Here is a 115,343-nt window from a genome sequence, read left to right as displayed (position 1 = left end):
CGTATATCACTAAAGTCGATTGGCTTTATCGTACTGTGGCTGTTAATTTACCACCTAAATTCATTAACTTCCCTAACTCATGACTTGGATATTTTTCACTTTTTTAGCCGCCTTCATGCAAGCATGGCGTAACGCGTTACAAAGCAAATTAAGTAACGATATGAGCGTCGCCGGCGTTACACTCGCACGGTTTATTCTTGCCAGCCCAATCGCGGCTGTCTATCTGTATTCACTGTACCACTATCAACCTAGCACAATGCCAACCTTTAACAGCGCTTTTTGGGGCTTTATTGTCGGTGCCAGTGTGATGCAAATCCTTGCCACTGGGTTAATGGTCAAGTTGTTCAAAATGAACAATTACGCTGTAGGCGCAGGGCTTGCTAAAAGTGAGGCCCTAGTTGCAGCTATTCTAGGCGTGCTATTTTTTGGTTCAGCATTAAGCTTATTTGGTTGGCTGGGTGTATTTTTGGGTTCAATCGCCGTCTTGCTATTAAGCGGTATCACTAAAGTAAAACAGTTTAACGCCAGCACAGCCTTGCTTGGGCTGGCCTGCGGTACCTGCTTCGCTTTAACATCGCTCTGGGTACGTGAGGCAAGTTTAAACTCAGGCCTTTTATTTCCTCACTCGGCAGCGTGGGTGCTATTGTTTGTTATCAGTCTGCAAAGTGTTATTTTGCTGATATATATAGCTATTAAAGAGCCCCATACGCTCAAGCAAATGTGGCGCTACAAAAAAATGGTTTCGTTAGTGAGCTTTTTCAGCTGTATAGGTTCAATTGGGTGGTTCAGTGCGATGAGCTTACAACACGTAGCTTATGTAAAAACGCTTGGTCAAGTGGAGGTGTTTTTTACTATGCTAATATCTGTTTTATGGCTAAAACAACCTTTAAAACGCCAAGATACAGCAGGGCTTGTGTTAATTGCCATTGCAGCCATACTCGTCATGCTGCCTACTGCATGAATATGCAGTTACTAATGGCTAATTTTTAGAGTAATAACGCCGCTTATAATTAGCAGAACACCGGCAATACGGCCAAATGTGGCGGCATCGTTATAAAACAAAATACCGACGATAAATGTGCCTGCGGCACCTATACCTGTCCAGACAGCGTACGAGGTGCCCATTGAAATATCACGTTGTGCCAGCCATAACATAAAACCACTGGCGACCATAAACGCCACTGCAATAGCAATCCCTAACCAGCGGTTTTCACCCTCTTGTGACATTTTCAATCCAACTGGCCAGCCTATTTCAAGTAAGCCTGCAATAATCAGATATACCCAAGCCATTAATTTTCTCTCTTTTTCAAAATCACGTCATATAAGTCTTCTCGGCGATCTTTTAAATTACGCACTGTCCCCTCACTGTGAAGGATTTTAAGTTTATCCATATCTAAGTCGCTAAATAATAACATTTCGGTATTCGGTGTTGCCTCGTTCAATGTCGCATCGTGTGGGAATGAAAAATCAGACGGTGTCAGTACTGCTGATTGCGAATATTGCACATCCAAACTCTCAACTTCTGGTAAATTTCCTACAGAGCCTGCAATAACAACATAACATTCGTTCTCGATTGCACGTGCTTGTGCGCAGTGACGAACCCGTAAGTAACTGTTTTTGGTGTCAGTCCAAAATGGTACAAATAAAATATCTAACCCTTGTTGTGCCAAAATCCGTGATAGTTCAGGGAATTCAACATCGTAACAAATCTGAATACCTACTCGGCCTGCGTCTGTATCAAATACCGCAATTTTGTCGCCGCCTTGTATCACCCAATCATTTTGTTCATGAGGCGTAATGTGTATTTTACGCTGCTCGTCTATTTTACCACTGCGATGACAGAGATAGCTGACATTATAAATCTTGTCGCCCTCAGCCAAAGGCATAGAGCCTGTAATGATGTTTGCATTATACTCAATTGCCATACGCGACATCGCGTCACGAAAGGTCTCTGTATACTCTGCTAAATAACGAATCGCTTCTGTTTGGTTTCTTTGTTCAGTTAACCCCATTAACGGCGCATTAAAAAATTCAGGGAATAAAATAAAGTCGCTTTTATAATCTGACACCGTATCAACAAAATACTCCACTTGCGTAAGCATTTCTTCCACTGATGCAACACTTCGCATTTGCCATTGCACAGCACCAACTCGCACAATCGACTTGGTTGATTCAAGCACGGTGTCGGTCGGTTCAAACATAATGTTATTCCACTCAAGTAAAGTGGCATAACCAACGGAGTTTTGATCCTCTGGCAAGTATTTTTTAAGCAAGCGTTTCACTTGAAAGTCATTCGATAACTGAAAGCTTAAAATTGGGTCATATAGCTCTTTATGGTCAACTTTTTCAATATACTCTGTGGGTGTCATTTCATCACTGTAATTGAAATAGCGTGGAATACGACCACCCGCTAAAATAGCGCGTAAGTTGTATTGGCGGCATAGTTCCTTACGCGCATCATAGAGTCTTCGCCCTAAACGCATACCTCTGTGCGATGAGGAAATAACCACATCTAGCCCATATAGTGCGTCCCCTTCAGGATCGCTAAAAACGCGATCATGGCCATCGACAATATCTTCATATGTGTGAGGGTTTGAAAAACGGCTGTAATCCACTTGAACACTTAACGCAATGCCAACAAGCACACCATCATCCACCATGCCCAGCTGACCTTCTGGAAACTGGTCAATCAACCTAAAAATTGTATGGCTTGGCCATGCACCACCTAAGTCGGGGTAAGCTTGGTCCATGAGCGTTTTGATCTGTGGGTATTGATCTTTGCTTAAATTGCAAATTTCAAGATGGGTTTTTTCAATCGACATACACTACTCCGAGAGGACTCAAATTAACTATTATTAGCTAATAATAAACATAACTCTGTGAACACATACTTATTATTGGCTATTTTTATTTTAAGTTGTACGTAATTATTCAATATATTGCGGTCAGCTTAATTTCAATTTAACGTAAAATCTATTTTTTAAACTACTTTTCCTTCACTGCATCCTACTTAAGATGCAGGTACTTTTTGAAGTTACTAGAGCAAATTTCAAACCCAAAGTTCAACGGAGCCTAAGGAGCTTGCGCATAAACTTTCTATTTGCCTATTATCTCCTATACTTTTTTAAAAGTTCACTTTCTAACTGGAGTTATTTTGTCGTCAAAAAATACCACGGTGGACTTTCAAGATATTGAAAAAATCATTTTTCAAATCGTAAAGAAAGTATCTTATTTTTCGTTAGTTATTCACATCCTCCTTATTTTTTTGTTCGCTCATATTGGCGCTATAACATTAGCGGCTGTTAATATTTTTAGTGTGTTTGCATGGGCGTTAGGTATTTTTTTGATTACTCAGGGCTTAAATTCTTTAGCGCTAAGAGTTTTTTGTATCGAAGTAGTTTTACACTCTGTTTTTGTGTGTGCAACACTGGGCTTGGAGGTCGGATTTCAATTTTATTTATGGACCATTTCATCAATGCTACTGGTCGATTACCAGCTAAAGTTGAAAAAGGCCTTTATCTATAGCGTATCGCTAATACTTGCATTCGCAGCGTTATATTTTTTCTTTAAAGATGTCACATACAATTATCCATATGCTGAATATATACCTTTCATAAATATCAGCAACATTATTATTGCCGGTTTACCTATGATTTATGCCTTTGTTTTAATTCGTGAAACAAGTATTTCACAGCGTAAAGAGCTTACAGAAATGGCAGCCAGAGATCATTTAACAAAATTATATAACCGTCGGTTTGCTAGAAAACTGATTATTGATACTCGCCAAAAGTGCATCGAGTCAGATAGCAAAATGTGCATTGTGATGGGTGATATCGACTTCTTTAAACGCATAAATGATACCTACGGCCATGATAAAGGCGACACGATTTTAATGAGCGTAGCCAATGCAATTACTCAATACCTTAGCCCAAAAGACATCATAGTTCGCTGGGGCGGGGAAGAGTTTTTGGTTATTCTCACCAACACTGACGAATCTTCCGCATTTGAACGCATAGAACAACTACGCCAAAAGATACATACCCTTCAACCCTGCCCCGACGATCCTACAATATCTATTTCAATGAGCTTTGGTTTAATTGAGTGGCGACCGCTAGCATCGCTCAACGATACGCTTCACCAAGCAGATATAGCACTTTATAAAAGCAAACACAGTGGCCGCAATAAAACAACTATCGCGACCCCAGAACAAGACTATATTAACAATCTCAAGTCAGTCTAAATGACTGTATTTATAGATTGGTTGGACTTATAACTATTTTGTGGCTAATAGTCTGCGGTAATAATGGTGTGAGCTCGCCATTTATGTATTCATCAAAACCCGCTCTGTAAAATGGTGACAAAGGATGCCCAGACTGACCACCGGGAATCGCCATAACAGCGCTCTCCAAATGGCCTGGTTGTGCGATAAAACGCTGTGATGCGCCAAAGCTTCGCCCTTGTACTGCTGGCATAAAGCTATCACCAAACCCTGACGCTTTTGGCATATTTAAAAATTTACTTAGTTGTGGAATTTGCTTTGCAAATGGATGCTCTATAACAAGTTCATTGACATTGCCCCAGCGCCAGTTTTGCATATTTTCACCATATTGCTCAGTTAAGCTTGTTATGGTTTGAGTGAACGCATCACTTAACTGCTCATCCCAACTGTTAAACTCAGGTTTAAGCCAACTCGTAGGTTGTTGCTCAATTAGCTGCCATATAGCAGGTTCTAAATCACGTTTAATATATTTTAAAGACCCACCTCTGTGTTCCAACGTATTTTGCATACCACTAAATACGCTATCAATAACCGCACCCCGGTAACGCCTCACTAACGTATAACCAATTGAATCAGGGCATGCACACGCTTGCCAGTTCTCAATTGCTGTAATAAAAGACTTATTATTAACAGGTTGCTGCTTTAACTTCGCCAAGAGTAACTTATGCCAAGGCATTAAAAACCGTGCCTCATTATCAAGTTGTAAAGCGTTAAAATCGGATTCATTAAACTGATCTTTCTCTAACAGTCTGTCTCTTATTTGTGTTGAGCGTGCGCCTAGTGCGTAACCCCCGTTACCGAAACGCTGGTGTTCTTGCGCTGAAACCACACGCGAGTTTCCCGTCCATAGACGCCCATCTTTAGGGTTTTTAATACTAGGCCTTTGTTGCTCATTCTGTTGCCACAAAGGTGAATACCCCTTTTCAGTCACGGCCACATCACTGGGTGTTTTACGAGCAGGAATGGCCCCCATGTTTTTCCACGCTGCGTTACCTTGGCTATCTACAACCATTAAGTTCTGTACTGGAATACCTACATCACTGGCTAATGCTAACGCAGCATCAACATTCTTAGCTTGCTCTAGTTGCAGTAAATCCATATCCACCGCATAGTTTTGGTGACCCACCCAACTGAGTGCATATTGCTTTGCATCTATTTCACGCACGGGCCCATATTCACTCATTGTTAGTTGGTAAGGCTCAGTACTGCCATCAGCAAGTACAATTTGCTCAGTTTCTTGCCAAGTTTTACTACTTTCAGTTAGTTCAACCCAATCAGCCGTGTCTAAATAGCCATTGGTAAAACCCCAGGCAATATGATTATTTGTCCCCACAACAATCGCAGGAGCGCCAGGTAAAGAAACACCGGTTACTTGATGTGTTTCGTTATTTTTACGGTAATTAAGTTGCGCACGGTACCAAATAACAGGTACAGCCATAGACAAATGCATATCATCAGAGAGCATGGCTGAACCTGTCGCTGTTAATTGCCCTGACACAGCCCAATTATTACTACCAAACTCTTGAGTTTGATCTATTTGTTTAAACGCATTATCTGACTGTTTAGGTAATGCAGGTATACCTGATTTATAAGGTGATAGGGTACTTCCATCCAGTGCAGCTTGATAACGACTTGGTTGGGTCAAAAAATCCAGCATTTCTGCACCATATAACTCATTGATTTGAATTAAGGCTTGGTCACGTTCAAAGGTAGCAGTCTGCAAATCTAAATACATACTAAAAATAACCAGTAAGCTATCTTCGCTACGCCACGGTTTTTGCTTAGCACCTGTTAATAAGTATTCAAAACCCGAAAAGCCAACTTGAGCCAGCCCTTCGTTAACACCTGCACTGTAGCTATTAAGTAAAGCCTGATCAGCCTGTGGTAATTGCTTGACAATATTTTCGCTACGTTTACGCAATTGATGAAAGCGCATTTTTTTATCTAAATTGAGTGCTGCTTTACCAAATAATTCACTGAGTTCACCTGCTGCATTACGGCGTAATAAGTCCATTTGAAAGAAACGATCTTGCCCGTGAGCAAACCCAAGACCATACGCAGCATCATTTCGGCTACTGGCATCAACCACAGCTTGGCCTAAAGCATCTCGCGACACAGACACGCTATTTGCAATGGATTTACTTATTCCTTTTCCGTCAAGCGCGGGCAAGCTTAGCGACAACACGCCATAAATAATCGCAGTAGCGGCCAAGCCTAAAATAAGTAATGTTAGAACTAACCACTTGATAACTTTTAGCATACCCAATTCCTTGCATAATTTTTAATTTGTTATAAAACCAGCTGCAGCGTTAAATAATAGGCGACTGGAAAACGCTTATATAGTACACATAGTTTTATGAAAGAATAATGTTAATTATTGATTAATTGTATTTTTCATCATGCACTTAAATTCAGGCGAAATAACAGTATTTATTTACTTAGGGTATTTTAAATTCCATGATAAATTGACTATAGTTGTTTAGCCTATTCAAAAAGTATACGTTCTAATGCAGCGGCCACAAAAAAAAGAACACAAGCAAGCTGATAGATTTAAGCTGACATTTTGGCTCTCTCTTAGCGTTATATTTATTATCAGTATTGTACTTGATCAGATTAATTATAATCGCGCTACACAAGCTCACCGATTACTAATACTCTCTGAAGTTGACACTTACCGAACTCAGCTATCATCAACGTTAATTTCAAACATCCAGCTTGTCCGCGGTTTAGCTGTTGCCGTTGCAGCAGAACCTGATCTCAAGCAAGAGCGCTTTTCACAAATTGCAGCTCCGCTCTTCGAAACATCCTCAGAACTTAGAAATATAGGCGGCGCACCAGGTATGGTGATACGTATGACCTACCCACTGAAAGGGAATGAAAAATCAATTGGTCTTAACTTCTTGAAAAATGAAGCACAAAGAGCAGATGCATTGAGAGCACGAGATAACAATGAAATTGTGATGGCAGGCCCATTAACGCTGGTACAAGGAGGTGAAGCATTAGTTGCCAGAGTACCTGTATTTTTACCCCCAGAAAATACATTTTGGGGCTTATTATCTGTTGTGCTAGATATTGACAAAGTGTATTTAAACTCAGGAATTAAAAAGTTAGAAAAAACGTTTAATGTTGCCATACAAGGGCGTAATGGCCTTGGTCTGCAAGGTGGTTTTTTTTATGGTAGTGAGGCTATTTTAGATACCAACCCTTTGAAACTTCACCTAACAATTCAAGGCGGCGAATGGGTTATGTATGTCAGCCCTAAAACGGGCTGGGCTCCTCCAGCATCATCTGTTTGGCCATTACGCATTGCTATTGCAATTATTATGGGTATTTTAATTTGGGCATTTACTATCTTCATAGAAATGTTTAACCGTCAAAAGCAGAATGAAAAAATGCTATCGTCAATGAGTCGGTTAGCGCAGATTGGTGCATGGTCATACAATTTAGAAACGCAAAAAGTCTATTGGTCTGATACCACTAAAAAAATATTTAAATATCCGCTAGACCAACAGCCTGACTGGCCTAATGATTTAAACTATTTTAAAGAAGGAACAAGCCGCGATAAGATAAAAGAATTAAAAACGCGAGCAATAAAATTCGATGAAAACTATGAAACCGAGCTGGAAATAGTCGATGCAACCGGCAATATAGTTTGGGTGTTAGTCCACGGAGAAACAGAGGTCCGAAACGGCCGATGTGTGCGTATTTTTGGCTCGCTACAAGATATTAATACCCGTAAATGTACTGAGCTTGAGAATAATAAATTCGCACTACACAATGAAGTTTTAGCTTCTTTAACTGTTAACAAAGCTATTTTGACCGGCCACTTAAAACAATCAAAAGATGTAATTACACACTCTATTTGCAACGCTCTAGATGTACAAAGAGCCAGTATTTGGTTATTTAATGATAATAAAGATGCGTTACTTTCTTTTGCCTACCATGGTACGTTTGCCCCCGAAAGCTCATTGCTCTACACATTGCAAAAAGACGATTTTAGTGCTCTTTTTAACGCTATTGATAACCACATGATTATTAAAGCTGCGGATGCGCAAACTAATAAACTGACCGCTCCACTGACTGAACTCTATTTAAAACCTCTGGCTATAAAATCAATTCTTAGTGTGACAATTGTCAGTGGTAGCAGTCCAATTGGAGTTGTGTTTGCTGAAAATTGTCATCATACGCGAAATTGGTCACATAATGAGGAAAGTTTTTTACTCGCCGTAGCAGCACTTATTGGTAGCTTATACTCTAGCGAACAACGTTTTGAAACTGAACAACAACTGGTAACAGCAAAAGAGGCCGCTGAACAGGCTGCTGCCGCTAAAAGTGAGTTTCTAGCCAGTATGAGTCATGAGATTCGTACTCCTATGAATGGAGTACTCGGTATGCTTGATATTGTTCAACATACCCAACTTGATCCCCAGCAACGTCATCATATTCAATTAGCAAAATCCTCTGGTCACTCATTGCTCAATATTATTAATGATATTTTAGACTTTTCCAAAATTGAAGCCGGTAAACTAGATATTGAAAGTATTCCTTTTAATTTACCTCAGTTGCTTGGTGAAATAGTGGAATCATTTGCTCTAAAAGCAGAGAAAAACAACACTAAACTGATTCTAGATGCAACAAAGATTAGCAAAAGCAAAATTATTAGTGATCCAAATCGGCTTCGCCAAATTGTTACTAACCTACTAGGCAATGCAATTAAGTTTACCAAAAATGGTGAAGTAATTGTTGTTGCCCAGCTAACTGAAACTACTGATGGCACATTTTTAAACTGCTCAATAATTGATTCAGGGATTGGTATTAAAGCTGAAAAACAGCTTTCATTATTTGATTCATTCACGCAGGCAGATACATCGACGACACGACAATATGGAGGCACAGGATTAGGCCTAGCAATTGTTAAACAGCTTTGCGATTTAATGAATGGTGAAATCAGTTTTACTAGCTCATATGGTGAGGGAAGTACGTTTACATTCTCGATCAGGGTAAATGCACTATTAACTACAGCACACGACTTACCTAGCCACTTAATCAAAAACAAGCAAATTTTAATTGTCGATACTTGCCAACTCAACAGCTCTATTACCCATAAGCAGCTTACTTTATGGGGGGCGCATTCAAGGATCATTGATAAATATCAAAGACTCAATGATACCCTTACGACATTTGAATACCCCGTTGACGCCATGCTAGTTGATTACTCGTATTTTTTATTTGTAGATAAATCTGCTATCAATACATTAAAGAACTATATAAAAGAGCAAAAAGTAAAATTAATTTTAATGGCACCAATGAGTTACTCACAGGAAAACACCCAATTACCTGTTGTCCCAGATTGCATAATATTTAAACCGCTGACACCTTCTGACTTGTTTGATGCGCTGGCAAACGAAAAATTTATTGAACATCAACAACACGACTTCTCAGTCAGTCAACAACCAGAACCGATACAACCTACGAAAAACGTACAAAGCAAAGTGTTATTAGTTGAAGACAATAAGGTAAACCAGATAGTGGCATGTGCGCTACTTAAGCAAGCAGGCTTGAAGTTTGATATTGCTGAAAATGGAATAGACGCACTCGAAAAGTTAAAAGCGACGTCAAAGGCACCATTCAAGCTTTTACTTATGGATTGTCAAATGCCTGAAATGGATGGTTACCAAGCGACCCAAGCAATTCGTCGCGGGGATGCTGGTGACGTATATAAAGACATTGTTATTATCGCCCTCACTGCTAATGCAATGCAGGGCGATAGAGAGAAATGCTTAGCTGCAGGAATGAATGACTATTTATCAAAACCCCTCGACTTCAATGCCTTAAGCCCTAAGCTCGAACACTGGTTAAAATAAAAAGAATAAGGATACATAATGCAATTAACAACTCATCAGCAACGTGTAATTGGCTGCTTGTTAGAGAAGCAAAGTACAACACCTGAGCACTATCCGCTCTCACTTAATAGCCTGACAAATGCATGCAATCAAAAATCTAACCGAGAGCCTGTGCTTTCTTTATCCGAAGCGCAAATACAAGACACAGTAGATGAACTCGTCGCGTTGCGGTTAGTAACATTAGATGAAGGTTTATCTGGGCGCGTTAATAAATACGCACATAGATTTTGTAATACCGAATTTAGTAGCTTGCAATTTAGCGAGCAAGAACGCGCGATTATATGCATTTTACTGTTACGTGGGCCGCAGACACCGGGCGAATTAAGAACTCGCAGTAATCGCTTAGCGGATTTTAATAGTGTAGCAGACGTTGAAACAACGCTAAATAACCTCGTTAACAAAGGCTATGCTATCAAACACCCTCGAGAAGCTGGCAAAAGAGAAAGCCGCTACAGCCACTTATTTACAAATGCTGACGTGACGGCTTTAAACACTACAAGTACTCACGAGCAACCACAGCTTCAGGCAACCGAGATCAATGAGCTACTGGCAGAAATTAATGACTTAAAAGCCGAAGTTGAAAAAATTAAGCTGCACTTAGGACTTTAAATTAGCCGCCATGAATAACATAATAGCCGTGACAACCCGAAACTAATTAGGAGCTCTAAATGCGTGCCGATATCGTCGCTGAAATGAAAGTTCAGCCAAATATAGATATAAAAAATGAAATTAACCGTCGCGTTGATTTTATCAAAAATCGACTCGTCGCGGCACATTCGCGCTCTTTGGTACTTGGTATTAGTGGTGGTGTTGACTCTTCGACCTGCGGCCGTTTATGTCAGCTTGCAGTTAACCAATTAAATGAAGAACAAAACACTGATAAGTATCAATTTATCGCAGTGCGCTTGCCTTACGGGGTACAAGCTGATGAGGACGAAGCACAACTTGCTGTTGATTTCATTCAGCCAAGCAAACGCTTAGCGGTAAACATAAAGCCTGCAGCAGATGGCATGCATGACCAAGCTCTTGCAGCTATCGTAGGCTGTGGTGAAGCCTTACCAGAGCAATCCCAAATAGACTTCATCAAAGGTAACGTAAAAGCACGCCAACGCATGATAGCTCAGTACGAAATTGCTGGCTTTACTCAAGGTCTGGTTGTTGGTACGGATCATAGTGCTGAAAACATTACCGGCTTTTACACAAAATTTGGTGATGGTGCCTGCGATCTAGCTCCTTTATTTGGGCTATCAAAACGTCAAGTAAGAGCGCTGGCTAAAGAGCTCGGTGCTCCAGAGCTATTAGTTACAAAAGCGCCAACGGCCGACTTAGAATGCGATCGCCCTGGTTTAACCGATGAAGAGGCGCTTGGCCTAAGCTACGAACAAATCGATGACTTTTTAGAAGGTAAACCTGTCAGTGACGAGGTCAGTGAAAAATTGATTGCGATTTATCTTCGAACGCAACATAAGCGCCAAGCGATCCCAACCATTTATGATGAGTGTTAATAACTAATATCTCATAGCAAGTAAACATCACTTCAAGGGCAATTAATAACGATAAATGCTATTAATTGCCCACTTTTCATTTTTTACATATGTATACACTCATTACTACAAGCATCATAAACGCCAGCTAATAAAGTATTAATACTCAATACATTGATCGAATAAACTCGTTAATTCGTAAAAATTTAGATAAGCCTATGAGACTGTAGGTGAAATATTACTGTAATTTAGTTTATAGTGACTAGACTTTAAAACATCGCGTTTAGTAGAGAGCTGCCACATTTATGACATCGCCGATTTTGATAACTGGCGCAGGCCAACGTATAGGCTTAGCGCTTGCAAAACACCTGCGAAACGCAGGGCAAGAACTGATCATTACTTACCGCACACGCCATAGCTCAATAGATGAATTAGAGTCGTTGGGAGTAACATGTTTGCCGGCTGATTTTAAAAGTAATGATACAATATTCGATTTCATCGCAACGTTAAAAAACCACACAGAGTCTTTGCAAGCCATTATACATAATGCCTCAAGTTGGGATTGCGAAGCCAATAATCCAGACAGCGCTGACTTGTTTGATAATATGATGCGCATCCATGCCAAAGCACCTTATTTAATTAATTTAAATTGCGCGCCACTTTTATTGGAACACCAACGGCTCACTCAAACCTCAGCAGATATAATTCACCTGACTGATTATGTTGTAGAAACAGGTAGTCCAAAGCACCTTGCCTACGCTGCAAGTAAAGCGGCTTTAGATAATTTAACCAAGTCATTTTCAGCCAAGTATGCTCCTCGCATAAAAGTAAATTCAATTGCTCCGTCATTGATTATTTTTAATCAGGATGATGATGAGTTTTACCGCGCCAAAACCCTTAAAAAATCATTAATGGGTATAGAGCCAGGGTGTGAAGAAATAATTAATAGCGTCGACCTACTACTGAAAAGCCAGTACATCACCGGACGTACATTACCTGTCGATGGCGGCAGACATTTAAAATAACGAATTAAAATTGAGAACTTTATGCACAACGAACTAAAAAATAGCTATCAAGAAATTATCAGTGCCGTCGGTGAAGACCCACAACGTGAAGGTCTACTCGACACACCAAAGCGTGCTGCAAAAGCAATGGAGTATTTAACCAAAGGCTACCGTGAGACGCTGGAAGAAATAACAAACAATGCAGTGTTTTCATCAGACGCCGACGATATGGTTTTAATTCAAGACATTGAGCTTTACTCAATGTGTGAGCACCACTTATTACCTTTCGTTGGCCGCTGCCACATTGCATACATACCAAATGGTAAAGTGCTTGGGTTGTCTAAGTTTGCACGCATCGTGGATATGTTTTCTCGCCGTTTTCAAATACAAGAGCAACTAACTCATCAAATTGCAAAAGCAGTGGAAGAAGTGACAGGCGCTAAAGGAGTTGGTGTTATTGTTGAGGCTAAACACATGTGTATGATGATGCGCGGCGTAGAAAAGCAAAACTCAAGCATGCGCACTTCTGTTATGCTGGGTAACTTTAGAGCAGATCCTAAAACCCGTAACGAGTTTCTACAATTGATTAAAGGCTAACGAATGGCTAATGCAATTATAAATGTAACTAACCTGAGGTTGCGCACTTTTATTGGCTTTAACCCTGAAGAACGCGAAAAAAAGCAGGATGTAGTGATCAACTTAGAGATCCACTATCCTGCTGATCAAGCCTGTGAAACCGATGAAGTAGAGCAAGCATTAAACTACAAAACAATTACCAAGCAAGTGATAAGCATTGTAGAAAATGGGCATTTTTTGTTATTGGAAAAACTAGTCGCAGAGATACTCGCTGTATGTCACAGTCATAGTAGTGTTAATTATGCAAAAGCACGTGTGGATAAACCTCATGCGTTACGCTTTGCCGACTCGGTATCTCTTACTCTTGATTGGAGAAAATCTTAGAGCAGGTTATCCAACCCTACGGCAAAGGCCAGCACCACCAAATAGCGTGCTCCTTTGCCCAAGGTAACTAACCATAAAAAAGTCCACCAGCGCACCTTAAAAATTCCCCCAACCACAGTCAAAGGGTCACCAATAATTGGCAACCATGCAAATAACAAGCTATAGACGCCATATTTTTGAAAACGAGTTTGCGCCTTCTTAATACCTTGTTGAGAAACAGGGAACCATTTACGGTCTTTAAAGCGCATCACTTGTGTGCCTAGCCAATAATTAACACAACTGCCTAATACATTCCCTATCGTTGCACTTACCCATAATAGCCAGAGTACGTAGTCGCCTTTAGTGATCATAGCGGTAAGTACTATTTCAGATGAGCTAGGTAATAAGGTAGCCGATATAAATGCAGTAAAAAATAATGTTAAATAAGCCATTCAAGCCTTAAATGATACATATAAAAAACCCAGCTTGCCGCTGGGTTTTAAGTAAAAATTGCGTTGTTTATTTTATCAAATTAATACTAAATGGATAGCTAAATGGCTTCCCATCATTGGTTTTTATCGCGCCAATAACAACCATTATAAATGAGAATATGGCCACTATCGGTAATAAAATAGCGCCAATTGCGACAATCATTAATATAAAACATACAATGTAGGCAATTAACATCGTGATTTGAAAATTAAGTGACTTTCGACCATGTTCTGCGACAAGTGGCATATCTTCTTTTTTAATTAACCATACAATAAGCGGCCCAATAACACTGCCCATTGGTATAATAAAGCCTGCCAGTGCGCTTAGGTGACAAAGCATCGCCCATGTACGCTGTTCTTTATCAGCCAGTACAGGTTCAACCGTTTGATTCTCTTCCATTATAATCTCCTTTTTTTGTTTATAGTGACCGTTTTAGGGCATAATGTCTATAAATCACTCACCTTAAAAAGGAATTTAGTAATGACAGCTTACATAATGCGTATAGCAACTATATGTATTTTACTGGTCGGATTATCGGCATGCTCACAGACTAGCGGCACATCGACGACGCAACCTATCCTAATTACTCATAAAGGCTATGAGACCTACTTAAAAATAGGCGATAATTTCACACAAACTCATTTTATAGATATTTATAACAACGACGTTCGTCTCGGTGAAAAGAAGAAGCTAGTGATACTTTTTGCCACTTGGTGCTCAGACTCACAACGCCTTATTAAACAGCTTCAACAATCCTCATTGAGTAAAGATCCACAAGTGCAGATCATTGCTATTGGCCGAGAGGAAAGTGCGGCAACACTTATGCAGTTCAAACAAGAGTATAATATTGCTTACTCACTTATTGCTGACCCACAGCGCGCAATCTACAACCAATATGCTAACAAAGGAGTCCCCCGTCTAATCCTGCTGGATGAGAGTAACCACGTCGTAAAAACACTCATTGGGGAAGATCCTAATTCGCTGCAAAAAGTCAGTTGGTAGCCTGTGATAAAAAAGTGATAACTTTGTGAGGCTTTCATGATGTTGCTATTTGATACTAAAACTGACTCATCAAAAACAGGAACTAACAATGAAAGCCTCAACATTTACTGTTGCAGTAATAACTGCACTTGCTAGCCAATCTTTATCGGCTGCAGAACTTGATTTAAAACTTACAAACCTTACTCAAGGGTTGCACTTTACACCCATTTTAATCACCGCGCATGCTAGCGACGATACCTTATTTGAAGTTGCAATGCCGGCTACAACAGCATTACAAACCATGGCCGAAGGCGGCAACTTGGCACCGCTTATAGATCAAGCAAATGCTGCAGGCAGTGATGTTATAGCCAACCCAGCTGAGGGGCTTCTAGCACCAAGCACATCTACAATGACCACACTAATGACGGCTGAAGCGAATGAATACCTGTCAATCACAGCAATGCTGTTGCCCACTAATGATGGTTTCGTTGGCCTGAATAGTTGGAAAATACCCAAACAAGCTGGCACTTACTCGGTCTATTTAAATGCCTATGATGCGGGTACAGAAGGCAACAACGAGCTTGTTATTGAAGGTTCTGGAGCACTAGGTACACCGGGTATTCCCGCAGCACCTGGAGGTAATGCAGGCAGTGGCGGCACTGGCTTATCAAGCTCAGATAGCAATACCATGATTCATATTCACCCTGGAAACCTTGGTGATGACGATTTAGCGGCAGGAGCAAGTGATTTAAGCAATACCGTACACAGATGGTTAAACCCTGTAGCCAAACTAACCGTTACAGTTAAGTAGGAGCAATGCTATGTTAGCCTTTAATCGACCTTTAATGATTATTGCTCTTGCGGGTACTTTAGCAGCCTGTAGCGATTCAAATGATAACGATGATGACGTTACCCCAACACCAGAGCCTGTCAGCTATTCGTTTACACTACAGGTGAGTAACCTAACTGCTGGGCAACCGTTCTCACCCATTGCAGTCATAGCTCACACCGAAGGAACACTTTGGAAAGTTGGCGACCCCGCTACAACAGCCTTAGAGAGAATGGCTGAAGGGGGTGACAATAGTGTGCTATTACAATTTGGTTCAGCTATTGCTAATATCTCAGGCGATGCTCCTGTTGCACCAGGCGCAGAAACAACATTAACCATAACCACAGACAGCATTGAAGAATTAAAATTATCACTAAGCACCATGATGGTGAATACAAATGATGGTTTTACCGGTCTTAATGCTATGGATGTGTCTTCGTTAGCAGTTGATCAAACATTAACACACTTCACATTCGCTTATGATGCTGGTACCGAGAGTAACTCAGAGGCTTCAGGCACAATTCCCGGCCCAGCGGATAGCGGAGAAGGCTTTAATGAAATTCGAGATGATGTAAATGTTATTGCTATGCACCCAGGTGTGGTGAGTCAGCAAGACGGACTAACAAGCTCAGTATTAAGTAGTGAGCATAAGTTTGATAATCCGTTAGCAAAAGTGGTTATTACGCGGACACAGTAATTTATTTCAGGGCGAATGGATGCGCCCTCTCATAGAGATAACTGTATGCAACACGAAAAAATATTAATAATCGAAGATGACAGAGCGATTAGACAACTAATCGTCACACAGCTTGAGCCACTAAACCTTCATATCGATCAGGCTGACAGTGGTGAAGTCGCTTTAAAAAAAATAACGAAACAATCCTATGGCTTATTATTGCTCGATATTAATTTACCACAAATGGACGGCCTGAGTTTATGTCGAAAAGTTAAAGAACATTATCCAACAATCGCCGTGATTTTACTGACCGCCCTAAGCTCAGATATGGATCGGGTTATCGGCCTTGAAATGGGCGCAGATGACTATATTTGTAAACCCTTTTTTGCCCGTGAATTACAAGCCAGAATAAAAACTCAATTACGTCATCGCGCGCAATTACTCGCGGCAAATGCAGTTGATGAACACGTTACCAGCTCTGAAAAAAGCATACAGCTTGGTTCGTTACATATTGAATTTGCCAGCCACCAAGCTTTTTTAGCCAAGCGCGCTATCAACCTCACCGCTACTGAATTTGATTTACTTGCTTACTTTGCCCGTCACCCAAACCATGTTTTTAGCCGCCAACAGTTACTTGATCAAGTATGGGGTTATCAACACAGTGGTTATGAACACACCGTAAATTCTCACATAAATCGCCTACGTGCAAAATTAGAGCAACACCACCAAGCACCTTTTATCGAAACCGTGTGGGGGGTTGGCTACAAACTAAACCCTAGTCAGTTGAGTAACTAAATAATGAGAACGACATTTAATTTTTCTTTGTATCAAAAATTGGCTTGGTCTTTAGTAATCATATTTGGTTTTATATGCGCCCTAGTTTACGGCTGGAGTAAACAACTAGAGCAAAGCTCACAACATCACGCAGAACAAAACTTACACATACACCTAGCTGAGCACTTAGTACAAGATAACCCTCTCATTAAGCAGGGTATTTATGACTATAAAGCACTTGAAAACCTGTTTCATACTTTGATGTTGCTAGGCCCTGCATTTGAGTTTTACTTTGTTGACCCACAAGGAAAAATACTGACCTATTCAGCACAGGCAGGTAAAGTTAAACGCACGCATATCGACCTGTCTCCTTTAAAGCGATTAATTAATGACGCCACATTAACCCCACTCTATGGTGATGATCCGCGCGATAATAATAAGCAAAAAATATTTTCAGCCGCCGCAGTGTATAACCAAGGTCAACTACAAGGCTATATGTATGTCATCATTGGTGGTGAAGCTTACGACACAACGTTAAATAGAATAAAAGCCAATGACAGCCTTTATCTCAACGCAATCTGGCTCATAGCAGCATTATTATTTTTATTAATCGCCATGTTGTTACTGTTTAAGTTTTTTACTTCCCCCATTAAGCGCTTAGCCAATGATATAAGTCGCATTGAAGCGGCAAACTATCAGCTGACTGATTTTAAACTACCAGTCTATGGCAATAAAAATAATGAAATTGGCCATTTAAGCAAAGGCATACAAGCGATGTTAAACCGTATCGACGAACAGTTTAAAGCCTTGCAACAAAGTGACTTACGCCGAAGAGAGTTACTTACACATTTGTCACATGATTTACGTACACCACTGGCTTCTTTGCAAGGTTTTTTAGAAGTGCTTACCAGTCCATCAAGACATTTATCCACTCAAGAACGGCAGCATTACTTGGCTGTTTCAAATAATAACTGCCATCAGCTTAAACTGTTAATTGAGCAAATTTTTGAGTTAGCAAATCTTGAAAATGGCCAAGTAAAAATTAAAACAGAAACATTTAATTTAGGTGAACTGATTTATGACTGCATTGCAAAGTTTAGTCTATCGGCTCAAAGTAAGGGGATCAGCTTAGGAGTCGAGCCTGCTATTTGTGATTTTACTGTGGTTGCCGATATTGCAAAGCTTGATCGAGTACTCAGCAACTTAATCGACAATGCCATACGCCATACTAATCAAGGTGATAGTATTAATATACGCGTTAGTCAAAAGCATACATCGCAATTATATGTCGATGTGAGTGATACTGGGGTAGGGATTAATAACGATGAACTGACTGCTATTTTCGAACCTCATTACCAAGGTCGAAATTCAAATAAAGCGGGACGCCAGCAAGGGGGGTTAGGTCTGGCTATTTGCAGAGGGTTACTCAAACTTATGGACAGTGAAATTTATGTACATAGTGAACTAGGCAAGGGTACGCAGTTTAGGTTTTACTTAACGCAAAAAATAAAGGCATGAGTCAAATCACGCCTTTATTGATAACCGTTTTGACTATTGCTTAATACCCGCTAAATCAAGTATAAACGCATAGTTAAACGCAGTATCTTGTAGGCTTTTAAAACGCCCCGATGCTCCGCCATGCCCTGCTTCCATATCAATTTTGAATAGCAGCTTATTATTGTCTGTTTTATACTCTCGTAGCTTTGCAACCCACTTTGCTGGTTCAAAATATTGCACTTGTGAATCATGCAAGCCCGTAGTAACGAGCATATTTGGATAGGCTTGTTTGCTTACCTGATCATACGGTGAGTAAGACAACATATAGTCATAATACACTTTCTCGTTTGGGTTACCCCATTCACCATATTCATTGGTTGTCAGCGGAAGGCTTGCATCAAGCATAGTTGTCACTACATCAACAAACGGTACAGCAGCAACCATACCTTGATACAGTTCAGGCGCTTGGTTCGCCACGGCGCCCATTAGTAAGCCACCCGCACTGCCACCCATGGCAAATATGTTGTTTTCGTCACCATATTGCTGAGTTACTAACCCTTTAGTGACATCAACAAAGTCATTAAATGTGTTCTTTTTATTTAGTAACTTTCCGTCTTCATACCAAGGGCGGCCCAACATTTGTGAACCACGAATGTGGGCTATCGCAAATACAAAACCACGATCAAGTAAACTTAAGCGCGAACTTGAGAAGCGCGGGTCCATCGTTGCACCGTACGAACCATACGCATATTGCAATAACGGATTAGTGCCATCTTTTTTGAATTTATCTTTACGGTAAACAAGGCTCACTGGCACTTTCACGCCATCTCGAGCAGTAATAAATAACCGCTCTGATGCGTAATTATCAGCATTAAAATCACCCACTACGGCTTGTTGCTTCAATAAGGTTTTTTCTGTGCTATTTAAATCAATATCATAAGAGGTACCAGGCGTAGTCATGCTTGCATAGTAGACACGTAAACTAGGGTTATCTAGTTCATTATTGCCGTAAGCATGAATCATATAACTGCTATCGTTAAAACCCAGAGTTTGCTCATCACCCGATGTTAAATTACGGATAGTTAAGCGAGATTGCCCCATCTCACGCTCTTTATAAACAAGGTGATTGGCAAATAACTCGATACCTTCTAACTTCACGTCATCACGCGCAGCAATAACCGTTTGCCAATTCGCTTTATCGTTCGCTTTGTCTTTATGCACCTTCATTAACTGAAAGTTTACTGCATTTAGGTTAGTCACGATGTAATACCAATCACCGTGTTTAGCAATATCGTATTCTAGGTTTTCTTCACGTTCAATCAAGCGCTTGGGCTGTGCTTTAACGTTATTGGCATCAATCACTGAGACACCTGATGCACTAGTACTTCCATGCCAAATATAAATTTCTTGTTTATCTTTACTCTTGCCAAGGCCAGTGTAATAACTGGTATTAGTTTCTTCGTATACCAGCTCATCTTGTGATTGTGGAGTGCCAAGCGTATGGCGGTAAACTTGATAGCCTAATAATGTCTGTAAGTCTTTTTTAATGTAATAAAACGTTTTATTGTCGTTTGCCCACACCACATCACCGTCAGTCCCTTCGAGTTTATCTTCAAGTAGCTCGCCGGTGGTTAAGTCTTTGACTAAAATAGTGTATATACGGCGACTTACCGTGTCTTCACCATATGCAAGTAAGTTCCCATTGGGGCTAACTGTTAGGCCTGTTGCGGCATAGTAATCGTGGCCCATCGCTAATTCATTAACGTCTAAGATAACTTCTTGCTCGGTACCTTTGCCATCTTTAGCGCGTACATAAGTCGGGTATTCGTTGTCGCCACGCGTTTGCGATGAATAATAGTAGCTTCCGTTCTTTGTTGGCACTGAATCATCATCTTTTTGAATACGCCCTTTGAGCTCTTCAAATAACGTTGCTTGTAGCTGTGTTGTGTGCGCGAGCTGCTGCTCAGTATAAGCATTTTCAGCATTTAGATGCGCTATTACAGCAGGCTCTTTTCGCTCATCATCACGCATCCAATAATAATTATCGATGCGTGTATCACCATGAATCGTCATTTCATGAGGTACTTTTTTTGCAACAGGCGCTTTTACTGCTGCTTGAGTAGCAACACTGGTGGCTGTCATCGAAGTTGATTGTGAGCTCTGCTCTGGTGCTTTATTACAACCAGAAAGTACGGCAATAGATAATGCAGCCAGTGCAAAAGAATGTATTGGTTTCATAAATTTCCCTAAGTATTGTTATTTTTCCACCATGGCTAATATATATAAATCTTTCTGACTTACCTATATATGTTTGTAAAGCAATGTAAAAAGGGAGCCGAAGCTCCCTTTTAAAACATAACTAATTTACTAGTCTGCAATTACTTTTGTTTACGACGACGCATAAACGCAAATGGTGCAGCAAGTAATGTTAACCAAGTTAATGAACCTGCATCACCGTCGTTGTCATCATCATCGCTACCAACAACGTTTTTAACACGAACTTCAACAGTAGCAGCTTCTGAGCTGTTACCTGCAGAATCTACTGCAACAACATTAAACGTAAACATACGTTCGTACTCGTAGTCAATTTCACCTGCAACAACAAGCTCACCTGCGCTGTTAATGGTTACACGATCGGTTCCTGATACTATAAACTTAGTAACAGGCGAAGTATCAGCATCTGGATCACTAAACTTTAATGAACCGATAACTGTACCGAAAGGTGTATTTTCATCAACTGTAAAGCTCTGACCTTGTTCAACAACAGGTGTATTTTCTGCTGCATCTTCAGTAACAGTGATAACAACATCAACCGCTTCAGATGTATTTCCAGCACTATCTACAGCGGTCACTTTTAGTGTGATTTCTGACTCGACATCAAAATCGATTGCACCACTAACAGTAATTTGACCTAAGCTATCAATTTCAAAACCATCATGACCTTCTACAGAGAAACTTTCAATTGGTGTCACCTCTGTATCCGGATCAACCGCTCTTAATTGACCAATAACGGTGCCTACAGCAGTATTTTCTTGCACTTTAAAGGTTTGGCCAGCTTCAACTACAGGCGTAACTTCATCACCTTCATCTGCAACATTAAGGATATTAATCGTTACTACCTCAGGAGCAGACTGGTTAGCGTCTTCATCAATTGCCACAACCGTTAGTTCAACGGTGCTTTGCTCTTCAAAGTTTAGTGCTTGTGCAACTCTTAACATACCTGTGTTATCAATAGTAATTGCATCACTACCTTCAATTGTAAACATGGTAATTGAGCTGTTATCTGGATCAGTAAAGCTCAACTGTGCAATTTCTGTTGCAATCATCGCGTTTTCAGCAATTGAAAATACTTGCCCAGGATTGATAACTGGCGTTACTTCAACAGCTTCATCTGCAATATTAGTAATGTTAATTGTTATTAAAGCTGGTTCTGATGTTTGACCTTTTATGTCAATAGCTACAACAACTAACTCTGCTGTCTGGGCGCCTGTTTCAAAATCAACAAGGTCACTATTAGTAACCGTTACTTGGCCATCGTTGTTAACACCAAATCCTTGATGCGTTTGTGATTGGACATAATACTCTGAAACTTCAAAATCAAAGTCTGATTCAACCACATTAAGTTGACCAATCACATGACCATTCTCTGAGTTTTCAGCTACTTCAAAAACAGTGCTTTCAAGTACAGGTAATGTGCTGCTTGGTAACACTAAATCTTCAGCTGTCACTACTTCTAAAACATCTTGCAATGTATTCGCAGTGAAAGCGAACGGTGTTGTAGCGTTAACAATCGCTTTTTCGCCTGGCGCTAGAGAACGAACAGGAGTGTCGCTTCCATCTATTGTAGTTAATGCAACCGGCTGCACTTGATTAAATGGCGTGCTACCTACAAGGCTGTCAGTTTCAAAATAAACGCCTGATTGGTAACTCGCATAACCAACAGATGCTTTAATATTTAACGTATCACCGATATTATCAGCAGTTAAGCCTAATATGTTACTACATGCTGAGAATGTAATGGTGTCTTCACCTGCTGAATGGTACAGCGGGGTTACGTATTGCAGCGTTTCGTTTCCATCTACATCAATAGAACCAATTACTGTACGTGAGCGACCTGGCGATGCTGTTCTACGACCACGATCATTGTAGTTTTGCATTAATACATCATATGAACCATCGTTGTTCGTATCGATATCTAAGCGATATCCTGCTTGGAACACATGCGTCAGTTCATCACGAAGCTGAATCGAAGAGGTAACTAAAATACCCGATTCACACGCTTCTAAAGGCAGAATATTAAATGTTGTAGATAAAATATTAAATGGTGCTTCAACAGCTGATTTCTCTTCACCAACCGCAACTATATTTTCACTCAGTGTAGATACTGTCGTCGCACCCGTGTTTTCAACAACAAGTTGCATCTCATCGCCCACAACCTCTGCCGCCACATTTAGTGATGAGGCCGCTTTAGGTAATACATGATAAACAACATGAAGAGCATGATCAGATTCAGAATCATCAACATCGTCAAATACAAGTGCGCCATCAAACTCAACAAGTGTCAGCTCACCACTACGTTCTTCGATATCTTGTGCAGAGAAAGGGTTTGAAAGTCCCCACGCAGGAAGTTTCCTAGGATCAACCGTTAATGTTACGTCAAACTCTACTGTTTGACCCGCAGGAACGGTTACATTTTTAGGTAGCTCCCAACTAATTGCGCTACTGTCTTCATCGTTGCTGTAGCGTGCTTCAGTTCGTAAGTTATATGTTTTTTCTTGCGTAGAAAAGTTTTTAACTGTGACGGTTTTAGTGAGTGATGTCACCTCGCTCATACTTTCAAGACCAAATGAAAGTGCCGCTTGGTTAGTATTGTACTCTGGGTTACTGACCCAGGCAGCCACAGGTAAATTCACCGCTTTTTCAACATCGACTAAACCTGCACCAATCATGCTGATAGGCGCTAATTCGCTGTCAGGCTTAGCATTACGAGACTCGTTTGTAACATTTAAATTTGCCGAGTTCATTAATGTTGCTTTAATTTCTGACGCATTACGGTCTGGGTGCGCTTCACGAACAAGGGCCACAGCACCAGCAGTAATTGGACCTGAGAAAGAAGTACCCGATGCTGGAGCGAGTTGATCTTGCGTACCTGTGGCGGCAACCATAATACTGGTTCCAGGAGCTGTGATTTCAGGTTTTAACAAACCATCCATAGACGGGCCACGAGATGAGAAGGTTGCAACAGCACCAGCAATATTATCAACTTTACCTTCGAAGCTATATAATGGTTGCTCACCGACTTCTAGTGCAGCCTTCAATTGCTCGCCAACCTCTTGTGTAACGGATACAGTACGAATTGTTACTAATTCAGCGGAGCCAGGACTACCGGTCATACCAGGTGCGACACCAGGTACATTATTAGCTATAACAATAAATGCAGCTCCATTATTTTGGGCATTCAACGCTTTAACAGAGAAACCACAACCACCACGGTCAATAATTACTGCTTTGCCTGTAAAATCAACCTCTTCACCAAATGCTTCACAACCATTTTGATTTGCGTCCGGGTATACAAGCTCTGCATCTTCATGACTAAATTTAAATTCACCTGTTAAGCCAAAAGTTGCAGCGCCTACATTGATATTCTCACCATTGACACTACCTAATAGTATATCTTGCTCTAAAGTCGGGTGTGTCATTGCACCCACTGATAATGCATTAGGAGTCGTTGATGGACCACCGATTCTAAATGGGTGATCACCATCATTACCAGCAGAAATTACAACATTGACACCTAAGTCAACAGCTTTTTGAATCAAGTACTGCGAACCACCATCAGTGTAAGTGCCACCAAATTCACCACCTAAAGACATATTTACAACGTCAACACGATCTGAAATATCACCATCACCATTTGGGTCCATTGCTGACTCAAGAGCAGCAGCTTGTGCTGCACTTGGGCAACCACCACCACAAACAGAGTACACGTATAGCTCAACCTCTGGAGCGATACCTGTCACAGAGTGAGATACTGATGTACCGTGACTTGTCGGTGCGTCTGCTTCTGTAGGTGTCTCGGGATCATTTTCAATTGGATCTGCGTCATCACGAATATAATCATAACCGCCTTGTACTATGCCCTGCGGCCATGCTACTGAAGTTGGATCTGCTTGAGCTGCATCGTACGCCTCAATAGTTCCTGCACCTCCAAAAACCTGATGAGTGTAATCAATACCAGTATCAAGTACTGCCACTTTTTGACCTTTACCTGTCACAATACCATTATTAACCAACGGTGAAGCGTTTAGATAATCGGCACTTGCAGCAACATGTAACTCATAGTCATACATAGGTAAAACTTTTACTACTCGATGATCTTTCGCAATTTTTTGTAATGCATTTTGGCTAGCTTGCACAATTAACGTTGGAGCTAATACTTTTGTTTCGCCTATTACCTTTGCGTCAAAGTCGAGGCTGCTTAGTTCTAATTTAACCTGAGTTTGTACTTGCTCAATCTGAGCGATTGACGCTCTGCTGTCTCCCGCTTGATAAGTACCTTGCGCCATCAGATCTGCAGCTGTTGTAGCTCTTAAAACAATCATATGAGCAGAAGGCTCTTGTTTTACATGTTCTGCTTGGCTCAAAGCCGATGAGACAAAGTTATTTAATGCAGCAATTTCATTTGTTGTTTTAGCGCTAACTGATGTAGCTATTAGTGCTGATGATACCGCAATCGATAAAGCGGTTTTTGTAACTAACTTGTTAGACATAAATTCCCCTGGTGAGATTATTGTTATTTATTGTTCCAATACAGGAACAGTAGTCCCGAATACTACACCAGCAATAAACAAAAAAACAACATACAAACAATAAATGTTACAAAAACTCCTCGTATAAAAAAAAATACCGCCAGTTGGCGGTATTTTTAAAAGTTAAATTTTAGTGCTGTAGTTTATTTTTGTTTACGACGACGCATAAACGCAAATGGTGCAGCAAGTAGTGTTAACCAAGCTAATGAACCTGACTCATCATTGTCATCGTCATCATTTGCACGTAGGTTGTTAACATCTATTTCAACACTTACCGCTTTAGACACGTAACCTTTACTATCTTCTGCTTGAACACTGAAAACAATTTCACTGTCAAACTCATAGTCAATCTCACCCATGGTTACAATTGAGCCATCTAACTCAACTTTAACTAAAGTAGTGCCAGATACAATAAAGCGAGTAATTGGCGAAATATCAGCATCTGGGTCAGAAAATACAAGCTGACCTAAAACAGTACCAAGCGGTACATTTTCATCAGTACGGAACTGTTGACCACCCTCGATAACAGGAGCATGTGCTTTAGGATCGGCAGTCACATTTAACATCACCGTTGCAGTCTCTGATTCAAGACCGCTATCATCCATCAACATAACTTCAAGAGCAATGGTAGGTGTTTCGTAATAGCTCATGCTACCAGATACGACTAACTCACCCTTGTCGTTAATACTAACTGCATTAGTATTAGTTACTTTACCACCAGAAACCATTGTTGCTGCACTTTCAAATAAAGTGTGGTCAAGCATACCGATAACTGTGCCCTCTGGTGCAGTTTCAATAACACTAAATTTTTGCCCAGGAGTTACAACTGGTAACTCATCAGCATCATTAGTTATCATCACTTTGATAACAGCTTCTTCTGATTCAGTGCCTAACAAATCAGTGGCTTTAACAGTGATCATAATCTCTTTAACTTCAGACTCAAAATCTAACAAGCTACTGTCTTCAACCATGATATCACCAGTTTCTGCATCAACCATCAAGCCAGGTGCAGACATACCAACAACTGTGTATTCTGTAATACGAAGCGCTGGCTCTTCCACAAACTCAACACGGCCGATAGTAATACCGTCTAGTGCCATTTCATTGATAGAAAGCTCAGATGCTACAATATTTGGCACCATTGGCACCTCAGCAGTTTCAGTAATACTGTTAAGGTAGACATCTGTACCATTCGCAGATGTAAGAGCAAAATCGCTTTCAGCTCTGAATACCGCACTTTGTCCCGGAGCAAGCTCTGATACTTTCATTTCTGAATCTTCAGTCGAGACTAGGTCAACTCTAGGAGCTCCGGTAAAGACTGTAGAACCCGTAACACTGTCAGTTTCAAAGTAAACACCAGCTTGATAGCTTGGGTAACCAACAGAAGCCTGAACATTAATTTGGCTGCCAAGCATACTTGCATCTAAACCCATTAACTCACTACAACCAGAGAATGTCACTGTGTCTTCGCCTGCAGCATGGTACATAGGTGTGCCCCACATCCATCCGTCATTACCATCAGCATCTATTGTACCTATTAATGTACGGCTACGACCTGGAATTGCTGCAGAACGACCTACATCATTTAAGTTCATCATGAAGTGATCATATACGCCATCGTTATCAGTGTCTAAGTTCATGCGAACACCAACTTGGCGCATATGAGTAATTTCGTCACGTAGTTGGATTGAAGAGGTAATAAATACACCAGAATCACAATTCTCAGACGTATAAGCAGCAAATGTAGTACTTAAAATATCGAAGTCTGCTTCAGCATTTTCTTCACTTGTTGCGATAACGCTTTCTGCAATCGGGTAAGCAGATGCTGAACCAACGTTAGTTACAACTACCTCTACAACGCCATTAACCTCTTCATAAGCAAATTCAAGCTCGGCACCTGCTTTAGGTAGTGCATGGTAAACAACGTGTAAATCATGGTCAGTATCAGTTGTTGAAACATCATCAAATACTAATGCACCATCAAATTCTGCCATTGTTAAAGAAGGACTACGTGCAGCTAAATCATCAGCATCAAATGGGTTTTCCAACGTCCAGTCATGCAACATCGCTGGAACAACTGTCATAGTTACATCAAATGTGGTTTCTTCGTTTGCAGCAACCGTAACACTACGTGGGATATCAAAGCTTACTGCACCTGAGTCAGCATCATTCATGAAGCGCTCTTCAATACGAAGGTCGTAAGTTTTATCTTCGTCAGAGAAGTTTTTCAATGTAACAGTTTTAGTGAAACTGCTCATTTCAGTCATACGCTCAAGACCAAATGACAATGCAGCTTGAGCTGTTTGGTACTCGTCATCCACAACCCATGCAGCAACCGGTAGGTTAACCGCTTTTTCTACATCAACTAAACCTGCACCAATTAAGCTGATAGGCGCAAGTGGTGAATCAGGGTTGATTGTAAGTGGGTCAACAGTAACGTTAAGGTCTGCAGCATTCATTATTGTTGCTTTGATTTCAAGCGCGTTACGGTCAGGGTGAGCTTCACGAACAAGTGCTACTGCACCTGCAGTGATTGGACCTGAGAACGAAGTACCTGTTGCTGGTGCAAGACCATCTTGCGTGCCAGTTGCAGCAACCATAATATCGGTACCTGGCGCTGTAATTTCAGGCTTTAATAAGCCATCCATTGATGGACCACGTGATGAGAATGACGCAACTGCACCGGCTGTTACTTTACGCTCAACCATGATGCTGTAAGTCGCTGCATTACCAGCATCTAACTGCGCTTTCATCGCGGCACCTGCGGCAAAGTTAATACCTACGTTACGAATAGTAACATCAGCATCAAAACCACCCATTGGTGCAGGTGTACCGTCATCCGTGTTATTCGCGATGAATACAAATGCAGCACCACGCGCTTGCGCGTTAAGTACTTTTTGAGTAAACGCACATGCGCCACGGTCGATTAGCACAGCTTTACCTGTGAAATCAATTTCATCAGCGAATGCTTCACAACCATTTTGGTTCGCTTCTGGGTAAACAACTTCAGCGTCAACTTCTGTCATTTCAAACGCTGTTTGCGGACCAAAACCTGAAGGTTGGATTATAGTTTCTTCACCAGCGATTGTGCCAGATGCAACACCAATATCATTCGCAGGGTGAGTCATTGCACCTACAGAAAGTGCATTAGGCGTTGTTGATGGGCCACCAATACGGAACGGGTTATCACCATCATTACCTGCTGAGATAACAACGTTTACGCCAGCTTCAACAGCTTGCTGAATTAAAAATTGAGTACCACCACCGATGTAAGTATCACCGAATTCGCCACCTAAAGACATATTAATTACATCTACATGGTCAGATGTGTCGCCATCACCATTTGGATCCATTGCCGCTTCAAGTGCTGCAGATTGTGCTGCACCAGGACAACCGCCACCACATACTGAGTAAACATATAGCTCTACGTCAGGGGCAATACCCGTTACAGAGTGAGAAACCGATGTACCATGGCTTGTAGGCGCGTCTTCTTCAGTGGGGGTTTCCGGGTCATTTTCAATTGGATCAGCGTCGTCACGCATAAAGTCGTAACCGCCCATTACCTGACCTTGTGGCCATGTTACCATAGTAGGATCAGACTGCGCTTCATCATATGCTTCAACAGTACCTGCACCACCAAAGATTGCGTGAGTGTAATCAATACCAGTATCTAGCACAGCTACTTTTTGAGTTGAACCAGTATACATACCGCCAGTAACTACTGGAGTCGCTTTAATGTAATCTGCTGAAGCAGCAACATGTAGGTCATAGTCAAACATTGGTAGAACACGGTCTACGCGCGGATCGTTTTTAATTTTTTCAAGTGCACCTGGGCTTGCTTGAATAATAAGGGTCGGTGCTAGTATTTTAGTTTCACCTAGAATTTTAACATTTAAGTCAAGGGAGAATAACTCATCTTTAACTTGGCTTTGTAGGGTTTGAACGTTGTCGTAGCTTGCACGAGCACTCGAAACACTATAAGTCCCTTGCTCCATCATATCTGCAGCTGTGGTTGCTTTTAATACCACTAGGAAAGACGTTGGCTCTTTTTTATCAGCTACGTCAGCTTGAGAAATTGGTGTATAGCCTTGATGCTTTAAAGCTGATTGATTAATTGAATTTGCATTCGCAGCACCTGCAATAAGTACGCTGGTGACAGCTGTTGCAACTGCGGTTCTTTTTATTAAATTCTTAGACATGATTTCCCCTGGGATATGTTATGTTTTATGTTGTCTACCGTGAGTATAAACATATACTGTTGCCTAATATAAAACTACCGCACAGAAAATGGCAACAACACAGTTACAAATGAATTACAAACAAAGAACAAACGCCCCAGCAAGAGAAAGTAAGAACCTGATTTAAAACAAAATAAATAAAAAAAACGAATTGTGAAAGATTGTAAATAATAAAGTAGACAATTGTTAACCGTACCACTTAAGGAAACAAATGAACTCAGAAGTTATCAACATATTAACAATGGCCAAAGTAATACAAACCGCGGTAGCGCCCGTTTTTTTAATTACGGGTATTGCAGCCACGTTAGGTGTACTTTCTAACCGTTTGGCTCGCATAACAGACCGTGCTAGGCAACTTGAACGAAAATTGAAAGTGAGTATCGACGAAGAGTTTAATATATCGCTTACTACTGAGCTTAGAGCCCTACTCAAACGCTCTCGCTGTATACATGTGGCATTTAGTTTGAGCGTATTAAGTGCAGTGCTAGTATGCGCGGTGGTTATGTTATTGTTTTTATCTCATATCCAAGCTGTTAATCTCGGCGTTACTATTGGTAGCTGTTTTGTCGGTGCTATGGCGCTGTTGATTTGCGCATTTATGTCGTTACTAGGTGAAGTATTCTTAGCCACACGCAGCATGCGCAGAGGAATGATATTTGCTGATATTGATATCAATGATTAAGAGTTGATATCAATGATTAAGAGTTGATATCAATTATTAAGAGTTGATATCAATGATTAAAAGTTGATATCAATGATTAAAAGCTGATATCAACTTTTAATAAAAATACAGCGGTTAAAGCGCGATTAAGTTTAACCGCAATACACTTGTATTATCATCACAGCTAAGATAAAACTACGTCGATACAGCTTATATTATCTCTGAAGGGGCAAAAGGAATGAAATTAAAACATATTTTTTTAGGGGCGGTACTATCAACCCTAACACTGGGTGCATCAGCTAACGCAACATTTGAAGACCCAAACGACGCCATTGAATACCGCCAAGCAGCATTCTCAATGATTCGCGTGCAAATCGGTGACATGGGTGACATGCTCAAAGGCAAAGTAGAGTTTGACGCCGAGCGCTTTAAACACCGCGCAAATAACGCCGCTGCATTATCAAAAATGCCATGGGAAGCATTTGGTGCAGGTACAGATAAGGGCGATACGTCTGCTTTACCTGCAATTTGGAGCGATAACGAAACGTTCATGAAAAAAGCAGCTTCATTTCAACAATACGCTGATAAATTAGCTGTTGCTGCACAAACTGGTGACAAAAAACTTATTGCTAAAGCGTTTGGTCCTTGGGCTAAAGGCTGTAAAGATTGCCATAAATCTTTTAAAGACTAAGATATACGGACTCTACAAAAAACGGGGCCAATAAGGCCCCATTTTTTTCTCGATTTTTTGCTCAACTAAACAAATAGCTTAATGGTTCAACGCCCCACGTTGCCATTAACACAATGAGTAAGGTTACAAAAATAATAAATGCGAACCAAGGCGCTTTAACAACTTCAGCATCATCACTTGATTGTGTCTGTTCAGCTCGACCTGTGATCATTGCTTTAACCAGCTGCTTGCCTTTTATACGATAAATAATAATGGCCACAACGTGTAAAATAATCGCGTAAAACAGCAGATCAAAGTTATTATGATGAATCCAACCAGCCCACTCAACCACATTACTAGAGGCATATTGCACCAAAGGCCCATCAGTTAGAATGTCGTCCGTGGTCATCAAACCGCTAATTAGTTGTGTCAAAATTAAAATAAAAAATGAGATAACCATATAGCTACCAGCTGCTCCATGTCCTGGCTTAGTATCACCGATCTTGAATGACTTTATCGCAGCAATGGGTGAATGCAATAGAGCGCTCAACTTTGCAGTTTGGCTACCAATTACTCCCCAGACCAACCGAGTTAACAGCAAAGCTAATGTGAAGTACCCCGCGATAAAGTGTAATTCCATCATGCCCTCTTCAGCACTAAAATACAGCGTCGCAATCGCTACAACGAGCAACCAATGAAAACTGCGGATGAAGCCATCCCACACCTTAAGCTTCTCCATACTTACCTCTTTAAACATCAATTACTAAACTTTCGCTAAGTTACCATCTTTACTGTTCAGAGTTAATTGATCTATGGCAGACTACAAGTATTAATTGAATGACAAATATAATAACAATGAAACTAAACACAAAGCGCGCCTTACTAAAAGGTTTTTTAGACATGCTCCCACTATGTCTAGCGGTAATACCTTGGGGAATATTATGTGGGTCACTGGCAGTCCAAAATGGCTTTAGCGCGTTTGAAACTCAAGCTATGTCGCTGTTAGTCTTTGCCGGATCGGCACAGCTTGTTGCTATTGAACTGATGGCAGGTAATACACCCTTACTGACGATTCTATTTACCACGTTTATCATTAGCTCTCGTCATTTTTTATATGGCTTGGCTGTGCGCCACAAAGTGATTGATCAACCGCTACGGTGGCGACTACCAGTGAGTTTTGTACTTACAGACGAATTGTTTGCTTTTTCTCACCACCGTAAGGCATATCGAACTCAAACACGTTTAATTTATGCCCTAAGTGCAGGGTTTAGTTTTTATATAGCATGGAACTTATGGACGCTTATTGGCATTGTGGCAGGCAGTTTATTACCAGATTTAACAAACTTAGGATTAGATTTTGCAATCGCGGCAACCTTTATTGCTTTAGTGATACCTGGCATTAAAAATCTTGCCACCTTATTTACAGTAATTACTGCAGGTATTATTGCGACCATTTTAAAAAGCTTACATTTTGAGTTTTGGCTTGTGGCAGCGGCCTTAACGGCAATGTCCGTAGGTTACATTGTGAGTCGTTTACAGACAAAAAAGGAGCATAACCAATGATGACCACTATATTACTTATGGCCTGCATTACATTTTTTACTCGCTATCTATTTTTACACAGCGCTTTACCATTTAAGGTAGGCCCTAAAATGCAGCAGTTTCTCAGTTTTAGCGCTCCCGCTGTACTAACAGCGATTTGGGTGCCAATTGTGTTTGTGAATGATGAAGGGATTAATTTAGATTGGCAAAACCCATACCTAAGTGCAGCAATTGCAGCGATTATAGTGGCCTATAAAACACACAACATTTATTACACCACGGTGGTTGGTATGGGTTTATTTTTAATATTAAGCTAAGCGCGTGTTACACACTGGCTAATAAAATAGCACGGCTCTTATCTAATGTGACTTGCTCTCGTTCACCCAAAGCAGTCATACCATGGCGTTCAAGCTGAGTTACAATTTTATCTGCTACCTCTGCGCCTAAGCCATAATCACTTAAGCGTGTTGGCATATTAACACTATGGAAAAACGCTTCGGTTTTAGCAATTGCTTGATCTATTGCCTGCTCTTCATCACTAATATCTAGGCCTAAAACACGATCCGCATACTGTAAAATTTTACCGTGTTTCGTTTCTTTTTGTTCAGCCATCATTCGTGGTAAAACAATCGCAAGTGTTTGCGCATGGTCTAGACCATATACTGCGGTCATTTCATGGCCCAGCATATGCGTTGCCCAATCTTGTGGTACACCAGCACCAATTAAACCATTAAGCGCCATCGTAGCTGACCACATAACATTTGCACGTACTTGGTAATTATCAGGATCACTAAATGCTTTAGGGCCTTCTTCAATCAGCGTCATTAAAATACCTTCAGCAAAACGGTCTTGTAACTTAGCACCCACATCATAGGTTAAGTATTGCTCCATAGTGTGCACAAATGCATCAACGATACCGTTAGCAACTTGGCGCTCTGGTAATGAGTAAGTAACTGCGGGATCAAGTACTGCGAATTTTGGCAACACTAATGGACTAGCAAATGGTAGCTTATCGTGACTTTCAAGATTCGAAACAACACTATTGCCATTTGATTCTGAACCGGTTGCCGGTAACGTCAACACTGCACCCAGAGCAATGGCTGATTTAATTATCCCCCCTTTAGCAAGAATATCCCACGGCTCACCATCATAATTTGCTGCTGCGGCTATAAATTTACTGCCATCAATGACTGAACCACCACCCACAGCGAGAATGAAGTCAATGTGTTTTTCCTTTACTACACTAACGGCTTTCATACATGTTTGATAACTTGGATTTGGCTCTATGCCTTCAAATTCAAACCAAGTATGTTCATTAAGTGCTTCAACAACCTGGTCGTATACACCATTACTTTTAATACTTCCGCCACCATACGTCACTAATACGTTAGCATCTGCTGGGATTTCATTTTTAATTTTCGCGATTTGTTGTTCACCAAAATGAATTTTGGTCGGGTTAGCAAAACTAAAATTTAACATGCTTGCTCCATTGCTTTGAAGAGGCTCAATTTAGATGAGCGAAATTATTTAACTCATTCATTGTAGGCATTTGAGTCTTTAATTAAAGACGGCAATCGGGCAATCACTTTTGCACAGCTGCAATAATTAATGCAATATATGTATATTACTTACCTTTTGAGATAAAATAATGTGGCAAGGTTTAGATGAGTTTTTACATGTAGTTGAGCATGGTAGCTTTACTAACGCAGCAAAGGCGATGGACGTTTCAACCTCACATATAAGTCGACAGGTTCAGCAATTAGAAAACCGCTTAGGCTCACTATTATTTCAACGCACCACCCGCAAAATCAGCCTCACTGATGCAGGGAGAGAGTATGCAATAAAGCTCAAAGCAATCAAACAAGAGTTACTCGATGCCAACACCCAACTGCAAGGGGAACAAAGGCAGCCTAAAGGTTTAATTCGTATTACTGGTGCCGGTGAGTTTGTTGCAAACAAAGTGGCACCCAAAATAGTTGAATTTGTAAAACGATACCCTGAGGTGGAAGTCGAAATGGACTTTAACAATCGCAATGTCGATTTAGTGGAAGAAGGGTTTGATTTAGCCATTCGCTTTGGCCGTATGCAAGACTCTAATTTAATTGCTCGCCCTCTGTGCCCACGAATAATGACCTTAGTAGCTAGCCCTGAATATCTAGCCGCCAATACATCACCACAGACCCCCTTACAACTGATTGATCACAATTGCCTGATTGCTATGAACAAACGTTGGCGATTTAGTTTTGACGGTGATATCAAAGAAGTAAAAGTCAATGGAAACTGGCGTAGCAATCACCCTCAAGCACTGCTCAATGCAACATTAGCTGGCTTGGGGATTGCACATTTAGCGAGCGATATTGTGCAGCCTTATGTGGCATCGGGTAAATTAGTTACATTGCTTAATGAGTTTCAAGTCAGTGATAATGCCTCATGGCTAGTGTACCCCCGTAAAGATTTAATGCCGTACCGAGTCAGACTTTTAATAGAGCATTTGCTGGTCAGCTTTAACAATGCTTAAATTTTATTCTTTAAGTCTTTAGCTACTCAGGATAGAATTTAATCAACAACAATAATAAGCGTTCATTATGAAAGATTTTTACCAACTCAGCGCAACTAGCCTACAAGGGCAACAAGTTGAATTTAATGACTACAAAGATAAAGTTGTGCTTATAGTTAATACCGCAAGCCAATGTGGCTTTACTCCTCAATACGAAGGACTGCAAACCCTTCATGAAAAATACCATTCAAAAGGTTTGGTTATTATTGGCTTTCCCTGCAATCAATTTGGTAAACAAGAACCCGGAGATGCAACACAAATAAAGCAAGGTTGCCTACTAAATTACGGTGTTGATTTTCAAATCATGAGCAAAGTGGATGTAAATGGCGAGCATGCTCACCCTGTCTTTAGGCATTTAAAATCTGAATTGCCAGGGTTTATAACGCGCAAAATAAAGTGGAATTTCACTAAGTTTTTAATCGGTAAAGATGGCGAAGCAATTAAACGTTTTGCACCCTTTACTAAACCAGAAGCAATTGAAAACAGCATAATTAAAGCGCTAGGTTTATAAAAAGCAATAAAGAGGCAAAAGCCTCTTTATTTTAATTTAATCGTTTAGGTACTCATCAAAGTCTTCGTCACCTAAATTTTTTCGTAAGCGTTTTTGCTCAAGGTAGTCTTCCAACTTTTTCTTTACCTTTTGCTTTTTCTTGTCGTGCTGATTACGCCCAACCATTTCGTACTCATCTTCAACAAAATCGTCATCTAGCGCATCGTAACTAAATGTCTTACCCACAACCCACTCCATAAAGTGTTTTAGACCAAAACAGTGTGATTACTGTCATTGGCAGAATTAAAAATGTTTGATGTTATTTAGCTGTATAAAAAAACATCAAAGTAAAGCCATAGCCTCATCTTACAAAGGCGATATGTCAGTAATGTGAATAAATAGCGCTAAATTTGAATTCTGGAAAGTGAGAGTTTTTTATCGATACGATAAGTATTTTTTATACTTTTATAAATGTTGGTCAAAATAACTAAAATGTAGCTATTTATTTAAGATTATTATTATCACCCACCTACCACAAAAAACATAAACCCATGTTTAGTAAAGAATAAAAAGTTGGCACCAAACTTGATAACTACTAATTACACAATCGTTAAAAACAACAGTTAACAGGATTACAAAAATGAAAAAGTTACTTTTAGTCGGTTCTTTATTTATTGCTACAGGCGCAATGGCACATGATGATCACGATACCAACATCTCATTTAGTGGTGATTCGTGTGAAGTCGAGTTTCAAAACGATGTAAGAATTTTACCAAGCGAACTTGAGATTTTTACCGCTGATAATCAAAAGATGGTCTTTACCAGAAATGCCGATTTAGTGATTAACGGCCAAACAATGCAATTGAACAGCCAACAGCGTCAAGCTATTACTAATTACTCAGATAGTTTACGCAGCCAGCTACCAGAAGTCGCTAACATTGCCCTTGATGGTGTAAAAATCGCGGGAGTAGCTATTGAAGAAGTAGCCAATGCTTTTAACATCCAAGGTTTTGATAGCATTAATGATCTTATGGCTGACATTGAAGTTGAAGTTGAAGACACATTTTACCAGCAAGGCGCATTTGTAATGGGCCAACAAAGCTTTAACGAGTTTGGTGAAAACTTTGAACACCACTTTGATGAACAAATTGAAAGCGCTGTTGAATCAGCCATGATGCAATCAATGGGCAGTATTTTAATGGCTCTTGGTTCAGAATTAATGGGTTCTGGCGGTGATATGCAAGCATTTGAAGAACGTATGGAAAATATGGGCTCACAAATTGAAGAGCGCGTTCAGGCACAAGCGGATCAATTAGAAAAACGTGCTGATGCATTGTGCGGAAATTTTTCAACTATTGCAGAGCAAGAGCAACAACTTGTAAAACTAGTCCCTGAGCTTAAAAGCTACCAATTATTCACTTATAAACAAAATAACTAACTGTTATTTAAAAATTTGATATCCCTTTAGCAGCAATGTGGTTTTACCCCATTGCTGCTTTTTTATTTCTTCGCTAAATGTAACAACTCACCGAGTTTCGCAATCGCGTTTTCAAAGCGCTCACTCCAAGGTAAACCATAGCTTAGTCGTATGCAGCTCCGATACTTGTTTGTCGCTGAGAATATGTAACCAGGAGTAATACTGATCCCTTCATCTAATGCTAAATGAAACAATTTAACACTGTCGTAATCTTTACCTAAATCAATCCAGATCACGCACCCTCCTTGCGGATCACTAATTCTCACAGTGGTTGGTAACGACTGCTGCAAACACCAGATCATTCGCTCTTTATTACTACGCAGCTTTTGCCTGAGCAGCTTTAAATTACGCTCATACTCGCCACTGGCAACAAACTCATACAGCGTCCACTGATTGATCAATGAGGTGGAGCAACTAAATGCTCGCTTAAAACGGCGGGCTTTTGGCGCAAACTGGCCTGCAATGAGCCAGCCAACTCGATAACTGGGTGCCGCGGTCTTCGAAAATGAAGCACATGTGATAACTAATCCTTTTTTGGAATATGCTTGCGCAGGTGTACCACGCTCAGCGCCAAAGTATAAGTCGCCATATACATCGTCTTCAATCAACACAACATCATGTGACTCTAATAGCTCCACCAATTGCTTACGTTTATGATTGGGCATAAAACTGCCGACAGGGTTATTAATCGAAGTTGAAAAAACACATGCTTTAATATCGTGATCATTCAGCGCCTGAGTGAGATCATCAAGCCAGATCCCGTCATCTGGACATAAAGGGATCTCCAAGGCTTTTAAGCCCAAACTTTCGATCAACTCGATGATACCAAAATAACAAGGAGATTCGATCGCAATCACGTCTCCTGCTTTAGCAACACATTTAAGCGCGATCGATAAGGCTTCTTGTGCACCATTGGTGATCACTAATTCTTGGTTATCTATACCAATACCAAAATCTAAATAACGATGAATGAGTTGTTTTTTTAGCGGTGCGTAACCATCTATTGCTCCATAGTTAATTGCTCTACTGCCTGCCATAGACATAACTCGGCGCATTGTGCGTGCTAGCATTTTATCTGTTGGTGCTGCTGCTACAGGGTTCGCAATACCAAAAGGCACCACATCCGCTTTGTGAATAGCATCATAGACTTGCTCAATCAATACCTGCATGTTTACCGACACCGGTTCTCGGCTTAATTTGATCCGCTTTGGTCTTGCCAGTTGAACAGCGGCTGCTTTTAAGAAGTAACCCGATTTTTCACGTGCCTCGACTAAGCCTTGAGCTTCAAGCGTTTGATAAGCAAGCTTAACGGTTGGAATACTGACAGTGAGTTTATCTGCCATTTTTCTCAACGAAGGTAACTTCTCACCAGGCAACAACGTACCTTGATCACTCAGCTCGCGCACTAACTGCATTACTTGTTGATATAAAAAGTCCTGATTACCTTTACTCACCACTAGTGACATAGCATTGATCCTTTTTAACCCTGATAGCCATAAAATCTGTATAGGTTACATTTATGGTTTTCTGTGTATGTTAAGTATACACAACCGCTCTAAAATACACACTTAATCTACACCCTCCATCAACCTGGAACAATGCCATGAAAAGTATTGCGCTTTATCTTGTTACTGTACTCATTTGGGGCTCAACATGGCTCGCTATTGAATTTCAATTAGGTGATGTCGCCGTTGAAGCATCGCTGTTTTATCGGTTTTTACTTGCCGCTATTTTAATGTGGTGTTGGGTAAGCGTTAAAAAGTTACCCATGCAATACGCCAAAAAAGATCATTTATTCTTTGTCTTATTAGCCTTGTGTAACTTTGGTTTAAATTACCTAATGTTGTACTGGGCGCAAAATCACTTAACTTCAGCCATGGCGTCAATCGCTTTTTCATTACTGTTATTAATGAATATTATCAATACGCGCTTATTTTTTGGCAAACCGATCGCTAAACGTATATATTTCGGTGCCCTTTTAGGGGTAATAGGTATTGCTTGCTTATTCTGGCCACAGCTGCAGCAGTTCAACCTGAATAATGAGGTGTTGGTCGGTTTACTACTTGCCCTCACAGGTACCTTTGTGGCTTCATTGGGTAATATGGTGAGCGTGAGAAACTCCAAACAACACATTGGCGTAATGCAAGGCAATGCTTGGGGTATGCTATACAGCGCAGTTGGCTTATTTGTTTACTTGCTTGTCAGTGATGCAAGTATGAGCTTTTCAGCACCAGCGAGTTACTGGTATTCATTAATCTATTTAGCCGTATTTGGCACTGTTATCGCGTTTGCTTGCTATTTCGCACTACTTAAAAATATTGGTCCAGAGCGAGCAAGCTACGTTATTGTTTTGTTTCCATTGGTAGCAGTAACTTTGAGTACATTATTTGAAGGCTTTATATGGCAGGCCAATACCTTTTTAGGGTTTAGTTTGGTATTGCTTGGCAACGCTATCGTACTGACGCCGACTAAAAAAATTAACGCTTTTTTTGCAGCAAGAGCTATTCAGCAAAAAAGCTCCATCCCCAGTTAGAATGCGCAATAGCGCAACTAACGCCAAAGCGCCTACTTGTTAGGTGCTTTTTTTATTTTCTGAAGGCACACAAAATCGTAGTGCCTGCGGGTGTACCGTAATCGTTGCAGGTGTTTCACCTATTAGCTCACCATCAGCTTCTATTGGTAACCCCTCACTTGTTATACACGCTTTATCCAAGCGCTGATAATTCAAACCTCGTATTGTATGATGACAGCCTAACATCAAGCGGATAAAACTATATAAATTACAAAACAATCCATGTGCAGGCATGGCATAGCATTCTAATTTTCCATCCGATAATTGCGCTTTTGGTGCGATGGCTAATCCACCACCAAAATAACGGTGATTCGCAAACACTGTAATCAAATTTTTGTGCTCAATTAATTCATCAGCAAAACGTCCATTCAGTCTGCTAGGTTTATATTTTAATAAATGCTGAAAGCCTGCGAGACTGTAACCCAAAGACGATAAATTAGACTTATCTTGTAACGCGTTAACAACATGCGCATCAAACCCAACACCCGCCACGTTAATAAAGTAGCGGTTATTGATTTGCCCAATATCAATTGCCTGCTCTTGTGCAGCAAACACAGCTTGCTGCCACGCTTCTTTTGAGCATGCAAAACCTCTTGCGAAATCATTCCCCGTACCTAAAGGCAATAACGCCAAAGAGCAACCCGTTTTAAGTAATGCATTCACAGCAAGGTGAAGCGTACCATCTCCCCCTAATACAACAGCACGCACATGCGGCTTAGCTAATTGCACTATTTTTGCACAATCAAAGTTAAAATCCCCTGTAGTTGCAAATGTATCAACATAAATTTGCCGTTTTTCGCACTCTTCATATAACCAAGTAAACATTTTTTTGTGCTTTTTTTTCGTACTTGGCTTTATTATTATTAGCATTGGTTAAATATCCATTAAGCTGTCAACAAAACAACATCAAACAAAAAATAAATTAATCTGAATAATTAATCACTTTATTCAAAACTAAATGCATATTAAAAATAAAAAACACTTTAAGCTACTGTAAAAAAATAACTTATATCATTTTAAAATTCATAACCATGCAATCAACTACAAAATAAAAAACTTAACGCCAAGTTAATAAACCCTAAATGCATTAGTTATTTTTATCTGGCCACCTTACTTTTTATCGTTTTATTTTTGTGCAATTAAACGTCAGAATAGCCACGTTTTCAAAACAGACATAACCCGGAGCAAAAGTAATGAACACAGTAAATACATTAAATCAAAATACAGCAGCCCATGTTGCCGTAAAACCAACCAATAGCAAAGCAAAAATACTTAAGCGACTTAACCAGTACGGTAAAGCACTCGCGCTAGGCGGCGTAATACAATACAAATAATCACCCAACCATGATTATTTTAGCGGTGCAGCAAACACCCAACCACTAAACGAAGATACTTCTTTAGCTCCCTCGTTTGCTGCAACCTCTTCTTAAAACAATTAAAAACCTCCTCTTTTATAAAAAAACGCACCTTTTAGAACAAAAAACCAGCAAACGATCTTTTTCCTATTTACACACCCCAATCACCTGCGTATTATTCTCTCCCAACGGAGAGATGGCAGAGTGGTCGAATGCACCGGTCTTGAAAACCGGCAGGGGTTTATAGCCCCTCTAGGGTTCAAATCCCTATCTCTCCACCATTATTAGTTTTTGGTGGTTCACTCGATCATCAAAATGACAGTTTATGCGCCGGAGAGGTGGCCGAGTGGCCGAAGGCGCTCCCCTGCTAAGGGAGTATAGGGTTTGTAGCTCTATCGAGGGTTCGAATCCCTCCTTCTCCGCCATTTAATAACGAAGAAAGCCCCGCAATTTATTGTGGGGCTTTTTTTGTTGTTAAAAATGGCTGAAGGAGGGTGAGAACCCTCGACTAGGGTTCGACCAAATGTCAGGAACATTTGGGGCCGCTGCAAGCGTCGCGAAGCGATTGATTACATGGACGTAAGCAAGCCCATCCCTCCTTCTCCGCCATTTAATAACGAAGAAAGCCCCGCAATTTATTGCGGGGCTTTTTTTGTTGTTAAAAATGGCTGAAGGAGGATGAGAATCTACGCAAAAATCGTCCTATTCGCGGTGTTCTTTTTTCCTCGGGTTTCGTAATACTCAACCCAAGCTACGGAGTGTATCGCAACATTTTATTTCAGCAGTCCAAACTAAATCCGTCCGCATCCAAATGCGCAGGAAAGCTTTGTTTAAATTGCTTAAGTGGCTCTTTATCAATAGTGGTGATCAAAATGTCAACTTTATCGTCTGCTGCTTTCGCCAATGCATCCCCTTTAAAGTCATACACTGCGGTACCGCCATTATGTGCCACACCATTACCATCATCACCGATACGATTAACACCAATTACATAGCATTGATTTTCCATCGCTCGCGCCATTAATAAGGTATCCCACACTTTGCGCCTTACTGCAGGCCAATTAGCCACATTGATCATCACGTCATAATCATTGCGGCTGCGCTGAAATACCGGAAAACGTAGGTCGTAACACACTTGCGGTAGAATCCTAAAACCATTGAGCGTAAACACTTCGCGCCGCGCACCCGCTTTAACAAACTCACCCTCTTTACCTAAACAAAATAAGTGGCGCTTGTCGTAATATTTCACCTCTCCATTAGGCCAAACCCAATAAAAGCGGTTGGCTTTTTTATCGCCTTGTTGCACCAGCACTGAGCCAGCTATCACCGTATTGGTTGATTTGGCTGTCGCAATCATCCAATTAAGAACTTTACCATTTTCGGGCTCTGCACAATCTAGACTAATTGCAAAGCCAGTGGCAAAGGTTTCCGGTAACAAAATCAAGTCTACCGCATTATCAATATTCGCAATTTTATCGTCAAATACTGCCAAATTAGCTGCTTTATCAAGCCAATTTAGTGATGTTTGAATAGAAGCGATGGTTAAAGTTGACATAAAATCTCCGCAGCTTGGATCAGTGTAGCTTCATTTTTAGCAAAACATAAGCGTATGACCTTATCATTACTGGACTTTTCATAAAATACACTAAGCGGGATGGCGGCAACACCGGCCTGCTCTGCCAACCACTGGCAAAACTCGACATCATTTAAATCTGAAACACCGCTGTAGTCGAGTAATAAAAAGTAAGTGCCTTCACTAGGTAAAATAGTAAAACGGCTATCATTAAGGGCATTACTCAGCACATCACGCTTGTGTTGGTAAAATTCACTGAGCTCATCAACATGCTCACCTTGCTGTTCTAACATATCAGCCAACGCATGTTGCGCAGGGGTAAAACTTGAAAAAGTAACGTATTGATGAATTTTTCGAAATTCCACCGCAAGCTCAGTTGGGGCAATGCAATAACCCATTTTCCACCCTGTACTGTGAAACGTTTTGCCAAAGCTTGAAATTACAAAGCTTTTAGCAAATAACACATCATCACGCAGTACACTTAAATGCGGTTGCTGATCAAACGTAATGTGCTCGTACACTTCATCGCTTATTACATACAAATTATGCGCAAGTACTAACCCTTTGAGTGCCTCTATATCGTGCTGTTTAAACGTTTTACCACTTGGGTTATGGGGTGTATTTATAATAATTGCGCGGGTGTTAGTGGTTATTGCATTTGTGACTACTGACCAGTCAATTGCGTAATCAGGCGCATACAATGCAACATGTACAGCGCGACCACCTGCAAGCTCAATGGCTGGTTGATACGAATCGTAGGCAGGATCAAATACAATAACTTCATCACCTTTACGCACAATTGCTTGAATGGCGACAAACAGCGCTTCGGTAGCACCAGACGTCACAGTAACTTGCTCGTTGGCATTAATATTAGCGTTGTATTTGCGCTTTATTAATTTAGCAATTTGCTGCTGTAGCCGTGGTACTCCACTTGATGGTGAATATTGATTGACTCCTTCGAGTACATAATGATTAAGCTGCTTTTTTAGCAGCTCTGGCGCATCAAACTCAGGGAACCCTTGGGATAAATTTATCGCCGAAAACTGATTTGCAAGTGCGCTCATTTGACTAAAAATACTGGTGCCTAAATTTGGCAATTTACTTTCAAACACTGGTTACCCTTAATGATGGTTTTGCACCCAAAGCGATGCTATCATTGCGAATAGCAGAAGTATAGCCGTCTAAATAACTTTGGTAGCTCGAGGAATATATGCATAACAATACCGCTATTTCAGAACTTATAGAAGCAGGAAAATGGATCAGCCAACAAGGCTGGGTACCCGCAACCGGTGGAAACTTTTCAGCGCGCACCAGTACAGGTTTTGTTGTCACTGCCAGCGGCTTCGATAAAGGTAAGCTAGGTACTCACACCTTTATTGAGCTTGATCATCAAGGGAATAGACAAGCTGGAGGCTCTAAACCTTCAGCTGAAACTGAGTTACATTTAAGTATGTATAAGTTAATTCCTAGCGCTAATTTTGTTTTGCATACTCACTCTGTCGCGGCGACGGTTTTATCTCGTATTATTAAAGGCCACAGCTTAAACTTACAAGGTTATGAGATGCAAAAGTCACTGCGAGGCGTAAGCTCGCATTTAGAGGTTTTAAGCATTCCTATTTTTGATAACGACCAAAATATTGACCGCTTAAGCTTATTAGTCAGTGATCATAATCTGCATACCCCTATTGAGCACGGTGTGCTTATTCGAGGCCACGGCCTGTATGTAGTTGGCCGTGACATACGCGAAGTACGCCGCCAATTAGAAGGCTTAGAGTTTTTATTTAGCTGCGAATTAGAACGCTTAAAATTAGAAGGTCTTCACACAGAGGTCGCATTATGATCAAAGCAATATTAACTGATATTGAAGGCACCATCACCCGTATTTCATTTGTTAAAGAGGTGCTTTTTCCTTATGCCGCAGCGCAATTGCCAACATTTGTAACAGCCAACCAGCAACATACTATAGTTGCTGAACAAATTGATGCAGTTAAGACACTTATTGATCAACCAAATGCAGATATAGACACCGTAATTAATACGTTACTCGAATGGATAGCTGCAGATAAAAAAATTACCCCACTTAAACAGCTACAAGGGCTAATTTGGCAAACTGGCTACGAAAATGGCGATTTTACTGGCCATTTATATCACGATGCCTATCAATTTTTGCAAACTCAACAACAAGCTGGGCAACAGTTATATGTCTACTCGTCGGGTTCAGTAAAAGCCCAGCAATTAATTTTTCAATACTCAGATTTTGGTGATATTCGCCCACTGTTTACTGATTACTTTGATACCCAAGTAGGAGCCAAACAACAACCTAGCGCCTATGAAAATATTATTTCGCAACTACCGTTTGTCGCCAATGAAGTATTATTTTTAAGTGATGTTGCTGAAGAGCTTGATGCCGCCAAAAGTGCAGGCTTAAAAACCTTGCATTTAATTCGTGATGGTCAAGCAAGCTCGCCTGCACATAATTATATTAACGATTTCAGCCAATTTACTGCGGAGCATTTAGCATGAGCCAACTGACTATTTTTGCCGATTGTAACGGCACTAATGCATTATTAGATACCCAAAATGCAGCACAAATTGCCGCTGAGCTGAATAAAGTAAATGTACGATTTGAACAATGGCAGGCAAACGCAACCATTACCGAGACAACCAGTCAGGATGATATTATTAACGCCTACAGCAGCGATATAGAGCGCTTAAAACATCAAGGTGGTTATCAAACGGTTGATGTAATTTCGTTAGCAAAAGGCAACCCCGCAGCTGAAGAGCTTCGTGCTAAGTTTTTATTCGAACACACCCACAGTGAAGATGAAGTACGCTTTTTTGTTAAGGGCCAAGGCCTATTTTGCCTGCATATTAATGACAAGGTTTATCAAGTGCTTTGCCAGCAAGGTGATTTAATTTCAGTGCCTGAGCTTACTCCACATTGGTTTGATATGGGCAGCGATCCTGAATTTACCGCTATTCGTTTATTTAATAACACTGAAGGCTGGGTGGCACAAAGTACTGAGTCTGAGATTGCTAAGCAATTTCCGTTATTAGATTAAGCATCTACAGGAGTTTAAATGGAGAAGCTATTTTCATACGGCACACTGCAACTTGAGCAAGTACAACTCGACACCTTTGGTCGTTTGCTCCAAGGCGAACCGGCAAAGCTTACTGGGTATATTGTCGGTGAAGTAGAAATTACTGATGCCGCCGTGCTAAAAAGCAGTGGCCAACGGTTTCACCCCGCTTTAATAAAAACAGGACAAACAACCGACATCGTCACAGGCACCATTTTTAGCATTACCGAGCAAGAACTAGCGAATGCCGATAGCTACGAAGTCGATGACTATGTTCGTGTCGAGGAGCTATTTAGCACCGGCAGTAATGCTTGGGTATATGTGGCGAAAAAAGGCTAGATCAGCTTTTTTAATTCACCCGCTAGCACTTGCGATTGATGATACACGCCAGTATCTAACACCCAACCAGTAATAAGCTTAGCGGGGGTTACATCAAATGCAGGGTTATACACTTGGGCATTACTCGGTGCCCACAGTGCCTCACCAAAACTACCACTAACACCGCGCACCTCTGCGCTATTGCGTTGCTCAATCTCAATATCTGCGCCGCATGCTGTATTTAAATCGAGCGTAGTAAGCGGTGCAACGACATAAAACTCAATGTTATGAAAGTGCGCCAACACGGCTAAATTATACGTGCCGACTTTATTGGCAAAATCACCATTGGCAGCAATACGATCAGCCCCAACAAAAATTTTATCAACCTTGCCTGCAGCCATTAAGCTTGCCGCCATATTGTCGCAAATCAGCGTGTAAGGTACTTGCCAGCGTTCAAGTTCAAACGCGGTTAGTCGCCCGCCTTGTAATAATGGTCGTGTTTCATCAACCCATACATGAATATTGCCATGTTGCTGCTGGGCTTTATAAATAACACCCAAAGCTGTGCCAATTCCTGCAGTAGCAAGCGCCCCGGTATTACAATGGGTAAGAATATTATCACCACTTTGCACCAATGCTGCACCATGGTTTGCCATACTTTCACACAAGGCAATATCTTCATTAAATAAGTTAACCGCGCTGCTTACAATCGCGGTAACAAAGTCATCTTGCTGTAAGGCAGTACGCAATTTTGCCATGCAGTGCATTAAATTAACCGCCGTTGGCCTTGTGGCTTCTAACTCATCAATCGCTGCTGCCAATGCAGCTTTTTCAGCCCCTTGCTCAGCTAAATGCGCAATCAGTAAACTTGCACCTAAACCAATCAGCGGTGCGCCACGAATTTTTAAGGTTAAGATTAAATCCCGCATGCAGGCCACATCAGCACACACATGCCATACCTGCTGGTGGGGCAATAAATACTGATCTAACACACTTAATGTATTATTTTGATATTTTAAACTGCTCGCGATGAGATCTTGCATGATTAATCCTGACAATGTTTTTTGCTGCTATTTATTCTACAGCAGTTTTTAAACCATACAACCAAGAAGTGTAGACATCTAAACGTTTGAGAGTATAGAATGCTGAACCTGCTTATTTTATGAGATTCTTTTATGGCCGAGTACTTTGCTTTTAATGCCCAGCACGCTGTTGATTATATTAAACACCTTATTAAAAATGATGGCCTAAATTGTTTTCAAAAAGAGGCAGAGCTTACAGCTTATGAGTTTGGTGATGGCAATTTAAATCTGGTATTTAGAATAAGTGATGAAAGCAATAATAGTGTTATTTTAAAACAAGCACTGCCGTATGCTCGCTGTGTTGGAGAATCATGGCCACTTACATTAGACCGCGCCCGCATTGAGGCTGAAGTACTCATTAACCACGGTGCTATTTGCTCAGAGCACACTGCCCAGGTCGTGCATTACAACCCTAAACTTGCCCTTACTGTGCTTGAAGATTTAGGCCACCTACAAATATTGCGTGGCGCGCAAATTAACGCTGAGCAGTTTCCTTTACTTGCAAAGCATATAGCAAATTACCTAAGCTATACCGGTTTTTATAACTCAGATTTTTATCTAGCCGCACAAGATAAAAAAGCGAAAGTGAGTCAGTTTAGTAACCCAGAGTTGTGCCAAATCACCGAAGATTTATTTTTTAGTGACCCCTATATTATCCATGAGCGTAATAATTTCCCCACAGAGCTTAGCGAACATGTTGCCAGCATACGCAATAACTCAGCACTTAAATTAGCCGCAGCAAAGTTAAAAGCCAAGTTTTTAGCATGCCCACAGACACTATTACATGGTGACATGCACAGCGGCAGCATTTTTGTTAATCAACAAAAAACAAAGATAATCGACCCTGAGTTTGGGTTTTTCGGCCCTGTTGGCTTTGATATCGGTTCGTTTATGGGTAACATCTTATTAAACTATTGTGCGCAAAACGCACGTATAGCTGAATTGGCTAAGCGACGCCAATATCAAACTCACTTACTGACTTGCCTACAAGATTGTTACACTTTATTTGAGCAAAAATGGATTAATCTCATTACTCAGTATAGTAATGATGCAAGTTTGGCTAATCCTGAATTTGCACGCTATTACCTGCAACAAGTACTACAAGATGCTGTCGGATACTGTGGCGCAGAACTCATTCGTCGCACAATAGGTTTGGCTCATGTTGCAGACATTGATGGGATTAAAGACGAGAAAGCGCGCTTAGCAGTACAGCAGCAAACTCTTATTCTTGGTGAACAACTAATGATAAATGCTCAAGGCTGTAACGATAAAGATGACTTTTTTGCTTTGTTAATCAGCTTATTAAATTAATATTTCGGGGCCACATCCGGGTCAGTAGCATTGCACTACTGACCCTGCAACATACGTTATGCGTCAGATTTAGCCAGTTCAGATTGAATGTATAAGCGAACTTGCTCTTCTAATACAGAAAGTGGCACCGAGCCATGGCGCAAAATTTGATTATGGAACTCACGAATATCAAAGTTTTGACCTAAAGCCTGCTCAGCTTCTTTACGCAAACGTTTAATCGTCAGCTCACCAATTTTGTATGACAGTGCTTGTGCTGGCCATGAAATATAACGATCGGTTTCTGTTTTAACGTTATGCAGTGAAAGTGCTGTGTTTTCACTCATAAAGTTCATCGCACGCTCACGGCTCCAGCCGTACATATGCATACCTGTATCAACCACTAAACGCGCTGCACGCCACATTTCGTAGGTTAAGCGACCAAAATTACTGTATGGGTCTTGATAAAAACCAGCCTCTAGGCCCAAGTACTCTGAATATAACCCCCAACCTTCACCAAACGCTGATAAATACGCATCACGGCGGTAACTTGGTAAATATTCTAACTCAGCGTTTAAGGCAATTTGTAAGTGATGACCTGGCACAGCTTCATGCAATGTCAGTGCTTCTAATACATACAAAGGACGCTTATCAAGTGCATACGTATTTACCCAATAGTAGCCAGCCTGATCATCACGACGTGACCCAGAATAACGACCTGTTGTGTACTTAGGTGCAATACTCGCAGGTACTGGAGCAACACCATATGGTAAACGCGGTAAGGTATGAAATAATTTTGGTAACTGCGCATCCATTTTTTTTGCAATGTAAGATGCTTCTTTTAATAGCTCTTCTGGCGTAGTTGCATAAAACTGTGGGTCGGTACGTAAAAAGTGCACAAACTCGGCGAATGTGCCCTCAAAGCCAACTTGTTCAATAACTTCATCCATCTCAGCACGAATACGCGCAACTTCTTTTAAGCCCAGTTCATGAATTTCTTTTGGCGTCATATCGGTGGTGGTGTAGTACTTTGCACGATTAGCATAAAACGCTTCGCCATTAGGTGTAGACGAAATACCAATGTCACTGCGTGCACCTGGTTGGTATTCTTCATTAAAGAAAGTCAGATAATCTTTATAAGCACCAATCACTTGCTCTTTGATTACTTTTTTTGCTTGCTGCTGCAGCGCGCTAAATTCACTATTAGATAGCCCTGCGGTGTTAGTTAAAAATGGCTTATAAAACTCTGATTGCGTTACATCATCCACAATATAGGCAGTGATTGAGTCTTGATAACCCTGTAATACAGCTTTAGGCTGAGTTAGCCCGACCTCTAAACCTTTACGCATCCAACCAATATTCTGCTTGAAAAAGCGAGGAACTTGCTGCAAACGTTCTAGGTATAGCTGAAAATCTGCCGACGTTTTAAAATCAGATTGCGACACCATGAATGATAGGCTTGAGTGAAAACCATATTCCGAGGTAAGCGGCATGTAATGGCTATTAAATATGTATTCATCCACACTGTTTTGTACTTGAGCACGTATAATAGTTAAGTTTATACGGTTTTCTTCACTTAGTTTGTTTACATCAATCGCATCTAACTGTGCCAAAAGTGCAGTATTTTTTTGATATTTAGCCTCTAAAAATTCAGCACTTAAATTATTTAGTAAGTAACCATCAACCCCCTCGGGACTACTAAATGGGCTAATACTCTGGCGATAATCAACGATTGATTGCGCCACAGTAGTAAACTGCTGATCGGTATCTACCGTGGTAGTTTGGCAGGCGCTAAGCGAGCAGACAAATGCAATGCTCAATAATGAGTGGCGCAATACGCCGCTTGGTTTTTTATTAGTATTCATTTTCATCTTAAAGTTCTGCAATCATTACGTGGTGTTTAAATTACCTTAAGCCAAGAGTTTTACCAAAATAAATGCGACCAAAGTCGACGCTTAAATATTGACCGCACTATGTCTAGTACTTAATCAGTAGTTGATTATTGATGATAAAACAGGCGATAGTGCAAAAAAAATCGATGCTTCTGTGCCAAAAATCACATTTTTACTTTTAAAAAGGCGTGATACAGATTAATGTAGTGAGAATGTCGTATGCTAGGAAAGCACTGATGCCTTATGGAGCGAGGAAGTTAATTTAGCTATTTTGCGTATTTAGTTGGTATAAATAAATGATGTTCCATGACTCCATGGCTATTGCTCAAGAAAAAATGACAAAAGTGTGTATCTTTTTAGAGCATCACGCATTACCACCGTCGCCGCTAAATTATAACGTTGTCTATACCTACATAAGCCAAGCTAATACAGAATTAAATGCAACCATTGATCGTGCTTTAGCCCTTGGGCAAACAATTGACTGTGTTTACATTGAACAGTTGTACTTTGATTATATGGATAAAGCTCACCAAGCCGAGACATCCATGGTGCGAAATGTTGATGGAATAATAAGCTCGTTATCACGTAGCGCAAACTCAACAGAAAAAGATATAATGCGCTTTGCCAATCAGGTTAGTGATTGTGTTCACTCCTTAGATGAAAAAAACATTCAGCAAAGCCGCAATGCATTAAATATCTTAAGTAAACATACAGCTCACTTGCTTACTCAGCATCAACAGTTTAAACAAGAACTTATTAAAGCTAAAAGACTTCAAGAAAAGACTCAGCAACAACTTGTGCAACTGCGTACAAAACATATTACCGACCAGCAAACTGGCTTATACAAGCGTCACTACCTTAACCAACAAACTCAATTATGGTTAGATCAACAAAAATCGGTGTGTGCTATTGCAATTCAAATAGATAATTTAGATCACTTTATTGATAATTATGGTGACATGATAGGCGAAGTTATTTTAAACAAAGTAGCCAAGCAAATTCAAAAGTATGTATTTGAAAGTGGCTTACCAGGGCGCACAGGAAAAGCTGAATTTACCGTTTTGTTAGCTGATATAGACCCAGAAACGGCTAACGTCATCGCAGAAAAGGTCCGTAACGGCGTGGAAAAACTGCGATTTGTAAGCTCTAAAAGCGGGATTAAATTACCCACAATAGACTTATCTTTAGGCATCGCAAAGCACAGTGACGAAAAAGACTTTAATAAACTCGCGCGAAAAGCATCTAACGCAGCGCATAAAGCGCGTTCATTGGGGCAAAGCAGCTTTATCGCAGGTCAATGATCTGCACCTTGATCCACAAGCATTTTTTCCATAATCAAATTGCACCTCAGGGCCACTATCAAGTACACTAGTCTCTATAATCAAGAAAGAGATTTATCATGAACGAGAATCAACAAAAGACGACGCATTTTGGCTATCAAACAGTAGCTGAAACCGACAAAGCCTCGATGGTTGCCGACGTATTTCACTCTGTAGCGGCTAAATACGATGTGATGAATGACTTAATGTCTTTTGGTATTCACCGTTTATGGAAGCGACAAACTATCGCCAGTTCAGGTGTTCGCAAAGGCCACCACGTGCTTGATTTAGCAGGTGGTACAGGCGACTTAACCGCTAAGTTTAGTCAACTAGTGGGTGAAACAGGCCAAGTAGTACTGGGTGACATAAACTCTTCTATGCTCAAAGTCGGTCGTGAAAAGCTGCATAACTTAGGCCTCGTAGGTAATATCGATTACGTGCAAATGAACGCTGAAGCATTACCGTTCCCAGATAACAGCTTTGACTTGATCACCATCGCGTTTGGCCTTCGTAATGTTACCGATAAAGATAAAGCATTGCGCTCAATGTATCGCATTTTAAAACCAGGTGGACGCTTATTGGTTTTAGAATTTTCCAAGCCAGAGCATGAAGTGCTTAGTAAAGCCTATGATTTTTACTCATTTAACCTGCTGCCCACAATGGGCAAATTAGTCGCAAATGATAGTGAATCATACAAATATTTAGCTGAGTCTATTCGTATGCATCCTGACCAAGATACACTAAAAGAGATGATGAATGATGCTGGCTTTGAACAAACTACTTATCAGAACTTAACAGGCGGCATTGTTGCTCTGCATCGTGGTTTTAAATATTAAAATATAAATCGGCCAAAACCGAATTAAGGTGTTGTTATGTTTACTAACTTTTTAGTTGCAATAGTAGAACGTATTTTAAATACCAGCTTAAAACTAGACAGCACCTTAATAGATAAGCTTGCACCGATTGCGCATAAGCAGCTGCTGATTGAAATACGCGATTGGCAACAACGGTTTTTACTGGTTTTTTCAGGCCAACAACTACACCTTTACAGCACCGTCGAAAACCAATATGACTGCATGATAAGCGGTGATATTGACACATTAATGGCATTACAAAACCCCACAATGCTGACCCAGCTTATCCGCCAAGATAAGTTGGACCTTCAAGGCGATTTAAATATCGCACAAGGCTTTAGTAATGCCTTTGCAACGATGAATATAGATTGGCCGGAGCATTTTTCGCGCTATTTAGGCGACGCCCCTGCCCAGCAATTATGGTTATCATTAAAAAACGTGCAGCAAAAAGGTCAAGCGGCTGATGAAAAGCTCGCCACAACACTCAGTCAGTTGTGCCAAGATGAGCTAAAAGTCACCATTCATCCTATTGAACTTGAACAGTTCAAACAGCACACCCGTCAACTAAAAGGTAACGTTGCTCAACTAGAACAACGCATTAACCGGTTACTCCAAAACCACTCAATTCAGTAAGGATTTTTTGTGTCTGCAGCTCGGCTTTATTACATTACCAAAACCCTGCTTAATTATGGTTTAGATGAGTTAATCCCACCCAAAAAAATTCCTTGGTACGGAAAAGCGGGTCGCGCTTGTTTGTTTTGGCTAAAAAACAAACACCAAGAAAAACCAGCGGGTTTACGCCTGCGTTTAGCATTGCAACAGCTCGGCCCTGTTTGGATTAAATTTGGCCAAATGCTCTCAACGCGACGTGATTTACTGCCGCATGATATCGCCTTAGAGCTAGCCTTGTTGCAAGATAAAGTGTTACCTTTTGAAGGCGAACTTGCACAACAACTTATCGAAAGTGCACTGGAAATAGACGATATAAGTGAGTGCTTTAGCGATTTTGAGCAAACCCCTCTTGCCTCCGCATCTATCGCACAAGTACATACTGCTACGCTAATTGATGAAAATAACCAACCACAAGACGTCGTTATTAAGGTTATTCGCCCAGATATCAAAGTACAAATTGATGCCGATCTAGCCTTAATGGAAAAATTTGCTAAGGTGGTAGCAAAGCTGGTAAATGAAGCAAAGCGTCTACGCCCTGTAGAAGTTGTCAAAGAGTATAAAAAAACATTACTTGATGAACTCGATTTAATGCGTGAAGGCGCCAATGCAATTCAGCTTAGACGCAATTTTGAAGACTCTGATTCACTTTATATCCCTTACGTTTACAGCGACTATAGCCGGGCAAACATTTTAGTTATGGAGCGCATATACGGTATTGCCGTCTCCGATACTGAATCATTATTGGCGCAAAATACTAACATGAAACTCCTTGCTGAACGCGGGGTTGAAGTTTTTTTCACGCAAGTGTTCCGCGACAGCTTTTTTCACGCGGATATGCACCCAGGCAATATATTTGTCTCTTATGATACGCCTGAAAACCCTAAGTTTATTGGTATTGATTGCGGTATAGTCGGCACACTAAATAAAGAAGATAAACGTTATTTAGCAGAAAACTTTATTGCATTTTTTAATCGAGATTACCGACAGGTTGCTCAGTTACATGTTGACTCTGGTTGGGTGCCAAAAGATACCTGTGTTGAAGAGTTTGAATTTGCTATTCGTACTGTCTGTGAGCCTATATTTAATAAACCTCTCGCTGAAATTTCATTTGGTCACGTTTTAGTCAACCTATTTAATACCGCTCGTCGCTTTAATATGCAGGTTCAACCCCAATTAGTTCTACTGCAAAAAACCTTACTGTATGTTGAAGGCTTGGGGCGCCAACTTTATCCACAATTAGATTTGTGGAAAACAGCGAAACCCTTTTTAGAAGATTGGGTTAAGCAGCAAGTAGGCCCACTTTCAGTACTCAAGCAAATGTATGCAAATCTTCCCTTTTGGGCGGAGAAAATGCCTGAACTTCCTGATTTGATTTATCACAATTTAAAACAGCAGCATAAAGCCTCGTCTCCGCCAGCTGCACCAGTGTCACACAAGCCACTTATTATGAGTATATTTGCAGGAGCTGTAATGGTGGTATCGGGTTTGTGTTATTTGCAAAACGATTTGATTGCGAGCAGTATTGCAGCAAGCTGTTCATTAATTGGCTTTGTTTTAGCGTGGCGAAGCGCATAAATTAAGTGCTATTTACATATTGCTGAGTATAATCAGCGTTAACAAGACAATAAATTTTGGAGTAAGTCATGGGTTTTGGTGGTATCAGTATTTGGCAATTGTTAATCGTTTTAGCAATCATAGTATTACTTTTTGGTACTAAAAAGTTGCGTGGTATTGGTGGTGATTTAGGTAACGCAGTAAAAGGCTTCAAAAAAGCAGTCTCTGAAGAAGAACAAACTAAAACGGCTGATAATATAGAACAAGCTAATCATTCTGTGCAAAACAAAGACACGGCTGAAAAAAGCAAAGAAGACCATAAGGCTTAAACTAAATGGGCATGTGGGAACTTGTTATAGTTTTAATCGTTGGCCTTGTAGTTCTTGGGCCAGAGCGGCTTCCAGTCGCTATTAGAACGGTAAGTCGATGGATTAAAACTATAAAATCGTTGGCCAATTCGGTCAAAGCAGAAGTAAATGAAGAACTTCGTGTACATGAACTACACCAAAACTTAAAAAAAGCAGAGCAGCAAAGCATGCAAGACTTAAGTCCTGCGTTAAAAGATTCTGTCGATGAGTTACAAAAAGCTGCTGACTCTGTTACCCACAGTTATAAAAAAACATCTTCTGAGCAAACAGATAAAGTGAATATTGATGAACAAAAATGAAATCTTTTTTGCGATCTGTGGTCAATTAATAGGTAACAAGTAACAATGGCCGAACAAACTCAATCTGGCTTTGTGGGTCATTTAATAGAATTACGTAATAGATTAATGAAAGCTATGTTGGCTATCTTATTATTTTTTATTGCGTTTGTTTACTTTGCGAATGATATTTATAGCTTTGTTGCTGCTCCTTTGGTTGCGCACTTACCCAGTACCGCAACCATGATAGCAACCGATGTAACAGCACCGTTTTTTGCGCCATTTAAACTTACACTTTTTGTAGCTTTATTTGCCGCGATTCCGTTTATTTTACATCAAATTTGGGGATTTATAGCTCCAGGTTTGTACAAAAGTGAAAAACGAATGTTAATGCCGATTTTGGCATCGAGCATTATCTTGTTTTATAGCGGCATTGCCTTTTGTTACTTCGTAGTACTGCCTATTATACTGGGGTTTTTTACCAGTGTTGGCCCACAGATGATGACGCTTGCACCTGACATTAGTAGTTACTTAAGTTTTGCCTTAAAGCTATTTTTTGCCTTTGGAGTAGCGTTTGAAATACCTGTAGCAATTATGTTGTTATGTTGGAGTGGTGCAACAACCACTCAAAGCTTAAAAGAAAAACGACCTTATATTGTGGTGGGTGTATTTGTGGTGGCAATGTTTTTAACGCCACCTGATGTACTATCGCAAACATTATTAGCATTTCCTATGCTACTGTTATTTGAATTGGGGTTAATTTTAGCCGCTTTTTATAGCGCTAAACCTCAGCAAGATGAGTCAGAGGAATAAATGAAAAAACAACTCGTACCACTAGTTGCATTATTAAGCATCTCAACGGCATACGCTAATGAAGTGAATGTTCAAGCACTGCAAGCATGTACATTTGTTGAAAATGATTTTAACCGCCTATTGTGTTATGACAACACGATGGCCGGTAAATCATTAAGTAGACCCAATAACGAAAAAAAACAAGTATCTGCAACCAAGCCTGCGGCCACAGCGGCGAGCGCAGCTGCTGCGGACAATCAAATTGTCAAAACAAAAAATGATGACTTTGGCCTAGAACACAAAGAAGCCGTTAAGGTTAATGATGATGAAATTACAGCAAGCGTAACGAGCGTTAAAGAAGCCCCTTATGGTGAGCTAATCATAACATTAGATAACGCCCAGCAATGGCGTCAAATTGGTTCTGATCGCTTACGTGTTGATGCTGGCGACACAGTTGTTATTGTTCGCGGTATGTTCAATTCATTCTTACTGAAAAAAGAAGGGCAAAATCGTTCAATTCGCGTGAAGCGAACAAATTAATGAGTGAGCGGTTGATAGATGCGGGTGTAAACCTTACGAACCATCAATTTGATAGTCAGCATGAGGCCATCATTACCCGCGCAACCGCTAAAAATATCTCGCAAATGCTATTGATTGGGTGTGATATAGATAGCAGTCAGCAAGGTTTACGCTTAGCAAAAAAATATAGTTTACTTGCCACCGCAGGTGTCCACCCACATGATGCTAAAGCCGCAGATTCTCAGCTTGAACAGCAGATTAGCATGTTGACTGAGCACCCTGAAGTTGTAGCCATTGGCGAATGTGGCTTAGATTATAACCGTGATTTTTCACCAAGAGACATCCAGCGTAGTGTTTTTTCTCGTCAGTTAAAGCTTGCCGAGCAGCTCGATATGCCAGTTTACTTACATGAGCGAGACGCAAGTGACGATATGCTATCGATTCTTAAAGAGCACAAAGTACGCGGTGTATTGCACTGTTTTACGGGTAATGAGCATGCGCTTAAGCAGTATTTATCACTTGGATTATATATTGGTATTACCGGGTGGGTATGCGATGAACGCCGTGGTGAAGCATTGCAGCAGCTTATCCCCAGTATCCCATTAGAACGGCTACTAATTGAAACAGATGCGCCATTTTTAATTCCGCGCACAATAACACCAAAACCCAAATCACGCAGAAATGAACCCTGCTACCTTCCTTATGTATGCCAAACAATTGCAGACCTAAAGGGGTTAGAATTTGCAACCGTCGCAAAGCAAACTACACTTAATTTTCAACAGTTATTCAGCCATAAGGCCTAATAATGACGTTTGCTTGGAGGGTACTTTACTGTTTAGTTTTGTTTAGTTCGCTTTACTCGTTTGCATCTGACATCACTCTCGATAAAGATATTAAAAAGCTACAAGACATCCCATTTGAATACATTGGCAAACCACTTACCCTAAAACAAGCTCAGATCGCCACGCGGTGGCAGCCAATAAATAATAAAATTTTAAATTTAGGTATGTCTGAGAAAGTCGCTTGGTTGCGCGTTAATTTAACAAATCAAGAGCCCCTTGAGTTGCCAATTATATTGTCTATCGATAACCCATTGTTAGATAAAGTATCTGTTTACCAATACCATAATAATGACATTGTATTGTTTAAAGAAATTGGCGATGCATTGCCCCTGCAAAACAGACAAATAAAAAATGAGTCTTTGTTGGTTAAGCTTATTTTGCCTGCAAAAAGTACATCAGCATTACTGTTGCGAATTGAAAATGAAGCGGGTTTACGGGCACCATTGAGCCTATGGCAAAGTGATGAATATTTAAAATACAAAAGTAAGTTCAACCTTTTATATGGTTTGCTTGCGGGTTTTATTCTATCGCTAGCGCTAACTTGTTTTGTATTATTTGCCTTCTCAAGAAAACATTATTTTACGTTAAGCGGTGCTATATTACTTACGTTATGGTTTTTGCTTATCTATCTATATGGCTTTGGTTACCGTTACTTTCACCCTTCACTACCGAGCCTTCAGCAAGTTGCTATACCTAGCTTGCTTCTGGTTGTTTGCTATTTATTTAAACCACTGCTTGAAAAGCTTAAAAGTGAACTAAAAACGCTAATAGATACTCTTCATACCTGGTGCAATAACCTGTTACTTATAAGTATTTTTGTTATGTGGCTGCTCCCTACAAGCGTTATTATTATTTATAGCTTAATAGCGAGTATACTAATAATGCTGATGCATATTGCCGTTATCATTATGAACATTAAGTACAAACGCAGCCAACCATTAAGTGCCCTGTTAGTCGGTGCCATCATTTATTGCGCATTTTTGCTGTACATAAACATTGTTGTATTTAGCATTTTAGATTTTGACTCTCGCAATCTCCCCTTTATGTTTGGTAGCTTTTTAATTTGCGCATTAAGCTTAAGCTTTGCCACGATAAAACATTTTCTAATTGAACGTGATGCACAAGTAGCCGCACAGCACGCCAAAATTGCACAAAGCGAAGCACAAGATCAGCTGCTACAAGAACGCCTTGAACTGCAAGAGCAAGCACGGCTAGATTTAGAGGCTAACATTGAAGAGCGTACTTTTGAGCTACAAGTAACTTTACGCGAGCTCGAAGAAAAGAACCGTGCACTAGAACAGCTCAATATGGAAGACCCCCTCACACAAATTAAAAACCGTCGTTACTTCGACAAAAAATTAGTCATGGACCTGCGTCGCTCACGTAGAGAACAAACACCTTTAAGCATCATTATGTTGGATATTGACCATTTTAAATCGATCAACGATAACTATGGCCACTTAATAGGTGATCAAACTATTCGCGCTGTTGCTGATTTAATAAAAAGCCAATTAAAACGCCCGCTTGATGAAGTAGCTCGTTATGGCGGTGAAGAATTTGTTGTGCTTTTACCAAATACACCTCAGGCTGGTGCGCTTGAAATAGCTAATAATATCCGCATAGCAATTATGGACTCAACAATCACTGTGGCTAATACTCAGATTACATTTACAATTAGCGCCGGTGTTTATAGCGCAATTGCCGAAGATATTAACAACCCAGCATTTTTTACTGACTGCGCTGATAAGGCACTATATCATGCTAAACAATCCGGCAGAAATCGTGTAGTTAGTTTTCCAATAGTAGACTAGGAGCAAATAATGGCCCAATCAGGTCTTGATCTTTTCCCTTACACGCGGATGCGCAGAATGCGCCGCAATGATTTTTCTCGTCGTTTGATGGCTGAAAACCAACTCAGCGTGAATGATCTCATTTTCCCAGTATTTGTACTTGAAGGCAAAAATCGCCGCGAAGCAATTGAGTCAATGCCAGGAATTGAACGCTTATCTATCGACTTATTACTCGAAGAAGCAAAAGAGCTTGTTGAGCTTGGTGTGCCTGCAGTCGCTATTTTCCCTGTGACTCCTGCTGATAAAAAGTCTCTTTTAGCGGAAGAGGCTTACAGTGATGATGGTCTAGCACAACGTACTGTTCGTGCTTTGAAGGAATCATTTCCAGAGCTGGGTGTAATTACCGATGTTGCACTAGACCCTTTTACCGTTCATGGCCAAGACGGCATCATTGACGATGAAGGCTACGTGATTAATGATGTCACCACCGAAATATTAGTTAAACAAGCGTTATCGCATGCAGAAGCTGGCGCAGACGTTGTTGCCCCTTCAGATATGATGGATGGGCGTATTGGCGCTATTCGTGAAGCACTCGAAGCAGATGGTTTTATTCACACTCGAATTATGGCCTATTCAGCTAAATACGCATCTAGTTACTATGGTCCATTTAGAGATGCAGTTGGCTCTGCAGGCAACTTAAAAGGGGCTGATAAAAAAACTTATCAAATGGATCCTGCGAATTCCGATGAAGCAATTCGTGAAGTTGCGCTGGACTTACAAGAGGGAGCAGACATGGTTATGGTAAAACCTGGCATGCCTTACCTCGATATCGTTCGCCGAGTTAAAGATGAGTTTGGCGTTCCTACGTTTGCTTACCAGGTTAGTGGTGAATATGCGATGCATAAAGCCGCAATTAATAATGGCTGGCTTAATGAGGAAGCCACTATAATGGAATCGCTATTGGCGTTTAAACGTGCTGGGGCAGACGGTATTCTCACTTACTTTGCTAAACAAGCGGCACTGCTTCTCAAGAAATAAATGCCTGCCTACTAATGTTTGATAAAAAGGGCTAGAACGCCCTTTTTATTTCCATTTCGTTAACAATTATTATTTTATTTGTCATAAATTTTCCTTACACTGTTTGTCCCATTTGGGACACAATACACGGGAAAAAATAATAATGTTAAAAACAACTCTTACGCCACTGGCGCTTGTCTTTGCAAGCCTTAGTGCGCCGGCCTCAGCTAATCTGATTATTTCTGAATATGTTGAAGGTGGTTCCAACAATAAAGCCGTTGAACTTTATAATAACTCAGGTACAGAATTATCGTTGGATGGATATAATATCAGCCTTTACTCAAACGGTAACGGTGAATTAGCAAGCCCAAATAACACCCTTGACCTATCAGGAACCTTACCAGCTAATGGTACTTATGTCATTGTAAACGCAGGCTCTGTCGACGAACTAAAAGCAAAAGCGGACACTGAAGCAACGGTAACCTACTTTAATGGCGACGATGCACTCGTGCTAACAAAAGACGGTGTTATTGTAGACAGCTTTGGTCAACTAGGCGTTGACCCGGGTAAAGAGTGGTCTGCTGGAGGCGTAACTACAAAAGATAAATCTTTGCGTCGTAAACTTGATATTACAATGGGTCGCGTTGATGCAACATCAGCTTTTGACCCAAGTGAACAATGGGAACAGTTTGATAAAGATGACTTTTCGGGCATTGGTTTTCATGGTGAAAGCACAGAGCCTACACCCGATCCGGATCCAGTTACTCCACTAGAATGTGGCGCAGCTAAAACTCTTATAAACGCAATTCAAGGCGAAGGCGGTGACAGCCCACTTCTCAATCAAGAAATCGAATTAGAAGGTGTCGTTACTGCAGATTTTCAAAGTGACGAGCAACTGAACGGCTTCTTTATTTCATCTCTTGAAGCTGATGTTGATACTAACGCTCTCACATCTGAAGGTATCTTTGTGTATTTCTCAGATACTGATGTGGCTGTGGGAGACCATGTTCGCGTTAAAGGCAGTGTTGCTGAGTATTATAATGCAACCCAAATTGGCGATGTAAGCCAAGTAGAGATCTGCGCTTCAGGCCTGACAACAAAGGCTACAAAAATTTCATTACCGGTTGCAGATGTTGCCGACTTAGAAGCCTTCGAAGGTATGCTGGTGACTTTAGAGCAAACCTTAGTTGTCACAAATAACTATGGTTTAGGTCGCTATGGTGAAGTAGATTTAGCCACTGAGCGCCTATACCAAGGTACACAAATCGCTCTTCCTGGTGAAGCTGCTAACGCTGTTGAAGCTGAAAACCAGAAAAAGCAAATCCTACTTGATGATGGATCAACTAAGCAAAACCTTGATCCTATTTCTTACCCTGGTGTTGGCTTAGACGCATACAATACCTTACGTTTAGGTGATTCAGTAAACACAATCACAGGTGTGTTAGGCTATAGCTTCAACCGCTACCGCATTCACCCAACAGTTCAACCTGAATTTACTGCTACCAACCCACGAACAGAGGCTCCAGCACTTCACAGCGATGCTAACTTACGTATCGCAAGTTTCAACGTATTAAACTACTTTAATGGTGACGGTCAAGGTGGTGGGTTCCCAACTAGCCGTGGCGCGGACTCTGAGCAAGAACTAATTCGTCAAGAAGCTAAACTAGTCAGTGCAATCACAGCGCTCGACGCTGATGTGATTGGTTTGATGGAAATCGAAAATGATGGCTTCGGTGAACTAAGTGCCGTAGCAAGTTTAGTGTCTGCACTAAATGACGCAGATAGCACTAATGAATACGCCTTTGTTGATTTCAATATGAATCAAATTGGTACTGATGCCATTACAACAGCACTGATTTATCGTTCAAACATGATAAAAGAAGTAGGTACTGCTGCAACAACTTCTGAGTACCCTTTTGATTACAGCAACCGTGCACCTATCGCGCAAAGCTTTGAAGCTCTTAGTTCGGGTGAAGTATTTACTGTGGCTGTTGCACATCTAAAATCTAAAGGCGGCTGCGGTAGCGCTGAGGGCAACAATGCAGACCAAGGTGATGGCCAAGCGTGTTGGAACGAAATTCGTGTTGCTGGTGCAAATTCATTTGCTGATTGGTTAGACAGCAAACCTACAGGTATTGAAGATGAAGATATTATCCTAGTAGGTGATATGAATGCTTACGCGATGGAAGATCCCATCCGTGCGCTCGCTGATAAAGGTTATAAAAACGTTGTCGCTGAAATTGAGGGCAATACTCTAGGTTATTCCTACAGCTTCTCTGGCCGCTTAGGTAGCTTAGACCACGCTGTAGCAACACAGAGCTTGCTTGATAAAGTAGTAGCTGCAACCGATTGGCACATTAATGCTGACGAGCCTATCAGCTTAGATTACAACGTTGAGTATAAGTCAGATACGCAAGTAGCGAGTCTTTATTCACAAAGTGCTTATCGCGCCTCTGATCATGATCCAGTTCTTATTGATATAAATTCTGTTGCAGAGCCAGAGCCTACACCGGAACCTCAAATACCTGTATTAACGCCAGAACAAAGCTTTAATGTTATCGAAAGTGCAGCTATAGGTACCGTTATTGGGCAGCTTGAATTTACAGATGCAGATAGTGATTACACGCCTGTGGTTGAGTTTATTGTATCAGGACATTCAGCTATTACTATTAATGAACAAGGCCAACTAATTGTTGCTGCAGGGCTTGATTACGAATTTGAGCGTAAGATCACTTTAATGGTTCAAGCTAAAGATAGTGCTGGCAACCTATCTGCTGCACAATTAGTTTTCATCAATATAAATAATGATGAAGCTGATGACGAAGATGATTCCGGCTCATTAGGTTGGTTAAGCTTATTAGCATTGCCACTTTTAACTCGCCGACGCGTTAAAAAGTAATGAGCTAATACAAAAAATGCCACTTTAGCTATTAAAGTGGCATTTACTTAACCAGAACTCTGGTAAACAGGTTACTTAATTAATTTGTTATTTATAGGGTTTACACAACAGGTAATTAAGCACTACCCATATTTCCTATGCATTTCCCTTCATACAAGTTACATATCGCTTCTTTTTGTTCTTCTGATACTTGCCAATTTATAAAACGATGTGATTTGTTTGAATGTGTCACAACTTTAAAAGCTGTTATAACCCCAAAACGCTTAAAGCTTAGATTTTTAATTTCATCTGAATTTATGTACTGCTTTCCAACTCCGCGAGAATAGTTGATCCCAGCCTTATAGCAATGTAAAAACCTTAATTGCATAATGTTGAAAAAGCTGATTATCAAAAATAGAGGTAAAATAATGATGCTTACAGACTTGAACTCCATTGCAGTGGCTGCACTCAAGATATAGGTGATAAACAAAGCCAAGCTAACTTTAATTAGTTGTAACGTCCAATTAGGTGAAATTTTTACTACATTCATTGCGGTCCCTTTACGCACACCCCTTTATTAAAAAGGTGCCTTAACTTGTACTGATTTTAGAAAAACAAGGCGTAATTTTACCTATAACAGAAATCTAAACAAGAGTAATTACCCCACTTTTTAACTAGAACAAAAGTATTTAAAGTAACTATTTAATATACATAGAATTAATAATAAAAATATATCTATATTATTTTAGTATATGCAGTAATCGCTAATACTTAGGATTAAAACAACGAATAATGGATAGCAATAAAATGTGTATCTTTATTTGAGACAGCCTACTTATGACTTAAACCGAAGTTGACTAACGGCTAACCTATATAGCCGTTTTATAAAAACAAAAAACCCGCAACAAGTGCGGGTTTTTTTAAAGAGTGAAAGTGCTAATTACTTAGCAGCGTTTTTCTCTTTTTCTGCAGCGATTACAGTGTCAGCTACGTTTTGTGGACATGCAGCGTAGTGTGAGAACTCCATAGAGAACTGACCACGACCAGATGTCATTGTACGTAGTGAACCGATGTAACCGAACATTTCTGATAACGGTACGTCAGCTTTAATACGAACGCCTGTTAAACCAGCTTCTTGATTGCTTAACATACCACGACGACGGTTAAGGTCACCGATTACATCACCAACGTGATCTTCAGGTGTGAACACGTCAACTTTCATGATTGGCTCAAGAAGTTGTGCACCCGCTTTAGGGATAGACTGACGGAAAGCGCCTTTAGCAGCGATTTCGAAAGCAATTGCAGATGAATCCACGGCGTGGAAGCCACCGTCGAAAAGCTCAACTTCAACGTCAAGTACTGGGAAGCCAGCTAGAACACCTTCACCCATCATTGACTTAAAGCCTTTCTCAACTGCAGGCCAGAATTCTTTAGGTACGTTACCACCAACAACTGATGAAGTGAACGCGAAACCAGAACCCACTTCGCCTGGCTTGATGCGGTAATCGATTTTACCGAACTGACCAGAACCACCAGATTGTTTCTTATGCGTGTAGCTATCTTCGATTTCACGAGTGATAGTTTCACGGTAAGCAACTTGAGGCTGACCAACGATAAGGTCTACGCCGTAAGTACGCTTAAGGATATCTACTTTGATATCTAAGTGAAGCTCACCCATCCCTTTAAGGATAGTTTCGCCTGAATCTTCATCAGTCTCAACTTGGAAAGATGGATCTTCTGCAACCATTTTACCGATAGCAACACCCATTTTCTCATTACCGCCTTTATCTTTAGGCTGTACAGCAATCGAGATTACTGGAGTTGGGAAAACCATTGGCTCTAGAGTTACTGGGTGCTTAGGATCACATAGAGTGTGACCAGTTTGCACGTTCTTCATACCAACGATAGCGATGATATCGCCCGCTTGTGCTGAAGTAAGCTCTTTACGCTCATCTGCTTGCATCTCAACCATACGGCCAACACGCTCAGTTTTACCAGTAAACGCATTAAGGATTGTGTCACCCTTGTTAAGCTTACCAGAGTAGATACGTACGAAAGTTAATGCGCCAAAACGGTCATCCATGATTTTGAATGCAAGCGCTTTGAAAGGTTCGTCTGCAGATACAATTGCATGCTCGCCGTTTTCGTTACCTTCTTCATCCATAAGAGGTTGAGGATCAACTTCTGTAGGTGCAGGTAAGTAATCAACAACAGCATCAAGTACTAATTGCATACCTTTGTTTTTGAATGCAGAACCACAGAACGTTGGGAAGAAAGCAAGGTCACGAGTACCTTTACGGATACAACGCTTGATATCTTCAACTGAAGGTACTTCACCTTCCATGTACGCTTCCATTAGGTCATCGTCTTGCTCTACAGCAGTTTCGATAAGCATCTCATGGTATTCTTCAGTTTTTTCTACCATGTCTGCAGGAACGTCTGTGATTTCGTAGTTTTCTGGAAGACCAGTGTCATCCCATACGTATGCTTGTTTGTTTAAAACGTCAACAACACCAACGAAATCATCTTCAATACCGATTGGTAAAGTCATGATAAGTGGAGTCGCACCAAGTACTTTTTGTACTTGCGCTGTTACACGGTAAAAATCAGCACCCATACGGTCTAATTTGTTTACGAAAATAATACGTGCAACACCTGATTCGTTCGCGTAGCGCCAGTTAGTTTCTGATTGTGGCTCAACACCACCAGAACCACAGAATACACCAACACCGCCATCTAATACTTTAAGTGAACGGTAAACTTCAACTGTGAAGTCAACGTGTCCAGGAGTATCGATAACGTTAAAACGGTGATCTTTCCAGAAACAGCTTACTGCCGCAGACTGGATAGTAATACCGCGCTCAGCTTCTTGATCCATGAAATCGGTAGTAGATTCACCATCATGAACCTCACCTGTTTTATGGATAGTACCTGTAAGCTTCAGGATACGCTCAGTAGTCGTGGTTTTACCCGCATCAACGTGCGCGAAAATACCAATGTTTCTGTACTTCGATAAATCTGCCATTATTTTACTCTTAATAAAGTCGAAAAATTATTCGGCGGGAGTATAACATCACTTAAAGCGAACATCACCATAGAAGTCGCTTAAAATGCAATCAATTCTAGAAAATATTTCTTTCTTGTGAGTTTGAACAATATATCTTCGCTAAAGCCCTTGTTTTTTCGCTCAGTTCCTATTGCTTAAAAACATTGCTGCCCTTTGATATAAGTTGCTTGAATTGTAAAGTCTCTTTTTAAAATGGCAAAGTTAGCTTGTTTACCGCTTTCAAGCGAACCCACTTTATCCGCCATACCAAGAAATCTAGCAGGCACAATACTGGCCATATTGAGTGCCTCACGTAAGTCGATACAACCCAATTGATGCATATTTCTAACTGCATTTTCAAGCGTTAAAGTACTGCCTGCCAGTGATCCTGATGCCGTTTTTGCTACTCCCTCACTAACAAAGACATCCATTTTACCCAATTTATATTGTCCATCAATTAACCCACCTGCATTAATGCAATCACTTATCAGTGCGATTTTTTGTGGGCCTTTTAGCTTATAAATTAACTGTAAAATAGTTGGATGAAGATGCACACCATCAGCAATAACCTCTACCATAGCGTTATCATTCATCAATACCGCGCCAGCACAACCGGGGTCGCGATGATGAATGCCGCGCATGCCATTAAAAACATGCACTCCACCGCACGCACCATGCTCAAGAGCTTGCTGTGTTTGCTCAAAATTAGCATCACAATGACCAAGCATTACCCGAATGCCTTGCGCTGTCAGGTATTTTATTAATGCATTGGCTCCGGGCTTTTCCGGGGCTAATGCAACCACTTTTAAACTACCGTTGGCGGCATTAATCATTGCCTTTAAATGATCCTGCGATAACTCTAAAAAATAGTCTTGGTTATGCGCACCTTTATGCTTTTCACTAAAAAACAAACCTTCGCTATAACCACCTAGTACTTGCGCACCGCTAGGTTGCTGTGTATACGCTTGACCAATTACAGCCATCGCATCAAGAGTTTGCTGCCAGTCAGTTGTCACTGTTGTAGCTAAAAACCCAGTTACTCCATGCTGTGCAAGTGAGCATGAGATAGTCTCGATACTACTCATTTTACAATCAATTACATCACAACCTTCGCGACCATGAATGTGTAAATCTATTAAGCCAGGAATAATTGCAGCATCACAATAATCATGAATTGGCACACCCGCTTTAGGGTTTTCTGTAAAGCCACTAATACAGCCATCAACAACTAACATTAGGTAGTTTTTGAGTACAGTCTCTTGGCAATAAATAGCATCTGCCTTAACGTAAAATACCGACTCTGTCATGATAATGCTCCAACTTGCGCTTTAGCTAAAATAGCAGCACCGCGGGCACCACTGGCATCACCAAACTCAGCCAACACAATTTTTGGTACACGAATATCAGCAAAAACATACGGCACTATTGCCGCTTCTAAATTACCGAGAAGCTCTTCAACCAGCGACATACCACCACCAACAACGATGAGTTCAGGGTCATACGCCATGATAATGGCCGCAAAGGTACTACCTAATAAATCTAGGTAGCATGCAAAGCTCTGCTGGCAAAGTACATCGCCTTTTCGCAAACCTTCCACAATTTCATAAGTACTGAGCTTTTCGCCTGAAAAGTGATGATAGATTCGCGCTAAACCAGGGCCTGCGATATAACTTTCAATACATCCTGTTAAGCCACAGCCACATTTTAGAATCGGTAATTGGTATTTTTGTTGTAACACGGCAGAAAGCGCATAATGCCCATATTCGCCAGCAATACCTTGCGCACTTTTGTACAGTTCACCATCAATGCATAATCCGCCACCAGTACCTGTGCCAATGATCGCGCCAAATACACGAGTGCTTTGCAAACCAACAGAGCTTTGCGCTTCAGAAAGGGCGAAACAACGACAATCATTTTCGATAGCAACGGGTCGATTTATCAACTTTGCTAAATCGTGTGCTGCATTTTTACCTGTTGCATGAGGCACGTTCGCGGATAAAACTTCTTGCTTTGCATTAATAATCCCAGGCATACCAATCCCTACGGCACCACGGCACTGATATTTATCATCGGCACTTAAAATCATTTCTACTAATGCATTTAAAAAGTCTTGATAACTGCTTTGCGGTGTAGCAATTCGCCAGGATTCTAGTTGATTTAATGAAGCGTCAAACACGGCAAGTTCAATTTTACTGCCACCTATATCAATGCCATAAATATACTGCTTAGTCATTAATATCACCTTGCAGGAATGGGTAAATAGTTACTCCTTGCACTACTCGGTTTACCTCACCGGTTGGGCATGGGTTATCTACCGTAATGCCTAATTGCCACGCTTTGTAAAAGGATATTATTTGCGCACACACCATATAATACAGGCCAGTAAATACATCATCTAACTGCTCACCAGAAGCCTCTTTTGGCAAGGCTAACGCATGAACTGCAAGTGCTTGATTATCGTCTTTTAACTCATTAAACAGGTCAATATCATATTGTTTTGTATATTTATTGTTTGAGCCAAATAAAACAATTAACGTCTTGTCATCAACCAAAGATTTTGGCCCATGGCGAAAACCAAGTGGAGATTCAAAATACCCCATCACCTGTCCTGCACTTAATTCCAGTAGTTTTAAAGCTGATTCTTGCGCATAGCCTTTTAACGATCCAGCGCCTAAATAAACTAAACGGTGCATAGGCAACTCAGCTAATGTTTTTAATTGAGTAAGTTGTTGTGGAATATTCTTTTCAACACAATCAGCCATCAACGACACTGCGTTATCCACATCGCTAAACACCGCAAGACTTGCAATCAACATTGAAGTAAAACTACTGGTCATCGCAAAGCTTTGGTCGAGCGTTTGCGGTGGCATCAATAGCGAAAAATAATTCTCATGCCCTTTTGCTTGTTGATTCAGTGCACCATCTGGATTACAGGTTATAAAAAGATGGCTGCACTCTTTCACATAATTATTTATCACATCAACAGCTGCAACACTTTCCGGACTATTGCCCGAACGCGCAAAAGACACAAGTAAAGTTGGTTTACTTTTTTGTAAGTACTGCTCAGGGCAAGCAACTAACTCCGTACTACTAACACTTCTACATGGCGTTAATAGTTTTTGGTTTAAATACCCAACAACCGCCTCTCCAACATAAGCAGATGTACCAGCGCCGGTAAAAATTATTTGTGCATTAGGCTTATCCAACATATTAGCAAGCCAACTATCCAGTTGTTTACGCGCAAGCTCAACAATGGTCAGTGTTTCTCGCCAGCAGCTGCTTTGCTGCATAATTTCTTTTGCTGTCCATGCGCTATTTCTAGATTCTAAAAGGGTTTTATCAATTGCTAAATAACTCGACATTGCTACCTCACTTACGTCTATTATTGTTTAAAGCACGCGTCTGCGTAGCGACTGGTTACTTGCATTATGTGATGAATAACCAAGGCTTTAGGGTTGTTTTCAAGTGTTTTATTTCGCACAGCAAGATACTGTAATGGCATGTATTGGCTTAGTAATGGCAATGGGATCGGCTGTTGTTGTAAATTGTAAAACAACCTTTCAACCGCACTTTGATTGCCTTGTTTTCCCCAGTAATAACGAATGCGATCACTAAAGCTAAAGCGACGGTATAACTGCTGCAGTGATTGTTCAACTTGATAAAAGCGCTGCCAGTTTTTTGGGTACTGCTGCATATCAGCATCAACGACTGTACGTAAATGCGAACACTGCTCAGTATCTACTAGTGCATCTTCAATATGGCTTAATGCGAATAATGCTTCACGTAACGCAAATGTAAGCTCTGGGCCTACTTTTAAAATCGCAAAGTGGTCATTCACTAACTGCTGGTATGCGATCGGTGTTTGGTAATCAGTTGAATGTGCTTCAAAAGCAATACCATCTACAGATTTAATATAATGTTTAAGTTGTTGTGCAGCACTGCTGACATAATCGAATACTTGCGTATTATCAAATTCAACACCCGGTTGCACAACTAGGCCAACAACACGTTGCCATGCCGATGATAAATTAAGCTGTAAAAAAGCTTCATGATGTAATGCTAAAGTGCTTGCAACATGTTTTGTATCTGTAACGGCTAACGTATCTATGTGTTCATCAGCCCCGCCAGGTGGTGGCACCTCAGTGCCTATAACATACACCAAATCACTGTGGCCAAATGTATCGACTGCTGTTTTCTCAGCCACTGCACACAACTGAGCCGCTCGTATTGCTACCGTTTCATCTGCTAAAATCTCGTCATCATCAGCGCAGCGCATGCTGGTATCTAAGTGAATTTTCTTAAACCCTGCCGCTACATAACTAGCAATTAATTGCTCCGCCTTGTGCATTGCTGCTTCAGCACTCTCGTCGCACCAACATACCGGACCTAGATGGTCACCACCGAGGATCAGTTTATCAATCGCAAAGTCCTGCTCTTTCGCAAGTCTCTCAACAAACGTCATAAAATCAGCAGGCAACATGCCTGTATAACCGCCAAACTGATTAACCTGATTAGCAGTCGCTTCTATTAATAGGTAACTATTGTCTTGTTTGGCTTGCAATATGGCGGCTTCAAGCACCAATGGATGCGCCGAACAAACGGCATAAATGCCTTGCCTTTCACCCCGTTTATTCGCTGCGATTAATTGCTGTAATATCGTCATTGCAAGCCTCTGTATTGGTTATTTTAGATTGATATTTGTACTATAAAAATTAAAGGTCGATTATGTGTAACTGAACACCAGCACTTTCAAGAGCAGTTTTAATATCGGTAGGAATCCCACTGTCTGTCACCACTGTATTTACTTCACTGGCAGAAATTATTTTATGCACTCCTTTTCGATTAAATTTACTCGAATCAGTAACAACGATTATTTCTCTCGATACTTCGCACATCACTCGATTTAATAAAGCTTCTAATTCAAAATGCGTAGTAATACCGATGTCTTTCTCAAAACCATCGACACCTAAAATTAATTTATCAAAGTGGTATTGCTGCAAATGCTGCTCTGCTTGGCGACCATAAAATGACAATGATTTTTTTCGCAACGTTCCACCGGTCATCAATACTTCAACCGATGGTGCATTTAGCAGCGAGTGCGCGACATTTAACCCATTAGTCATCACTACTACACTGTGATGGTTGGTTAAGTTTTTAGCGACCTCTTCAGTTGTAGTCCCTGAGTCTAAAATGATCGATTCACCGTCTTTAATTAAGCTGGCAGCAAATTTACCTAAACGCTCTTTAATGCTGCGGTTTGCATCGTGCTTCTCTTTTAATGACAACTCTTGCGTAAGGCGATTACTCATCACAGCCCCACCTCGAGAACGCACTAACAAACCCTTTTCATTCAGTTCATTTAAATCGTTTCTAATAGTAACTGTCGATACACCGAACAACTGAGCAAGCTCAGGAACCTGTACGCGCTCTTGTTTACAAACTAATTGCACAATTTCATGACGTCTTTCAATAGTGTTAAGCATGCCCGCTCTCTTTCATTATTTACTTTCATTCATTGTACGCAGCTTTCACTTACTTTCAATTCAATTTTTTTACATTTTTTATTTATTAGCAACAAACAACACTAAAGCACTGAATTAAAACAATTAAAATATAAATAAAAATTAACGCACCACAAAAATGAAAGCAAATGAAAGAATTTTACCTTGCTTTGACATTCTCTTGGGTGTACAAATAAAAGCCTGTGAAAACAAATTTACAAATAATAAACACATAAGGGCACTATTATGGGCGATCTCAACCGCAGACGATTCCTTCAATCTATGGCCGCAATTGCAGCAACAAGCGCCGCGTTAGGTTGCACTTCCACAACCAATGCCAACTCAATGCTAAAAACCGCAACACAAGGACGCTCAACGCTAGGCTTAACCGTACCTAAAATGGATGTGGTAAGAGTCGGCTTTATAGGTGTAGGTGAGCGAGGTGTTGGTGCCGTTAAACATTTTTGTCATTTAGACGGCGTTGAAATCAAAGCAATTTGCGATACCCATCAGGCTGTTGTAGATAGAGCAGTAAAAATAGTGGTCGATAAAGGCTTTAAAAAGCCAGATACCTACGGCAAAGACGATCATGATTACCTTCGCATGCTAGAGCGCCAAGATATTGATATCGTTATTATCTCAACGCCTTGGAAATGGCATACCCCCATGGCAGTAGCGACCATGGAAAGTGGTAAACATGCGTTTGTTGAAGTGCCCGCAGCCGTTACTGTAGAAGAGGCATGGCAACTAGTTAATACCTCTGAGCGAACGCAAAAAAACTGCATGATGTTGGAAAATGTCTGCTATGGACGTGATGAGCTCATGGTATTGAACATGGTTCGCCAAGGTATTTTTGGTGAGTTGCTCCATGGTGAAGCAGCGTATATCCATGAATTACGCTGGCAAATGAAAGAGATTGACCATAAAACAGGTTCTTGGCGCACGCCTTGGCACGCCGCGGTTGACGGTAACTTATACCCTACCCATGGTTTGGGACCCGTTTCACAGTATATGAATATTAATCGCGGTGATCGTTTTGACTACATAACATCAATGAGCTCACCGTCATTGGGTCGTGCAGCATACGCTAAAAAAGAATTTCCAGCAGATCATGGTCGCAACAAGCTGAATTATGTCGCTGGCGATATGAATACTAGCATCATTAAAACGGTGAAAGGTCGCAGCATCATGGTGCAACACGATACAACCACACCGCGCCCTTACTCTCGTCACAACCTAATTCAAGGTACCAATGGCGTATTTGCTGGTTTCCCTAATCGTATTGCGCTTGAGCAAGGTGGCAGCAAAAGCTACCACGAGTGGGATTACGATATGGCAGATTGGTATAACAAATATGATCACCCGCTTTGGCAAAAAATGGGCGCAGAAGCTGAGCGCAACGGCGGCCATGGTGGTATGGACTTCCTTATGTTTTGGCGCATTATTTTCTGCCTTCGCAATGGCGAGCCGCTTGATCAAGATGTATATGACGCTGCGGCGTGGTCAGCAGTGTTTCCACTCTCTGTTGACTCGGTTGCCGATCGCAGTAACAGCAAAGACTTCCCGGATTTCACTCGTGGACTTTGGCAACAAGCCAAGCCACTTGGCATTATTTCGTAATTAAATAAAGCGTATTGGTAGGTAACGACTGCCAGTACGCCTAACCCTAAGTAAAGCAATAAAAAAACAACCATCAACAAGTAAAATACAGGTAACTATTATGAAAGCACAACTAAAACTGTCCACCCTGTTTTTGTCCATGAGTGCCATTTTCAGTGGCACAACCTTGGCTGCTGAAGAAGATAAAAAAACGGAAAAAGAAGCCGAGGCTGAGCAAGTAGAAGTAATCGAAGTCAGAGGTGTTCGCTCAAGTATTAAAGAATCCCTGTATTTAAAACAGCAAGCTGTTGGGGTTATGGATGCCATCGTTGCAGAAGATATCGGTAAGTTCCCAGACCAAAATATTGCAGAAGCACTACAACGAATGACAGGTATTGCAATTACCCGTAACGGTGGCGAGGGGCAAAACGTGACCGTGCGGGGTTTAGGTGGTGACTATAACGTGACCACCGTTAATGGTCGGCGCATGGCATCAGAGCATTCCAGCCGTAACTTTAATTTTGACTTAATCGCCCCAGAAATTGTCCAATCCCTCGAAGTATATAAATCTCCACAAAGTAAAACACAAGAAGGCGGCATAGGCTCTGTCATCAATATTAAAACCCGTAAACCGCTTGATTTAGATGGATTTACTTTATCAGGCAGTGCCAAAGGCATTTATGAAGAACGAACGGGCGATGTAAATCCGCAAGCATCTTTTTTAATTAGCGATACATTTTTTGATGACACCTTTGGCGCATTATTTACTGCTGTTTACTCTGAGCGTACACAGCGTGCTGATTCATACGAAGGTCAAGGCTTCTATGACCCTGATGAAAACGTAGACGTTCGTATTCCAATCGATAGTAATGGCAATGGTGAGCTTGAGGACAATGAAAAATCATATCCGTCTATAATTCCAGGCTACGTGCGCTACTCAAACTGGCAAGATACACGCGAACGTCTTGGCGCAAGTCTAGCGTTGCAATGGCGCCCATCAGATAAGTTTGATGTGAACTTTGATAGTATGTATTCACAATACGAAACCAATGGTGAGCAATACCAAATCTCCTTTGTGACCTACGATGAGTCTTGGACTCCCGGCATTCCGGCAATCGGTGAGGTAAAGTTTAATGAAGATGGCAATGCAAATTACGTAGAACTCGTTGATGGCGCTATGGCCGAGCTTTTAAATGTTTCCGTACCGCGCAATACCGATACATGGCAATGGGGCTTCAATACTGTTTGGTATGCCACTGATAACTTAACTGTTGATCTAGATATCTCACAATCACAAGCTAAAAATGTTAGCAATGGTAATAACCGCTTTATTGTAGCCCGTGGTTTTGTTGATGGCATCACCATCGACCAAACTGGCAGTAATATGCTACCAGATGTAACGATGACACCAGCGCTTAGCTCAGAGCAACCTTTTGGTGCGCATTACAGCTATAACTCTGGCACCGATGTGAAAGACAAAATCGAAGAAGTACGCCTCGCAGCAACTTATATTCCTTCTTTTGAGCTAGTAAAAGATGTGCAATTTGGCCTACATTACGGCAAACAAACGAAAGAGCGCAGCGTATTTAAATCTAAAAATGCCTCCATGTTTAGTAATGGTGGTGCTTACTTTAAAAACTCTGAATACGATAGCTTTGATGACTCTAGTGTTGAAGAGCTTGGCGGCTTAAGTTTATTCCGCTTACCTGCTGATGTGCTAGTCCCAGCTAATTTTGATAACTTCTTAGATGGCGAACCAGGCAAGCACCCAGATCCATGGGCCAGCTTTGATTACGATAAGCTTTATGCTTTTTATGAAACAATTAACCCACAAGCCGCTAAAGATAAAATTATTGCAAAAAACAGCCCGCAAGACTCCTTTGCATTAACAGAGCAAACCCTAGCGGCCTTTGTTGAAACAAACCTACAAGGCGATATCGGTCAATTCCCTTTTGCACTCAATATGGGCGTACGCGTTATTAAAACCGATGTCACATCGGATGGCTATACCTTTGATGTTGAAAACGTTCGCTACAATGTGACTGAAAAAGACGGTGCATTAAGCTATCGTGTTGATGGTGATATTGACGATTATTATGCACGCTCAACAACAGATGAAAGCTACACCGACGTACTACCTAGCTTAAACTTCAAGCTTAACTTACGCGACGATTTATTGTATCGCTTTAGTGCCGCAAAAGTGATCACACGGCCAAACCTTGGTTACTTATCACCTTATAGTTACTTAGATTTTAACAATGCTGAGTACCATGCCTCTAACCCTGGTATTGAACCACTCAGAGCAAACCAGCTTGATAGTACAATTGAATGGTACTTCTCTGATTATGGCGCCCTAACATTTGCAGCGTATTATAAAGATATAGAATCTGTCATAGCTCGTGGCCGTGTCGGCACAGCGCAAGTGGGTAATTACTTTAAAGATGGCGTTGAAGTAGAAGGGCCTGTTTTTACTAAAATCTCACCAACGTCAGAAAAAGGCGCAACCATTTTAGGCTTTGAAACAGCTTATCAACAATCGTTTGATGAAGTACTTCCTGCCCCCTTTGATGGCTTAGGTGTACAAGTAAACTATACTTACACAGACAGTAGCTATGATGATGAAGAGCTAAACGATCTTCCTTTTGTTGGCATGTCTGAACATTCTTATAATGCAGTGATTTATTATGAGAAAGGTGATTACCAAACGCGTATTGCTTATAACTGGCGTGATGATTACTTAGTATACCCAGATGCATGGGGCGGACCTGAGTGGGCGGCCGATTATGGTCAGTATGATTTTAGTGCAAGCTACAACATTACTGAAAAAATGCGCGTTGATTTAAGCGTCACTAACTTAACAAACGAGCGACAATGGTCGTATGTTAAAACTGAAGAACAAATTCGTCGCTTGGCGCGCTATGGCCGCTCGATTAGCTTAGGCTTTTCTGCGTCATTTTAAGCTGATTAGCGCCGTTTATCGGCGCTTTTTTTATGGAACATACTATGAGATTTTTACTACTTGTTAGCTTATTATTGGGCGCTTTACTTTCTCCCTTAGTCGCAGCAAATCAAACCACTGACTACTTCATTCCCAGCTATGGCAATAGTGCCACCAACCATAGCATTGTAGAAAATAAAAGCCTGCTCAGTGACCAAGGAATTACTCACTGGCAAGACCCTGCAGTACCAATTAGCCACTACTTTTATTTGCCAACAAACGCCCCTTTCAATTTAAAAATACGTGCAAAAGTTACTGGCGGAAGCAGCCAATTAAAAGTCACTTTTAATCAGCAAAGCCAGATCATAAAGCTCACAAATCAACAATTCCAAGATATCGATCTAGGGCAATTTAACCCAACTGATGCAGGCTACCAGCAGCTGATATTGAGTGGACTCACTCGAAGTGCAAGTACCTTTGCAGATATTGAAGGGGTAATTATCACGCTAGATAAAAACATCGCCGCACCTTTATATGTCAAAGACGATATTTACTGGGGCCGTCGTGGTCCGTCAGTACATTTAAATTACCCTATAGATGATGCTTCAAAAGACTATCAATGGTTTTACTCTGAGCTCACAGTACCAAAAGGCTATGATCATCAGGGCTCATATTTTATGGCTAACGGCTTTGCTGAGGGGTACTTTGGTATACAGGTTAACTCTGAAACCGAACGCAGAGTTTTGTTTTCAGTGTGGAGCCCATTTCAAACGGATGATCCAACCGCTATCCCTGTTGAAATGAGAATTCAACTCTTAGCAAAAGGCAACAATGTATACACAGGTAAATTTGGTAACGAAGGCTCTGGCGGTCAAAGTTACCTCGTTTTCCCATGGCAGGCAGAGCAAACCTATCGTTTTTTATTAAAAGTAAACCCGACTGAAAACCTTAATAATAAAACCGATTACAGCGCATATTTTTACGATCCTACAACTGAAAAGTGGCTCTTCATCGCTTCTTTCAGGCGCCCCAATACCAATACATATATAGCAAGACCACACAGCTTCTTAGAGAATTTCATTCCAGATGCAGGACAATACGAGCGCAAAGCGTTATACGGTAATCAGTGGCTCAGGGATACTGATGGCAAATGGCATGCACTGACTAAAGCACGTTTTACCTATGATGCAACTGCCGCCAAGCAATCTCGAATGGATTATCAAGGTGGCACTGAAAACGCAGGCTTTTACTTACGCAACACAGGCTTTTTTACAGGTCCAACAAAACTGCATAGCGAGTTTGAGCGCCCAGCAAGTAAAGCACCTAAGGTAAACTTAAACGCCTTACCTAATCGCTAAGGTTATTACAACGTCGCGTTTTGTCCAATCCGCATATTTGTCGCACCTTCAAGCGACAAATATGCGCAGGTTTAATTGATAACCTTTTTGGGGAGTTTCTATATTGTCATTTCAGGCGTGTTTTTAGGAATAATTAAATGCCCGTGTGTTTTAGCTTTTATTTCGTCAACACTTACACCGGGGGCGCGCTCTAACAAATGAAACGCGCCGTCTTTAATTTCTAATAAGGCTAAATCGGTAATCACTTTATTAATACACCCCACACCTGTTAACGGTAAACTACATTCAGTTAAAAGCTTTGACTCACCGTGTTTGTTTGCATGGATCATGGTGCAAATAATGTTTTTTGCCCCAGCGACTAAGTCCATCGCGCCGCCCATGCCTTTAACTAACTTATTAGGGATCATCCAACTGGCAATATTGCCATTTTGATCCACTTCAAACGCACCGAGCACAGTTAAATCGACATGACCTCCGCGGATCATGGCAAAGCTCTCTGCAGAGTTAAAAATGGCAGCGCCTTTCGCCGCCGTAACGGTTTCTTTTCCTGCGTTGATCATATCGGCATCCACTTGCGATTCACTTGGATATGGCCCCATACCTAGCAATCCGTTTTCCGATTGCAACATTACCTCAATACCCTCAGGCACATAGTTCGCCACTAACGTAGGTATTCCAATTCCTAAATTAACATAGTAGCCATCTTGTAATTCCATCGCTACGCGCTTTGCTATTTGCTCTCGTGTTAACGCCATTATTTACTCCTTAAAGCGTTGCCGCTTGCGTAGTGATTTTCTCGATGCGCTTTTCAAATTCGCCTTTTATTACTCTATCGATATAGATACCTGGAGTATGAATTTGGCTTGGTTCAAGCTCGCCAGGCTCTACGATTTCTTCAACTTCGAGTACGGTTATCTTCCCAGCTGTAGCGGCCATGGGGTTAAAGTTCATCGCCGTATGGCGGTAAATGCAATTACCGTAGCGGTCAGCCTTCCACGCTTTTACAATGGCAAAATCTCCGGTAATACTGGGTTCTAGTAAATAATCACGGCCATTAATGTTTCGGGTTTCTTTGCCTTCAGCCACAGGGGTTCCCACTCCGGTTGCGGTGAAAAATGCAGGTATACCCGCGCCACCAGCACGCATTTTTTCAGCTAATGTACCTTGTGGAGTTAGCTCTACCTCAAGCTCACCACTGAGTAATTGCTGCTCAAATAACGCGTTCTCACCCACATAAGAGGCGACCATTTTGTTAATTTGTTTATCTTCAAGCAGCACCCCAAGGCCAAAGCCATCAACCCCACAGTTATTTGATACGACGGTTAAATCTTGCGTACCTTGGCGTTTAATTTGCGCAATGAGCCCTTCAGGAATACCACATAAACCAAAACCACCGGCAATAATTGTCATGCCATCTTTAAGGCCAGCCATGGCCTCATCATAACTAGCTACTACTTTATCAAAACCTGCCATAGTCCCTCCTATTGTGCTGTCCAGCCGCCATCTATCGCTATTGCTTGTGCGGTAATATTACGTGCCGCATCGGCCATTAAAAATGCCACTGTATGATGTATTTCATCCAAACCAATAAAGGACTTTTTAGGCATGGGAGCAAGCATAATAGTGTCGATCACTTGTTGCTCTGAAATACCGTGTTCTTTAGCTTGCGAGGCAATTTGTTGCTCAACTAACGGCGTTTTTACGTACGCCGGACATACCGTATTAATGGTAATGTTGGCATCCCCTGTTTCCAGCGCCATGGTTTTAGCAAAGCCAATTAAACCATGCTTAGCAGCAATATAAGCTGACTTATATTTAGACGCCACCATCGCATGAATAGAGCCAATATTAATAATGCGACCAAACTCTTGCTCCCGCATACGCGGTAACACCGCTTTGGTCATTATCGCTGGCCCAACTAGCATCACTTGCTGTAAAAACTGCCATTTATCAGCAGGAAAATCCTCAAGCTTAGCTACATGCTGGATGCCCGCGTTATTGATCAATACATCAACCGGCTGTTTAAATTCATTAAAAAACGCCTCTATTGCATCACTATCAGCCACATTTAATGCAAAGCCTTGCGCATTACCCCCCTGCTCAATAATGTTAGCTGCAGCTTGTTCGGCGCTGCGCTGATGTAAATCAGTGACGATAATATGATGACCCGCTTTGGCTAGTTGCTCAGCAATGTAAAAGCCGATACCACTTGCAGCCCCTGTAATTAATACCGTTTTACTCATGCGATTACTCCTTTAAAAAGTCACTGATAAGCTGAGCTTTTGGTGAGATAGAAAAAATGCCGTCTAAATGTCCCCAGCCGCCTTCAATCTCTGAAATTTCAACCTCTTTACCTGCTGCTTTCATGGTTTTATAAACCGTTCGCATATTTTCAGGGCGCAGTAATAAGTCGTTTGTTGCAGGCAATAGTAAGGTTTTTGCTTTCACGTTTTTCAGTGCACTCGTTAAATCACCTTGCATACCCGCGGTAAAAAGCTGTGATGCACGTACTAAATACAACACGTGATTAGCATCTTGGGTTTTCGCGCGAGCCATAGCCCGTGTTGCTAATGTTTGGCTAAGCTGTGGCAAGGAGCGAATATCATTCAACGCTCCTTGGTCAAGCACTGTAAATTTAGGGAAACTGGCGTTATAAATAATCGGGTGCATCGCATCTTGAGTAATGTTCAGCATAGTTGCCGCCAAACCATCTAGCGGGCGCTCTTTGTTGTAATAATTACCTTGCTGCCAATTCTTGTCTAACCGAATGGGCAATGCCCATTTTTCGAGTGCGGCTACTGTCCACGCGTCCATGGTTGCTGCACCAATCACATGAATAAGTCGCTCAACCTGATCTGGGTAACGCACCGCCCACTCAAGCGCCTGAAATGACCCCATTGATGCGCCTATCACTGCATGTAACTTTTTGATACCTAAGCTATCGAGTAACCGTTTTTGCACATTTACAAAGTCAGTAATTGTCACTACAGGAAAGTCGAGCCCGTAAGGTTTATTAGTAGCAGGATTGATTGATGCAGGGCCCGTTGTAATTACATTTGGATCATGCCAATTGGCATTTACTAAAGTATCAGAACTGATCACAAAATACTTATTCGTATCAATGGCTTTGCCTGGGCCAATAATCGCATCCCAATACCCTGGTAAAGCGTCATCAGCGTTATATTTACCTGCCGCATGAGAGGTGCCAGAAAAATAATGAGTAATTAAAATCACATTATCTTTGGCTTTATTTAATTTGCCGTAGCTTTCCCAGCCAATATCGACTTTGGCGATAGTTTTACCTGATACGGTGGTAAAATCTTTGCTGGTAAAATGTTGTTTTTCCACCAGCATGGGTGCAGCTTTGTCTGCACTAAACGCAGCACTCGTATAAAATAAAAGCAATCCGATAATTATTAATGTTGTTTTCATTGCCCTTCCTTAAAAAGTTATAAATAAGCCCAGTGCTAATGCGACACCAATAAGCGGAATAACCACAGTTAATGCAGCCAGCGGCCAATAAGCCCGTTGATGTGTTTCTTTACAAATTGCGCGTATTGTTGTCACTACATAGCCATTGTGCGGCAAGCTATCGAGTGCGCCGGAGCTGATTGCCACTACACGGTGTAATTGCTCAGGGTTGACGCCCATATCTAAATAACCTGGGGCAACAAGTGGCAGTGCAATGGCTTGCCCGCCCGAGGCAGAGCCAGTTAAGCCAGCAATAACACTCACCGCCACCGCTGCACCAACAAGCTCATTGCCGGGCATTTGGGTCATTAGATCAACCGCTGCAATAAATGCAGGAGACACTTTAGCCACCGCACCAAAACCGACCACGGCGGCTGTGTTACCAATGGCAACCAAAGCGCCCGTGGTCCCAACATTGATGGCATTAGCCATGTTATGAAAGTATTTAAAGTTGATGATTACAATACTTAATACACCACCGAGTAGCGCTACTATCAAGGCAGTCTGTTGTAAAATATCGTGCAACATAAATGATAAAAGCAATACCACTATGAGCGGGATAACCCCAGTAATAGGGTGCGGTCGTTCACGCTCTAAGATCACCGGGTCATCATCACGAGCAGCAAATCGTTCGCCGTTTGAAACCGCCTTTTTAATCATTTTGTTAAGCCAAACGTAACCCACTATCGCCATAAAAATAGCCACCACTAAGCTCACTTCCCATGCGGCATAAGGTGATGTTCCAAGGTGTTTAACCGGTATCCAGTTTTGAATTTCAGGTGAGCCTGCCGAGGTCATGGTGAATGTCACCGAACCAAATGCTAACGTGGCAGGAATAAAGCGCCGGGGTAAATCAGCATCTTTAAATAAACTCAGCGCCATCGGGTAGACCGAAAACGCCACAATAAACACGCTAACGCCGCCATAAGTAAGTACAGCACAGGCAATAACCACTGCGAGTACCGCATGTTTCATGCCTAACTTGCCCACTATATAGCTTGCTACGCTATCTGCCGCGCCGGTGTCTTCCATAAACTTACCGAATAACGACCCGAGTAAGAACATAAAAAACCATGCACTTAAAAAGCCAGCAAACCCATCCATATAGGCAGTAATAAAGTTACTCTCTGCCGTTACTGGAAATATCGCCATCCCACTACTTAGCGCAACCAGCAGTGCACAGATTGGCGCGGCAATAAACAAGTTTACGCCACGCAACGTTAATATAATCAGCAGTATTAAACCGCCTAACAGCCCTATCATGCTCAGCATAGACATTCCTATAATTATTGTTATTACACAGATGAGGTGACATCGCAGTAATTGAATTTAGTCTTACGTTAAAACAATAAAAATGACATAACACTAAGGTACTACATCGTTTAAATTTGGCTTAAAAGCTAGATAAGTCAAGATATTGAGGGCGTATAGCACTATGGTACTAATTCCTTTTTCGCAACTATCTTCTACATTAAATGCAGGTGACATGAGCAATTAAGCAATCAACAAAGACAACAAAGACAACAAAGACAACAAAAACAGGAACACACCATGATTAAGCTCAATCAAAAAATTACACCGGTTACTCTCGCCGTTTCACTGGCATTATTAAGTGCCAGCAGTATTGCCGCCGAGCAAACCACTCAGGCCAAAGGCGAATTAGAACGCATTGAAGTAACCGCACGTAAAACCGTAGAGAACCTGCAAGAAGTCCCTGTGGCAGTGACCTCTATTGGTGCACAAGAACTTGCTGAGAATGGCATTAGCGTGATGACCGAAGTGCAACAGTTTTCACCTAACACTACACTGCAAGCCAGCCGCGGTACCAACTCAACCATCACGGCATTTATTCGCGGTGTAGGCCAACAAGACCCACTGTGGGGTTATGAACCCGGCGTTGGGATTTACATTGATGACGTATATTTAGCGCGCCCACAAGGTGCAGTACTGGACTTACTCGATGTACAACAAATTGAAGTACTACGCGGCCCACAGGGCACGCTCTATGGTAAAAATACCATTGGTGGCGCAATTAAATATGTGACTAAAGAAATGAGTGGCGATGCCACACTCAACGTGCAAGGCACTGTAGGTAGCCACAATCAAAAAGATTTAAAAATTACCGGACAACTGCCACTAGTTGATGAAAAACTCTATGTTGGCTTCGGTTTTGCCACTTTAAATCGAGATGGTTTTGGTGAGTTTTTAACCTCTGACCTTGATAATCAAGACCGTGAAAACTATAACAAAGACGTCACCGCCGCACGCGTGACCTTAGAGTACACACCCACCGACGACCTATTTTTTAGACTCGCATGGGATAAAACCGAAGATAAATCTAACGCTAAAGGCGGCTACCGCTTATTACCTAGCTTACTCACTGATGCACCTGTGCCAGATAGCGTATACGACTCTTACACCAGCATGCCAACATGGAACAAAGTAGAGCTTGAAGGCTATAGCCTAACAGCACGCTGGGATATGAGTAACAACACCAGCTTGAAGTACATTGGTGCTAGCCGCGAAAGCTACTCGCCAACAAATATTGATTTTGATAATACTTCGATCCGCATTTTTGATGTTCCCGCTATTTATGATGATGAGCAAACTACTCATGAGTTACAACTCAATCATCAAGGTGATAACTACAAAATGGTATCTGGGTTGTACTACTATGATGGCCAGTCGTGTGGTCAGTTTGAAGCTATCTTAGAAGAGCTTGGTAAAAGCCTTGGCGCACCGGGTCTTACTCGTGAAGTAAGTGGGTGCAGCAATTCCACTAGCAAAGCAGCCTACATTCAAAGTAGTTATGACTTTGACGATAAATGGTCAATGACACTAGGCGCTCGCTATACCCAAGACAGCAAAGAAGCAACGGTTAATAACGGCCTTATATTTGATACTGTTTATCCTGAATCAGGTTGGATCCCAGGGTATGTTCGCCCAGAAGGCGACTTAGTCCCAACAGTACTCGATGACAGTGAAGATTGGTCTCGCTTTACGCCTAGAGCGGGTATCGAATACCAATACAGCAGAGACATTATGTTCTTTGCAAGTTATGCACAAGGCTTTAAGTCAGGTACATTTAACCCGCGCGCAACCACAGCAGAACCTGCAGCAAGACCAGAAGTGGTTGATTCAATAGAGCTAGGGATGAAGAGCGAATGGAATAATAATCTACGCGCCAATGTCACTGTGTTTACGCTTGATCACAAAGACCGCCAGTATATCTCTATTCTACCAGGCGACAGCGCCGCTGATTTAAATCAACGCTTAGGTAATATTGGCGAATCTAAGTCTGATGGGGTTGAATTAGAGCTCAGTTATGTTGCAAGCGATGCCCTAACGTTTGACGCATCAATCGGGTATATCGACAGTAGTTTTGAAAACGTGATTGATACTAACCCTGATACCGGTGAAACATTCGATAAATCAGACCGTTTTAGTGTCTCGAATACCCCCGATCTCACCTTTAATTTAAGCGCAACCTATCGTATGTATACTGGCATGGGCGACTTTGTTATGAACGGTAATTACTACCATCGCGGTGATTATGCGTTATTCGAAGAAGATAGCCTCTTAACACAAGACGCTTACGGGTTATTAAATGTTGGTATTACTTGGTACAGCACAGATGGCCAGTGGACTGCGGGCATTTATGGTAAAAACCTCACTGATGAGCAATACATGATTGGCGGCTATCAATTTGTCACCCCCGACCCTACAGCCCCAGCTGATGTGAGCAAATATACACCGGGCCTTGGTGGAGACAATACCTTGATTGGTTACTACGGCGACCCTCGTACAGTGTCACTCACTGTTGGCTACCGTTTCTAAGTTGATGTTTTAAAGGTTTACCTGATATTTCCCTAGCAGGTAAACCTTGTTTCAACCTAAAAAATCACTTATAACTTATTGCCTTGGAGTATTAGGAATGTCTTTCGCTGTGAATACAATAATTGCCGATGATCACCCATTATTTAGAAGTGCATTGCGCCAAGCAGCTGCAACCTGTGTGCCTGAAGAACATATAAAAGAAACCAGCGATATTGATGGCTTATTCTCCTTACTCACCAACCATCCTGAAACAGAACTGATTTTTTTAGATTTAACTATTCCCGGTGCCAATGGCTTACAAGCTCTTTCGCAACTACGAAATCGCCACCCTGATATTGTTGTTATTATGGTATCAGCTAACGAAACCCCCGCAATAATCAAACAAGCCATGAGCTTAGGTGCCGCCGGGTATATTCCAAAATCATCATCATTAGATGTAATCAGTGAAGCAATCGAACATGTTCTTAATGGTGATACCTGGTTACCACCAGAGATTGATTTAACCGATGTGGTGGTTAATGACGAACAAAGCAGTTTTGCCCGCAACCTTGAAAAGCTCACCCCGCAACAATACCGTGTTTTAGCCATGATTGCTGATGGCCTGCTGAATAAACAAATTGCGTTTGAAATGTCGATTCAAGAAACCACTATCAAACAACATGTATCCGCTATTTTGCGCAAACTCAACGTATATAACCGCACCCAAGCAGGCATCTTATTTAACCAGCTATCTCAAATAGGTAAAACAGTAGAGGGCTAACAAACCAGTAAACAGCAATCCCAGTTTCATTTTCGCAATCCCATTTATGGGAAAACTCGCCTCGACTTAAATACAAAAACTAATTCAATTCAACACCTTAAGATTTGGCACATTCCTCGCTACTGTGTTTGTTAATTAGAATATAATGAAACACAATCCATGGATTTAGATAGCACCTTAAAGTCGAGTAAAAAACCAAATCAGCGTAAAAAGCTCATTATTGGCGCTTTACTCATTAGCATCACACTGGTTATTTGGCTTATTAAGTTGTGGCTTGCCCCAACATCATTGCCTGCCAAACAACTGCAAATAGCCAGCGTTACTCAAGCTGATTTTGTTGTAAAAGTGAAAGGCTTTGGTCGATTAAAATCAAAATATCAACGTTATTTAACCAATACCGATGTTGCCATGGTCGAGGCCATTCATGTATATCCCGGCACACGAGTGAATAAAGATACGGTTATCGTTAGCCTTGTAAACCCTCTACAGGCTCAGCGTCTATCTGTTGCACGCCTGGAACTGGCACGACAAAAAGCCAGTGTTAGTGAGCAAGAAATCAATCAACAGAGTCAGTTACTTGAACGTGAAGCCAATTTAACCATTTTGCAAAGTGAACTTGAAAGCGCCCAACTTAGAAGTGAAGCGGAGAGTCAATTAATCGAACAAGGTATCGTATCGAGCTTAGATTACAAACGCAGCTTACTCACCGTAAAACAACTTCAGCAACGGGTTGAGATTGAAAAAAAACGCCTCGCACAACTCGCGCAAATGCACCTACAGCGCAGCAAGGTACAACAAGAGCTATTACGCCAATTTGAATTAAATTATCAAGTACAACAACAGGCTTTTGATGACCTTCAAGTGACAGCAGGCATTGACGGTATGTTACAAGAACTCAATGTAGAACTTGGTCAAAACCTCACACCCGGAACCCGCTTAGCCGTAGTCGGTTCAGACACAGCTCTAAAAGCGGAGCTAAGCATAAAACAAAGTGATGCTGAAAAAATAGCACTCAACATGGTCGCCAGCGTGAATACATTTAGTCGCTCCAAACAAGGTGAGGTTAAGGCTAAAGTCACCCGTATCGATCCTATTGTTAGTGATGGTCGTGTCATGATTGAGCTTGATCTTATTGGCGAATTACCTGCTAATGCACGCCCCGACTTAAGCATTGAGGGACATGTTATAAGCAATGTCATTCCAAACGCACTGACCATCAAATTACCGCAAAAAGCACAAGCGCATTCAAAAGCGACGCTTTTTAAACTTAACCCCAACACTCATTTAGCCGCCCCGATAGATATTGAATTTGGTACACTCAGTGATAATAAAATTCAACTTTTAGATGGCGCTACGGTGGGCGAACAGCTGATCATTTCAGACCTTTCTAAATGGCAGCATTTGGCAACTATAAAAATCGAAAAGGAAAGTTTATGAACAAAAATACGCTTATCTCACTTAAAAAAATCGCCAAGGTTTATCGCAGCCAAAATGTTGAAACCTATGCTTTAAAAAATATCGACCTGACTATTCATGAAGGTGATTATATTTGTATTAGCGGCCCATCGGGCTGCGGAAAGTCGACCTTGCTGTCGTTATTAGGTTTACTTGATAGCCCAACAGACGGCCAATATGCCATTAAAAACGTCGATACCAAAACCCTTGATATGGACCAACAAGCGGAGCTACGTAATTTACACATTGGCTTTATTTTTCAGTCATTTAATTTAATCGATGAGCTATCAGTATTTGATAACGTCGCCCTGCCGCTGACTTATCGCGAGCCCGCGATGAGCCAAGCTGATATTCAAAGTGCAGTAAAACATGCCCTTGATGAAGTTGAAATGGGGCACCGCGCGCAACATAAGCCCAACCAGCTCTCTGGTGGTCAACAACAGCGTATTGCTATTGCTCGCGCCCTTGCCGGAAATCCCAGTATTTTATTGGTCGATGAGCCAACCGGTAACCTTGACTCTAAAAACGGCGATGCAGTGATGGACTTACTTGATGCACTGAACCAAAAAGGCACCACCATTTGCATGGTAACCCACGATTTACGTTATGCCGGGCGGGCAAAAACTCAGCTAAAACTACTCGATGGCGAAATTGTCTCTTACTCGCATGCTCGTCAAAATGACACGCTTAGCGATGATGCTTTAACGAGCGAAACCACTGATACTGTAGAGGTGGTGTAACATGAGCCGTTTAACTAAAACACGTAGTCAATTACGCTTAGCGTGGGCATCACTAATGAATGCACCAGGGTTTGTGGCTGCCGTAGTAGCCACCTTAGCACTTACCCTCGCCACTCTTTTTGTGGTACTGAGTTTAGTGAACAGCTACTTTTTAAAACCGCTCGATGTATTTGATGAAAATCGTATGGTAGTGGTTGAGCAGCAAACTACATATCAAGAAAACAGCTCTTCTGGTTTTCAAAGTTATCAATCAATTGTGCACTGGCTTAAAAACAATCAAAGTTTTGAGCAAACATTTATGATCAATGCCGCAGAGCAGGTATTTTCTAATTTAGATGGCCAACCAAAAGAAGACGTACTTTATGTTGGTGCTGAGTATTTTGAACTCCTAAACACGCCATTTCTGCTTGGCCAAGGCTTCAAAAGAGGCGAAACATTAGAAGAGATTGATAATAGCGTTATTATTTCAGAGAAGTTCTGGAGAGAGCACTTTGATGGTGATCCAAATGTAATCGGTAAAACCTTAAAAACAATTGGTGGCATTGGTAATTCGGGGTATACCATAACAGGTGTTGTAGCAGGTCACTTTAGTCCGCCTTATATGATTAAAGCAGGCTCAGTTGAAGCATGGTTTCCTACCAGTTCAGACCACCGATTTTTTCATACCAATGACTGGCAAAGCCCATGGTCCAATACCTTTGGTAATTTAAAGCTGATTGCCGTATTGAAACCAGGCGTCACTAACAAGCAAGTAAAAAATGACTTAAAAGCCCAAATTGATAGCATAAAATCTGAGTGGCTTGATAATGGCGGTATTACTGATATAAATCCAGTTGTTACACCGTATCGCGAGGTTGAGTTGGGTAATAATGACCAATTAAGTTTAATGATGCTCGCTGGTGCGTTAGGGCTACTCGTTATTGCCGTACTAAACGTCAGTACCTTGTTCTTCTCTCGCGCCTTGGCGCAACACAAAACATTAGCATTACAAGCTGTACTGGGCGCAAAGCGTAAAACATTATTTAATAGCATATTGCTGCAATCTCTTATTTTGATGAGTATTTCGGTCAGTATTGCGCTGTTTTTGTCAGTCTGGGGCATTAGGCTGTTTAAAGTGTTAGCCGAAGGCCGTTTACCGCTAGTAAATAGCATCGCCGTCGATACCAACCTAGTGCTTATCGCCATAATGATGTGTATTGCTTTAGCCTATATTTTTTCAACCATCACAGCGTATTTAATTAATTATAAAACCCTCAACCAGCAAATGCAGAACAGCGGTAAAGGCGGTATTTCGCAAGTATCAGGACGTACTGTTCGTCTATTAATTGGCGTGCAAATGTTTGTAGCTGCTTTACTGGTTAGCTTCTCGGTCATGGTGGTAAGTAAATCCTTAGAGACCATCAACCGCCCTTTAGGCAGCGATACTGAAAACCTATTTTTTGCGCAATTGTTTCAACCAAACAATAATTCGTCATTGGATGAGCGTTACGTTAACGCGAAAAAATACCAAAAAATATTACAAGATAGTGAAGGTATTAAAGGAGTTGCACTGGGCCACAGCCCAATCACGGCTCGTCAAATGGCTAACTCATTAACCGATGTTGAAGGTAACAGTACTATATTTTTCCCAAGCCAAGGGGTTGGCGTTGAATATTTTGATTTAGTAAACACCAAAATACTCGCCGGAAGAACCTTTAGTGAGCAAGCTGTTCGCGGAGAAACAAATGAAATGTTGGTATCTTTAAGTGTCGCAAAATGGCTGTTACCCAATCAGGATCACACAAATATCATTGGCCAAAGTTATCGCGGTTTACAAGATAACATGTATGAAATCATTGGTATAACCGAAGACTTTAATCACCCTAAATACTTTGATGAATCGTTTGGTCGGCATATATGGTGGCCAGCACAACCGTGGAGCTATATGTTTATTATAGAGGCAGAGCCAGGAGTCAAACTGACTGGCAAGCAAGTATTAAATATATTAAGTGGCGCGAATACTAACCTAACGCTTTGGCAGTTTAAAGACTCGCAGCAAGAATACGATAACTTACTGTATATGAGCCGCCTTACAGTCGTATTGTGTTGTATGCTGGCGCTTTTTACTCTATTACTCGCTGCAATAGGTATATTTGGAGTACTTAGCTACAACCTAGGCCTGCGTCGTTATGAATTTGGTATTCGTATGGCGCTAGGGGCTAAAAAAGCACGCTTATTTAAACTTATGAGCAAAGAAGCTGTACTCCCTGTGTTAATCGGTTTTATGTTAGCGCTAAGTGTAATGATAGTCGGCTACCATAGCCTGCAAGAACAGCTTGTATCTTGGTTAATTTTAGACGTGCGTTTGCAATTAATGGCGTGGTTTATCACGTTGATTATTGCAATGTTCGCCTGCTTTAGGCCACTATTACTATTAATTAAAGCCAAACCCATGGCCGCACTTCGTAACGAATAATAATGATAAGGGTGGCCCAAACAGGGCCACCACGACAGGATCATACATATAAAATGGACCCAATTTTAGTAATTGATGACCAAGCCGATGTTCGCATGGCCGCCATTGTCGCGTTAAACCAACTTGGCTTGCAATGTATTGAAGCACAAGGCCCTGAGCAAGCTCTTGATATTATAAACAGCAATGCTATTAGCCTTATTTTGCTCGATATGAACTTTCACCTCGATACCACTTCCGGTGAAGAAGGGTTGCGATTTTTAAAGCAACTGCAATCACTTGGCTCAACTATTCCTGTTATCGTAATGACCGCATGGGCAAGTGTTAATGTAGCAGTCAAAGCGATGCAATTAGGCGCTGTTGATTTTGTTGAGAAACCTTGGAATAACCTGCGTCTAACAAGCGTTGTACAACAGCAACTAACGTTGAAAAAAAGTAATTATGATAATGCCTGTTTAAAAGCACTTAACCCACCCAAAAGCACTGATTACATTGCAAATTCAGCGGTGATGCAACAATTATTAACACGCGCTAAACGCGCAGCAAAAACCGATGCCAGTATTTTAATCACCGGAGAAAATGGCACCGGTAAGAGCCTGCTAGCAAACTATATTCACCAACACTCTAACCGCAGCGAGCAACGCTATGTGAGCGTAAATATTGGCGCTATTGCGCCCTCTTTATTTGAAAGCGAATTATTCGGTCACAAAAAAGGCGCCTTTACCGATGCCAAAGAAGACCGCTTAGGTCGCTTTGAAATAGCCAATGGCGGCACCTTATTTTTAGATGAAATAGCCACACTCCCCCTTGAGCTGCAAAGTAAAATGCTGCGCGTACTAGAAAGCCAAGAGTTTGAAGTTTTAGGCTCAAGCCAAACACAAACTGTGGACGTACGGATTATTGCTGCCACTAACGCAGAGCTCGCTAAAGCCATTGAGGCGGGTGAGTTTCGCCGCGATTTATTGTTCAGGCTCAACACCATTGAGCTACATATTCCGCCACTACGCGAGCGCCCTGAAGACATTATAGAATTAGCCCATCATTTACTTGCAACGCACAGTAAAAAATACCAACGTGAAGGCATGTCACTGTCAGCCTCTGCGACCAAAGCGCTCACAAACTACACGTGGCCGGGCAATGTGCGAGAACTTAGCCATTGTATTGAACGTGCCGTGATCATGAGCGATAACGACAATATTGACGCCAGTGATTTAATTCTTGAACAACCCAGTAGTGATGCAAGCAACACCGCAACGAGTGAATCATTACCCCTGCTGCCTCTGGAAGAACTTGAAAAACAGATGATTCAAAAAGCATTGGCGCAATTTAATGGTAATGTTGTGGCCGCGGGTGAGTTTTTAGGCTTGAGTAAATCAGCGATTTACAGACGAATCGATAAACACCAGCTTGATTTAAAAGAAGCAGACTTATAATGGCCCGCACTCACTCGCTCGAACAGCGCCTAATGCGTTATGCCGCTTTAATTTTGTTTATTGTATTAACCTTGTGTATTTTGCTTGTAATAACGTGGGGGCTCGATTGGTTTGCAAGCATTAGTATAATGCTCCCCGTCATCGCAGTAAGCCTGTTTGCTGTGGCCAAAAGCTACAAGCTGACCCTTGATGTTATCGAACGCTTTGGAACACAGCTTGATGCCCTGGCTAATAACGAGAGTAATAGTTGGCATTTAGCACAGTATCAAAGCGGGCGAGTCGCCAACCTTAAAAACGACTTTACCAAGCTCAGTGACAAAATAGCGCAAAGTAAACGCCACTATATGCAAACCGAAGAGTTCGTGTTTGAGTTTGCCAGCATGCTTGATTTACCCATTGTTATTTTAGACCCTCATGGGCAAGTTTACTTTACCAATAAAGCATTTTTAAACACCTTAACAACACCCAATGTTGAGGGGTTAAGTAGCGCCGATTTAGGGTTGATTTATAACGACGGTAGTTGGCAAATAGAGAAAGGGTCTCGTTTTAAGCGCCGCTTTATTGTATCAGCACAAACATTTTGGCGCTCAGGGCGAAATTACGAGCTGCTTACGCTATTTTCTATTGAACAACAGCTGCGTGCAAATGAACAAGACATTTGGCAGCGTTTAATTCGTGTGCTCAACCATGAAGTACGTAACTCCTTAACGCCAATTTACTCCATGAGCCAATCACTGCAAACCATGAAACAACAAGGGCAGATAACATCAGGCCCAGACCTTGCCCAAGATATGCTACAAGTGATTGAAAAAAGGGCACAACACTTATTAGATTTTGTAAATAGCTACAGTGCGTTTGCAAAACTCCCTACGCCAAATAAACAACAAATCAATAGCGAACAAGTAAACTTACGACTACAGGCAATATTCCCTGATCTCGTAATTCACTCATCTCAGCCAGTGAATTTTACAGCCGATTTAGGCCAGCTTGAGCAAGCACTGATCAACCTGATAAAAAATGCTTTTGAAGCAGGCGGTAACACTCCCCCCACACTTAACTGGCAACAACAAAATGATGGCGTTGTGATTGAACTGACTGACAGCGGCATGGGCATTGCCAACCCCGACAACCTATTTGTGCCATTTTACTCAACCAAAGCACAAGGCGCAGGCATTGGTTTGGTGATCAGTCGCGAATTGATACGCAACCAAGGGGGCGAATTACAACTATTATCCAGTCTTTTCAGCCAAGGCACACGTGCATTAATTACTTTAGCGAAATAACCGAAATAGTTTTACAACTGTAAGCACTCCAACATGGTAGGGAAATAGCAGCCAAATTAAACCAATGACACACGCGAATGAACAAACATAAATACTAATACGAGGTACTGACTGTTTCCTCTTTTTATTGATACTTAAGCTGTTCAGCGATTTTTTTAAGTAACTGAACGCCTTAACCTTAATTCGCTATTTAACATTGACGAATGTACCTATTTCGACTATTTTTGAGATGAATTTTTGTCTATAAATAGTAAATTCAAGGATGAATATGAAATTTATTAAATATCTTTTCTATGCTGCATTTTTATTAAGTGCGAGTTCTGTATCAGCCAAACTGCTAAAAACTTATTCTGGTACTCATTATGATATGACTACAGCTTATAGCGTTGCTAGATATCAAGCACCTGACATTACATGTATCTTTACAAATGAACCTGGTACCTTTCCTATGCCATGGGACCAAGAGTGTTCGAATAGTGCAATAAAAAAGATAGCCTTTATAAATCCAAGGACAAAGCAGGCATTTAAGTTCAGCGTTCAAAGTATTGCAACAGATAATGGCGGGAGTTACGTTGAGATAAAACAAATTAGCTTCACTAATATTGAACGCCAAGCAGTGAATGACTTTTATCAAATTCACACAGATATTAAAGATGCTGTTTCAAGAGTCAATTTTAACCCATTAACTCTTCAATCAAATAATACGAGTTTCAGCCATTTTACCAAAGCATTTTCAACATCTTCATCTAGTGCGCAATGCACAGAACACCCCACAAGTTACTTTACACCTAGAGGACAGCGTGAAACTCATAATAAATTAGCTAAAGATATAAAAAATGAACTGGGTAATAGTGCCTGGTTTGATTACTTTGAAGATACTGATTTTTCTGGCGGTAGCGTTCAACTTGGAAAGGGCAATTTTGGTTTAAATATATCCTTACACCACACCAACCATGATGTATTCACCAGCGTCAGTTATGGAGACCCTGATTATAATTTATTGGTATTCAAAGTACATTACAACGGCGACATGCGTGTTGATGGCAAACGAAAAATTAACCTTAGGTTTGAGTTACAAAGAGGCTCTTCTGCAATTGACGGCATTGAAATATCCCGCTTATTCACAGATGATCCAGATGTTGTGATTGATTTATCTAAAATAGCGGTTTCTAATTGTTTTTTAGATTTTATAAAAAACAACGGTACACCCCCACCCCACCCTAGCACCGGCGGACCAACTGGAGGCGGTGGTGCTATTGGAGGCGGGGGCAGTGTTTGCACTGAAAGGCTCAATGCTTATACATGTTCAACTACGTCAGATGGGAGTACAAAATGCTCCAAACAAGTTTTTATAGTGCCTCGCTCTTGTTAAAGCTTATAAATTTAGTAAATTAACGATTAATATCGGTAGCTTTTCGTCTACCGTTTTTTGGCAAACTACTTATTGATACTTATGAGCTAAACTCCTCGACAATCTCATTTATACTTAAGCCACCTAGACGTTTCAGCGGTGCTAAATTTAGCGCTGAAAATTAAGTAAATAGTGTATATACGGCGAACGCTATGTTAGCCGTTTTATCATTCGCTTTAAAGCGGGTGCTTTGAGTGGTTTATATAAAAGCGGGTAACCTGCATCAAGTACCCGTTCGCGAATACCTTCATCATGATTGGCAGTGTTAACGATGGCTGGCAGAGTATCAAGGCCTGATTGCTCAATAACGTCAAGGCCAGTCACACCATCATCTAGCTGATAATCAACTATCAGTAGTTGCGGTAAATCGTGAGCCGCTTTTAATTGCTTAAGCTGTGCTAAGTTTGTAGCAGTGGCTATTTCGCAGCCCCAGTTTTCAAGTAACTGTTTAAGTGCTTCGAGTACATTACTGTCGTTATCAACTAACCAAATTCGTAATCGGCCTAGCTGTGTTTCTTGGCTTTGCTCGCTATTACTAACGGCATCATGGGTATGGTTTATTTTGCAAGGTAAAGTTAAGGTAAATTGCGTGCCTTTGCCCAGCTCTGAGCCCATAACTAGGGGGATATTAAGTAAATCACAAATACGCTTAGTAATCGCCAAACCCAAACCTAATCCTTCAGCGTTATGCTTAGCGCCTAGTTGTTTAAACTCTTGATAAATAGTTTGCTGATCTGCCGTTGCAATGCCAATCCCCGTATCTTCAACAATGAACGAAACGTGCTCGTCATGAAGTTGCATTTTCAACCGAACTTCACCTTGGTCAGTATAACGAATTGCATTACTCAGTAAATTACGAAGAACTCGGCGTAGCAAGGCTTTATCTGTTGTTAAACGGACATCACAGGTTTCAATAATAAAGCTCAACCCTTTATCTTTAGCAAGCGCGGCATAGTCATTGCGAAGTGGTTCAATTAAGCTACTCGCTAAAAATTCACTGATTTGCACTTTAAACGAGCCCGAGTCTAGCTTGGTTAATTCTAAGATACTGGATAACAGTTCTTCAGCACTTCCCAGTGAGTTTTTAATATTAAGTGCTAATTCTTTAAGCTCAGTATTTTGCGCTTTTTCATTCATCAGTGAGCAAAACAAACTAGCGGCATTAAATGGCTGCAGTAAATCGTGACTCGCTGCAGCAAAAAAGCGTGTTTTACTCACAGTGGCTTGCTCTGCGACTTGCTTTGCTTGTGAAAGTTCACGATTTGCTTGCGTTAACGCAGTAGTGCGTGCCGCGACTTTTTCTTCAAGGCTGACATTGGCCTCGGTAAGTGCTTTTTGCTGTTTAACAAACTCAGTAATATCTGTATAAGTAGTTGCAAAGCCACCGCCCGGCAAAGGGTTACCTTGCATTTCAAACACCCGGCCATCATTATGTGAGCGTTGATATTTATAAGCGCTACCTTGTTTTAAATACGCCAGCCGTTTCTCAACTTCATTATTAATATTTTCGCTACTAAATAAGCCGCGTTCAGCATTAAAGCGAATAATATCAGCTACTGGCCGACCAATATAAAGCGCGTCATCAGGGTAGGCAAACATCTGTTTATAGCCTTGGTTCCACGCTACTAAGCGCAACTCACTGTCGACCACACTAATACCTTGCTGGATGTTTTCTATGGTCGACTGTAATAAATCACGATTAAACTTTAAAACCTGTGTTGCCTCATCAACAAATTCAGCTACTTGCTCAAGCGGTTGACGCTGCTCATTTTTGGCCACATCTAAAATTAACCGCGCAGATGCTCCACCAATTACTGCCGACATCTCTCGCTCTATCAATAACTCAAGCTCAACATTGGCTGGGTGCTTCCACTTACTTTTATCCGCAGGGAAATAGTCACTCACTAAAGTTTGACTGGCATCTTTTTCAGCAAAACGTTGTAGTAACGCGCCTAAGTCGTGGTAGCTAAGTGGTTGCAAGGCTGTATTCAACCGTGAATCCGTAACTTGGTTAATAAACTTATTACTTTGCAAGCGCTCAGCTAACGTGGCTTGACTAAACAAGGGCACTAAAAAATAAACAACGCAATTAATACCCAATGAAAGCAACAATGCCTGGCTTATGCTTTCCAGCCCTAGAGAAAATAAATCTGTGGGTGCGAGCCACGCAATCTGCCATGGACCATTAACTAACCAGCCATTATCACTCCCTAAACCACCTGCCAGGCTTGGTAATAGCAGGGTATAACCCCAAATAATAAAACCACTTAAGATTCCTAATTGCGCCCCTTTGCAAGAGGCTTGTCGCCACCATAGACCAATCACCATTGCAGGGGCAAACTGCGCCACAAGGGTAAACGACATCAAACCAACATTTGCAAGCGTATTTGTTTCACCCAGTATTCGATGCGTAAAGTAACTAAGCAGTAATATTAATACGATGACAATTTTTCGGGCATGGAGTAAGTTGTTCTTATTTAAGCCTCGGCTACCTGAATTCAGTTGGGATCGGCGCAAAATAAACTGATTTATAAAGTCATTGGTGATCATCACCGACAACACAATAGCCGACACAATTACCATACTGGTTGCTGCAGAGAAGCCTCCCAAAAATGCTAATAGTGCGATAAACGGATTGTCTGCCGACATGGGTAATGCCAGTACAAATGTATCGTAACCGACATCACTACCTTGAAAATAAATAAGCCCTGCATAAGCAATAGGCAGTATAAACAGGTTTATCAAAAGTAAATAAATAGGGAACAACCAGCGGGCGGTGGCAAGCTCCTTATTATTATTATTTTCAATAAAACTCATATGAAATTGCCGTGGTAAACACAGCGTCGCCAATACCCCTAATACGGTATGTGCAACATATACATAAGTTGGGCTTTGAGTCGCTGACACCTGTTTATCTATATTCAGTTCAGTGGCTTTATTAAACAGGTCCATAGGACTGTCAAATAGTGCAAAGCACACATACAAACCCACCACTATAAATGCCAACAACTTAACCACAGATTCAAATGCAATACTGGCGATTAACCCGGGGTTATGTTCACTGGGCTTTAAGCGCCGAGCACCAAATAAAATAGCAAAAAGCGCTAATAGTAACGTGATATAAAAAGTACTGTCAGCCCACACTTGTGGATTTTGTGAGGCAGTCTGAGCTGTTAACAGGTTAATACTTTGCGCCGTAGCGCTTAATTGTAAAGAGATATACGGTACAATAGCAATCACTGAAATAAGTGAAATCAAGCCCGATAAACTAGAAGATTGGCCATAACGCGTGGCAATAAAATCAGCCATTGATGTTAGCTTTTGCTGACGACAAATGTGAGCAATGCGGCAGTAAACTTGCCAACCAAATATAAATAACAAGATGGTTCCCGCATAAGTAGGCGCCAACCACCAGCCATTATTTGCAGCTTGTGCTGTAGTACCAAAAAATGCCCAAGACGTGCAGTAAACACCTAGCGAAAGCCCGTATGTTAAACCTTTAAACGGTAAAACTTTACGCTTATCAGCCCACCCAGCAACTGCAAATAAAATGGCTAGATACACAACGGCAAGCAAACTTATCGACCAAATAGTAAACATAAAACAGGCTATTCTAATTATTATTTAACCAGCATAGGCGTTTTAGACAAAAAAATCAGCACTAACTTTAGTGCTAAACATCTGTTTTATATGTACCTTTAAACAACAATAAAGTTAAATGAGAATTATTTTCAAGTGAGTGTTGACAGCAGGCTAAATCTAACTGATAATCAATATCAACAAGACGGAAAAGCACGACGACTTGTTCTGAATAAACTGACTTTTGTTTCTCGACCCAGAAACAACGTGTAGCCCACGTTAAAGCGATGGTTACCTGTTATTGATGCAACGCCCCTTGATGTTGATAACAGTTAACCGCCCTACTATTTTACTTGCTACATTGCTCATATCGGTGACGGTAGATATGAAACTAAAAAAGCCCTTACGGGCTTTTTTTATGCCTAAATTTCAGACAAATAAATGAGAATTATTTTCAACAAGATGTTGACACGCAAGTTAATCTAACTGATAATCAATATCAACAAGACGGTAAAGCACTACGGCTTGTAAGGAATAAACTGAATTTGTTTCTCGACCCTGAAACAACGTGTAGCCCACGTTAAAGCTATGATTACCTGTTATTAGCAGCAACGCCCCTTGATGATAATAATGGGTAATCGCCCTACATTTTACTTGCTACATTGCTCATATCGGTGACGGTTGATATGACACTAAAAAAGCCCTTACGGGCTTTTTTTATGCGTGAAATTTATGTGTTTTGGGATAAGCTAATTCATAAAAACTAACGGCGGTTTTTACGTGCGCGTGCTCGACGCTGTTTTTTCTCTTCTTCTTTTGCTGCTTTTTTCGCTTCAGCAGCCGCACGTAGCTCTGCCACCATAAGCTCCTCCTCTTCACGCATCCCTGGCGTTTCCATAGTAATACGGCCAATAATACCGTCACGTAATTCATTAATTAGAATTTCAGACATTTTATACGTATCAATTTGGTTACCACCACGGATACAGCCACGCTTTTTGCCTGCCATTTCAACAAATTCCCAATCACTTTGTGGTAATTCATCAATTTTATAACGCGCTTTTAGAAGCTCAGGGTAGGCATGCAATAAATATTCAGCGGTATAACTGGCTACTTCTTCATAATCGAGCGCTGTATCACGAATAGCCCCCGTCGCACCCAATCGAAAACCTGAGTTCTCATTTTCTACCTTCGGCCATAGCATACCCGGTGTATCGTAAAGCATAATGCCATCGTCAAGCTTAATACGTTGCTGCGCTTTAGTGACTGCAGGCTCATTACCTGTTTTTGCCACTATACGCCCAGCTAAGGTGTTAATCAGTGTAGACTTGCCTACATTAGGAATACCCATGATCATGGCTTTAATTTGCTTATCAGCGCCAACTTTATGCGGTACCAGCTTTCTACACAACTCGTTAATAGTATGCACTTGGCCTGCTTTATCATTACCAAACGCAATGGCTTTTACACCACTTTCTTGCTCAAAGTAATCTTTCCATGCTTGCGTCATTTTAGGGTCGGCTAAATCCGCTTTATTCAAAATTTTGATGACTGGCTTGCCTTCGCGAAGGCTCGTCACCATCGGGTTTTCACTACTGTAAGGAATGCGCGCATCAAGCACTTCAATGATCACATCCATCTGTGGCATGATTTCTTTAATTTCATTACGGGCTTTGTTCATATGCCCAGGGAACCACTGGATAGCCATTTTTAAACTCCTACGTATAAATTAGCGCTATTTTAACTGGCTCAGCGGTTAATTGCGCTATACTGGCGCAAATTTTTTCAAATAAACTGTTATGGCTCTTAAATCTACCATTATTAAGGCGCAATTATCGCTAAGCGATATGGATCGTCACCTTTACCAAGATTTCAATTTAACTCTGGCGCAGCACCCATCTGAAAATGACCAACGCTTGATGGTTCGTTTACTTGCTTATGCCCTTAATGCATGTGATGGTCTTGAGTTTACCAAGGGGCTATCGGCTGACGATGAGCCAGAAGTGTGGCATAAAAACTACAGCGATGAGATAGAGCTGTGGATTGAGCTTGGCCTTCCAGATGAAAAGCGCCTAAAAAAAGCCTGTAATAAAGCGAAAAAGGTTGTGCTGTATACTTACGGTGAAAATAACCAAGCTATCTGGTGGCAAAAGCATCAACCTAAGTTGTATGATTTTAAAAACTTAAGCATTTATAGTTTAGACTTTGAAGCAACACAAGCTCTTGCAGCATTAGTGGATCGCAATATATCGCTAACAATCACGATTCAAGATGGTGATGTGTGGGTGAGCTCTGATTCAGTTAACATTGAAGTAAAACCAGTACAATTAATGTAGTGATAGATTACATAAATTAAGAGGGCGTATGGCAATTCAACAAGTAGTAGTGTTACATGGCTTATATATGTCTGGCTTTGTTATGCGCCCACTGTGTTCTCGCCTTGAGAAAGAAGGATTGAGTATACTGAACTTATCCTATAATACGCTCACTCCAGATCGTGAAACTATTTTTAATCAAATAGATGCTTTTATTAGTGATAAAGAAACTGCGCTGGTGTGCCACTCTATGGGGGGTTTAGTCGCAAGAGCTTACCTTGAAGCGCACTCTTCACAAAGTGAAAATGTTACGAAAGTGATTACATTAGGCACGCCACATAAAGGCAGCCATATTGCGCATCAAATGCAGCAAAAGGGATTTGAAGTATTTTTGAAAAACAGCGTAGAGTTTCTGTTGTCTAAAAATGGGGATTGGCCTTTTAAAGCTAAACTTTATAGCATAGCAGGTGATTTACCCTTGGGCTTGATGCCATTAATAGCAAAAGGCAGTCAGTCTGATGGTACCGTTTTGTTAGACGAAACCAAATTAAATGGCATGGCAGAGCATAAAGTGTTTCACTTAAGTCACACCGCTATGATCTACTCACGCCAGGTAATGAACTACATTGTTGGCTTACTTGTTTAATCTTCTGCACTAGCAGCCACTTTGTAAGCAATAAATGCAATGATTGCCAAAATTAAGGGCGTCGGTGCTGCAATATAACCAAAGGTGTCAAAGTTTGCGAAGCTTGCGCCTGCTAAGTGACCTACTAACCCTACAACAAATGCAATCAACGCAATACCAATCACCACTAATTCCATTTTACTTTCTTTTTGTGTTTTAGCCTGCATGAGTTATCTCCTAATTGTTTAACTAGGTTGATTATGCGCCTGCCAAGAACTCAGTTTTTGACCTAAATCAAGTTCAAGCCCTACATCCTCATTGGCCCTTAGTAAGTTTGTTTTAGATCATATTATTGGCTTATATTTAATCAATTCTTATGTTTTAGATATTTGGGGTCGTTTTTATCTAAATCGCTCCCATGTTTGTTGAAGTGCTTAAAATTTTATTTTGATAGATTTAAACTATCATCATGATTGATTTTAACCATTTTACAGATTACTAAAAATGACTAATACTCAGTCTAACAACAGCGAATACGTTAATTATCCATTTAAGGAGAGATCATGTCACAGGTAAATGCAATTGGCCTTAACAGTGCAGAAAGTGAAGATATCGTAAAATCACTCAACGTACTGCTGAGCAGCTACCAAATTCAATATATGAACGCTCGTGGGTTTCACTGGAACATTAAAGGCCGTAACTTCTTTGAGCTACACCTTAAATTTGAAGAGATTTACAACTTATTACTTTTAAAAGTGGATGAAATTGCAGAGCGTATTTTAACCCTTGATGGTGCACCACTGCATGCGTTCTCTGATTATTTAAAGATCAGCGAGATTAAGGAAGCTAAAGGTATTAGTGACGGTGTAACAGCGGTAGAGAATTTGCTGGGCGGTTACAGCACACTTATAAAAATGCAACGCGATATTTTAGCAAAAGCAGGTGATGCTGGCGATGAAGGGACAGCGTCACTAATGGGCGATTACATTACCGAGCAAGAGAAACTTGTTTGGATGTTAAAAGCTTACTTAAATTAAGCCTTTTGCGGATAGATAAAAGCCCTCGTTAGAGGGCTCAAGTAGGGATAAATCGTTAAATAATAAGCGATTCAATTTGTATACTACCCTTTAACTAAATAACAACAACGCCACTGTTACCAGTGGCGTTTTTTTAGGTTTAAACGGCAATACCACTATTTTTAAAACAATCATCAATTACTATTGAAAGTATATTATCAAAAAATTCAATTAGAAATTCACACTTAAATTAGCAAAAAAGCGTCGACCTACAGCATCATAAATAGCTTCATCACCACCACTGGCAGAGATATATGCTGGCGGTAACTTATCAGTTAGGTTGCGAAGACCAAAATCTACACGTGTATTTTCAAATACGAAATAGCTTGCTGAAATATCGTGAGTTATAATAGAGCCTACATAACCGGGCTGCAAATCCTCTTCAATATCACCATCTGGTGACAAATCAAAACGGGCTGAACGGTCAATATAACGAGTTGTCCAGTTAAGTGTTAAATCGTTATATTTATACACAGCAGAAAAACGGGCTTGCCACTCAGGATCACCTACTTCACCATTTTCTACATTTACCGTATCTGGACGGCTTTGAAATTCAAAATCTTCTAATTCGATTAAGTGATTAACAAACAGATTTAGCTTAAGTCCACCATGCAAAGAATAATCAGCTAGGTTCATATCGTAGTCAAAATCAGCTTCAATGCCGCGTGTTGTAGTAGCTGCTGCATTTAAGAAACCTGAACGAACTAAAGTAACATCATTTGTTATTGGATCTCGATCTACCTGAGAACAAAAAGATGCATCAGGCCCATCGGCTGCATCAACACAGTTGTCTGCAATACTTTGCGTAGCAATAAATGAAATCGCGTCTTCTATTTCAATATCATAGTAATCAATAGTTAATGAAAAGTTCTCAAAAAAGCTTGGTGTCCACACTATACCGGCAGTTAATGATGTTGATGTTTCTGATTCTAATTCTGGATTACCACCACTAATAACGTCAACACTCACGTTATCATTTGCTTGGAAATCAGCTGGAATGCCTAACGCAGCACAATTAGCGCTACGATTTGGGTTATTTCCAATATTATCAGCGTCACACGGATCACTAACACGACCAAACCCCGGTGACTGAGGATTAAAGGCTTCTGCAATATTTGGTGCTCTCACGGCTTGTCCATATGTACCACGTATACGAACATCATCAACTGGTCGATATAAAAGGCCTACCTTCCATGCATCAGCAGTTCCCGCATGAGAATAGTCAGCCGTTCTATATGCAGCATCAATACCTAGCTCTTTTGCAAAAGCAACATTCGCTAGTAAAGGTAAATTCACTTCAATGAATGCTTCTGTTACATCAAACTCACCATATGCATCTGGTGTTGCAGCATTTGATAAAAAACCAGCTTTTGTGAATTCATCTGTAATACTTTCGGAGGTTTCTTCTCTATATTCAAAACCAGTCGCCAAACCAATTGCGCCACCTTGAAGTTCAAAAAACTCACCGGTATCGAACGTTACGCTACCACCAATAAACTCTTGGGTGATTGTATCTGTACGAGTAACATCTGCTGATACATAATCTTTCGCTGCTGCTGAGGCTTGATCAAAACCAAATGCATTATACGCAATACAAGCATCGCCATTTACACTGGCTGGATCTGTATAGCCCTCACCTTGGAGACTAGGTACTTGGCTTCGGCACGCAGCTTCACCTGTAGCAGGGTCAATAACAGCATCTAATGCAGCAGCTAAGTTATCTGGTATTAAATCATTCAATGTTTTACGACGATTACCTGTTTGACCATAAACATAGTAAAAATCATAATCAAAATCTGTTTCACTTAAAGTGAAAAACCCCTTAAATCCAGTAACGACGCGAAATAGCTCACGTTCGTTATCAGCACTACGGTTACCAAGCTCACCAAAAAATTTGGACATAGCAACGCTAGTGGTGCCTTCACTAAGCAATTGCTGTCGTAGATTACTATCTAAATATGGATTGTCTTCGACGTTGATTGAAATATTACCGAACTGAAAAGAGGGTTGAAATTGTTGTTCAATCTCAGAACGAACAAATTTAAAATCACTATAAAATGTATGATTATCAGTTAGGTTATAATTTAATGTAGAGCCAAGCGTTAATTTTTCAAGCGATGGTAATACGTTTTCATAATCTTGTGTATTGGCACAAAACTCACACCCGTCAGGGAAATTACCAAAAGCAAAGCTACCACTTGCTTCACGTGCAGGCATTAATTGTGCTACACCACTATTATTAAAAGTATAAATGCTTCCATTTGTACCAAACGGATTAATTACACCATTCTCACTTATTCTTTCAGAAAGCACATTTGGTACTGTAAGACGATCAGGGATACCATCGTTTTCACCTGTATTTAATGGGTTGTCTACATTACCATAAGCATTTGATTGTCTTAAATTATTTGCTAAAACTTGGCGTACTCTGTCTTGACCTGCGTGAAAAGTGATATTTCCTTTACCACCAGCGATATCTGTGCCCGCAACAACGCTAAAGCTGTGATTCTCAGTACCCACACCTTCCGTTGAGTTTCCTACTGACGCATTAAACTGCAAACCGTCAAAGTTATCTTTCAAAATAACATTAATAACACCTGATACAGCATCAGAGCCATAAATAGCAGATGCTCCTCCCGTAATAATCTCAATTTTTTCTATTAATGCCGAAGGTATTGTATTTAAATCGACCTGTGAGGAGCCTGGTGCACCTGCAACATGACGTTTACCGTTTACTAAAACGAGCGTTCTCGCCGCTCCTAAACGCCTTAAATCGGCAGAGCTTACACCTGCAGATGCGTTACTATTATTATTACCAACTAATGTATCGGTTGCACCTACGGATGGCAGCTCAGCTAAAATGCTTCCTAAATCTGGTGTCCCCCCTTTTGCAATATCTTCAGCAGTAATTGTGACAATAGGCGCTGGTTGAGATAACTTTGCTTTACTGATGCGAGAGCCGGTTACTTGAATCCGCTCTACCTTGTTAATTTCGTCACTCTCAGCTGCCACACCTTGAAATGATAAACCGCTAAATAAGGCTGCACTTAGCCCGATTGTTAATGACGATTTTTTAAATGCAACCGCATGAGCTTTGTTTGTTATTTTCATATTAATTCCCCTGAATTATCGTTTTTCTAAGTAACGAAAATGTTACTAAGTGATAACACTAAGGAAATAAAAAAATTCACTCTATCGTTATTACGTCAATCGCATAGTTGGTGGTGCAACAGGCGGGTTTTATGTGATCGAGCAATAAAACACATACAACAAAATTAACATTTTAAATTTAATATGAATGAAATTGGGATAATTCAGGTCTTCTTTGTTAAATATATAATGAGAATATCAAATGTTTACTGCTTACTTTAATGCCTTAACACTCGTTAACGATGAGGAATTCAATGCTCTGCTTGATATACAGCTTGATGGCAACAGGCATTTTTATTCCCATACATCAACAACCTTAGAGCAATTAGAGAAACTTGATACAAGCAAATTTAATGTTATATTGCTGCAACTTACCGAAACACCACACTCGGCGTTACTGATCCAGCTTATTGATCTGGGTAAACACGCTAAATTGGTTATTATCGCTGACGATCCAACACTCGCGACCTTAGCTTTTGAAGTAGGGGCTATCGATTTTATAACAACACACAGCCCACTTTCTCGGTTAAATAAATGTTTTGATAAACTTATCCACTTGTGCCCTTTAGCCAGCGCGATGGAACACGCACACCCAATCACAACGTCATTAGTGGACTCACATCTCATCGTGAAAGATATTGGCAAAGTAAGACTAATTGAAATAGATGATATTATTTGGATAAATGGCGCTGGTAACTATGTCGAGCTACATTTTTGGCAACAAGAGGGGAGCATATTACACCGTGAAACCATGAAAAATATTGAGCAACAGCTTGCACCTGCAGGGTTTATCAGAGTGCATCGCTCAACATTGGTAAAGCAAACGGTTATATCAGAGCTGGCAGCCACCGATAGTGGTGACTATAAGCTAAAACTAAAAAATGGCGTGCAACTCAATCTCTCAAGACGTTATAAAAATAGCTTAGCGACGATATTACAAACCGCTTAATCAAAGCCAGTTTTTTACATAAATATGCTCTGGATATTGCTGCGTATATTGTTGCAAGCTAGAGTGATACCGTACATCCATACCACTTTCACGCCAAATGTTCTCAAGCAGGCTTTGAGCTATTAAGTTTGGTTGAATATAATCAACTTGCTTATAGCCTCGCGCTTTTACACCATGAAAATACGCCTGAGCCACCTCCAAGCTATCGGCCGTTACTAATTCAAAGTCTGCTAAATTAATGACTGCATGCTCTATTGAATTAGGTGGTAACTTAGCGAGGTCATCAAACACTTCTTTAGTGAACGCAATCACACCTTCACGATTAAAGCATCCACTGATTTTAATATAAATCATTGGAGGCTCAATGGAGTATTGCCAATTACCATGCGCGCCAAACATTTTAGTACCTCATATGGTAGTTAAATTTTAGCTAAGCTAATAAAAAATGCAATTTCAAGCGCTTTTTCTTCTAAGCTTTTAAAGCGTCCAGATGCACCACCATGGCCTGCATCCATATCCGTTTTAAATACTAAAATATTATCATCTGTTTTGTATTCTCGCATTTTAGCCACCCACTTCATTGGCTCCCAATATTGCACTTGAGAGTCGTGTAAGCCAGTTGTGACAAGTATATGTGGGTAGGCTTGAGCTTTAATATTATCATACGGTGAATAGTCAGCAATTAGATCGTAGTACGCTGGATCATTCGGGTTTCCCCACTCATCGTATTCATTTGTGGTAAGTGGGATTGACTCATCAAGCATGGTCGTTAACACATCTAAAAATGGTACATGACAACCCACTCCTAAGTAGAGTTCTGGCGCTTGGTTAACAACCGCCCCCATCAATAAGCCACCAGCACTACCACCCGAGGCAAATACTTTATCTTTTGCGCCATAGCCTTGTTCAACTAACGCTTTTGTTACATCAATAAAATCACTAAAACTATTTTGTTTGTGCTGCTTTTTGCCTTGTTCATACCAATGACGGCCCAACATTTCACTGCCGCGGACATGTGCTATTGCGTATACAAACCCGCGATCTAATAAGCTTAAAGAGGCACTCGAAAAACTAGGATCGATTGTTATACCGTAGGCGCCATAGCCATACTGAAATAATGGATTCGTTCCGTCTTTCTCAAAGGTGTCTTTACGATACACTAACGAAACAGGCACACTTACACCGTCTCGCGCTGCTACCATTATGCGCTCTGAGCCATAATGTGAAGGGTTAAAGTCACCCAAAACTTGTTGTTGTTTTAAAAGTGTTTTTTCACCACTGCTTAAGTCAACTTCATACAGTGAGCCCGGTGTCGTTAAGCTTGAGTAATAAATACGCGCTGTTTTAGCGCTACTCTCTGGATTAGTCGCTATAGCAGCATAGTAACACGGGTCATCAAAGGCTAACGCCATGCGTTGTTGTAAGTTATTTACAACAATAAAGCGTGTTTGCCCCAGCTCTCGTTCAGTGAGAACTAAAAACTCATCAAAGATTTCAACGCCTTCTAACAATACATTGTCACGATGAGCCGTGTGTTCTTGCCACAATGTTTTATCCGATATTGTGACGGTAGTGGCTGTCATCAAGCGAAAGTTCTTAGCCTGCCAATTACTCACGATATAAAAGGTGTCACCGAGTTTATCTATATCAAATTCATGACCTTCTTCGCGCGGCATTAACTGCTTGAATTCACCCAGAGGTTGGTCTGCATCCAGTACCCAAGTATCATTTGTTTCTGTGGATGCTAAATCAATAATAATTAAACTTTCATCGCGACTTTTGCCAAGCCCCATAAAAAAGCTACTGTCGTGCTCTTCGTAAACTAATACATCGTCAGCTTGTGGTGTGCCTAATACATGGCGAAACACCTGAAAACCTAGCAATGTTTTAAGATCTTTTTTAACGTAGAACAGGGTTTTATTATCGTTTGCCCAAACGACCTGACCTTCTGTGTTCTCTAACACATCATCCAATAACGCGTCTTCATCAATAGATTTAAACTTAATCGCATAAATACGGCGCCCTTCAGTATCTTCTGAGTAAGCAAGTAGCTGCTCATTAGGGCTCACTGCTACCTCTCCAAGCTCATAAAACTCAATACCTTGCGCAAGACTATTAACATCAAGTAAGAGTTGCTTATCTTGCATAGTAATATCGCGACTACGGTAATGGCGGGCATATTCATCATCGCCACGCACTTCTGCGTGATACCAGAATTGGCCATCTTTAACCGGAAAACTATTATCGTCTTTTACTATTCGCCCTTTTAATTCTTCAAACAACTGTGTTTGAAGCGGCTTTGTAGGTGCAAGTTGGTTGTCGCAATAATCATTCTCTGCTTTTAAATGCGCTAATATTTCACTACTTTCTCTATTATCGTCACGCATCCAATAATAATCATCAACACGGGTTTTATTATGTGTTGTTAAAGCGTGTGGTTGTTTGCGCGCACGTGGCGCATTAGAAAGGACAGATAATGATATATTTTGTTGAGACACAGCTGAGCCAGTAAAAGTTTTTGTTAAGCTCAGTTTACCATATTTTTTAAATACGCATAAAAAAGCCCACTCAAATGAGTGGGCATAAAAATGCTAAATAGCATCAGAGGGAACTGTTTAATTGCACGACACTTGTTGCCATGCTAAACCCCAACTTTGACCTACGCCAGGCTCATAAAGAGGATTACTTTCTTCTTTTACCTTACAAAACTGGTCAAACGGCCAAGGTTTGCATCTGTAGATCAACCCTGTTTTGGGTTGTAAAACTTTAACGCCTGCATTGTAATCGCAGCATTTGTTTGGATAAACATAGTCATACGCAGGTTCATCTTTCTTTATGTTGTCGCATTGAGCTATACAGTGAAAGGTCAGCTCTGCATTTATAATTCCCGATCCTTTAAGGGCATAAATTTGATTAGAACGATAAGCAACAACCAAACCATGATCTGTCATTTTGCCCGCTTCTACAAGTGGAATATACATGTTGATATGTTCAGCTATATATCGCGGCCAGCTCTGCGGCTCACCTTGCTCACTGCAGGTAATCTTATAATCAAATGATAAATCGACTAGCTCTCCTTGCGCGTCATAAAAAGTTACCGTCACCATATCACCCACAAATAATCGGGTATGATGATTTAAGCAACCTATTGTCGACCACTCTCCACAGGTCAATGACGAATGCATAAACAAAGCGACACCTTAATAACACTTAATAGGTACTATCTAACATTTAAAGGGCAAAAGAAACACTTTTTAAGAACGCAGGTACACAATGAGACGATAAACCATGTGTAGCAGCCCCGCTATCTTAGTTTTAAAACCTTAGACCGGAAACTTTGCGTCCTAATCTTTCGACTAGTTTGCCAAAACAGTTGGATTATAGTGCCACACTATATAAATATCAAACAAAAGAATGTAATCAACCACACTCAAGCCATCTTAAGGTGTGGGTTTCTGTTGAAATTAAAAAGGACTCCCATTGTTGCAAAGTAACACCTTGATATTGAGCCCCTATGAAACGCTAAACTCTGCATCTTGAGGTAGTTTGGGTATATAAAATCCAGCACTCAAAACCGACTCAAACAAAAAAGCCAGTACAAAATGCACTGGCTATTAACTTATTTGCTGTTAAAGAGTACCTAAGCGAGTTGTTTTTTACGCTGAAATAGAGCTTTAACTTTATTAAATATGCCTCTAAAGAAACCGCGAATATCACTTAATATAATGTACAAACACGGTACTAATAATAAAGTGATCAGCGTTGCAAACATTACGGCAAAACCAAGCGCAACCGCCATTGGAATAACAAACTTCGCTTGTAAGCTGGTTTCAAACATAATAGGTAAAACACCGGCAAATGTCGTAATTGAAGTAAGCAATATAGGCCTAAAGCGCGCGCAGCCTGCTTCAATAACCGCTTCTTTAACGCTTATACCACCACGGCGTGCTTGGTTAACAAAGTCAGTCATTACCAGAGAATCATTGATCACAACCCCAGCTGCAGCGATTAAACCAAAGCCTGACATTAAACTGATATCTAAACCAAACCAATAGTGGCCCCAAATAGCACCGGTTAAACTAAACGGAATAACCGACATAACAATTAACGGCTGTGAGTAACTCTTTAACGGTACAGCAAGTAAAATATACACCAAGAACATACCACCAATGAAAAACATAATTTGTTCATTGGCTTGCGCTTGCTGCTCCTCAATAGCACCACCAAGCTCAGACTTAACGCTTGGGTACTCTTCTTTAAGCTGCGGTAGTAAGTTTTCTTTAACTTGCTTAACTACTTCACCCGGCTCAATGACTTCTTCATCGATGCTGCCATAGACATAAACGGTACGGTAGCCGCCTTCACGGCGAATATAGCTAATACCCGGTTTTTCAGTTAACTCAACCACATCACCGAGTAATACTTCTTTACCCTCAGGCGTCGTTACTACTGCATGTTTTAGTGATGAAAATGCTTCACGTGTTAATTTAGGATAACGCACCATTACACGTACTTCTTCGCCACCACGAATTACACGCTGCGCTTCACCGCCGTAAAAGCTAGCGCCAACTTGGTTTGCTATAGACGCTAAATCTAAGCCCAGATCATACGCAACGGGCTTTAAACTCATTTGTACTTCTTTGCTTGCAGGGTCAATCGTCGAGCTAATATCAAACAACCCTTCTTGCTGTTGCAGTAACTGAATAAAGCGACGACCCGCGTCATTTAACGTATCAATATCAGAACCAAAGAGTAAGTAACCAAACTCACCATTGCCGCCCCCGCCATTCACATCATCTTGAATAGTCAGTGACTTAACACCTGCAATATTAGGCATTGCTTCACGCCAGCGACGTGACAGTTCAAATGCATTGTAAGGGCGTAAGTCTTCCTCAACGAGCGGAGCTAATAATTGTGCTTCTGTACGGCCTCGGTTAAAGACCAATAAATCACGCACTATTTTTTGACCAAATTCGCGCTCTGTTTGCTTATCCACATTAAGCACCATAGCTTCAATTTCACGGATCGCATTAATGGTCTGAATATCAGATGCGTTATCATTCATCTCCAAATTAATTTGTGGGAAATCATGTGGTACTTTTGGTGTTGGCACCGTACGAACTTGGTTTGATGAAATCAGTCCAAAAGTCACAATAAGCAATGCAATGAACGAGAACAATACTGCCCAGCGCCATTCCACACAGCGTTTTACAAAACGCTTATATGGCCCGTTAACAAAGCCAAAAAAACGATTGTTAAAACGAGCACGCCATCCGTTTGGATTAATAGGCGAAAAATGGGTATGCGCAATATGTGCAGGTAATATAAGTTTAGATTCAATCAAGCTAAAGATTAAGCACAAGATCACGATAACAGCGATTCCATAAAAGAACGCACTTTCAGGACCGCTTGATAGTGTAAATGGAGCGAATACGGCAATGGTTGTGAGTACGCCAAATGTCGCAGGTGTTGCAACGCGTTTAGCACCATTGACTACGTTGACTACACCGCCGCCTTTTTTCTCTATTTCGGTGTAGGCACTTTCACCTATGACAATGGCGTCGTCCACCACAATCCCTAGCACCATAATAAACGCAAATAATGAAATTATATTAATGGTTACACCAAATAATGGCATCATCATCATCGCACCTAAAAAGCACACTGGTAGGCCTATCATCACCCATAACGCCAACTTAAAGCGTAAGAAGATGGATAACATAATTGCCACCAATACTGCACCTTGTAAAAGGTTTGACAACATCATATCTAAACGAGCATTAAGATAGTAAGTCATGTCCATTAGTGGTACTAAACGCACACCTAATGGCAGGTCTTTATTTTTTTGTTCAATAAAAGCTTTTACTGATTCTGCAACGGGAATCATGTTTTGATCTTCTGTTGCTTTTACAGATAAATAAACCGCATTTTCACCATTAAACTTAAAGTAACGTTCACCTTCAGTAAACTGGTCCTTAATGACCGCAATATCTTGCAGCAACACCTTCGCACCATTATTACCTATTTTTACAGGGATTTGACGAAACTCTTCGCCTGAGTAAAACTGGTTCTCAACGCGAACAGAAATAACACCAGCATCGGTTTTTAATTGGCCCGCTGAAAAGTTTGCAGAGTAACGACGAATTGCAGCAGCAACATCATTTAGCGTGAGGTTATACTGACGCAAAGTGTCAGGTTCGATTTCGATTGCAATTTCATCCAGTGGCACATCATTCACCACCAAAGATACATTCGATAGCTGCAAGAGTTCATCTTCAATGCGATTAGCAATCGGTTTAAGCTCGCTAAGTGGCAGATCAGCAACCAGTGTCATCCCAATAACATCTTGGCGAAACTCAATTTGACTTATGGTGACCGGTTCCATACCGGCTGGAAAAGTTGCAATACCATCAACACGTAGCTTCACTTTATCAAGCACTTCACTTAATTCAGCGTCAGTATTAATCTCTAACTGGGCACTACCGCCGTTACGAAATGAGCGATACACCCCTTTCTTTATTTCTGTAATATCTTTTAGAGACTCTTCAATCTTAATTAAAATGCTTTCTTCCATCTCCTGAGGCGATGCCCCTGGGTAGTTAGCATTAATAGAAATGTAATTAATTTCAACGTTTGGAAACATCTGACGTTGCATGGTGAAAAAGCTAATAACACCCATGATGATAATAAAGAACATCATCAGGTTAGCTGCAACTGAGTTATTAGCAAAATAGGCTATGATACCTGTTTGCTTTTCGTGTTTTGGAGCAGCTTGTGGTTGCTCAGAGCTGGGTAGTTCAGTGTTATTCATAACGCAGTCACCCTATTAAAGCTTTTCTGTGTCAGCACTTTGAAGTGCCTCACTTTGTTTAACGTCAGGCATACCTGCAATTTTTACCGCCATCCCTTTTTGCGGGTATTCAGGTAACGTCACAACTAGCCTATCGTCGGCTTCTAAGCCATCACTGATGTAAAAATATTCACCTTCCTCACGTACAACCTTTACTTTGCGTGCCTCAAGCTGCTGCTCAGCGTTCACAATCCATACTGTTTGGTTGTTAACTAACTCTTGTGGTAAACGGTAAATATTTTCAAGCATGGCGCCTGCAAAGTTAACTTGCACATACGTGCCAAATTTAATCGCTGGGTGCTCGTTAGCTAATCCGTATGGGTCATTAATGCGAACAACCAAGCTGCTCATACGTGTTGCCGTATCTACAATACCTAAATCGCGGTCGATTTGCGCTTCGCGACTAAAGCCATGTAAACCAGACTTTATCACGGTCGCTTTAACGCCCTTTACACGCTCAGGTAAAAACACGCTGTCAAAGCCTGCTATTGGAATAATAACTTCTGCTGATTCAATGTTGTTTAGCTCAGCTACTTGAGAGCCCATATTGATATATTGGCCTACACCAATTTCTCGGCTAACTACTAATGCATCGTAAGGTGCAGTTACTTCACAGTTATCTAAATCTCGTTGTGCGCGCTTTAAACGTGCTTGAGCAGACTTAACAGATGCTTGTGCACTGAGTACTTGCGGTTCACGTAAAAAAAGCGCTGTTCGCTCTTTATTTGGAAAACGCTTCGCTTCATCTTGCGCTACTTTAGCCTGTGCTTGCTCTTCAATTAATTGTGCTTGTGCTTGCGCCAGTTCAGCCTCAGCTTGTAGTAATGCGGCTTCATAATTATCTTTTTCAATGGTAAACAAGGTTTCACCGCGTGCCACAATACCACCGGCAACAAAATTAGGATGCCAACTCACCACCTCACCAGACACTTGCGCAGATAAACGTGTACTTTCCAGCGGCTTAACCTCACCATAACTATTAATAACTACTTGGTGGTTATTAGCAGATACTGGCTCAACTTCTACCGTAGGGCGCGTGTCTACAATCTCTTTTTTCTCTGGTTCTTGCGCAATGGCATTAATTGCCATGAATCCAGCGACACCAAAGCCCAGAATCACAAAAGGAAGGATCCCTTTAAGTAACGTTGTTCGCATAATTAATCTCCTTAATTTTTTACTGAGACCATAATAACAGAGCTGGATGAAACATTAACGTGACATTTGTAAGTAACTGTTACAAAAACTCATCTAATTATATTAGCCGCTTGTTATATTTTGATACAAAAAAACAATTTATAAAATTCAAGAAGATAACTCTAAAAACTTTCCTTTCATCTTAGATTTGTTTTTTATAAGACTAAGTTCGGTACACTTAACATGATTTTAACTAGCCGAAAAAGAGCAGAAAATGAAATTAACCACCCTTACGCTAGCATTAAGTTTAGCTTTAGCGACCAGCGGCCACGCTTTGGCTGCAGACAAAAAAGATGATAAAAAAGACAAAACAATTGCTGAATTAATTAAAGGCAAAACTGAATTTGCAGGCATTTTTAGCCTATATCAAGATGAAAAAACAGGTGATCATTTAATGGTTATCAATGAATCTCAACTTGATACACCGTTTGTTTACTTTGCGCATACCGTTGATGGTGTTACTGATGCTGGGCATTTTCGTGGTGCATACCGTGAAACCAAGTTAATCGAATTTAGAAAGTATTTTGACCGTATTGATATTATCAGCAAAACTCCACGCTACCAGTTTGATGAAAACAGCGCCATCGCCAGAGCAGCCGATGCCAATATCAGCGAAGCCGTACTTGCCAGCATCAAAATTGAAAAGCACGAAGCAGACAAAATTGCCTTTAAGGTAGATAAACTCTTTTTAAGTGAAGCACTGCACAAAGTTTCACCGTGGCCAAACCCGAACGACAAAAACGCGAAAAAACGTTTTAAAGTCGGTAAATTAAGCGATAAAAAATCGCGTATTATTAAACAGCGTCCGTACTCAAATAACCTTGATGTTGTTGTAGATTATGTATTTGAAAATGCCAACCCAAGTGTTCGCGGCTCAAGCGCAGTCAGTGACCCACGTAATGTGTCGGTAAAAGTACAGCACTCATTTGTCGCTTTACCAGAAAACACCTATCAACCTCGTATTGACGATGCACGTATTG

At 41.0% G+C, this 115,343-nt stretch carries 93 protein-coding genes, 2 tRNA genes and 1 riboswitch (1 of these 96 only partly in view); of the genes, 57 read left to right on the top strand and 38 right to left on the bottom strand.

The genetic code is table 11. The annotated features are described in order from the left end of the window. Positions 1–79 precede the first annotated feature (79 nt). Entirely contained in the window at positions 80–961 is an 882-nt protein-coding gene (locus ACFI4Z_RS10510; RefSeq protein ID WP_462670547.1) for an EamA family transporter, read from the top strand. A gap of 11 nt (positions 962–972) precedes the next feature. On the opposite strand, the gene ACFI4Z_RS10505 is transcribed toward ACFI4Z_RS10510, so the two are convergent. Both ACFI4Z_RS10505 and ACFI4Z_RS10500 read right to left on the bottom strand, forming a co-directional pair. Continuing rightward, entirely contained in the window at positions 973–1,290 is a 318-nt protein-coding gene (locus ACFI4Z_RS10505; protein WP_058561139.1) for a DMT family transporter, read from the bottom strand. Beyond that, positions 1,290–2,822 (bottom strand): GNAT family N-acetyltransferase, encoded by a 1,533-nt coding sequence (locus ACFI4Z_RS10500; RefSeq protein WP_462670546.1) that lies wholly within the window; start codon positions 2,820–2,822, stop codon positions 1,290–1,292. Before ACFI4Z_RS10500 ends, ACFI4Z_RS10505 begins: the two co-directional genes overlap by 1 nt. Before the next feature lie 332 nt (positions 2,823–3,154). On the opposite strand from ACFI4Z_RS10500, the gene ACFI4Z_RS10495 reads away from it, so the two are divergent. Beyond that, positions 3,155–4,240: a GGDEF domain-containing protein gene (locus tag ACFI4Z_RS10495; RefSeq protein ID WP_462670545.1), complete on the top strand. Its 1,086-nt coding sequence runs from the start codon at positions 3,155–3,157 to the stop codon at positions 4,238–4,240. Between the two features lie 10 nt (positions 4,241–4,250). On the opposite strand, the gene ACFI4Z_RS10490 is transcribed toward ACFI4Z_RS10495, so the two are convergent. Next, on the bottom strand, positions 4,251–6,539 hold the full coding sequence (locus tag ACFI4Z_RS10490) for a penicillin acylase family protein (RefSeq protein WP_462670544.1): 2,289 nt from the start codon (positions 6,537–6,539) through the stop codon (positions 4,251–4,253). A gap of 247 nt (positions 6,540–6,786) precedes the next feature. Between ACFI4Z_RS10490 and ACFI4Z_RS10485 the strand changes: the two genes are divergently transcribed. The 6 genes from ACFI4Z_RS10485 (at position 6,787) to folX (ending at position 13,630) form a co-directional block, all read left to right on the top strand. Beyond that, positions 6,787–10,143: an ATP-binding protein gene (locus ACFI4Z_RS10485; protein WP_462670543.1), complete on the top strand. Its 3,357-nt coding sequence runs from the start codon at positions 6,787–6,789 to the stop codon at positions 10,141–10,143. An 18-nt stretch (positions 10,144–10,161) separates the two neighbouring features. Further along, a complete protein-coding gene (locus ACFI4Z_RS10480) occupies positions 10,162–10,791 on the top strand; it encodes a YceH family protein (protein ID WP_462670542.1) in 630 nt (209 codons plus the stop codon). Positions 10,792–10,850: 59 nt separating this feature from the next. Then, positions 10,851–11,687 (top strand): ammonia-dependent NAD(+) synthetase, encoded by an 837-nt coding sequence (gene nadE / locus ACFI4Z_RS10475; protein WP_462670541.1) that lies wholly within the window; start codon positions 10,851–10,853, stop codon positions 11,685–11,687. A 284-nt stretch (positions 11,688–11,971) separates the two neighbouring features. Continuing rightward, positions 11,972–12,691, top strand: a complete 720-nt coding sequence (gene folM, locus ACFI4Z_RS10470) for a dihydromonapterin reductase (protein ID WP_462670540.1) — start codon at positions 11,972–11,974, stop codon at positions 12,689–12,691. A gap of 21 nt (positions 12,692–12,712) precedes the next feature. Then, positions 12,713–13,267 (top strand): GTP cyclohydrolase I FolE, encoded by a 555-nt coding sequence (gene folE / locus ACFI4Z_RS10465; protein ID WP_099295229.1) that lies wholly within the window; start codon positions 12,713–12,715, stop codon positions 13,265–13,267. Positions 13,268–13,270: 3 nt separating this feature from the next. Beyond that, positions 13,271–13,630, top strand: coding sequence for a dihydroneopterin triphosphate 2'-epimerase (gene folX / locus ACFI4Z_RS10460; protein ID WP_462670539.1), 360 nt, complete (start codon positions 13,271–13,273; stop codon positions 13,628–13,630). Here the strand turns inward: folX and ACFI4Z_RS10455 are convergent. Further along, complete coding sequence (locus ACFI4Z_RS10455; protein ID WP_462670538.1) at positions 13,627–14,061, bottom strand: YqaA family protein; 435 nt, start codon at positions 14,059–14,061, stop codon at positions 13,627–13,629. The two genes, folX and ACFI4Z_RS10455, sit on opposite strands and share 4 nt — an antisense overlap. Before the next feature lie 67 nt (positions 14,062–14,128). Continuing rightward, positions 14,129–14,500, bottom strand: coding sequence for a DUF4870 domain-containing protein (locus ACFI4Z_RS10450; protein WP_462670537.1), 372 nt, complete (start codon positions 14,498–14,500; stop codon positions 14,129–14,131). An 81-nt stretch (positions 14,501–14,581) separates the two neighbouring features. Here ACFI4Z_RS10450 and ACFI4Z_RS10445 point away from each other — a divergent pair, with 81 nt between their 5' ends. From ACFI4Z_RS10445 to ACFI4Z_RS10425, 5 genes are all read left to right on the top strand, one after another. Next, complete coding sequence (locus ACFI4Z_RS10445) at positions 14,582–15,103, top strand: TlpA family protein disulfide reductase (protein WP_462670536.1); 522 nt, start codon at positions 14,582–14,584, stop codon at positions 15,101–15,103. A gap of 88 nt (positions 15,104–15,191) precedes the next feature. After that, positions 15,192–15,893 (top strand): spondin domain-containing protein, encoded by a 702-nt coding sequence (locus ACFI4Z_RS10440; protein WP_462670535.1) that lies wholly within the window; start codon positions 15,192–15,194, stop codon positions 15,891–15,893. 10 nt (positions 15,894–15,903) lie between these two features. Further along, on the top strand, positions 15,904–16,608 hold the full coding sequence (locus tag ACFI4Z_RS10435) for a spondin domain-containing protein (RefSeq protein ID WP_462670534.1): 705 nt from the start codon (positions 15,904–15,906) through the stop codon (positions 16,606–16,608). Between the two features lie 45 nt (positions 16,609–16,653). Then, positions 16,654–17,382 carry a response regulator transcription factor gene (locus ACFI4Z_RS10430; protein ID WP_462670533.1) on the top strand — a complete coding sequence of 243 codons (729 nt, stop codon included), beginning with the start codon at positions 16,654–16,656 and terminating at the stop codon, positions 17,380–17,382. 3 nt (positions 17,383–17,385) lie between these two features. Then, complete coding sequence (locus ACFI4Z_RS10425) at positions 17,386–18,879, top strand: HAMP domain-containing sensor histidine kinase (protein ID WP_462670532.1); 1,494 nt, start codon at positions 17,386–17,388, stop codon at positions 18,877–18,879. Between the two features lie 33 nt (positions 18,880–18,912). Here the strand turns inward: ACFI4Z_RS10425 and ACFI4Z_RS10420 are convergent, their stop codons facing one another. From ACFI4Z_RS10420 to ACFI4Z_RS10410, 3 genes are all read right to left on the bottom strand, one after another. Beyond that, the gene (locus ACFI4Z_RS10420) at positions 18,913–21,096 is read right to left on the bottom strand and encodes a S9 family peptidase (protein WP_462670531.1); all 2,184 of its coding nucleotides are present in this window, start codon (positions 21,094–21,096) and stop codon (positions 18,913–18,915) included. 140 nt (positions 21,097–21,236) lie between these two features. Beyond that, positions 21,237–25,628, bottom strand: a complete 4,392-nt coding sequence (locus ACFI4Z_RS10415; protein WP_462670530.1) for a S8 family serine peptidase — start codon at positions 25,626–25,628, stop codon at positions 21,237–21,239. A gap of 182 nt (positions 25,629–25,810) precedes the next feature. Beyond that, entirely contained in the window at positions 25,811–29,866 is a 4,056-nt protein-coding gene (locus ACFI4Z_RS10410) for a S8 family serine peptidase (protein ID WP_462670529.1), read from the bottom strand. 250 nt (positions 29,867–30,116) lie between these two features. Between ACFI4Z_RS10410 and ACFI4Z_RS10405 the strand changes: the two genes are divergently transcribed. Beyond that, positions 30,117–30,587: a DUF2721 domain-containing protein gene (locus tag ACFI4Z_RS10405; protein WP_058561121.1), complete on the top strand. Its 471-nt coding sequence runs from the start codon at positions 30,117–30,119 to the stop codon at positions 30,585–30,587. Between the two features lie 217 nt (positions 30,588–30,804). Further along, the gene (locus ACFI4Z_RS10400; protein ID WP_135474492.1) at positions 30,805–31,257 is read left to right on the top strand and encodes a c-type cytochrome; all 453 of its coding nucleotides are present in this window, start codon (positions 30,805–30,807) and stop codon (positions 31,255–31,257) included. A gap of 61 nt (positions 31,258–31,318) precedes the next feature. Here the strand turns inward: ACFI4Z_RS10400 and ACFI4Z_RS10395 are convergent, their stop codons facing one another. Next, complete coding sequence (locus tag ACFI4Z_RS10395) at positions 31,319–31,975, bottom strand: cytochrome b/b6 domain-containing protein (RefSeq protein ID WP_462670528.1); 657 nt, start codon at positions 31,973–31,975, stop codon at positions 31,319–31,321. Between the two features lie 116 nt (positions 31,976–32,091). Between ACFI4Z_RS10395 and ACFI4Z_RS10390 the strand changes: the two genes are divergently transcribed. Together ACFI4Z_RS10390 and ACFI4Z_RS10385 are read left to right on the top strand one after the other, a co-directional pair. After that, positions 32,092–32,799, top strand: a complete 708-nt coding sequence (locus ACFI4Z_RS10390; protein WP_462670587.1) for an AzlC family ABC transporter permease — start codon at positions 32,092–32,094, stop codon at positions 32,797–32,799. Then, positions 32,796–33,095 (top strand): AzlD domain-containing protein, encoded by a 300-nt coding sequence (locus tag ACFI4Z_RS10385; protein ID WP_099295214.1) that lies wholly within the window; start codon positions 32,796–32,798, stop codon positions 33,093–33,095. Before ACFI4Z_RS10390 ends, ACFI4Z_RS10385 begins: the two co-directional genes overlap by 4 nt. 7 nt (positions 33,096–33,102) lie before the next feature. Here ACFI4Z_RS10385 and ACFI4Z_RS10380 read toward each other — a convergent pair whose 3' ends face one another. Then, a complete protein-coding gene (locus ACFI4Z_RS10380) occupies positions 33,103–34,257 on the bottom strand; it encodes an iron-containing alcohol dehydrogenase (protein ID WP_462670527.1) in 1,155 nt (384 codons plus the stop codon). Between the two features lie 169 nt (positions 34,258–34,426). Here ACFI4Z_RS10380 and ACFI4Z_RS10375 point away from each other — a divergent pair, with 169 nt between their 5' ends. After that, a complete protein-coding gene (locus tag ACFI4Z_RS10375; RefSeq protein WP_462670526.1) occupies positions 34,427–35,296 on the top strand; it encodes a LysR family transcriptional regulator in 870 nt (289 codons plus the stop codon). A 67-nt stretch (positions 35,297–35,363) separates the two neighbouring features. After that, positions 35,364–35,846: a glutathione peroxidase gene (locus tag ACFI4Z_RS10370; protein WP_462670525.1), complete on the top strand. Its 483-nt coding sequence runs from the start codon at positions 35,364–35,366 to the stop codon at positions 35,844–35,846. Positions 35,847–35,882: 36 nt separating this feature from the next. On the opposite strand, the gene ACFI4Z_RS10365 is transcribed toward ACFI4Z_RS10370, so the two are convergent. After that, complete coding sequence (locus ACFI4Z_RS10365; RefSeq protein WP_082665493.1) at positions 35,883–36,071, bottom strand: PA3496 family putative envelope integrity protein; 189 nt, start codon at positions 36,069–36,071, stop codon at positions 35,883–35,885. A 394-nt stretch (positions 36,072–36,465) separates the two neighbouring features. Between ACFI4Z_RS10365 and ACFI4Z_RS10360 the strand changes: the two genes are divergently transcribed. Beyond that, a complete protein-coding gene (locus tag ACFI4Z_RS10360) occupies positions 36,466–37,263 on the top strand; it encodes a YggN family protein (RefSeq protein WP_462670524.1) in 798 nt (265 codons plus the stop codon). 62 nt (positions 37,264–37,325) lie between these two features. Here ACFI4Z_RS10360 and ACFI4Z_RS10355 read toward each other — a convergent pair whose 3' ends face one another. Beyond that, positions 37,326–38,768, bottom strand: coding sequence for an aminotransferase-like domain-containing protein (locus ACFI4Z_RS10355; RefSeq protein WP_462670523.1), 1,443 nt, complete (start codon positions 38,766–38,768; stop codon positions 37,326–37,328). A 137-nt stretch (positions 38,769–38,905) separates the two neighbouring features. Between ACFI4Z_RS10355 and ACFI4Z_RS10350 the strand changes: the two genes are divergently transcribed. Next, on the top strand, positions 38,906–39,835 hold the full coding sequence (locus ACFI4Z_RS10350) for a DMT family transporter (protein ID WP_462670522.1): 930 nt from the start codon (positions 38,906–38,908) through the stop codon (positions 39,833–39,835). Positions 39,836–39,874: 39 nt separating this feature from the next. Here the strand turns inward: ACFI4Z_RS10350 and ACFI4Z_RS10345 are convergent, their stop codons facing one another. Further along, the gene (locus ACFI4Z_RS10345) at positions 39,875–40,744 is read right to left on the bottom strand and encodes a diacylglycerol/lipid kinase family protein (RefSeq protein WP_462670521.1); all 870 of its coding nucleotides are present in this window, start codon (positions 40,742–40,744) and stop codon (positions 39,875–39,877) included. Positions 40,745–41,067: 323 nt separating this feature from the next. Here ACFI4Z_RS10345 and ACFI4Z_RS10340 point away from each other — a divergent pair, with 323 nt between their 5' ends. The 3 genes from ACFI4Z_RS10340 (at position 41,068) to ACFI4Z_RS10330 (ending at position 41,654) form a co-directional block, all read left to right on the top strand. Continuing rightward, positions 41,068–41,208: a hypothetical protein gene (locus ACFI4Z_RS10340; RefSeq protein ID WP_462670520.1), complete on the top strand. Its 141-nt coding sequence runs from the start codon at positions 41,068–41,070 to the stop codon at positions 41,206–41,208. A gap of 211 nt (positions 41,209–41,419) precedes the next feature. Further along, positions 41,420–41,510, top strand: a tRNA-Ser gene (locus tag ACFI4Z_RS10335). Between the two features lie 51 nt (positions 41,511–41,561). Then, positions 41,562–41,654, top strand: a tRNA-Ser gene (locus ACFI4Z_RS10330). 353 nt (positions 41,655–42,007) lie between these two features. Here ACFI4Z_RS10330 and ACFI4Z_RS10325 read toward each other — a convergent pair. Both ACFI4Z_RS10325 and ACFI4Z_RS10320 read right to left on the bottom strand, forming a co-directional pair. Next, entirely contained in the window at positions 42,008–42,784 is a 777-nt protein-coding gene (locus tag ACFI4Z_RS10325) for an amidohydrolase (protein WP_462670519.1), read from the bottom strand. Beyond that, a complete protein-coding gene (locus tag ACFI4Z_RS10320) occupies positions 42,772–43,914 on the bottom strand; it encodes a methionine aminotransferase (RefSeq protein ID WP_462670518.1) in 1,143 nt (380 codons plus the stop codon). The genes ACFI4Z_RS10325 and ACFI4Z_RS10320 overlap by 13 nt, the downstream gene beginning before the upstream one ends. 98 nt (positions 43,915–44,012) lie before the next feature. On the opposite strand from ACFI4Z_RS10320, the gene ACFI4Z_RS10315 reads away from it, so the two are divergent. From ACFI4Z_RS10315 to ACFI4Z_RS10300, 4 genes are read left to right on the top strand one after another with little or no spacing between them, the layout of a single operon-like run. Beyond that, positions 44,013–44,642: a methylthioribulose 1-phosphate dehydratase gene (locus tag ACFI4Z_RS10315; protein WP_462670517.1), complete on the top strand. Its 630-nt coding sequence runs from the start codon at positions 44,013–44,015 to the stop codon at positions 44,640–44,642. Continuing rightward, a complete protein-coding gene (gene mtnC / locus ACFI4Z_RS10310; protein ID WP_462670516.1) occupies positions 44,639–45,325 on the top strand; it encodes an acireductone synthase in 687 nt (228 codons plus the stop codon). Before ACFI4Z_RS10315 ends, mtnC begins: the two co-directional genes overlap by 4 nt. Then, positions 45,322–45,864 (top strand): 1,2-dihydroxy-3-keto-5-methylthiopentene dioxygenase, encoded by a 543-nt coding sequence (locus ACFI4Z_RS10305; RefSeq protein WP_462670515.1) that lies wholly within the window; start codon positions 45,322–45,324, stop codon positions 45,862–45,864. Before mtnC ends, ACFI4Z_RS10305 begins: the two co-directional genes overlap by 4 nt. 18 nt (positions 45,865–45,882) lie before the next feature. Then, complete coding sequence (locus ACFI4Z_RS10300; protein WP_462670514.1) at positions 45,883–46,221, top strand: gamma-glutamylcyclotransferase family protein; 339 nt, start codon at positions 45,883–45,885, stop codon at positions 46,219–46,221. Here the strand turns inward: ACFI4Z_RS10300 and mtnA are convergent. Beyond that, the gene (gene mtnA, locus ACFI4Z_RS10295; RefSeq protein ID WP_462670513.1) at positions 46,218–47,243 is read right to left on the bottom strand and encodes an S-methyl-5-thioribose-1-phosphate isomerase; all 1,026 of its coding nucleotides are present in this window, start codon (positions 47,241–47,243) and stop codon (positions 46,218–46,220) included. The two genes, ACFI4Z_RS10300 and mtnA, sit on opposite strands and share 4 nt — an antisense overlap. Positions 47,244–47,375: 132 nt before the next feature. Between mtnA and mtnK the strand changes: the two genes are divergently transcribed. After that, the gene (gene mtnK / locus ACFI4Z_RS10290; RefSeq protein ID WP_462670512.1) at positions 47,376–48,593 is read left to right on the top strand and encodes an S-methyl-5-thioribose kinase; all 1,218 of its coding nucleotides are present in this window, start codon (positions 47,376–47,378) and stop codon (positions 48,591–48,593) included. Between the two features lie 56 nt (positions 48,594–48,649). Here the strand turns inward: mtnK and ACFI4Z_RS10285 are convergent, their stop codons facing one another. Further along, positions 48,650–50,434, bottom strand: coding sequence for a DUF885 domain-containing protein (locus tag ACFI4Z_RS10285; protein WP_462670511.1), 1,785 nt, complete (start codon positions 50,432–50,434; stop codon positions 48,650–48,652). A 341-nt stretch (positions 50,435–50,775) separates the two neighbouring features. Here ACFI4Z_RS10285 and ACFI4Z_RS10280 point away from each other — a divergent pair, with 341 nt between their 5' ends. The 12 genes from ACFI4Z_RS10280 (at position 50,776) to ACFI4Z_RS10225 (ending at position 63,362) form a co-directional block, all read left to right on the top strand. Beyond that, the gene (locus tag ACFI4Z_RS10280) at positions 50,776–51,762 is read left to right on the top strand and encodes a GGDEF domain-containing protein (RefSeq protein WP_462670586.1); all 987 of its coding nucleotides are present in this window, start codon (positions 50,776–50,778) and stop codon (positions 51,760–51,762) included. Positions 51,763–51,860: 98 nt separating this feature from the next. Continuing rightward, the gene (ubiE, locus tag ACFI4Z_RS10275; protein ID WP_462670510.1) at positions 51,861–52,616 is read left to right on the top strand and encodes a bifunctional demethylmenaquinone methyltransferase/2-methoxy-6-polyprenyl-1,4-benzoquinol methylase UbiE; all 756 of its coding nucleotides are present in this window, start codon (positions 51,861–51,863) and stop codon (positions 52,614–52,616) included. A gap of 36 nt (positions 52,617–52,652) precedes the next feature. Continuing rightward, the gene (locus tag ACFI4Z_RS10270; protein ID WP_462670509.1) at positions 52,653–53,267 is read left to right on the top strand and encodes a ubiquinone biosynthesis accessory factor UbiJ; all 615 of its coding nucleotides are present in this window, start codon (positions 52,653–52,655) and stop codon (positions 53,265–53,267) included. Between the two features lie 9 nt (positions 53,268–53,276). After that, complete coding sequence (gene ubiB, locus ACFI4Z_RS10265; protein ID WP_462670508.1) at positions 53,277–54,881, top strand: ubiquinone biosynthesis regulatory protein kinase UbiB; 1,605 nt, start codon at positions 53,277–53,279, stop codon at positions 54,879–54,881. A gap of 68 nt (positions 54,882–54,949) precedes the next feature. After that, on the top strand, positions 54,950–55,189 hold the full coding sequence (gene tatA, locus ACFI4Z_RS10260; protein ID WP_462670507.1) for a Sec-independent protein translocase subunit TatA: 240 nt from the start codon (positions 54,950–54,952) through the stop codon (positions 55,187–55,189). 5 nt (positions 55,190–55,194) lie between these two features. After that, complete coding sequence (tatB, locus tag ACFI4Z_RS10255) at positions 55,195–55,527, top strand: Sec-independent protein translocase protein TatB (protein ID WP_099295190.1); 333 nt, start codon at positions 55,195–55,197, stop codon at positions 55,525–55,527. 45 nt (positions 55,528–55,572) lie between these two features. Then, on the top strand, positions 55,573–56,316 hold the full coding sequence (gene tatC, locus ACFI4Z_RS10250) for a twin-arginine translocase subunit TatC (protein WP_099295189.1): 744 nt from the start codon (positions 55,573–55,575) through the stop codon (positions 56,314–56,316). Then, complete coding sequence (locus tag ACFI4Z_RS10245) at positions 56,317–56,835, top strand: hypothetical protein (RefSeq protein WP_462670506.1); 519 nt, start codon at positions 56,317–56,319, stop codon at positions 56,833–56,835. It abuts the gene before it with no gap. Then, the gene (locus ACFI4Z_RS10240; protein ID WP_462670505.1) at positions 56,835–57,617 is read left to right on the top strand and encodes a TatD family hydrolase; all 783 of its coding nucleotides are present in this window, start codon (positions 56,835–56,837) and stop codon (positions 57,615–57,617) included. Before ACFI4Z_RS10245 ends, ACFI4Z_RS10240 begins: the two co-directional genes overlap by 1 nt. A 2-nt stretch (positions 57,618–57,619) precedes the next feature. Continuing rightward, the gene (locus ACFI4Z_RS10235; RefSeq protein WP_462670504.1) at positions 57,620–59,467 is read left to right on the top strand and encodes a sensor domain-containing diguanylate cyclase; all 1,848 of its coding nucleotides are present in this window, start codon (positions 57,620–57,622) and stop codon (positions 59,465–59,467) included. Positions 59,468–59,476: 9 nt separating this feature from the next. Beyond that, positions 59,477–60,484, top strand: a complete 1,008-nt coding sequence (gene hemB / locus ACFI4Z_RS10230) for a porphobilinogen synthase (protein WP_462670503.1) — start codon at positions 59,477–59,479, stop codon at positions 60,482–60,484. A 142-nt stretch (positions 60,485–60,626) separates the two neighbouring features. After that, on the top strand, positions 60,627–63,362 hold the full coding sequence (locus tag ACFI4Z_RS10225) for an ExeM/NucH family extracellular endonuclease (RefSeq protein WP_462670502.1): 2,736 nt from the start codon (positions 60,627–60,629) through the stop codon (positions 63,360–63,362). A 115-nt stretch (positions 63,363–63,477) separates the two neighbouring features. On the opposite strand, the gene ACFI4Z_RS10220 is transcribed toward ACFI4Z_RS10225, so the two are convergent. From ACFI4Z_RS10220 to agaR, 7 genes are all read right to left on the bottom strand, one after another. Next, complete coding sequence (locus ACFI4Z_RS10220) at positions 63,478–63,891, bottom strand: hypothetical protein (RefSeq protein ID WP_462670501.1); 414 nt, start codon at positions 63,889–63,891, stop codon at positions 63,478–63,480. A gap of 390 nt (positions 63,892–64,281) precedes the next feature. Then, positions 64,282–66,366 (bottom strand): elongation factor G, encoded by a 2,085-nt coding sequence (fusA, locus tag ACFI4Z_RS10215; protein ID WP_138609530.1) that lies wholly within the window; start codon positions 66,364–66,366, stop codon positions 64,282–64,284. Positions 66,367–66,542: 176 nt separating this feature from the next. Then, positions 66,543–67,694 carry an N-acetylglucosamine-6-phosphate deacetylase gene (nagA, locus tag ACFI4Z_RS10210; RefSeq protein WP_462670500.1) on the bottom strand — a complete coding sequence of 384 codons (1,152 nt, stop codon included), beginning with the start codon at positions 67,692–67,694 and terminating at the stop codon, positions 66,543–66,545. Beyond that, positions 67,691–68,620 (bottom strand): ROK family protein, encoded by a 930-nt coding sequence (locus tag ACFI4Z_RS10205; protein ID WP_462670499.1) that lies wholly within the window; start codon positions 68,618–68,620, stop codon positions 67,691–67,693. The genes nagA and ACFI4Z_RS10205 overlap by 4 nt, the downstream gene beginning before the upstream one ends. After that, on the bottom strand, positions 68,613–69,749 hold the full coding sequence (locus tag ACFI4Z_RS10200; RefSeq protein WP_462670498.1) for an SIS domain-containing protein: 1,137 nt from the start codon (positions 69,747–69,749) through the stop codon (positions 68,613–68,615). Before ACFI4Z_RS10200 ends, ACFI4Z_RS10205 begins: the two co-directional genes overlap by 8 nt. A 20-nt stretch (positions 69,750–69,769) precedes the next feature. Then, positions 69,770–71,050, bottom strand: coding sequence for a D-tagatose-bisphosphate aldolase, class II, non-catalytic subunit (locus ACFI4Z_RS10195; RefSeq protein ID WP_462670497.1), 1,281 nt, complete (start codon positions 71,048–71,050; stop codon positions 69,770–69,772). Between the two features lie 49 nt (positions 71,051–71,099). Beyond that, positions 71,100–71,870, bottom strand: coding sequence for a transcriptional repressor AgaR (gene agaR, locus ACFI4Z_RS10190; protein ID WP_462670496.1), 771 nt, complete (start codon positions 71,868–71,870; stop codon positions 71,100–71,102). A gap of 264 nt (positions 71,871–72,134) precedes the next feature. On the opposite strand from agaR, the gene ACFI4Z_RS10185 reads away from it, so the two are divergent. The 3 genes from ACFI4Z_RS10185 to ACFI4Z_RS10175 all read left to right on the top strand — a co-directional run bounded on the left by ACFI4Z_RS10185 (position 72,135) and on the right by ACFI4Z_RS10175 (position 77,783). Continuing rightward, positions 72,135–73,508 (top strand): Gfo/Idh/MocA family protein, encoded by a 1,374-nt coding sequence (locus ACFI4Z_RS10185; protein ID WP_462670495.1) that lies wholly within the window; start codon positions 72,135–72,137, stop codon positions 73,506–73,508. Positions 73,509–73,608: 100 nt separating this feature from the next. After that, entirely contained in the window at positions 73,609–76,446 is a 2,838-nt protein-coding gene (locus ACFI4Z_RS10180) for a TonB-dependent receptor (RefSeq protein ID WP_462670494.1), read from the top strand. Between the two features lie 44 nt (positions 76,447–76,490). Next, on the top strand, positions 76,491–77,783 hold the full coding sequence (locus tag ACFI4Z_RS10175; RefSeq protein WP_462670493.1) for a DUF3472 domain-containing protein: 1,293 nt from the start codon (positions 76,491–76,493) through the stop codon (positions 77,781–77,783). Between the two features lie 98 nt (positions 77,784–77,881). Here ACFI4Z_RS10175 and ACFI4Z_RS10170 read toward each other — a convergent pair whose 3' ends face one another. Genes ACFI4Z_RS10170 through ACFI4Z_RS10150 form a run of 5 tightly spaced genes read right to left on the bottom strand, consistent with a single transcriptional unit; the run spans position 77,882 to position 82,526 of the window. After that, a complete protein-coding gene (locus ACFI4Z_RS10170) occupies positions 77,882–78,538 on the bottom strand; it encodes a CoA transferase subunit B (RefSeq protein ID WP_462670492.1) in 657 nt (218 codons plus the stop codon). Positions 78,539–78,548: 10 nt separating this feature from the next. Further along, entirely contained in the window at positions 78,549–79,256 is a 708-nt protein-coding gene (locus ACFI4Z_RS10165) for a CoA transferase subunit A (RefSeq protein ID WP_462670491.1), read from the bottom strand. 8 nt (positions 79,257–79,264) lie between these two features. Next, entirely contained in the window at positions 79,265–80,026 is a 762-nt protein-coding gene (locus ACFI4Z_RS10160) for a 3-hydroxybutyrate dehydrogenase (protein WP_462670490.1), read from the bottom strand. A 4-nt stretch (positions 80,027–80,030) separates the two neighbouring features. After that, positions 80,031–81,215, bottom strand: coding sequence for an E22 family MetX-like putative esterase (locus tag ACFI4Z_RS10155; protein WP_462670489.1), 1,185 nt, complete (start codon positions 81,213–81,215; stop codon positions 80,031–80,033). 9 nt (positions 81,216–81,224) lie between these two features. Then, the gene (locus ACFI4Z_RS10150) at positions 81,225–82,526 is read right to left on the bottom strand and encodes a GntP family permease (protein ID WP_462670488.1); all 1,302 of its coding nucleotides are present in this window, start codon (positions 82,524–82,526) and stop codon (positions 81,225–81,227) included. 279 nt (positions 82,527–82,805) lie between these two features. On the opposite strand from ACFI4Z_RS10150, the gene ACFI4Z_RS10145 reads away from it, so the two are divergent. From ACFI4Z_RS10145 to ACFI4Z_RS10110, 8 genes are all read left to right on the top strand, one after another. After that, positions 82,806–85,091 (top strand): TonB-dependent receptor, encoded by a 2,286-nt coding sequence (locus tag ACFI4Z_RS10145; protein ID WP_462670487.1) that lies wholly within the window; start codon positions 82,806–82,808, stop codon positions 85,089–85,091. Positions 85,092–85,188: 97 nt separating this feature from the next. Continuing rightward, entirely contained in the window at positions 85,189–85,851 is a 663-nt protein-coding gene (locus tag ACFI4Z_RS10140; RefSeq protein ID WP_394193270.1) for a response regulator, read from the top strand. Between the two features lie 159 nt (positions 85,852–86,010). Beyond that, positions 86,011–87,288, top strand: coding sequence for an efflux RND transporter periplasmic adaptor subunit (locus tag ACFI4Z_RS10135; protein ID WP_462670486.1), 1,278 nt, complete (start codon positions 86,011–86,013; stop codon positions 87,286–87,288). Continuing rightward, a complete protein-coding gene (locus ACFI4Z_RS10130) occupies positions 87,285–88,046 on the top strand; it encodes an ABC transporter ATP-binding protein (protein WP_462670485.1) in 762 nt (253 codons plus the stop codon). The genes ACFI4Z_RS10135 and ACFI4Z_RS10130 overlap by 4 nt, the downstream gene beginning before the upstream one ends. A 1-nt stretch (position 88,047) precedes the next feature. After that, complete coding sequence (locus ACFI4Z_RS10125; protein WP_462670484.1) at positions 88,048–90,501, top strand: ABC transporter permease; 2,454 nt, start codon at positions 88,048–88,050, stop codon at positions 90,499–90,501. Between the two features lie 53 nt (positions 90,502–90,554). Next, positions 90,555–91,931 (top strand): sigma-54-dependent transcriptional regulator, encoded by a 1,377-nt coding sequence (locus ACFI4Z_RS10120; protein ID WP_462670483.1) that lies wholly within the window; start codon positions 90,555–90,557, stop codon positions 91,929–91,931. Then, positions 91,931–93,214 carry a sensor histidine kinase gene (locus ACFI4Z_RS10115; protein ID WP_462670482.1) on the top strand — a complete coding sequence of 428 codons (1,284 nt, stop codon included), beginning with the start codon at positions 91,931–91,933 and terminating at the stop codon, positions 93,212–93,214. Before ACFI4Z_RS10120 ends, ACFI4Z_RS10115 begins: the two co-directional genes overlap by 1 nt. Positions 93,215–93,482: 268 nt before the next feature. After that, positions 93,483–94,586: a hypothetical protein gene (locus ACFI4Z_RS10110; protein WP_462670481.1), complete on the top strand. Its 1,104-nt coding sequence runs from the start codon at positions 93,483–93,485 to the stop codon at positions 94,584–94,586. A gap of 189 nt (positions 94,587–94,775) precedes the next feature. Here ACFI4Z_RS10110 and ACFI4Z_RS10105 read toward each other — a convergent pair whose 3' ends face one another. Beyond that, positions 94,776–98,225, bottom strand: a complete 3,450-nt coding sequence (locus tag ACFI4Z_RS10105) for a PAS domain-containing hybrid sensor histidine kinase/response regulator (protein ID WP_462670480.1) — start codon at positions 98,223–98,225, stop codon at positions 94,776–94,778. Between the two features lie 742 nt (positions 98,226–98,967). Next, on the bottom strand, positions 98,968–99,912 hold the full coding sequence (ylqF, locus tag ACFI4Z_RS10100; protein ID WP_462670479.1) for a ribosome biogenesis GTPase YlqF: 945 nt from the start codon (positions 99,910–99,912) through the stop codon (positions 98,968–98,970). 91 nt (positions 99,913–100,003) lie between these two features. On the opposite strand from ylqF, the gene ACFI4Z_RS10095 reads away from it, so the two are divergent. Both ACFI4Z_RS10095 and ACFI4Z_RS10090 read left to right on the top strand, forming a co-directional pair. Then, positions 100,004–100,540, top strand: a complete 537-nt coding sequence (locus tag ACFI4Z_RS10095; RefSeq protein WP_099295139.1) for a YaeQ family protein — start codon at positions 100,004–100,006, stop codon at positions 100,538–100,540. A gap of 28 nt (positions 100,541–100,568) precedes the next feature. Then, on the top strand, positions 100,569–101,165 hold the full coding sequence (locus ACFI4Z_RS10090) for a PGAP1-like alpha/beta domain-containing protein (RefSeq protein ID WP_135474586.1): 597 nt from the start codon (positions 100,569–100,571) through the stop codon (positions 101,163–101,165). Here the strand turns inward: ACFI4Z_RS10090 and ACFI4Z_RS10085 are convergent. After that, entirely contained in the window at positions 101,162–101,371 is a 210-nt protein-coding gene (locus ACFI4Z_RS10085) for a hypothetical protein (protein WP_058561053.1), read from the bottom strand. The genes ACFI4Z_RS10090 and ACFI4Z_RS10085 overlap by 4 nt on opposite strands. A 336-nt stretch (positions 101,372–101,707) precedes the next feature. Here ACFI4Z_RS10085 and ACFI4Z_RS10080 point away from each other — a divergent pair, with 336 nt between their 5' ends. Further along, positions 101,708–102,181, top strand: a complete 474-nt coding sequence (locus tag ACFI4Z_RS10080) for a Dps family protein (protein ID WP_462670478.1) — start codon at positions 101,708–101,710, stop codon at positions 102,179–102,181. A gap of 210 nt (positions 102,182–102,391) precedes the next feature. On the opposite strand, the gene ACFI4Z_RS10075 is transcribed toward ACFI4Z_RS10080, so the two are convergent. Then, the gene (locus ACFI4Z_RS10075; protein ID WP_462670477.1) at positions 102,392–105,331 is read right to left on the bottom strand and encodes a TonB-dependent receptor domain-containing protein; all 2,940 of its coding nucleotides are present in this window, start codon (positions 105,329–105,331) and stop codon (positions 102,392–102,394) included. A 241-nt stretch (positions 105,332–105,572) separates the two neighbouring features. On the opposite strand from ACFI4Z_RS10075, the gene ACFI4Z_RS10070 reads away from it, so the two are divergent. Further along, the gene (locus tag ACFI4Z_RS10070) at positions 105,573–106,319 is read left to right on the top strand and encodes a LytR/AlgR family response regulator transcription factor (protein WP_462670476.1); all 747 of its coding nucleotides are present in this window, start codon (positions 105,573–105,575) and stop codon (positions 106,317–106,319) included. Here ACFI4Z_RS10070 and ACFI4Z_RS10065 read toward each other — a convergent pair whose 3' ends face one another. From ACFI4Z_RS10065 to ACFI4Z_RS10045, 5 genes are all read right to left on the bottom strand, one after another. Further along, positions 106,320–106,718: a hypothetical protein gene (locus ACFI4Z_RS10065; RefSeq protein WP_462670475.1), complete on the bottom strand. Its 399-nt coding sequence runs from the start codon at positions 106,716–106,718 to the stop codon at positions 106,320–106,322. It lies immediately after the preceding gene. Positions 106,719–106,738: 20 nt separating this feature from the next. Continuing rightward, the gene (locus tag ACFI4Z_RS10060) at positions 106,739–108,817 is read right to left on the bottom strand and encodes a S9 family peptidase (RefSeq protein WP_462670474.1); all 2,079 of its coding nucleotides are present in this window, start codon (positions 108,815–108,817) and stop codon (positions 106,739–106,741) included. 117 nt (positions 108,818–108,934) lie between these two features. Further along, the gene (locus ACFI4Z_RS10055) at positions 108,935–109,504 is read right to left on the bottom strand and encodes a chitin-binding protein (RefSeq protein ID WP_462670473.1); all 570 of its coding nucleotides are present in this window, start codon (positions 109,502–109,504) and stop codon (positions 108,935–108,937) included. Between the two features lie 106 nt (positions 109,505–109,610). Next, positions 109,611–109,695, bottom strand: a riboswitch (cyclic di-GMP riboswitch). Positions 109,696–109,959: 264 nt separating this feature from the next. After that, positions 109,960–113,130, bottom strand: coding sequence for an efflux RND transporter permease subunit (locus ACFI4Z_RS10050; RefSeq protein WP_462670472.1), 3,171 nt, complete (start codon positions 113,128–113,130; stop codon positions 109,960–109,962). 15 nt (positions 113,131–113,145) lie between these two features. Next, a complete protein-coding gene (locus ACFI4Z_RS10045; RefSeq protein ID WP_462670471.1) occupies positions 113,146–114,324 on the bottom strand; it encodes an efflux RND transporter periplasmic adaptor subunit in 1,179 nt (392 codons plus the stop codon). A gap of 253 nt (positions 114,325–114,577) precedes the next feature. Here ACFI4Z_RS10045 and ACFI4Z_RS10040 point away from each other — a divergent pair, with 253 nt between their 5' ends. Then, a protein-coding gene (locus ACFI4Z_RS10040; protein WP_462670470.1) for a zinc-dependent metalloprotease crosses the window boundary here: on the top strand, positions 114,578–115,343 show its start. It continues 1,751 nt past the right edge of the window; only the first 766 of its 2,517 coding nucleotides appear in the window; it begins with the start codon at positions 114,578–114,580; its stop codon lies off the right edge, out of view.

It is taken from the genome of Pseudoalteromonas sp. RWi3 (assembly GCF_054960735.1).
Note: the sequence above shows the minus strand (reverse complement) of the source record. Positions and strands in the feature narration are given on the sequence as shown.

What these genes read in the sequence shown, in the direction of transcription:
- ACFI4Z_RS10510 (WP_462670547.1), top strand. Translation starts at nt 80, where the DNA reads ATGACTTGGATATTTTTCACTTTTTTAGCCGCCTTCATGCAAGCATGG.
- ACFI4Z_RS10505 (WP_058561139.1), bottom strand. Translation starts at nt 1,290, where the DNA reads ATGGCTTGGGTATATCTGATTATTGCAGGCTTACTTGAAATAGGCTGG.
- ACFI4Z_RS10500 (WP_462670546.1), bottom strand. Translation starts at nt 2,822, where the DNA reads ATGTCGATTGAAAAAACCCATCTTGAAATTTGCAATTTAAGCAAAGAT.
- ACFI4Z_RS10490 (WP_462670544.1), bottom strand. Translation starts at nt 6,539, where the DNA reads ATGCTAAAAGTTATCAAGTGGTTAGTTCTAACATTACTTATTTTAGGC.
- ACFI4Z_RS10485 (WP_462670543.1), top strand. Translation starts at nt 6,787, where the DNA reads ATGCAGCGGCCACAAAAAAAAGAACACAAGCAAGCTGATAGATTTAAG.
- ACFI4Z_RS10480 (WP_462670542.1), top strand. Translation starts at nt 10,162, where the DNA reads ATGCAATTAACAACTCATCAGCAACGTGTAATTGGCTGCTTGTTAGAG.
- nadE (WP_462670541.1), top strand. Translation starts at nt 10,851, where the DNA reads ATGCGTGCCGATATCGTCGCTGAAATGAAAGTTCAGCCAAATATAGAT.
- folM (WP_462670540.1), top strand. Translation starts at nt 11,972, where the DNA reads ATGACATCGCCGATTTTGATAACTGGCGCAGGCCAACGTATAGGCTTA.
- folE (WP_099295229.1), top strand. Translation starts at nt 12,713, where the DNA reads ATGCACAACGAACTAAAAAATAGCTATCAAGAAATTATCAGTGCCGTC.
- folX (WP_462670539.1), top strand. Translation starts at nt 13,271, where the DNA reads ATGGCTAATGCAATTATAAATGTAACTAACCTGAGGTTGCGCACTTTT.
- ACFI4Z_RS10455 (WP_462670538.1), bottom strand. Translation starts at nt 14,061, where the DNA reads ATGGCTTATTTAACATTATTTTTTACTGCATTTATATCGGCTACCTTA.
- ACFI4Z_RS10450 (WP_462670537.1), bottom strand. Translation starts at nt 14,500, where the DNA reads ATGGAAGAGAATCAAACGGTTGAACCTGTACTGGCTGATAAAGAACAG.
- ACFI4Z_RS10445 (WP_462670536.1), top strand. Translation starts at nt 14,582, where the DNA reads ATGACAGCTTACATAATGCGTATAGCAACTATATGTATTTTACTGGTC.
- ACFI4Z_RS10440 (WP_462670535.1), top strand. Translation starts at nt 15,192, where the DNA reads ATGAAAGCCTCAACATTTACTGTTGCAGTAATAACTGCACTTGCTAGC.
- ACFI4Z_RS10435 (WP_462670534.1), top strand. Translation starts at nt 15,904, where the DNA reads ATGTTAGCCTTTAATCGACCTTTAATGATTATTGCTCTTGCGGGTACT.
- ACFI4Z_RS10430 (WP_462670533.1), top strand. Translation starts at nt 16,654, where the DNA reads ATGCAACACGAAAAAATATTAATAATCGAAGATGACAGAGCGATTAGA.
- ACFI4Z_RS10425 (WP_462670532.1), top strand. Translation starts at nt 17,386, where the DNA reads ATGAGAACGACATTTAATTTTTCTTTGTATCAAAAATTGGCTTGGTCT.
- ACFI4Z_RS10420 (WP_462670531.1), bottom strand. Translation starts at nt 21,096, where the DNA reads ATGAAACCAATACATTCTTTTGCACTGGCTGCATTATCTATTGCCGTA.
- ACFI4Z_RS10415 (WP_462670530.1), bottom strand. Translation starts at nt 25,628, where the DNA reads ATGTCTAACAAGTTAGTTACAAAAACCGCTTTATCGATTGCGGTATCA.
- ACFI4Z_RS10410 (WP_462670529.1), bottom strand. Translation starts at nt 29,866, where the DNA reads ATGTCTAAGAATTTAATAAAAAGAACCGCAGTTGCAACAGCTGTCACC.
- ACFI4Z_RS10405 (WP_058561121.1), top strand. Translation starts at nt 30,117, where the DNA reads ATGAACTCAGAAGTTATCAACATATTAACAATGGCCAAAGTAATACAA.
- ACFI4Z_RS10400 (WP_135474492.1), top strand. Translation starts at nt 30,805, where the DNA reads ATGAAATTAAAACATATTTTTTTAGGGGCGGTACTATCAACCCTAACA.
- ACFI4Z_RS10395 (WP_462670528.1), bottom strand. Translation starts at nt 31,975, where the DNA reads ATGGAGAAGCTTAAGGTGTGGGATGGCTTCATCCGCAGTTTTCATTGG.
- ACFI4Z_RS10390 (WP_462670587.1), top strand. Translation starts at nt 32,092, where the DNA reads ATGAAACTAAACACAAAGCGCGCCTTACTAAAAGGTTTTTTAGACATG.
- ACFI4Z_RS10385 (WP_099295214.1), top strand. Translation starts at nt 32,796, where the DNA reads ATGATGACCACTATATTACTTATGGCCTGCATTACATTTTTTACTCGC.
- ACFI4Z_RS10380 (WP_462670527.1), bottom strand. Translation starts at nt 34,257, where the DNA reads ATGTTAAATTTTAGTTTTGCTAACCCGACCAAAATTCATTTTGGTGAA.
- ACFI4Z_RS10375 (WP_462670526.1), top strand. Translation starts at nt 34,427, where the DNA reads ATGTGGCAAGGTTTAGATGAGTTTTTACATGTAGTTGAGCATGGTAGC.
- ACFI4Z_RS10370 (WP_462670525.1), top strand. Translation starts at nt 35,364, where the DNA reads ATGAAAGATTTTTACCAACTCAGCGCAACTAGCCTACAAGGGCAACAA.
- ACFI4Z_RS10360 (WP_462670524.1), top strand. Translation starts at nt 36,466, where the DNA reads ATGAAAAAGTTACTTTTAGTCGGTTCTTTATTTATTGCTACAGGCGCA.
- ACFI4Z_RS10355 (WP_462670523.1), bottom strand. Translation starts at nt 38,768, where the DNA reads ATGTCACTAGTGGTGAGTAAAGGTAATCAGGACTTTTTATATCAACAA.
- ACFI4Z_RS10350 (WP_462670522.1), top strand. Translation starts at nt 38,906, where the DNA reads ATGAAAAGTATTGCGCTTTATCTTGTTACTGTACTCATTTGGGGCTCA.
- ACFI4Z_RS10345 (WP_462670521.1), bottom strand. Translation starts at nt 40,744, where the DNA reads ATGCTAATAATAATAAAGCCAAGTACGAAAAAAAAGCACAAAAAAATG.
- ACFI4Z_RS10340 (WP_462670520.1), top strand. Translation starts at nt 41,068, where the DNA reads ATGAACACAGTAAATACATTAAATCAAAATACAGCAGCCCATGTTGCC.
- ACFI4Z_RS10325 (WP_462670519.1), bottom strand. Translation starts at nt 42,784, where the DNA reads ATGTCAACTTTAACCATCGCTTCTATTCAAACATCACTAAATTGGCTT.
- ACFI4Z_RS10315 (WP_462670517.1), top strand. Translation starts at nt 44,013, where the DNA reads ATGCATAACAATACCGCTATTTCAGAACTTATAGAAGCAGGAAAATGG.
- mtnC (WP_462670516.1), top strand. Translation starts at nt 44,639, where the DNA reads ATGATCAAAGCAATATTAACTGATATTGAAGGCACCATCACCCGTATT.
- ACFI4Z_RS10305 (WP_462670515.1), top strand. Translation starts at nt 45,322, where the DNA reads ATGAGCCAACTGACTATTTTTGCCGATTGTAACGGCACTAATGCATTA.
- ACFI4Z_RS10300 (WP_462670514.1), top strand. Translation starts at nt 45,883, where the DNA reads ATGGAGAAGCTATTTTCATACGGCACACTGCAACTTGAGCAAGTACAA.
- mtnA (WP_462670513.1), bottom strand. Translation starts at nt 47,243, where the DNA reads ATGCAAGATCTCATCGCGAGCAGTTTAAAATATCAAAATAATACATTA.
- mtnK (WP_462670512.1), top strand. Translation starts at nt 47,376, where the DNA reads ATGGCCGAGTACTTTGCTTTTAATGCCCAGCACGCTGTTGATTATATT.
- ACFI4Z_RS10285 (WP_462670511.1), bottom strand. Translation starts at nt 50,434, where the DNA reads ATGAATACTAATAAAAAACCAAGCGGCGTATTGCGCCACTCATTATTG.
- ACFI4Z_RS10280 (WP_462670586.1), top strand. Translation starts at nt 50,776, where the DNA reads ATGGCTATTGCTCAAGAAAAAATGACAAAAGTGTGTATCTTTTTAGAG.
- ubiE (WP_462670510.1), top strand. Translation starts at nt 51,861, where the DNA reads ATGAACGAGAATCAACAAAAGACGACGCATTTTGGCTATCAAACAGTA.
- ACFI4Z_RS10270 (WP_462670509.1), top strand. Translation starts at nt 52,653, where the DNA reads ATGTTTACTAACTTTTTAGTTGCAATAGTAGAACGTATTTTAAATACC.
- tatA (WP_462670507.1), top strand. Translation starts at nt 54,950, where the DNA reads ATGGGTTTTGGTGGTATCAGTATTTGGCAATTGTTAATCGTTTTAGCA.
- tatB (WP_099295190.1), top strand. Translation starts at nt 55,195, where the DNA reads ATGGGCATGTGGGAACTTGTTATAGTTTTAATCGTTGGCCTTGTAGTT.
- tatC (WP_099295189.1), top strand. Translation starts at nt 55,573, where the DNA reads ATGGCCGAACAAACTCAATCTGGCTTTGTGGGTCATTTAATAGAATTA.
- ACFI4Z_RS10245 (WP_462670506.1), top strand. Translation starts at nt 56,317, where the DNA reads ATGAAAAAACAACTCGTACCACTAGTTGCATTATTAAGCATCTCAACG.
- ACFI4Z_RS10240 (WP_462670505.1), top strand. Translation starts at nt 56,835, where the DNA reads ATGAGTGAGCGGTTGATAGATGCGGGTGTAAACCTTACGAACCATCAA.
- ACFI4Z_RS10235 (WP_462670504.1), top strand. Translation starts at nt 57,620, where the DNA reads ATGACGTTTGCTTGGAGGGTACTTTACTGTTTAGTTTTGTTTAGTTCG.
- hemB (WP_462670503.1), top strand. Translation starts at nt 59,477, where the DNA reads ATGGCCCAATCAGGTCTTGATCTTTTCCCTTACACGCGGATGCGCAGA.
- ACFI4Z_RS10225 (WP_462670502.1), top strand. Translation starts at nt 60,627, where the DNA reads ATGTTAAAAACAACTCTTACGCCACTGGCGCTTGTCTTTGCAAGCCTT.
- ACFI4Z_RS10220 (WP_462670501.1), bottom strand. Translation starts at nt 63,891, where the DNA reads ATGAATGTAGTAAAAATTTCACCTAATTGGACGTTACAACTAATTAAA.
- fusA (WP_138609530.1), bottom strand. Translation starts at nt 66,366, where the DNA reads ATGGCAGATTTATCGAAGTACAGAAACATTGGTATTTTCGCGCACGTT.
- nagA (WP_462670500.1), bottom strand. Translation starts at nt 67,694, where the DNA reads ATGACAGAGTCGGTATTTTACGTTAAGGCAGATGCTATTTATTGCCAA.
- ACFI4Z_RS10205 (WP_462670499.1), bottom strand. Translation starts at nt 68,620, where the DNA reads ATGACTAAGCAGTATATTTATGGCATTGATATAGGTGGCAGTAAAATT.
- ACFI4Z_RS10200 (WP_462670498.1), bottom strand. Translation starts at nt 69,749, where the DNA reads ATGTCGAGTTATTTAGCAATTGATAAAACCCTTTTAGAATCTAGAAAT.
- ACFI4Z_RS10195 (WP_462670497.1), bottom strand. Translation starts at nt 71,050, where the DNA reads ATGACGATATTACAGCAATTAATCGCAGCGAATAAACGGGGTGAAAGG.
- agaR (WP_462670496.1), bottom strand. Translation starts at nt 71,870, where the DNA reads ATGCTTAACACTATTGAAAGACGTCATGAAATTGTGCAATTAGTTTGT.
- ACFI4Z_RS10185 (WP_462670495.1), top strand. Translation starts at nt 72,135, where the DNA reads ATGGGCGATCTCAACCGCAGACGATTCCTTCAATCTATGGCCGCAATT.
- ACFI4Z_RS10180 (WP_462670494.1), top strand. Translation starts at nt 73,609, where the DNA reads ATGAAAGCACAACTAAAACTGTCCACCCTGTTTTTGTCCATGAGTGCC.
- ACFI4Z_RS10175 (WP_462670493.1), top strand. Translation starts at nt 76,491, where the DNA reads ATGAGATTTTTACTACTTGTTAGCTTATTATTGGGCGCTTTACTTTCT.
- ACFI4Z_RS10170 (WP_462670492.1), bottom strand. Translation starts at nt 78,538, where the DNA reads ATGGCGTTAACACGAGAGCAAATAGCAAAGCGCGTAGCGATGGAATTA.
- ACFI4Z_RS10165 (WP_462670491.1), bottom strand. Translation starts at nt 79,256, where the DNA reads ATGGCAGGTTTTGATAAAGTAGTAGCTAGTTATGATGAGGCCATGGCT.
- ACFI4Z_RS10160 (WP_462670490.1), bottom strand. Translation starts at nt 80,026, where the DNA reads ATGAGTAAAACGGTATTAATTACAGGGGCTGCAAGTGGTATCGGCTTT.
- ACFI4Z_RS10155 (WP_462670489.1), bottom strand. Translation starts at nt 81,215, where the DNA reads ATGAAAACAACATTAATAATTATCGGATTGCTTTTATTTTATACGAGT.
- ACFI4Z_RS10150 (WP_462670488.1), bottom strand. Translation starts at nt 82,526, where the DNA reads ATGCTGAGCATGATAGGGCTGTTAGGCGGTTTAATACTGCTGATTATA.
- ACFI4Z_RS10145 (WP_462670487.1), top strand. Translation starts at nt 82,806, where the DNA reads ATGATTAAGCTCAATCAAAAAATTACACCGGTTACTCTCGCCGTTTCA.
- ACFI4Z_RS10140 (WP_394193270.1), top strand. Translation starts at nt 85,189, where the DNA reads ATGTCTTTCGCTGTGAATACAATAATTGCCGATGATCACCCATTATTT.
- ACFI4Z_RS10135 (WP_462670486.1), top strand. Translation starts at nt 86,011, where the DNA reads ATGGATTTAGATAGCACCTTAAAGTCGAGTAAAAAACCAAATCAGCGT.
- ACFI4Z_RS10130 (WP_462670485.1), top strand. Translation starts at nt 87,285, where the DNA reads ATGAACAAAAATACGCTTATCTCACTTAAAAAAATCGCCAAGGTTTAT.
- ACFI4Z_RS10125 (WP_462670484.1), top strand. Translation starts at nt 88,048, where the DNA reads ATGAGCCGTTTAACTAAAACACGTAGTCAATTACGCTTAGCGTGGGCA.
- ACFI4Z_RS10120 (WP_462670483.1), top strand. Translation starts at nt 90,555, where the DNA reads ATGGACCCAATTTTAGTAATTGATGACCAAGCCGATGTTCGCATGGCC.
- ACFI4Z_RS10115 (WP_462670482.1), top strand. Translation starts at nt 91,931, where the DNA reads ATGGCCCGCACTCACTCGCTCGAACAGCGCCTAATGCGTTATGCCGCT.
- ACFI4Z_RS10110 (WP_462670481.1), top strand. Translation starts at nt 93,483, where the DNA reads ATGAAATTTATTAAATATCTTTTCTATGCTGCATTTTTATTAAGTGCG.
- ACFI4Z_RS10105 (WP_462670480.1), bottom strand. Translation starts at nt 98,225, where the DNA reads ATGTTTACTATTTGGTCGATAAGTTTGCTTGCCGTTGTGTATCTAGCC.
- ylqF (WP_462670479.1), bottom strand. Translation starts at nt 99,912, where the DNA reads ATGGCTATCCAGTGGTTCCCTGGGCATATGAACAAAGCCCGTAATGAA.
- ACFI4Z_RS10095 (WP_099295139.1), top strand. Translation starts at nt 100,004, where the DNA reads ATGGCTCTTAAATCTACCATTATTAAGGCGCAATTATCGCTAAGCGAT.
- ACFI4Z_RS10090 (WP_135474586.1), top strand. Translation starts at nt 100,569, where the DNA reads ATGGCAATTCAACAAGTAGTAGTGTTACATGGCTTATATATGTCTGGC.
- ACFI4Z_RS10085 (WP_058561053.1), bottom strand. Translation starts at nt 101,371, where the DNA reads ATGCAGGCTAAAACACAAAAAGAAAGTAAAATGGAATTAGTGGTGATT.
- ACFI4Z_RS10080 (WP_462670478.1), top strand. Translation starts at nt 101,708, where the DNA reads ATGTCACAGGTAAATGCAATTGGCCTTAACAGTGCAGAAAGTGAAGAT.
- ACFI4Z_RS10075 (WP_462670477.1), bottom strand. Translation starts at nt 105,331, where the DNA reads ATGAAAATAACAAACAAAGCTCATGCGGTTGCATTTAAAAAATCGTCA.
- ACFI4Z_RS10070 (WP_462670476.1), top strand. Translation starts at nt 105,573, where the DNA reads ATGTTTACTGCTTACTTTAATGCCTTAACACTCGTTAACGATGAGGAA.
- ACFI4Z_RS10065 (WP_462670475.1), bottom strand. Translation starts at nt 106,718, where the DNA reads ATGTTTGGCGCGCATGGTAATTGGCAATACTCCATTGAGCCTCCAATG.
- ACFI4Z_RS10055 (WP_462670473.1), bottom strand. Translation starts at nt 109,504, where the DNA reads ATGCATTCGTCATTGACCTGTGGAGAGTGGTCGACAATAGGTTGCTTA.
- ACFI4Z_RS10050 (WP_462670472.1), bottom strand. Translation starts at nt 113,130, where the DNA reads ATGAATAACACTGAACTACCCAGCTCTGAGCAACCACAAGCTGCTCCA.
- ACFI4Z_RS10045 (WP_462670471.1), bottom strand. Translation starts at nt 114,324, where the DNA reads ATGCGAACAACGTTACTTAAAGGGATCCTTCCTTTTGTGATTCTGGGC.